Source organism: Cedecea sp. FDAARGOS_727 (assembly GCF_012273235.1).
Classification (GTDB): Bacteria; Pseudomonadota; Gammaproteobacteria; order Enterobacterales; family Enterobacteriaceae; genus Cedecea; species Cedecea davisae.
Genome location: NZ_CP050966.1, coordinates 2,644,905 through 2,760,247, shown reverse-complemented (window position 1 = coordinate 2,760,247; position 115,343 = coordinate 2,644,905). Strand labels below are relative to the sequence as shown.

The 115,343-nt window shown below is 55.1% G+C and carries 101 protein-coding genes and 7 tRNA genes (2 of these 108 cut by a window edge); 40 read left to right on the top strand and 68 right to left on the bottom strand.

From position 1 onward, the window contains the following. On the top strand, positions 1 to 6 hold the end of the coding sequence (locus tag FOC35_RS13185; RefSeq protein ID WP_016537936.1) for a hypothetical protein. 354 nt of this gene lie to the left of the window's left edge; only the last 6 of its 360 coding nucleotides appear in the window; the start codon falls outside the window, past its left edge; its stop codon occupies positions 4 to 6. A gap of 54 nt (positions 7 to 60) precedes the next feature. Here FOC35_RS13185 and FOC35_RS13180 read toward each other — a convergent pair whose 3' ends face one another. Continuing rightward, a complete protein-coding gene (locus FOC35_RS13180) occupies positions 61 to 741 on the bottom strand; it encodes a nitroreductase (protein WP_172569122.1) in 681 nt (226 codons plus the stop codon). Positions 742 to 863: 122 nt separating this feature from the next. On the opposite strand from FOC35_RS13180, the gene FOC35_RS13175 reads away from it, so the two are divergent. Then, positions 864 to 1,796 (top strand): LysR family transcriptional regulator, encoded by a 933-nt coding sequence (locus FOC35_RS13175; RefSeq protein ID WP_172569121.1) that lies wholly within the window; start codon positions 864 to 866, stop codon positions 1,794 to 1,796. A gap of 52 nt (positions 1,797 to 1,848) precedes the next feature. Here the strand turns inward: FOC35_RS13175 and FOC35_RS22890 are convergent, their stop codons facing one another. Both FOC35_RS22890 and FOC35_RS13165 read right to left on the bottom strand, forming a co-directional pair. Continuing rightward, a complete protein-coding gene (locus FOC35_RS22890) occupies positions 1,849 to 5,955 on the bottom strand; it encodes an autotransporter outer membrane beta-barrel domain-containing protein (protein WP_172569120.1) in 4,107 nt (1,368 codons plus the stop codon). 573 nt (positions 5,956 to 6,528) lie between these two features. Beyond that, on the bottom strand, positions 6,529 to 7,143 hold the full coding sequence (locus tag FOC35_RS13165) for a histidine phosphatase family protein (protein WP_172569119.1): 615 nt from the start codon (positions 7,141 to 7,143) through the stop codon (positions 6,529 to 6,531). Positions 7,144 to 7,210: 67 nt separating this feature from the next. Between FOC35_RS13165 and FOC35_RS13160 the strand changes: the two genes are divergently transcribed. From FOC35_RS13160 to FOC35_RS13150, 3 genes are all read left to right on the top strand, one after another. Continuing rightward, the gene (locus FOC35_RS13160; protein WP_172569118.1) at positions 7,211 to 7,513 is read left to right on the top strand and encodes a helix-turn-helix transcriptional regulator; all 303 of its coding nucleotides are present in this window, start codon (positions 7,211 to 7,213) and stop codon (positions 7,511 to 7,513) included. An 8-nt stretch (positions 7,514 to 7,521) separates the two neighbouring features. Continuing rightward, positions 7,522 to 8,046, top strand: a complete 525-nt coding sequence (locus FOC35_RS13155) for a rhodanese family protein (protein ID WP_039898712.1) — start codon at positions 7,522 to 7,524, stop codon at positions 8,044 to 8,046. A gap of 92 nt (positions 8,047 to 8,138) precedes the next feature. After that, positions 8,139 to 8,318, top strand: a complete 180-nt coding sequence (locus FOC35_RS13150; protein ID WP_172569117.1) for a hypothetical protein — start codon at positions 8,139 to 8,141, stop codon at positions 8,316 to 8,318. A gap of 114 nt (positions 8,319 to 8,432) precedes the next feature. On the opposite strand, the gene FOC35_RS13145 is transcribed toward FOC35_RS13150, so the two are convergent. Next, the gene (locus FOC35_RS13145) at positions 8,433 to 8,720 is read right to left on the bottom strand and encodes a DUF2623 family protein (RefSeq protein ID WP_039898714.1); all 288 of its coding nucleotides are present in this window, start codon (positions 8,718 to 8,720) and stop codon (positions 8,433 to 8,435) included. Between the two features lie 351 nt (positions 8,721 to 9,071). Between FOC35_RS13145 and FOC35_RS13140 the strand changes: the two genes are divergently transcribed. Continuing rightward, positions 9,072 to 9,527 carry an L-alanine exporter AlaE gene (locus FOC35_RS13140; RefSeq protein WP_172569116.1) on the top strand — a complete coding sequence of 152 codons (456 nt, stop codon included), beginning with the start codon at positions 9,072 to 9,074 and terminating at the stop codon, positions 9,525 to 9,527. Positions 9,528 to 9,572: 45 nt separating this feature from the next. Here the strand turns inward: FOC35_RS13140 and FOC35_RS13135 are convergent, their stop codons facing one another. Next, entirely contained in the window at positions 9,573 to 9,917 is a 345-nt protein-coding gene (locus FOC35_RS13135; protein WP_172569115.1) for a DUF2002 family protein, read from the bottom strand. Positions 9,918 to 10,077: 160 nt separating this feature from the next. Here FOC35_RS13135 and FOC35_RS13130 point away from each other — a divergent pair, with 160 nt between their 5' ends. Further along, positions 10,078 to 10,407 carry a DUF883 family protein gene (locus FOC35_RS13130; RefSeq protein WP_016537948.1) on the top strand — a complete coding sequence of 110 codons (330 nt, stop codon included), beginning with the start codon at positions 10,078 to 10,080 and terminating at the stop codon, positions 10,405 to 10,407. Between the two features lie 70 nt (positions 10,408 to 10,477). On the opposite strand, the gene FOC35_RS13125 is transcribed toward FOC35_RS13130, so the two are convergent. Continuing rightward, positions 10,478 to 11,809 carry a PLP-dependent aminotransferase family protein gene (locus FOC35_RS13125; RefSeq protein WP_172570365.1) on the bottom strand — a complete coding sequence of 444 codons (1,332 nt, stop codon included), beginning with the start codon at positions 11,807 to 11,809 and terminating at the stop codon, positions 10,478 to 10,480. A gap of 131 nt (positions 11,810 to 11,940) precedes the next feature. Between FOC35_RS13125 and FOC35_RS13120 the strand changes: the two genes are divergently transcribed. From FOC35_RS13120 to leuA, 15 genes are all read left to right on the top strand, one after another. After that, positions 11,941 to 12,372: a carboxymuconolactone decarboxylase family protein gene (locus FOC35_RS13120; protein WP_016537950.1), complete on the top strand. Its 432-nt coding sequence runs from the start codon at positions 11,941 to 11,943 to the stop codon at positions 12,370 to 12,372. A 315-nt stretch (positions 12,373 to 12,687) separates the two neighbouring features. Continuing rightward, the gene (gene nrdH, locus FOC35_RS13115; RefSeq protein WP_016537951.1) at positions 12,688 to 12,924 is read left to right on the top strand and encodes a glutaredoxin-like protein NrdH; all 237 of its coding nucleotides are present in this window, start codon (positions 12,688 to 12,690) and stop codon (positions 12,922 to 12,924) included. Further along, the gene (gene nrdI / locus FOC35_RS13110; RefSeq protein WP_172569114.1) at positions 12,921 to 13,331 is read left to right on the top strand and encodes a class Ib ribonucleoside-diphosphate reductase assembly flavoprotein NrdI; all 411 of its coding nucleotides are present in this window, start codon (positions 12,921 to 12,923) and stop codon (positions 13,329 to 13,331) included. Before nrdH ends, nrdI begins: the two co-directional genes overlap by 4 nt. Then, a complete protein-coding gene (gene nrdE, locus FOC35_RS13105; RefSeq protein ID WP_172569113.1) occupies positions 13,304 to 15,448 on the top strand; it encodes a class 1b ribonucleoside-diphosphate reductase subunit alpha in 2,145 nt (714 codons plus the stop codon). Before nrdI ends, nrdE begins: the two co-directional genes overlap by 28 nt. Before the next feature lie 22 nt (positions 15,449 to 15,470). Continuing rightward, a complete protein-coding gene (gene nrdF, locus FOC35_RS13100; RefSeq protein ID WP_172569112.1) occupies positions 15,471 to 16,433 on the top strand; it encodes a class 1b ribonucleoside-diphosphate reductase subunit beta in 963 nt (320 codons plus the stop codon). Between the two features lie 35 nt (positions 16,434 to 16,468). Then, a complete protein-coding gene (locus FOC35_RS13095; protein WP_172569111.1) occupies positions 16,469 to 17,662 on the top strand; it encodes an alginate lyase family protein in 1,194 nt (397 codons plus the stop codon). A gap of 255 nt (positions 17,663 to 17,917) precedes the next feature. Continuing rightward, positions 17,918 to 19,117: a glycine betaine/L-proline ABC transporter ATP-binding protein ProV gene (gene proV / locus FOC35_RS13090; protein WP_172569110.1), complete on the top strand. Its 1,200-nt coding sequence runs from the start codon at positions 17,918 to 17,920 to the stop codon at positions 19,115 to 19,117. After that, positions 19,114 to 20,193, top strand: coding sequence for a glycine betaine/L-proline ABC transporter permease ProW (gene proW / locus FOC35_RS13085; RefSeq protein ID WP_016537957.1), 1,080 nt, complete (start codon positions 19,114 to 19,116; stop codon positions 20,191 to 20,193). Before proV ends, proW begins: the two co-directional genes overlap by 4 nt. A 56-nt stretch (positions 20,194 to 20,249) precedes the next feature. Then, entirely contained in the window at positions 20,250 to 21,242 is a 993-nt protein-coding gene (proX, locus tag FOC35_RS13080; RefSeq protein WP_172569109.1) for a glycine betaine/L-proline ABC transporter substrate-binding protein ProX, read from the top strand. 128 nt (positions 21,243 to 21,370) lie between these two features. Next, a complete protein-coding gene (locus FOC35_RS13075) occupies positions 21,371 to 22,549 on the top strand; it encodes an MFS transporter (protein WP_172569108.1) in 1,179 nt (392 codons plus the stop codon). Positions 22,550 to 22,711: 162 nt separating this feature from the next. Beyond that, positions 22,712 to 22,909 (top strand): hypothetical protein, encoded by a 198-nt coding sequence (locus FOC35_RS13070; RefSeq protein WP_016537960.1) that lies wholly within the window; start codon positions 22,712 to 22,714, stop codon positions 22,907 to 22,909. An 85-nt stretch (positions 22,910 to 22,994) separates the two neighbouring features. Beyond that, positions 22,995 to 23,525, top strand: coding sequence for a transcriptional repressor MprA (mprA, locus tag FOC35_RS13065; protein WP_016537961.1), 531 nt, complete (start codon positions 22,995 to 22,997; stop codon positions 23,523 to 23,525). Between the two features lie 134 nt (positions 23,526 to 23,659). Beyond that, on the top strand, positions 23,660 to 24,832 hold the full coding sequence (gene emrA, locus FOC35_RS13060) for a multidrug efflux MFS transporter periplasmic adaptor subunit EmrA (protein WP_172569107.1): 1,173 nt from the start codon (positions 23,660 to 23,662) through the stop codon (positions 24,830 to 24,832). A gap of 15 nt (positions 24,833 to 24,847) precedes the next feature. Continuing rightward, on the top strand, positions 24,848 to 26,386 hold the full coding sequence (emrB, locus tag FOC35_RS13055; RefSeq protein ID WP_016537963.1) for a multidrug efflux MFS transporter permease subunit EmrB: 1,539 nt from the start codon (positions 24,848 to 24,850) through the stop codon (positions 26,384 to 26,386). A gap of 141 nt (positions 26,387 to 26,527) precedes the next feature. Next, on the top strand, positions 26,528 to 28,189 hold the full coding sequence (gene leuA / locus FOC35_RS13050) for a 2-isopropylmalate synthase (RefSeq protein ID WP_172569106.1): 1,662 nt from the start codon (positions 26,528 to 26,530) through the stop codon (positions 28,187 to 28,189). Here leuA and FOC35_RS13045 read toward each other — a convergent pair. The 20 genes from FOC35_RS13045 to trpS all read right to left on the bottom strand — a co-directional run bounded on the left by FOC35_RS13045 (position 28,167) and on the right by trpS (position 44,274). Continuing rightward, positions 28,167 to 28,949: a helix-turn-helix transcriptional regulator gene (locus tag FOC35_RS13045; protein ID WP_172569105.1), complete on the bottom strand. Its 783-nt coding sequence runs from the start codon at positions 28,947 to 28,949 to the stop codon at positions 28,167 to 28,169. The two genes, leuA and FOC35_RS13045, sit on opposite strands and share 23 nt — an antisense overlap. Before the next feature lie 87 nt (positions 28,950 to 29,036). Further along, on the bottom strand, positions 29,037 to 29,552 hold the full coding sequence (gene luxS / locus FOC35_RS13040; protein WP_016537967.1) for an S-ribosylhomocysteine lyase: 516 nt from the start codon (positions 29,550 to 29,552) through the stop codon (positions 29,037 to 29,039). A 154-nt stretch (positions 29,553 to 29,706) separates the two neighbouring features. Beyond that, on the bottom strand, positions 29,707 to 31,263 hold the full coding sequence (gene gshA, locus FOC35_RS13035) for a glutamate--cysteine ligase (protein ID WP_016537968.1): 1,557 nt from the start codon (positions 31,261 to 31,263) through the stop codon (positions 29,707 to 29,709). Between the two features lie 76 nt (positions 31,264 to 31,339). Continuing rightward, a complete protein-coding gene (locus FOC35_RS13030) occupies positions 31,340 to 31,768 on the bottom strand; it encodes a YqaA family protein (RefSeq protein WP_172569104.1) in 429 nt (142 codons plus the stop codon). Then, entirely contained in the window at positions 31,765 to 32,331 is a 567-nt protein-coding gene (gene yqaB, locus FOC35_RS13025) for a fructose-1-phosphate/6-phosphogluconate phosphatase (protein ID WP_016537970.1), read from the bottom strand. The genes FOC35_RS13030 and yqaB overlap by 4 nt, the downstream gene beginning before the upstream one ends. Before the next feature lie 291 nt (positions 32,332 to 32,622). Beyond that, positions 32,623 to 32,699 (bottom strand) — tRNA-Arg (locus FOC35_RS13020). Between the two features lie 62 nt (positions 32,700 to 32,761). Beyond that, positions 32,762 to 32,838: transfer RNA gene (locus FOC35_RS13015), tRNA-Arg, on the bottom strand. A 194-nt stretch (positions 32,839 to 33,032) separates the two neighbouring features. Then, positions 33,033 to 33,109, bottom strand: a tRNA-Arg gene (locus FOC35_RS13010). Between the two features lie 196 nt (positions 33,110 to 33,305). Continuing rightward, positions 33,306 to 33,382: transfer RNA gene (locus FOC35_RS13005), tRNA-Arg, on the bottom strand. Positions 33,383 to 33,386: 4 nt separating this feature from the next. After that, positions 33,387 to 33,479: transfer RNA gene (locus FOC35_RS13000), tRNA-Ser, on the bottom strand. A gap of 299 nt (positions 33,480 to 33,778) precedes the next feature. Further along, entirely contained in the window at positions 33,779 to 33,964 is a 186-nt protein-coding gene (gene csrA, locus FOC35_RS12995; protein WP_008458257.1) for a carbon storage regulator CsrA, read from the bottom strand. Positions 33,965 to 34,210: 246 nt separating this feature from the next. Next, positions 34,211 to 36,838, bottom strand: coding sequence for an alanine--tRNA ligase (alaS, locus tag FOC35_RS12990; protein ID WP_172569103.1), 2,628 nt, complete (start codon positions 36,836 to 36,838; stop codon positions 34,211 to 34,213). Positions 36,839 to 36,977: 139 nt separating this feature from the next. Then, positions 36,978 to 37,493: a regulatory protein RecX gene (locus tag FOC35_RS12985; protein WP_172569102.1), complete on the bottom strand. Its 516-nt coding sequence runs from the start codon at positions 37,491 to 37,493 to the stop codon at positions 36,978 to 36,980. Between the two features lie 66 nt (positions 37,494 to 37,559). After that, entirely contained in the window at positions 37,560 to 38,624 is a 1,065-nt protein-coding gene (gene recA, locus FOC35_RS12980; protein ID WP_039898731.1) for a recombinase RecA, read from the bottom strand. Between the two features lie 85 nt (positions 38,625 to 38,709). Beyond that, a complete protein-coding gene (pncC, locus tag FOC35_RS12975; protein ID WP_172569101.1) occupies positions 38,710 to 39,219 on the bottom strand; it encodes a nicotinamide-nucleotide amidase in 510 nt (169 codons plus the stop codon). A 132-nt stretch (positions 39,220 to 39,351) separates the two neighbouring features. After that, the gene (locus FOC35_RS12970; RefSeq protein ID WP_172569100.1) at positions 39,352 to 40,230 is read right to left on the bottom strand and encodes a metal ABC transporter substrate-binding protein; all 879 of its coding nucleotides are present in this window, start codon (positions 40,228 to 40,230) and stop codon (positions 39,352 to 39,354) included. Beyond that, positions 40,227 to 41,111: a metal ABC transporter permease gene (locus FOC35_RS12965; protein ID WP_016537977.1), complete on the bottom strand. Its 885-nt coding sequence runs from the start codon at positions 41,109 to 41,111 to the stop codon at positions 40,227 to 40,229. Before FOC35_RS12965 ends, FOC35_RS12970 begins: the two co-directional genes overlap by 4 nt. Beyond that, positions 41,108 to 41,803 (bottom strand): metal ABC transporter ATP-binding protein, encoded by a 696-nt coding sequence (locus FOC35_RS12960; protein WP_172569099.1) that lies wholly within the window; start codon positions 41,801 to 41,803, stop codon positions 41,108 to 41,110. Before FOC35_RS12960 ends, FOC35_RS12965 begins: the two co-directional genes overlap by 4 nt. Before the next feature lie 279 nt (positions 41,804 to 42,082). Then, entirely contained in the window at positions 42,083 to 43,159 is a 1,077-nt protein-coding gene (mltB, locus tag FOC35_RS12955; RefSeq protein ID WP_172569098.1) for a lytic murein transglycosylase B, read from the bottom strand. A 95-nt stretch (positions 43,160 to 43,254) separates the two neighbouring features. Then, positions 43,255 to 44,274 carry a tryptophan--tRNA ligase gene (gene trpS / locus FOC35_RS12950; protein ID WP_172569097.1) on the bottom strand — a complete coding sequence of 340 codons (1,020 nt, stop codon included), beginning with the start codon at positions 44,272 to 44,274 and terminating at the stop codon, positions 43,255 to 43,257. A 283-nt stretch (positions 44,275 to 44,557) separates the two neighbouring features. Here trpS and FOC35_RS12945 point away from each other — a divergent pair, with 283 nt between their 5' ends. Continuing rightward, the gene (locus FOC35_RS12945) at positions 44,558 to 45,229 is read left to right on the top strand and encodes an HAD family hydrolase (protein ID WP_016537982.1); all 672 of its coding nucleotides are present in this window, start codon (positions 44,558 to 44,560) and stop codon (positions 45,227 to 45,229) included. A 44-nt stretch (positions 45,230 to 45,273) separates the two neighbouring features. On the opposite strand, the gene FOC35_RS12940 is transcribed toward FOC35_RS12945, so the two are convergent. Together FOC35_RS12940 and FOC35_RS12935 are read right to left on the bottom strand one after the other, a co-directional pair. Continuing rightward, entirely contained in the window at positions 45,274 to 46,314 is a 1,041-nt protein-coding gene (locus FOC35_RS12940) for a TerC/Alx family metal homeostasis membrane protein (RefSeq protein ID WP_016537983.1), read from the bottom strand. A gap of 137 nt (positions 46,315 to 46,451) precedes the next feature. Continuing rightward, positions 46,452 to 47,168, bottom strand: coding sequence for a Type III secretion system effector HopBA1 (locus FOC35_RS12935; RefSeq protein ID WP_254065286.1), 717 nt, complete (start codon positions 47,166 to 47,168; stop codon positions 46,452 to 46,454). A gap of 271 nt (positions 47,169 to 47,439) precedes the next feature. On the opposite strand from FOC35_RS12935, the gene mutS reads away from it, so the two are divergent. Next, positions 47,440 to 50,001: a DNA mismatch repair protein MutS gene (gene mutS / locus FOC35_RS12930; protein ID WP_016537986.1), complete on the top strand. Its 2,562-nt coding sequence runs from the start codon at positions 47,440 to 47,442 to the stop codon at positions 49,999 to 50,001. Between the two features lie 92 nt (positions 50,002 to 50,093). Here mutS and rpoS read toward each other — a convergent pair whose 3' ends face one another. The 12 genes from rpoS to cysD all read right to left on the bottom strand — a co-directional run bounded on the left by rpoS (position 50,094) and on the right by cysD (position 59,875). After that, the gene (rpoS, locus tag FOC35_RS12925; RefSeq protein ID WP_172569095.1) at positions 50,094 to 51,086 is read right to left on the bottom strand and encodes an RNA polymerase sigma factor RpoS; all 993 of its coding nucleotides are present in this window, start codon (positions 51,084 to 51,086) and stop codon (positions 50,094 to 50,096) included. Between the two features lie 57 nt (positions 51,087 to 51,143). Beyond that, entirely contained in the window at positions 51,144 to 52,289 is a 1,146-nt protein-coding gene (nlpD, locus tag FOC35_RS12920) for a murein hydrolase activator NlpD (RefSeq protein ID WP_172569094.1), read from the bottom strand. A gap of 130 nt (positions 52,290 to 52,419) precedes the next feature. Then, positions 52,420 to 53,046, bottom strand: a complete 627-nt coding sequence (locus FOC35_RS12915; RefSeq protein ID WP_172569093.1) for a protein-L-isoaspartate(D-aspartate) O-methyltransferase — start codon at positions 53,044 to 53,046, stop codon at positions 52,420 to 52,422. Continuing rightward, positions 53,040 to 53,801 carry a 5'/3'-nucleotidase SurE gene (surE, locus tag FOC35_RS12910; protein ID WP_172569092.1) on the bottom strand — a complete coding sequence of 254 codons (762 nt, stop codon included), beginning with the start codon at positions 53,799 to 53,801 and terminating at the stop codon, positions 53,040 to 53,042. Before surE ends, FOC35_RS12915 begins: the two co-directional genes overlap by 7 nt. After that, positions 53,782 to 54,828: a tRNA pseudouridine(13) synthase TruD gene (gene truD / locus FOC35_RS12905; RefSeq protein WP_172569091.1), complete on the bottom strand. Its 1,047-nt coding sequence runs from the start codon at positions 54,826 to 54,828 to the stop codon at positions 53,782 to 53,784. The genes surE and truD overlap by 20 nt, the downstream gene beginning before the upstream one ends. Next, complete coding sequence (gene ispF, locus FOC35_RS12900; protein WP_016537992.1) at positions 54,828 to 55,307, bottom strand: 2-C-methyl-D-erythritol 2,4-cyclodiphosphate synthase; 480 nt, start codon at positions 55,305 to 55,307, stop codon at positions 54,828 to 54,830. The genes truD and ispF overlap by 1 nt, the downstream gene beginning before the upstream one ends. Beyond that, positions 55,307 to 56,017, bottom strand: coding sequence for a 2-C-methyl-D-erythritol 4-phosphate cytidylyltransferase (ispD, locus tag FOC35_RS12895; protein WP_016537993.1), 711 nt, complete (start codon positions 56,015 to 56,017; stop codon positions 55,307 to 55,309). Before ispD ends, ispF begins: the two co-directional genes overlap by 1 nt. Positions 56,018 to 56,036: 19 nt before the next feature. Continuing rightward, positions 56,037 to 56,363 (bottom strand): cell division protein FtsB, encoded by a 327-nt coding sequence (gene ftsB / locus FOC35_RS12890; RefSeq protein WP_016537994.1) that lies wholly within the window; start codon positions 56,361 to 56,363, stop codon positions 56,037 to 56,039. A 185-nt stretch (positions 56,364 to 56,548) separates the two neighbouring features. Continuing rightward, the gene (locus FOC35_RS12885) at positions 56,549 to 56,872 is read right to left on the bottom strand and encodes a DUF3561 family protein (RefSeq protein ID WP_039899424.1); all 324 of its coding nucleotides are present in this window, start codon (positions 56,870 to 56,872) and stop codon (positions 56,549 to 56,551) included. Between the two features lie 50 nt (positions 56,873 to 56,922). Further along, positions 56,923 to 57,528, bottom strand: a complete 606-nt coding sequence (cysC, locus tag FOC35_RS12880; protein WP_172569090.1) for an adenylyl-sulfate kinase — start codon at positions 57,526 to 57,528, stop codon at positions 56,923 to 56,925. Further along, the gene (cysN, locus tag FOC35_RS12875) at positions 57,528 to 58,955 is read right to left on the bottom strand and encodes a sulfate adenylyltransferase subunit CysN (RefSeq protein ID WP_172569089.1); all 1,428 of its coding nucleotides are present in this window, start codon (positions 58,953 to 58,955) and stop codon (positions 57,528 to 57,530) included. Before cysN ends, cysC begins: the two co-directional genes overlap by 1 nt. Positions 58,956 to 58,966: 11 nt before the next feature. Then, positions 58,967 to 59,875, bottom strand: a complete 909-nt coding sequence (gene cysD / locus FOC35_RS12870) for a sulfate adenylyltransferase subunit CysD (protein WP_016537999.1) — start codon at positions 59,873 to 59,875, stop codon at positions 58,967 to 58,969. Positions 59,876 to 60,155: 280 nt separating this feature from the next. Between cysD and FOC35_RS12865 the strand changes: the two genes are divergently transcribed. Beyond that, a complete protein-coding gene (locus FOC35_RS12865; RefSeq protein WP_172569088.1) occupies positions 60,156 to 61,196 on the top strand; it encodes an aminopeptidase in 1,041 nt (346 codons plus the stop codon). Between the two features lie 35 nt (positions 61,197 to 61,231). Here the strand turns inward: FOC35_RS12865 and cysH are convergent, their stop codons facing one another. From cysH to cysJ, 3 genes are all read right to left on the bottom strand, one after another. Beyond that, the gene (cysH, locus tag FOC35_RS12860; RefSeq protein WP_016538001.1) at positions 61,232 to 61,963 is read right to left on the bottom strand and encodes a phosphoadenosine phosphosulfate reductase; all 732 of its coding nucleotides are present in this window, start codon (positions 61,961 to 61,963) and stop codon (positions 61,232 to 61,234) included. A 153-nt stretch (positions 61,964 to 62,116) separates the two neighbouring features. Further along, on the bottom strand, positions 62,117 to 63,829 hold the full coding sequence (gene cysI / locus FOC35_RS12855; RefSeq protein WP_016538002.1) for an assimilatory sulfite reductase (NADPH) hemoprotein subunit: 1,713 nt from the start codon (positions 63,827 to 63,829) through the stop codon (positions 62,117 to 62,119). Continuing rightward, positions 63,829 to 65,646 carry an NADPH-dependent assimilatory sulfite reductase flavoprotein subunit gene (gene cysJ / locus FOC35_RS12850; RefSeq protein WP_172569087.1) on the bottom strand — a complete coding sequence of 606 codons (1,818 nt, stop codon included), beginning with the start codon at positions 65,644 to 65,646 and terminating at the stop codon, positions 63,829 to 63,831. Before cysJ ends, cysI begins: the two co-directional genes overlap by 1 nt. Positions 65,647 to 65,948: 302 nt before the next feature. Here cysJ and queD point away from each other — a divergent pair, with 302 nt between their 5' ends. Further along, positions 65,949 to 66,311 (top strand): 6-carboxytetrahydropterin synthase QueD, encoded by a 363-nt coding sequence (queD, locus tag FOC35_RS12845; RefSeq protein ID WP_016538004.1) that lies wholly within the window; start codon positions 65,949 to 65,951, stop codon positions 66,309 to 66,311. Between the two features lie 29 nt (positions 66,312 to 66,340). Here queD and queE read toward each other — a convergent pair whose 3' ends face one another. The 7 genes from queE to rlmD all read right to left on the bottom strand — a co-directional run bounded on the left by queE (position 66,341) and on the right by rlmD (position 76,103). Next, complete coding sequence (gene queE / locus FOC35_RS12840; protein WP_039898739.1) at positions 66,341 to 67,012, bottom strand: 7-carboxy-7-deazaguanine synthase QueE; 672 nt, start codon at positions 67,010 to 67,012, stop codon at positions 66,341 to 66,343. A gap of 123 nt (positions 67,013 to 67,135) precedes the next feature. Next, on the bottom strand, positions 67,136 to 68,170 hold the full coding sequence (gene adhP, locus FOC35_RS12835; RefSeq protein ID WP_172569086.1) for an alcohol dehydrogenase AdhP: 1,035 nt from the start codon (positions 68,168 to 68,170) through the stop codon (positions 67,136 to 67,138). Between the two features lie 170 nt (positions 68,171 to 68,340). Then, the gene (gene eno / locus FOC35_RS12830; RefSeq protein WP_016538007.1) at positions 68,341 to 69,645 is read right to left on the bottom strand and encodes a phosphopyruvate hydratase; all 1,305 of its coding nucleotides are present in this window, start codon (positions 69,643 to 69,645) and stop codon (positions 68,341 to 68,343) included. Positions 69,646 to 69,731: 86 nt separating this feature from the next. Next, positions 69,732 to 71,369 carry a glutamine hydrolyzing CTP synthase gene (pyrG, locus tag FOC35_RS12825; RefSeq protein ID WP_016538008.1) on the bottom strand — a complete coding sequence of 546 codons (1,638 nt, stop codon included), beginning with the start codon at positions 71,367 to 71,369 and terminating at the stop codon, positions 69,732 to 69,734. 225 nt (positions 71,370 to 71,594) lie between these two features. Further along, positions 71,595 to 72,386: a nucleoside triphosphate pyrophosphohydrolase gene (gene mazG, locus FOC35_RS12820; protein WP_172569085.1), complete on the bottom strand. Its 792-nt coding sequence runs from the start codon at positions 72,384 to 72,386 to the stop codon at positions 71,595 to 71,597. A 120-nt stretch (positions 72,387 to 72,506) separates the two neighbouring features. Then, on the bottom strand, positions 72,507 to 74,738 hold the full coding sequence (gene relA, locus FOC35_RS12815; RefSeq protein ID WP_016538010.1) for a GTP diphosphokinase: 2,232 nt from the start codon (positions 74,736 to 74,738) through the stop codon (positions 72,507 to 72,509). A gap of 51 nt (positions 74,739 to 74,789) precedes the next feature. Then, positions 74,790 to 76,103: a 23S rRNA (uracil(1939)-C(5))-methyltransferase RlmD gene (gene rlmD / locus FOC35_RS12810; RefSeq protein WP_172570364.1), complete on the bottom strand. Its 1,314-nt coding sequence runs from the start codon at positions 76,101 to 76,103 to the stop codon at positions 74,790 to 74,792. A 61-nt stretch (positions 76,104 to 76,164) separates the two neighbouring features. On the opposite strand from rlmD, the gene barA reads away from it, so the two are divergent. Further along, the gene (barA, locus tag FOC35_RS12805) at positions 76,165 to 78,933 is read left to right on the top strand and encodes a two-component sensor histidine kinase BarA (RefSeq protein ID WP_016538012.1); all 2,769 of its coding nucleotides are present in this window, start codon (positions 76,165 to 76,167) and stop codon (positions 78,931 to 78,933) included. On the opposite strand, the gene FOC35_RS12800 is transcribed toward barA, so the two are convergent. After that, positions 78,930 to 79,502, bottom strand: coding sequence for a TetR/AcrR family transcriptional regulator (locus FOC35_RS12800; protein ID WP_016538013.1), 573 nt, complete (start codon positions 79,500 to 79,502; stop codon positions 78,930 to 78,932). The genes barA and FOC35_RS12800 overlap by 4 nt on opposite strands. Positions 79,503 to 79,672: 170 nt before the next feature. On the opposite strand from FOC35_RS12800, the gene FOC35_RS12795 reads away from it, so the two are divergent. Next, positions 79,673 to 80,800, top strand: a complete 1,128-nt coding sequence (locus FOC35_RS12795; protein WP_172569084.1) for an MBL fold metallo-hydrolase — start codon at positions 79,673 to 79,675, stop codon at positions 80,798 to 80,800. 39 nt (positions 80,801 to 80,839) lie between these two features. Further along, the gene (locus FOC35_RS12790) at positions 80,840 to 81,181 is read left to right on the top strand and encodes a helix-turn-helix domain-containing protein (protein WP_016538015.1); all 342 of its coding nucleotides are present in this window, start codon (positions 80,840 to 80,842) and stop codon (positions 81,179 to 81,181) included. Between the two features lie 47 nt (positions 81,182 to 81,228). On the opposite strand, the gene FOC35_RS12785 is transcribed toward FOC35_RS12790, so the two are convergent. From FOC35_RS12785 to syd, 4 genes are all read right to left on the bottom strand, one after another. Next, positions 81,229 to 81,678: a flavodoxin gene (locus FOC35_RS12785; RefSeq protein WP_172569083.1), complete on the bottom strand. Its 450-nt coding sequence runs from the start codon at positions 81,676 to 81,678 to the stop codon at positions 81,229 to 81,231. A gap of 17 nt (positions 81,679 to 81,695) precedes the next feature. Then, a complete protein-coding gene (gene truC, locus FOC35_RS12780) occupies positions 81,696 to 82,475 on the bottom strand; it encodes a tRNA pseudouridine(65) synthase TruC (RefSeq protein WP_016538017.1) in 780 nt (259 codons plus the stop codon). Further along, on the bottom strand, positions 82,475 to 82,804 hold the full coding sequence (locus FOC35_RS12775; RefSeq protein ID WP_016538018.1) for a YqcC family protein: 330 nt from the start codon (positions 82,802 to 82,804) through the stop codon (positions 82,475 to 82,477). The genes truC and FOC35_RS12775 overlap by 1 nt, the downstream gene beginning before the upstream one ends. A gap of 652 nt (positions 82,805 to 83,456) precedes the next feature. Further along, complete coding sequence (gene syd, locus FOC35_RS12770; protein ID WP_172569082.1) at positions 83,457 to 84,002, bottom strand: SecY-interacting protein; 546 nt, start codon at positions 84,000 to 84,002, stop codon at positions 83,457 to 83,459. A 64-nt stretch (positions 84,003 to 84,066) separates the two neighbouring features. Between syd and queF the strand changes: the two genes are divergently transcribed. The 4 genes from queF (at position 84,067) to FOC35_RS12750 (ending at position 89,575) form a co-directional block, all read left to right on the top strand. Continuing rightward, positions 84,067 to 84,909, top strand: a complete 843-nt coding sequence (gene queF, locus FOC35_RS12765; protein ID WP_172569081.1) for an NADPH-dependent 7-cyano-7-deazaguanine reductase QueF — start codon at positions 84,067 to 84,069, stop codon at positions 84,907 to 84,909. A 115-nt stretch (positions 84,910 to 85,024) separates the two neighbouring features. Next, the gene (gene ppnN, locus FOC35_RS12760) at positions 85,025 to 86,389 is read left to right on the top strand and encodes a nucleotide 5'-monophosphate nucleosidase PpnN (RefSeq protein ID WP_172569080.1); all 1,365 of its coding nucleotides are present in this window, start codon (positions 85,025 to 85,027) and stop codon (positions 86,387 to 86,389) included. A 464-nt stretch (positions 86,390 to 86,853) separates the two neighbouring features. Further along, positions 86,854 to 88,143, top strand: a complete 1,290-nt coding sequence (locus FOC35_RS12755) for an HAAAP family serine/threonine permease (protein WP_016538022.1) — start codon at positions 86,854 to 86,856, stop codon at positions 88,141 to 88,143. Positions 88,144 to 88,207: 64 nt separating this feature from the next. Then, positions 88,208 to 89,575 (top strand): L-serine ammonia-lyase, encoded by a 1,368-nt coding sequence (locus FOC35_RS12750; protein ID WP_016538023.1) that lies wholly within the window; start codon positions 88,208 to 88,210, stop codon positions 89,573 to 89,575. A 30-nt stretch (positions 89,576 to 89,605) separates the two neighbouring features. On the opposite strand, the gene FOC35_RS12745 is transcribed toward FOC35_RS12750, so the two are convergent. Continuing rightward, positions 89,606 to 90,790, bottom strand: coding sequence for a PLP-dependent aminotransferase family protein (locus FOC35_RS12745; protein WP_172569079.1), 1,185 nt, complete (start codon positions 90,788 to 90,790; stop codon positions 89,606 to 89,608). A gap of 182 nt (positions 90,791 to 90,972) precedes the next feature. Between FOC35_RS12745 and xni the strand changes: the two genes are divergently transcribed. Continuing rightward, positions 90,973 to 91,731: a flap endonuclease Xni gene (gene xni, locus FOC35_RS12740; protein ID WP_172569078.1), complete on the top strand. Its 759-nt coding sequence runs from the start codon at positions 90,973 to 90,975 to the stop codon at positions 91,729 to 91,731. Between the two features lie 33 nt (positions 91,732 to 91,764). On the opposite strand, the gene rlmM is transcribed toward xni, so the two are convergent. The 4 genes from rlmM to FOC35_RS12720 all read right to left on the bottom strand — a co-directional run bounded on the left by rlmM (position 91,765) and on the right by FOC35_RS12720 (position 94,788). Further along, complete coding sequence (gene rlmM / locus FOC35_RS12735; RefSeq protein ID WP_172569077.1) at positions 91,765 to 92,865, bottom strand: 23S rRNA (cytidine(2498)-2'-O)-methyltransferase RlmM; 1,101 nt, start codon at positions 92,863 to 92,865, stop codon at positions 91,765 to 91,767. After that, the gene (locus FOC35_RS12730) at positions 92,858 to 93,253 is read right to left on the bottom strand and encodes a DUF423 domain-containing protein (protein WP_016538027.1); all 396 of its coding nucleotides are present in this window, start codon (positions 93,251 to 93,253) and stop codon (positions 92,858 to 92,860) included. Before FOC35_RS12730 ends, rlmM begins: the two co-directional genes overlap by 8 nt. Positions 93,254 to 93,299: 46 nt before the next feature. After that, positions 93,300 to 94,217 carry a glycine cleavage system transcriptional regulator GcvA gene (gene gcvA, locus FOC35_RS12725; RefSeq protein WP_016538028.1) on the bottom strand — a complete coding sequence of 306 codons (918 nt, stop codon included), beginning with the start codon at positions 94,215 to 94,217 and terminating at the stop codon, positions 93,300 to 93,302. A 343-nt stretch (positions 94,218 to 94,560) separates the two neighbouring features. After that, on the bottom strand, positions 94,561 to 94,788 hold the full coding sequence (locus FOC35_RS12720; protein ID WP_016538029.1) for a YgdI/YgdR family lipoprotein: 228 nt from the start codon (positions 94,786 to 94,788) through the stop codon (positions 94,561 to 94,563). A 196-nt stretch (positions 94,789 to 94,984) separates the two neighbouring features. On the opposite strand from FOC35_RS12720, the gene csdA reads away from it, so the two are divergent. Together csdA and csdE are read left to right on the top strand one after the other, a co-directional pair. Further along, the gene (gene csdA / locus FOC35_RS12715) at positions 94,985 to 96,190 is read left to right on the top strand and encodes a cysteine desulfurase CsdA (RefSeq protein WP_172569076.1); all 1,206 of its coding nucleotides are present in this window, start codon (positions 94,985 to 94,987) and stop codon (positions 96,188 to 96,190) included. Beyond that, complete coding sequence (gene csdE / locus FOC35_RS12710) at positions 96,191 to 96,634, top strand: cysteine desulfurase sulfur acceptor subunit CsdE (RefSeq protein ID WP_172569075.1); 444 nt, start codon at positions 96,191 to 96,193, stop codon at positions 96,632 to 96,634. Here the strand turns inward: csdE and tcdA are convergent, their stop codons facing one another. Together tcdA and mltA are read right to left on the bottom strand one after the other, a co-directional pair. Further along, positions 96,635 to 97,444 (bottom strand): tRNA cyclic N6-threonylcarbamoyladenosine(37) synthase TcdA, encoded by an 810-nt coding sequence (gene tcdA / locus FOC35_RS12705; RefSeq protein WP_172569074.1) that lies wholly within the window; start codon positions 97,442 to 97,444, stop codon positions 96,635 to 96,637. Positions 97,445 to 97,515: 71 nt separating this feature from the next. After that, complete coding sequence (mltA, locus tag FOC35_RS12700) at positions 97,516 to 98,622, bottom strand: murein transglycosylase A (protein WP_016538033.1); 1,107 nt, start codon at positions 98,620 to 98,622, stop codon at positions 97,516 to 97,518. Positions 98,623 to 98,833: 211 nt separating this feature from the next. Here mltA and FOC35_RS12695 point away from each other — a divergent pair. Continuing rightward, positions 98,834 to 98,910: transfer RNA gene (locus FOC35_RS12695), tRNA-Met, on the top strand. 65 nt (positions 98,911 to 98,975) lie between these two features. Beyond that, positions 98,976 to 99,052: transfer RNA gene (locus FOC35_RS12690), tRNA-Met, on the top strand. Positions 99,053 to 99,127: 75 nt separating this feature from the next. Here the strand turns inward: FOC35_RS12690 and FOC35_RS12685 are convergent. Further along, on the bottom strand, positions 99,128 to 99,583 hold the full coding sequence (locus FOC35_RS12685; RefSeq protein WP_172569073.1) for a helix-turn-helix domain-containing protein: 456 nt from the start codon (positions 99,581 to 99,583) through the stop codon (positions 99,128 to 99,130). A 175-nt stretch (positions 99,584 to 99,758) separates the two neighbouring features. On the opposite strand from FOC35_RS12685, the gene FOC35_RS12680 reads away from it, so the two are divergent. Beyond that, entirely contained in the window at positions 99,759 to 100,922 is a 1,164-nt protein-coding gene (locus FOC35_RS12680; RefSeq protein ID WP_172570363.1) for an MFS transporter, read from the top strand. A 43-nt stretch (positions 100,923 to 100,965) separates the two neighbouring features. On the opposite strand, the gene amiC is transcribed toward FOC35_RS12680, so the two are convergent. Further along, positions 100,966 to 102,216, bottom strand: a complete 1,251-nt coding sequence (gene amiC, locus FOC35_RS12675) for an N-acetylmuramoyl-L-alanine amidase AmiC (RefSeq protein WP_172569072.1) — start codon at positions 102,214 to 102,216, stop codon at positions 100,966 to 100,968. 221 nt (positions 102,217 to 102,437) lie between these two features. Between amiC and argA the strand changes: the two genes are divergently transcribed. After that, entirely contained in the window at positions 102,438 to 103,769 is a 1,332-nt protein-coding gene (argA, locus tag FOC35_RS12670) for an amino-acid N-acetyltransferase (RefSeq protein WP_039898759.1), read from the top strand. A 34-nt stretch (positions 103,770 to 103,803) separates the two neighbouring features. Here argA and recD read toward each other — a convergent pair whose 3' ends face one another. From recD to recC, 4 genes are all read right to left on the bottom strand, one after another. After that, positions 103,804 to 105,645, bottom strand: a complete 1,842-nt coding sequence (gene recD, locus FOC35_RS12665; protein WP_371810692.1) for an exodeoxyribonuclease V subunit alpha — start codon at positions 105,643 to 105,645, stop codon at positions 103,804 to 103,806. Beyond that, entirely contained in the window at positions 105,642 to 109,187 is a 3,546-nt protein-coding gene (recB, locus tag FOC35_RS12660; RefSeq protein ID WP_172569070.1) for an exodeoxyribonuclease V subunit beta, read from the bottom strand. Before recB ends, recD begins: the two co-directional genes overlap by 4 nt. Next, positions 109,187 to 112,072, bottom strand: coding sequence for a pitrilysin (gene ptrA, locus FOC35_RS12655; RefSeq protein ID WP_172569069.1), 2,886 nt, complete (start codon positions 112,070 to 112,072; stop codon positions 109,187 to 109,189). The genes recB and ptrA overlap by 1 nt, the downstream gene beginning before the upstream one ends. Positions 112,073 to 112,220: 148 nt before the next feature. After that, on the bottom strand, positions 112,221 to 115,343 hold the 3' portion of the coding sequence (gene recC / locus FOC35_RS12650) for an exodeoxyribonuclease V subunit gamma (protein ID WP_172569068.1). The gene runs 249 nt beyond the window's last position; 3,123 of the gene's 3,372 nt are visible here — the last part of the coding sequence; its start codon lies beyond the right edge, outside the window — the gene reads right to left on this strand; the stop codon is at positions 112,221 to 112,223.

The window sequence follows — 115,343 nt, the reverse complement described above, 5'->3', positions numbered from 1 at the left end:
GAGTAATACTCTTGCTGCCAGCAAAAAGCCGCCTTAGCGGCTTTTTTTATACCTGAACCGCTAGTTGTGCAGGGTCACGCTCTCATCCACGCTCTGGCGCCACATGCGCACCTTTCCCGAAGGTGCATCAGGGTCAGCGTAGCCAAACGAGATACCAAACAGCAGTCGATAATCGTCTGACACCCCAAGTAGCCTGCGCGTCTCGTCGGCATGGAAACCAAGAAGCGTTTGTGGAATACCGGCAAAACCACGGGCAGCCAGGGATAACAAGAAGCTTTGGCCGTACATGCCGATATCAGAAGCGACTCGAACGTTGTCACCAAATGAAGGCATAAACAGGAAGGCAACGTGCGGCGCGCCGAAAAATTTGTAATTACGCAGGAAGGCCTCCCGGCGCTTCTCTTTATCCTGGCGAGCAATCCCCAGCGCATCATAATAAATCTTTGCCTGCCGCTGGCTACGCTCATAATAGTCGCCGTGAAAATCATCGTAGCTGAATGAAAAGTCCGGTGTCGCTTTACCCGCGCTATCGTTCTCTATCATCATTTTTTGCAACGCATCTTTAGTCTCGCCGGAGGCAATGTGAACATGCCATGGCTGTGTGTTGCAGTTAGAGGGCGAATATTGCGCATCCTGCAAAACGGCGCGAATTTGCTCATCGGTCAGCGGCGTCGGCAGAAACGCACGCGATGAAAAACGCTGGCGAACCGCCTCATCAAAAGCCAGAACCTTATTGCTCATACCATCCTCTCTGTTTATTGCCCGCCAGAATGCGGGAAAAATTTACTGAGCCGGATGTTAGCGCTGCCTGTCATAGCGAAAAACCGTATAATCCGGCAAAGACCTTTGCGGATATCGCACAAATGAAAGATCTGAGCCAAATAAACGCCCGCTCGATGCGAATCTTCCTCGCCGTAATCGGTGAAGGCAGCTTTTCGGAAGTTGCCCGCCAGGAGAACATCGCCCCGTCTTCGGTTTCGCGGACTGTTTTCCAGCTAGAACAGTCACTCGAAACCCAGTTGCTTTACCGCAATACCCGCGCCGTAGTCGCAACGGATGCCGGAAATATTTACGCCGAAGCTTTCAGAGGAATGTTGAACCAGCTGGATAATGCGCTGAACCTGATTAGCGAGCGCCGTCAGGAGCCGGGCGGGCTGCTACGTTTTAATGCTCCGGTATCATTTGGCCTGCGACACATCGCCCCGTGGGTTGCCGAGCTAAGTGAACGCTACCCGGCGCTCAAGCTGGAGCTGAATCTTACCGACAACTATATTGAACCGCTGGCGGACGGTACGGATCTGCTGCTGCGCATTTCGCCGATGCAGGACAGTTCGCTGCATGGCCGCTTTATTACCCGCCAAAGCTCTTATCTGGTTGCCAGCCCGGCCTATATTGAACGCCACGGTTACCCGCAAACCACGGATGATTTACATAATCACCGGCTTCTTGCCTATCGAGGGTTAATGGGCCTTCAGCGCTGGTACTTTACGAAAGGAGAAGAAAAGCTCCAGTTGATGCCGGAGCCGAGAATTGTCTCCGACAATGCAGAGATGTTGGTTAAAGCGGCGCAGGACGGGGCAGGTATCGTGCTCTTTCCCGACTGGCAGATAAGCGACTCGCTGAAGGCAAAGCGCCTGATTCCGCTGATGACCGACTACACTGCTTCTTACAGCGTGACCGCCCATTCAATCTACATGCTTTACCCCGGCGGCCACTTTCCGTCGCTTAATACCCGCAGCGTGATTGATTTCTTTATGGAAAAGTTCGGCACGCCGCCTTACTGGCAGGATATCTAGTCTCCCGGTGAAATAAAGCGGCCGCCGGTGCAGCGGCCGCACGGTTTAGGGACTAAAACCCGTATTTCACGCCAATCATTGCGGATGTGTCACGGTAGCCTTTGTCACCTATCTGCTGAGCAACGCCGCCCCACATGTTCAGGCTCGGCGAAATCTGCCCCTGAACGCCCAGTTTCAGTTGGCCAATGTTACGCGCCCCCTCTTCGTTCAGCAGCTTATTCCCCATTCTGACGCCGAAGTTTTTGGTGTTATGCAGCCAGTTCATTTCGACGTAAGGCTTGAATTCACGCCCTTTACCGTCGTCTTCCGTGCGATGCCCTCGCAGGTAGAGGCGCATGCCGAGGCGGGATTGCAGATTGCCCTGCCCGCTGTCCTGAATCCGAGTGCCGTTGGCTTCCGAATGCTCAGAACTGTGAACGCCCATCCAGGTTAACTGAGCCTGAGGCTCAAGATAAACAGCCCGGCGCTCGCTTTCGCTAAGCAGCATGTTGTAGCCACTTTCCAGCGAGGCAGTAAAACCGCGGCTTTTATAATGCTCGTCCGCCAGATCTTCGCCGCTGACGCGGTTGTTGAACCAGTTGTACATCACCCAGCTATCAACATACATTCCCTCGCGGGAGACGGCATTCTGATACCAGGTGCCGTAAGCCCCCACGCTGTAACCATCCATATCGGAGTCAGAACGGTAGCCGGTCAGGCTTGAGCTTGAATGGCCAGAAACGTTGCCGTAACCCGCCATCAGGCCCGCGCCCCAGCGGCCATTCTCGTTGGTTGAGCCGTGTAAAAACTCATTCCCCATCTGAGCGACATAGCGGTTGGCGCTGGATTTAATCTGGCCTTCACCGGTTTTGAAACGGTTTTGGCCGCCTTCCTGGCGAAGCCAGAAAGTGCCCCTGGTCATGCCGCGTCCATCTATCGGAGCACGATATTCGCTAGCCCCTTCGCGATCGTCGAGCGTCAGGTTGAATAACGTATTTGCCGCCGTCAGGTTAACCAGATAGCTGCCGACCTCCGGGCGATAAACAGGAACCGGGACAGGAGAAGGCCTGTTGATTGTTACCGGAGGAATGATCGGCCCCACAGGGGGATCAACCGGGTCAACCGGTGGCTCCGGCGGAAGATTACTCATCGAGGTCAAATACCAATTCTGCCCCTTCTGCACCAGGCTGTAGTCCCACGCCCCGGCAACAATGCGCCCGGCCTGGGTGAAGGAATTCGCGGCTGAATTACCGCCAACGTTTACCACTTCAATACCCTGGCTGGTCTCATCCCCCTGACCGCCAAAATTATTTACCGCCAACACGGTTGAGCCAGAAGTACTGCCTTGCACCACCAGTTTGTCGGTCAACGAGTTGTCATCGCCCAGTACAGTATTTACATTCAGAGCGCTGTTTGCCCCGCCTATATAATCTCCGCTGGCGTTCAGGCGGTTGCCGCTGATAGTTGGGCTGCGGGAAAGATTTACCGTACCGTCGTTATTAAGTTCGCCGTTTACGCTAAAGCTGGCCGCACTATCGTCGTTCTGCAACGAACTGCCCACGGTTAACGTGCTGCCTGTTTCCAGCGTAGCCGCGCCAATACTGCCCGTGCCTGAGAGCTGAGTCATGCTCTTCGCCGTCACATTGCTGATCAGAGAGCCGGTGACATCCAGGCTGCCCTCGGCAAGCGTAGTTGTTCCGGTATAGGTGCTGTCCCCGGTCATTGTCAGCGCGCCGCTGCCGAGTTTGGTCAGGCCACCGCTGCCGGTTACGCTCTGGCTAATGGTGGTGTTGTACTGCTGGGTATCCAGCGTACCGCCTGCGCTTTCCAGCACCACAGCCCGTTCCAGATCAAAGCTATTACTAAGCTGCAGCGTACCGCCATCAAAGGTCAACGCGCTGGAATCAGAACCTAACGCGCCGTCCTGAGCGATTTGCAGAACGCCGTCATACAGCGTCCATGGCGTATCGGCATCCGTCACATTGTTCAGCACCCAACTGCTGGCTCCCGTTTTATGGAAGTGTTCAAAACCCTGGTACTGAGCACTGTCGCCTATAGCTGTAGCATCAAACTGGCTGTCTGCGTTGCCTCCGAGGATCAGCGTGTCATCCCCAGGACCGGCCTGCACATTCCCCTGAACGTTATAGCCATCGCGCAGCTCCAGCGAGTTTGTTCCCCCGGTAAACAGCACTGCCTGAGAGCGGTTTTGACCATTAAAGTCCATGCCCCCCGTCAGAGTGCCGCTGTTGACGATAGTCATGTCGCTCCCGGAAATGCCAATACCGCCGACGCCGACGTTACCCACGCCGTTATTAGCGCCTGCTGTACCCGGCTCGCCGCCGTTGCCGCCGGAAATAGTTCCGGAGTTAAACACGCTGCCGCCGCCCGCAGAAATACGCACGCCAGAACCACCGGCACCGCCTGCATCTCCGCCACCGCCGCCGCCGCGGTTACCGTTACCGCCCTGAATACTTCCGTTATTCACGACCTGGCCGCCGGAACCAATTAATACTCCGCTGCCGCCCTCACCGCCGCTGCCGCCGATGCTGGCATCGCCGCCGCTGCCGCCACCCGTTCCGCCGAGGCCGCCGGTTATCGTCGCTCCAACATCGTTGGTAACTTTACCTTTGCCCTCAATCGACAGGCCGTTACCGCCCTGTGCGCCGGTCCCCCCGTTAGTCGTACTGCTATTGCCGTTAGCGCCAGCACCGCCGTTACCGCCGAGGAAAGAACCGTGATTGGTGACATTACCGGCTCCAATAATAGCAATTGCATCACCGCCTGAGCCGCCAACGCCGCCGCCGCCCGCAGAGTCATCTCCACCTTTACCGCCGGTCACCATACCGCTGGTTTCGTTTGTTACATCTCCGCCGCCGTTGATTTCAATCCCGGTACCGCCTGCGCCAGAGTCTCCGCCAAGTGAAGAACTAAGATTGCCGCTGCCGCCGCCGCGATTACCAAGACCGCCGGTGACTTCGCCGAAGTTGCTGACGCTGCCGCCGCCGTCCAGAGCGATCCCGCTGCCGCCTTTACCTCCGTCCCCGCCATCGCCGCCGCTAAGATTATCGCCGGTGCTGTTTGAATTACCGCCGCCGCCGGTTCCGGCGTTACCGCCGATGATATGCCCGCCGCTGTTATTGATAACTTTGCCGCTGCCCATCACGGTTATACCGCTGCCGCCGTGGCCGCCTGCGGATCCATAGCCGACAACGCCAGAGCCTTTGCCGGACTCCACCGCGCCGCCGTTACCGCCGTCTCCGCCGTTGCCGCCAAGAATGTTGCCGCTGTTGGTAACGGTGCTGGTCCCGCTGAGCCAGACCCCGCTGCCGCCGCTTGCGGCCTCACCGCCGGTTCCGCCGATGCCGGTAACGTCGTCGTTATTTTTAGTGTCCGCGTTGGCAGCGAGGCCGCCGGTAGCGCCGCGACCACCTGTAATGGTGCCGGTGTTAGTAATATTTCCCCCCTGGGTAGACATTACGCCATTGCCACCTGCGCCACCTGCGCCTCCGCTCCCGCCGTGCAGAACTTCACCTGCCGTCGTTTGGCTGTTTGCCGTTGCACTCCCGGTATTGCCGCCTGTGCCACCGTCACCGCCGGTGACAGAGCCGTCGTTGATGTAATTGCCCGCCCCTGTTATCAGGACGCCTGCGCCGCCGTCGCCACCATTGCCGCCATTACCGCCGTTACCAGAGTCTGCTACGTCGGTGGTATTACTCCCGCCGTTGCCGCCGCGGCCGCCGTTACCACCGATAATGTTACCCGCGTTGTTATGCTGTATATCGTCAGCCAATACCAGCCCGGCGGAACCACCGCCGCCGCCGCCTGCAGAGCCGCTGCCGTTGGTCGCATTGCCATCAGGCTGTTGGCCGACTCCCCCGGTTGCCGTCCCCGCGGGAAGCGAATTCGTTACGCCATCAACACTTCCTGCGCCGCCATTTTCCCCCTGGCTGCTGCCCTGGCCTCGTTCTCCTGAGCCGCCCTCTCCACCATTACCACCGATGCCGGTGGTGGTATCCATCGTGCCGCCGCCGCCGCCCTGGGCGCTGTCGGAAACGGAAGATGGCGCGCCGTTCTGGCCATCAGCAGCCATTGCGTGCTGAGGTACAGCGCTTAAAAGTGCAGCACTGATTGCGGTGGCAATCAGATGTCGTTTACCAGGGGTATGTAATAAATAAGGCATATCCATCCTCTTTAACTCAGCGGAGTCATATAGATGTGAAATATCAGAAACGGGCGAGCAGCAATTTATTTAAAATTGCACCAGGGTCTTAAAGGCAAAATGAAAATCAATTTCAAATGAGAGAAGTAATCATTAAAAACAATCAATAGTGTTAAAATAATGTATCAATTGAGATCTAATAACGGATCAAAATTAATTCGATACCGCCGCGCTCTCTCAAAAAGAATTTATTTCGGTTTGTAATTTTAACACCATGGAAATAGTTATGAACAAAAGTAAATTGTATTACAATTTGATTTGACTCATGGAATGAATAACAAGTCTGATTTTTCGATAGAATTGAAATGGCTAAAAAAGACCTTCAAACCAATTTAACCCATTGTTTTAAAATGATTAAAAAACAAATAAAATAAATGCATGCGAGAGATGAAATACAGATTATTCCTAATAAAAAATAACATAAATTCATTTTAGAAAGTAAAAAATGCGTTTCGTCATCAAAGAAAATACCAATAAAGCCCTACATTACGCATAACAATTAGCCATAAGGTCAGGATGTTTTGTATTCCAGCATTAGCCTGTATCCTTTAAATGCGTCGCCCTTCCCCAACTCGTTAATTCAATAGCTTCGCCCCCAACATTCAACACACTATAAGCGGCATTTTGGTGTCCATATCTTCTTAAATCATCATTAATAGCTCCGCCTTTTAATTGCCAAATTAATATCTCCAGCACATGACCATGACTAACAATAATGACTGTTTTATCTTCATGCTTCCCGGACAACTCTTTCAGAAAGGATAAAAGGCGGTTACTGACATCAAAAACCGTTTCACCACCCGGTATTGCCGTCTGCGGACTCCCGGAAAGAAGGCGCTCAGCCATCCCAGGATACTCTCTAAGCGTCTGTGCAAATTGCATTCCCTGAAGCACGCCAAAGTGGCGCTCATGCAACCGTTCATCGCAGGTCAGCAGGCAGCTAAACTGGTTAGCCAGCACCCGTGCCGTGCTTTTAGCGCGCGAAGCCGGGGACGTATAAATATGCGAAACTGAGTAATCTGCCAGAGCAGCCCCCAGGGCAATAACTTGTCTATGCCCGCGATCCGTTATCCGACTGTCTAACCGCCCCTGAATAACCCCCTGCCGGTTCGCTTCACTTTCCCCATGTCTAACCACAATAACCTGCATTCTCTTCCCTTATGCTGACGTTTGATTTAGCATCACCTTAATTTAGAACTATATAAAATAATGATTTATGAAATCTGAGCTCATACAACTTCAATCCAGCGCTGAAAGCGCCGCGAAGCTGCTCAAAGCGATGAGCAACCCCAGGCGATTACTGATCCTTTGCCTGCTACTCGACTCACCGGGCACCGGCGCGGGCCAGCTGGCCTCTGCCACGGGTTTAAGCCCGTCGGCCACCTCCCAACATCTGGCGCGTATGAAAGATGAGGGGCTTATTGAGAGCCAGCGTAGCGCCCAGCGAGTCCTCTATTTCATTAAAGATAGCGCGGTACGCGAAGTCATAGCGGCGCTGAAATCCATTTATTGTCCTTAAGGAGCATGATGAACGTTTCTGCCATCTCGCCGGAAGAAGCTAAAAAGCTGATTACCGAAGGCGCCGCGCTGATAGACATCCGTGAACCGGATGAATATGCGCGAGAAAATATCCCTGAGGCCCATTTGCTGCCACTTTCAGCCATTAAAAACGGTGCACGCCTGGGGCCGCTAGATCCTCATGATGTCGTGATTTTTCACTGCCAGTCGGGTATGCGCTCAACCCAGAATGCACAAAAGCTGGCGGAAATAGCCGAGCCAGCTCGCGTATTGCTGCTGGCAGGCGGGCTGGATAGCTGGAAAAAATTAGGCCAGGAAGTGCAAGAAGACAAGAGCCAGCCCATGCCGATGATGCGGCAGGTGCAAATTGTGGCTGGTGCGCTGATCCTGCTTGGCGTTTTGCTGGGTTACGGCGTCAATCAGGGGTTCTTCCTGCTTCCCGGTTTTGTTGGCGCGGGCCTGGTGTTTGCCGGAGTTACCGGGTTTTGTGGCATGGCTCGCCTGCTGGCCCATATGCCCTGGAACCGACGCTAGCCGCGATGTTGCTTTATCCGCTCCGGTTTCTGATCTATGGTTATCAACGCGGCGCTGCTGCATTAAATTCCCTTAGCATTCAGAGGTTTTTTATGTTTAAACCAGGTGATGTTGTTCAGCCCAATCAGGGTGGTCCTAAGCTGCAGGTGGTTGAGGTTCAGGGAGAAGAGATAATTTGTGTTCCCGCCTCGGCGCCGGGCGCGGAAAAGCTAACGCTGAAAGCGGACTCCGTATCGCTGTACAAAGAAGAAGGTGATTTCGGCGTTTGCTAAGCCATAAAATTTCGGCGTGAATCGCTTCACGCCGAAATTATCAATATAAAGTGCCCCTATCCTTGTTATCGCCATTCATAAACAACCGGGCACGGCGGAAATCCAGGTCAGCAATCAATAACCCTTCTCATACCCCGCAAAAAAACATCGAACCGCTACGTCGGCGTTAACCTCTTTGAGAAAATCAACTACCGACTCTTTATCCAGGTGATAACGGCGAGTCAGCACGCCCGCTTCCCAGGCCGCCCGCTGGCGATCGCCGGTCTGCTCGGCCATTCGATGGGTAAAGCCCAGCACAAAGCCGCGTTTATAATCAGAACAGAAGCGCTCAACGTTCACCGCACTGTCGGCCTGCCTGGCCTTCAGCCCGGCCATTAAGCCTTTACCAAAATGATTATCCATCAGTGACTCCTCACCACTCGCTATATACAAAATTATATAACGATTTATCCAGCAATGGGTATCCCTAAAACCCATGCTTTTGCGTGGATTTCATCGGTTGTGAAACGAGAAAGTCATCTCATTGATATCCCATAGAAAGATAAAACAAGAACCACAAAATCAGGAAATGCCAGCACGGAACTGTGTTTCATCGCACTTTATCGACAAAATTTCGATAAATAAAAATTTTGAGCTAATTGATAGATTCAATGTAGAGATATAATCTACTCACAATAAATTAGTTACTCCATAACACCATACTTAGGCATAAAAAGTAGTGTATATGGCTACTTTTAACCCGGAGTCAACATTATGTTTTCCCCTGAGTCACGCTTACGCCATGCGGCAGCAGATATTTTTGCAATGGTAGTGTATTGCTCGGTAGTGAATATGATGATTGAGATCTTTCTCTCCGGAATGAGCTTCGAGCAGTCGCTCTCTTCTCGCCTCGTGGCGGTGCCGGTCAATATTATTATCGCCTGGCCCTACGGTTTCTACCGTGACGCCTTTATGCGCACCGCGCGCCGCGTTTCTCCGGCAAGCTGGGCTAAAAATCTCGCTGACGTACTGGCCTACGTGACTTTCCAGTCACCCATTTACGTTGCGATTCTTTGGAGTGTGGGTGCGGACTGGCATCAGATTGTGGCGGCTGTGACTTCCAACCTTCTGATCTCAATGATAATGGGTGCCGCTTACGGCTACTTCCTGGATTTCTGCCGCCGCCTGTTTCGCGTCAGCGGCGCTATCGGAATGAAAGCGGGAGCCTGAGCCACGTTGTTAGAATAACGACTGGCGCAACTGCCAGTCGTTGACTCAATCAGTCTCGCCAAATAATCCTGCCAAATACCTTTCCAGCGCAATACGAGAACTAAACCCGTGCGGTATACCATAATGCTCGTGCGTGTCACCGGCCAGGTAGAGCGGGAACTGCTGATAGTGATCGCAGGTTTTCATCTCAGAAGCCGGGTCTGCCAGCATCTGGCTGCGCTCTCTGAGGGTTGGGTGAATAATCAGCGCGGTGCGCCCCATGCGCGCTTCGCGATTAACATAGACGTAATTCTCGCCACGGCGATAACCGTAAGTTTTTGCTGTTACCACATCCATGGTAAAACCCGATCTCTCCAGAACTCGGGCCACCTCATCCGGTCGTAAATACATAGATTTTCCTCGTCATCATTTACTGCCAGGCAACGATACAATAAGCAGCATCGGCAACGCTTTCGGAATTGTCCAGAAAGCCCGTCAATAGCCATGGCTCGCCACATAACCAAAATTCATGGTCTACACTTAGCTCTACATCTTGAAAAGGGAGAGATACATGGCTAGTCGAGCAAACAAAAATGACGTTGATGTTCAGGTAGACGAGATTAATAACGATGTCACCCAGCTTGCGGATACGCTGGAAGATGTACTCAAGTCCTTCGGCAGCGACGCAAAAGATGAAGTTGATGCGGCGCGTAAAAAAGCCGAAGCGCTGCTAAAAGAGACGCGTGCACGCCTTAACGGCAGCCAGGGGCGTGTCACTCAGGCGGCACGAGACGCTGCCGGTTGCGCGGATTCATACGTTCGCGACAAACCGTGGCAAAGCGTGGGTATTGGTGCCGCTGTGGGGATTGTCATTGGCGCACTGCTGGTTTCCCGCCGCTAACACCCTGCTATTGCAGTAGATAAATGATACTAAATGCGCGTTCAGCCCCGGAGCCTTTGCTTCGGGGTTTTTATTTTAGCGCCAACCTCAGTTGAAGCGCGTAACGCTGCGCCATTTCATAAGAGTTGATATTGGTAAAGCTCATCAGCAGTCCCCCCTGCGTTGACGGCTTAATGCGCCAGTAGCTTAAGGCCTGCACCGCCAGTCCCGCAGCTCTTGCCCGGTCTGCCAATACTTTGTCATCCCCTGCGACCTCCATTACCATTTGGATCCCTCCTTCCTGCGGAACAACCGAAAAGCCCTGCTCACGTAGCGCGTTTTCCAGCCACAGCCGCCGCTCGGCGTAGCAGTGTCGCATCTTTTTAAGGTGCCGCCAGAAGTGCCCTTCACGGAGAAAGTCGGCAATTGTCTGCTGGATTAACACCGGTGCGGTACAGGGCTGCCTGCGCGCCCGGGCCTGAAAATCATCGACCGCATGGCGCGGAACCACCAGCCACGCCACGCGCAGTGCCGGAAACATAGACTTGCTGAACGTTCCGGCGTAAATCACTCGCTGCGGGCTATCCAGGCTTTTCAGCGGCGGCAGCGGCTTACCGTGATAGCGAAATTCGCTGTCGTAGTCGTCTTCGATTATCCAGCTTTGCTGGCGGCTGGCCCAGTCCAGCAGGGCGTGCCGGCGGGGCAGAGAAAGCGCCATACCCAGCGGGCTTTGGTGCGCCGGAGTCAATAAGGCAAAGCGGGCATCAGGATAATGGGTAATGCCAAAATCAATCTGCATACCCTCGTCATCAACCGGCACGGCCTGGAGCTGCATACCGGCACGCGCAAAGTCCGGGCGCACAAAACGATAGCCAGGATCTTCCAGCCATATACCGTCGCCCGGGCGGGCCAGGGTGGAGAGCACCAGCGCAATTGCCGCCTGAAAACCTGAAGTGATAAAAATCTGCTCGGGCTGGCAATCGATGCTGCGGGAAAAGCGCAGGTAATCGGCTATGGCCTGCTTAAGACCGGCCTCGCCGCCCGGCTCCGGCAGCATCAGATCGAAGCGCGTTTGCTGGCGCAGACGCCGCCCCATAAGCCTTGCCCAAATTGCACGCGGAAAAGCGTCCAGCGCCGGAAGCCCCATCTGAAATGGAAGCGGAGCGCCCTGCGGCCTTGGGGCGGAGAAACTGTCGCTCCCTGAGCCGCTTTTCACCGAGGGGCTGACGAAGGTTCCCGCCTGCCCTCGTCGTTCCAGCCAGCCCTGGGCTACCAGTTCTCCATAGGCGCTTTCAACCGTTGCTCTCGCCACGCCGAGCTCCAGCGCCATGGTGCGGCTGGAAGGAAGCCGGCTGCCCGCCGTTAACTCACCGCCGTTTATCGCCCGCTTTAACTGACGGGCAATTTGCTGGTAACGAGGCAGTGTGTGGTGAGGAGAAACGGTAAACGCCGTGGGCTTTGCTTTCATGGTCTGGTTTTTAAGTTAATTTTTGGCTCTCTTTAATAGTCCATCATAGTGCTAAATTTCCCTCACACCAACATGAGGAAAAAAACATGACCGAATTACGCCAGCCTTACTATGAGCTCTCTCCGAACGTGTTCAACCCGATGAAACAGGCATTGCAGGGGCTGGAAAACGGCCCGCTGAGCAACGAGCTGATTGAACTGGTTTTTCTGCGTGTCTCGCAAATTAACGGCTGCGCCTACTGCCTGGAAATGCACTCAAAGGCGCTGCGTAAGTCAGGCGTCGAGCAGGTGAAGCTGGACTCTCTGGCGGGCTGGAAAGTGAGCCATCGATTCTCGGACAAAGAGCGTGCGGCGCTCGCCTGGGCGGAAGCCATCACCCTGATTGCCGACAGCAATGCCGAAGATGAAGTCTACCAGCCGCTACTACAGTTTTTCAGCGCCGAAGAGATTGTCGACCTGACGCTGGCGGCCAGCATGATGAATGCTTTTAACCGGGTTGCGGTTGGTATGCGCCAGTAAAATCTTTGCCCCTCACCCTGACCCTCTCCCCAAAGGGGCGAGGGAATGAAAAACGCACGGTGCCATGCCCCTCTCTCCTGAAAAGTGAAGAGATGAAAAAACGCTTTTGTAGAACTTTCTCCCTCTCCCTCCCCGGGTGAGGGTTTCCTCCATCATTTCACTGCACTTTTCAATTTCGTAAAATCAATCTAAAAACCCTATATGTTGCGTTGTTGCAAAAAATAAAATCAACATCTAGTATTCATTGCAACGAAACACCACTACCCCAACGCGACGAAACGCGCCGCTTTGTTATTCTAAAGGTAAATACGAATCATGCGCATTACTATTTACACCAAAACAGACTGTGTTCAGTGTCATGCCACCAAACGGGCGATGGAGAGCCGCGGTTTTACTTTCGATTTGATTAGCCTGGACCAAAACCCGGAGGCGGCGGACGACCTTCGGGCCCAGGGATACCGTCAGTTGCCGGTAGTGGTCACCGAGCAGGAAAGCTGGAGCGGCTTCCGCCCGGACATGATCAACCGCCTTAGCGTCGCCGCCAGCGCATGAGCAGCCTCGTCTACTTCTCCAGCGAGTCGGAAAATACCCTGCGCTTTATTGAGCGTCTCGGGCTACCCGCGCTGCGCATCCCGCTGGAGGTAAAAGCGCGGCTGGAAGTGACGGAGCCTTATATTTTAATTGTGCCCAGCTACGGCGGAGGTGGAATTGCCGGAGCCGTTCCGCCGCAGGTGATCCGCTTTTTAAACAATCCGCAAAATCGGGCGCTCATCCGCGGCGTGATTGCGAGCGGTAACCGCAGCTTTGGCGAAGGGTTTTGCCGCGCCGGGGACGTCATTTCACAAAAGTGCCGGGTGCCTTATCTCTATCGTTTTGAGCTACTGGGCACCCCGCAAGACATCGAAAACGTGCGTAAGGGAGTAAGCGAATTTTGGCAACGACAGAAGCAGTCCGCGTAGCGGCGCCGAGCGTGGACTATCACGCGCTCAACGCCATGCTCAACCTCTATGATAAAGAGGGCAATATCCAGTTTGATAAGGACAGGCAGGCCGTGGATTGCTTCTTTGAGCAGTACGTTGTGCCGAATACCGTAGCCTTCCCGAGCCAGCAGGCGAAGCTTGATTACCTGGTGGCCGAACACTATTACGATGAAAGCGTGCTCACACGCTACTCCAGCCGTTTTGTGCTGGCGCTTTTTGACCGCGCCCACGGCAGCGGCTTTCAGTTCCAGACCTTCCTCGGCGCGTGGAAGTATTACACCAGCTACACCCTGAAAACGTGGGACGGAAAACAGTATCTGGAACACTTCCCCGACCGCGTTTGCATGGTGGCCCTGACTCTGGCGCAGGGCGACGAGCAACTTGCAGCGCGCCTGATGGATGAGATGTTGAGCGGACGCTTCCAGCCCGCCACGCCGACTTTCCTGAACTGCGGTAAAAAACAGCGCGGCGAATTAGTCTCCTGCTTCCTGCTGCGTATTGAAGACAATATGGAATCGATTGGCCGGGCGGTTAACTCGGCGCTCCAGCTTTCCAAGCGCGGCGGCGGCGTGGCATTTTTGCTCTCCAACCTGCGTGAGGCAGGTGCGCCAATCAAACGTATTGAAAACCAGTCTTCCGGCGTTATCCCGGTAATGAAAATGCTCGAAGACGCGTTTTCCTACGCGAACCAGCTTGGCGCTCGCCAGGGAGCTGGCGCGGTGTACCTCAACGCACACCACCCAGATATCCTGCGCTTCCTTGACACCAAACGCGAAAACGCCGATGAGAAGATCCGCATTAAAACGTTGTCGCTCGGCGTAACCATCCCGGATATCACTTTCCATCTGGCCAAAACCAACCAGCAGATGGCGCTGTTCTCGCCCTACGACGTGGAGCGTATTTACGGTAAGCCGTTCGGAGATATCAGCGTCAACGACCTTTACCAGCAGATGGTGGACGACGAACGCATCCGTAAAAGCTGGATTAATGCCCGCGACTTCTTCCAGACTCTGGCTGAGATCCAGTTTGAGTCCGGTTATCCGTACATCATGTTTGAAGATACGGTTAACCGCGCCAATCCGATTGCCGGGCGCATAAATATGAGCAACCTGTGCTCGGAGATTTTACAGGTTAACAGCGCCTCCACCTTTGACGAAAACCTCGACTACGCGCAGATTGGCAAAGATATCTCCTGCAATCTCGGTTCGCTAAATATCGCCCACACCATGGACTCTCCTGACTTCGCTGGCACGGTGGAAACGGCAATTCGCGGGCTGACGGCAGTTTCTGATATGAGCCATATTCGTTCGGTGCCATCGGTCGAGGCGGGGAACGCTGCCTCCCACGCCATCGGCCTTGGGCAGATGAATCTCCATGGCTACCTGGCACGAGAGGGCATTGCCTACGGCTCCCCCGAAGGGCTGGATTTCACCAACATCTATTTTTACACCATTACCTGGCACGCATTGCATGCGTCCAATACCCTGGCGCGCGAACGCCATCAAAGCTTTGCCGGATTTGAACACTCGCGCTATGCCAGCGGCGAATACTTCCGCCAGTATCTGGAGCAAAGCTGGGAGCCAAAAACAGAGAAAGTGCGCACCCTCTTTGAAAAAGCAGGCATAACTATCCCGGCCCGCGAGCAGTGGCAGCGGCTGTGCGATGACGTGCGCAAATATGGTTTATATAACCAGAACCTACAGGCAATCCCGCCAACGGGATCTATTTCGTACATCAACCACGCTACTTCGAGCATTCACCCGATTGTTTCAAGAATTGAGATCCGTAAAGAGGGCAAAACGGGGCGCGTTTACTATCCCGCCCCGTTTATGACCAACGACAATCTTGAGTTTTACCAGGACGCCTACGACATCGGCCCGGAAAAAATTATCGACACCTACGCCGAAGCCACACGGCACGTTGACCAGGGGCTTTCGCTGACGCTGTTCTTCCGCGATACCGCCACCACCCGCGATATTAATAAAGCGCAGATTTACGCCTGGAAGAAAGGCATTAAGACGCTTTACTACATCCGTCTGCGGCAGATGGCGCTGGAAGGTACAGAGGTTCAGGGCTGCGTGTCCTGTGCGTTATAGAGCGAAAGAACAAGGAGAAGTCATGACGCAACTTACGCGCGTAAGCGCCATCAACTGGAACAAGATCGAGGATGAGAAAGACCTCGAAGTCTGGAATCGCCTGACCAGCAACTTCTGGCTGCCGGAAAAAGTACCGCTGTCTAATGATATTCCGGCCTGGCAATCGCTCAGCGAGCCGGAGCAGCAGTTGGTTATTCGCGTATTTACCGGGCTGACGCTGCTGGACACCATTCAAAATACCGTTGGCGCACCGGCGCTGATGGCCGACTCGCTAACGCCGCACGAAGAGGCGGTGATGTCGAACATCAGCTTTATGGAGGCGGTACACGCCCGCTCCTATAGCTCGATATTTTCCACACTCTGCCAGACTAAAGACGTGGACGCCGCTTACGAATGGAGCGAGCAAAACCCGGCATTGCAGCGCAAGGCGCAAATTATTCTCGACCATTATCAGAACGATGATCCGCTGAAGAAAAAAATCGCCAGCGTGTTTCTCGAATCATTCCTGTTCTATTCCGGCTTCTGGCTGCCGATGTACTACTCCAGCCGCGGCAAGCTCACCAATACCGCCGACCTTATTCGGCTGATTATTCGTGACGAAGCGGTGCACGGCTATTACATCGGCTACAAGTACCAAAAGGCGCTGGCACAGCAGAGCGTGGAGAGGAAAAACGAGCTGCAAAACTTCGCTCTGGACCTGCTGATGGATCTTTACGACAACGAGCTGAGCTACAGCGAAACGCTCTACCGCGAGTTGGGCTGGGAAGATGAAGTCAAAGGCTTCCTCAGCTACAACGCTAACAAGGCGTTAATGAACCTCGGCTACCAGGCGCTGTTCCCGGCGGAAATGGCGGAGGTAAATCCAGCTATTCTTGCCGCGCTGTCGCCGAACGCCGATGAAAATCACGACTTTTTCTCCGGTTCCGGCTCCTCTTATGTGATGGGCAAAGCGGTGGAAACCGAAGACGACGATTGGGATTTCTAGTAGGCTGGCCGCTGAGTAATTCTGCGAGGTGGCCTATGAAGTTATTTCGTTTTTCTCTGTTAGCGCTGCTTTGCGGCAGCGCCCCTTTAGCCTTTAGCGCGCCGTTGCAGCTGGATATGGCCCAGCTGGCGCGCAGTAAGTATGAAATTAGCCAGCAAAATCACGACGTTATGCCCGCCTGGCGCTCGCTCCAGCATAAAGCTGACCAGGCGCTTACCCATCCGCTTTACAGCATTACCCAAAAAAGCGCCTCCGCTCCGGCGGGTAATCCTCATGACTATTACAGCTTCTCCGACTACTGGTGGCCCAACCCCAAAACCGCCGACGGCCTGCCGTGGGTACGCAAAGACGGCCAGATGAATCCTGCCGCCGTAGGCAAGCAAAGTGATAAAAGCCACCTTAATGGCATGATTGATGACGTCTGGAATCTGGCGCTGGCCTGGCAGCTCTCGGGCAAAACGACCTATGCAGAAAAAGCCCGCCAGCAGCTGGTGAACTGGTTTATTACGCCGGAAACCCGCATGACGCCTAACCTGATTTATGCCCAAAGTATTCCAGGACATAAAGGCGTACGCGGCACCGGCATTCTCGATGGCCGGGTTTTGGTGCGGCTAATCGACGCCATCGAGCTGCTGCATGACGGCGGCCAGTTAGACGATAAAACCTGGCAAGGCCTGCGGAACTGGTACCGCGATTACTACCGCTGGTTGACCACCAGCGAGAACGGTAAGAAAGAAGACGCCGCCGACAATAACCACGGCACCTGGTACGACGTGCAGGTGGCCGCCATTGCGTTATGGCTCGGCGATAAAGAAGCGGCAAAGCAGCGGCTAATGTTTAGCGCCGGGCAGCGTGTTCCGCAGCAGTTTGACGCCAAAGGCGTGCCGCAAACCGAAATTGGCCGTACCCGCTCCTGGCATTACAGCAACTTTATTCTCGATGCTTACAACCAGTTGGGGAGGCTGGGAGAGAGGGCTGGCGTCAATGTCTGGCAGGCAATAAGTGGCGAACATAGCCTGCAAAATGGCTACCTGTATGTTGCTCAATTTGTTGATAGCCAGACACCATGGCCTTACCCAAATATCGAGCCTTTTAAGCCTGATGATGCTCTTGAAAATATGGTTTCGGCAGCCCATGCCTGGCCAGAAAATAATACGCTACAAAGCAAGGCCAAATGGCTTTTAAATCGCAATAAAACGGCAATAATCAACTTAATTTTTGAACGGTAATATTTATGTCATTTCTGCCTGAATCATCGCAAATTCAGGCAGAATATTATCGCATTGACAAAAATTATCTCACCAGACTCATTCCCCCTCAGCCCTTCTATCATGGGGAATTTCGCCCCCACTCGCCACGCGGATATTTTCATATCACAAAATCGAGGGTTGCCTCAGATTCTTAGTATGTTAGGGTATATACAGGTCAATATTTCCACCAGGAATCATCTATAAATAAATCAAATACGGGAATCTGTTTATTGCATGGCAATTAAATTAGAAGTGAAGAATTTATATAAGGTATTTGGCGAGCATCCACAACGCGCATTCAAATACATCGAGAAAGGAATCTCCAAGAGCGAATTACTGGAAAAAACGGGTCTGTCGCTTGGCGTTAAAGACGCCAGTCTGGCCATTGAAGAAGGCGAGATTTTTGTCATCATGGGGTTATCCGGTTCCGGTAAATCCACCATGGTTCGCCTTCTCAATCGCCTGATTGAACCCACCCGCGGGCAGGTACTGATAGACGGCATAGATATCGCCAAAATATCAGAATCCGAGCTGCGTGAGGTGCGCAAAAATAAGATCTCAATGGTCTTCCAGTCATTTGCCCTGATGCCCCATATGACGGTATTAAATAATACCGCCTTTGGCATGGAATTAGCCGGAATGCCGCTAAAAGAACGCCAGGAAAAAGCGCTGGATGCTCTGCGTCAGGTAGGGCTTGAGAATTATGCCAATGCTTATCCCGATGAACTTTCCGGCGGCATGCGTCAGCGCGTAGGCCTGGCCCGAGCGCTGGCAATTAATCCTGATATTTTACTGATGGATGAAGCCTTCTCGGCACTCGATCCGTTAATTCGTACGGAAATGCAGGATGAATTAATTAAGCTGCAGGCTAGACATCAGCGCACCATCGTATTTATTTCTCATGACCTCGATGAAGCAATGCGAATTGGCGACAGGATTGCCATTATGCAGGGCGGCGAAGTGGTGCAGGTCGGCACGCCGGACGAAATTCTGAATAATCCGGCCAATGATTATGTGCGCACCTTCTTCCGCGGCGTAGATATCAGCCAGGTGTTTAGCGCCAAAGATATTGCCCGCCGTAGCCCGGCTGGCCTGCTGCGTAAAACCACCGGTTTTGGGCCACGTTCAGCGCTTAAACTATTGCAGGATGATGACCGTGAATATGGCTATGTCATTGAACGAGGTCAGAAATTCCTCGGCATCGTCTCCACAGACTCTCTGAAATCCGCACTTGCTGCGGGCGAAGGTCTGGAGAGCGCGTTTTTAGCCTCCCCGGAGGCGGTTTCCGCTGAAACCTCACTGAGCGATTTGCTCTCCCACGTTGGCCAGGCTCCGTGCGCGGTGCCGGTGGTGGGCGAAGAGCAGCAATACGTGGGCATCATCTCGAAAGGGGTGCTGCTTCAGGCATTAGATCGTGAGGGGGCAAACCAATGAGTGACGCAACAAATCCGTGGGATTCAGGCAGCGCGGCGACGGACGCCGCGGCTAATCAGGCAGCAAGTTCAACTGACGCATGGGGCGCACCGGCAACGGACGCAGCAACCAGCGGCGGCGCTGACTGGCTAAATTCGGCTCCGGCCGCAGCGCCAGAGCACTTTAATATTCTCGATCCGTTCCACAAAACTCTGATCCCGCTCGACAGTTGGGTAACGCAGGGGATCGACTGGGTGGTTATCCACTTCCGCCCGGTCTTCCAGGGCATCCGCGTGCCGGTGGATTATATTCTTAGCGGTTTCCAGCAGCTACTGCTGGGGATGCCCGCTCCGGTGGCGATTATCGTCTTTGCGCTAATTGCCTGGCAGATGTCGAGCCTCGGCATGGGCGTAGCTACGCTAATTTCCCTGATTGCCATCGGCGCGATTGGCGCCTGGTCTCAGGCGATGGTGACGCTGGCGCTGGTATTAACCGCTCTGCTGTTCTGTATGATAATCGGCCTGCCGCTTGGCATCTGGCTTGCACGAAGCGAACGGGCGGCAAAAATTATTCGCCCGCTGCTGGATGCAATGCAGACCACACCGGCGTTCGTTTACCTCGTGCCTATCGTGATGCTGTTTGGCATCGGCAACGTGCCGGGCGTGGTCGTGACGATTATCTTCGCCCTGCCGCCGATTGTGCGCCTGACTATTCTCGGCATTAAGCAGGTGCCGGAAGACTTGATTGAGGCTGCCCGCTCCTTCGGAGCCAGCCCGCACCAGATGCTGTTTAAAGTGCAGCTCCCGCTGGCAATGCCGACCATTATGGCCGGGGTCAACCAGACCCTGATGCTGGCGCTGTCGATGGTGGTTATCGCTTCGATGATTGCCGTGGGCGGCCTTGGCCAGATGGTGCTGCGCGGTATCGGCCGTCTTGATATGGGTCTGGCAACGGTCGGTGGCGTGGGCATTGTTATCCTCGCGATTATTCTCGACCGCCTGACCCAGTCCATCGGGCGTGATTCACGCTCCCGCGGCAACCGCCGCTGGTACACCACCGGCCCTCTGGGCCTGCTGACCCGTCCCTTCATTAAATAAGCCTGGCGGCGGCCCCGTGCCGCCCCTCGCCCCATCACCACTAAAAAGGAATAACGATGCGACACAACGCTATTTTAGCCACGGCTCTTGCGACACTCGTTACCACCAGCGCCTTCGCGGCAGACCTGCCGGGTAAAGGCATCGCCGTTCAGCCGGTGCAAAGCACCATTTCCGAAGAAACCTTCCAGACGCTGCTGGTCAGCCGCGCGCTGGAGAAAATGGGTTATACCGTCAATAAACCAAGCGAGGTCGACTATAACGTCGGCTACACCTCTATTGCTTCGGGCGATGCCACTTTCACCGCCGTAAACTGGCAGCCGCTGCATGACGATATGTATGCCGCCGCGGGTGGCGATAAGAAATTTTATCGCGAAGGCACTTTTGTCACCGGCGCAGCGCAGGGCTATCTCATCGACAAAAAAACCGCCGATGCCTACCACATCACCAATATCGAGCAGCTAAAAGATCCAAAAATCGCCAAACTGTTCGACAGCAACGGCGACGGCAAAGCCGACATGATGGGCTGCACGCCGGGCTGGGGCTGCGAGGCGGTTATCAACCACCAGAACGAAGCCTATAAGCTTGCCAATACCGTTACCGTTAACCACGGGAACTACTCGGCAATGATGGCCGATACCATCGCGCGCTTTAAAGAGGGCAAACCGGTGCTGTATTACACCTGGACGCCGTACTGGGTGAGCGACGTGCTGAAACCGGGTAAAGACGTAGTCTGGTTACAGGTGCCGTTCTCTTCCCTGCCGGGCGAGCAGAAAGACATCGACACCAAGCTGCCTAACGGCGCTAACTACGGCTTCCCGGTAAACACCATGCATATTGTGGCGAACAAAGCCTGGGCCGAAAAGAACCCACAGGCGGCCAAACTGTTTGCCGTGATGAAGCTGCCGCTGGCGGACATTAACGCCCAGAATGCAATGATGCATAGCGGTAAGTCTTCAGAAGCGGATATCAACGGCCACGTTGACGGCTGGATTAAGGCGCACCAGGCGCAGTTTGACGGCTGGGTGAAAGAAGCATTAGCCGCGAAATAAACCACCGTTCTCCTCCCTCTCCCCAGGAGGGGGAGGGTTTTACCGCACAAACCGACACCCGCCTTCCCTTCTGCTGACATAATTTTTCGCTATTATTTCAACCTCTCTTTGGCAAGTTGAAGATAATAATGAAAAACACCACTCACACTCTCAGCCCAACGCTGATTGTCCTGATGTCCGTTGCTACCGGGCTGGCCGTTGCCAGTAACTACTACGCGCAGCCGCTGCTCGACACTATTGCAAACGCATTTTCGCTTTCCGTTAACCAGGCTGGCTTCATCGTCACCACCGCTCAACTTGGTTACGCGGCGGGCCTGCTGCTGCTGGTGCCGCTTGGGGATATGTTCGAGCGCCGCGGGCTAATCGTATTTATGACGCTACTCGCCGCAGGCGGCATGTTGATTACCGCCACCAGCCAGTCTCTGTCGATGATGATTCTGGGTACCGCGCTGACCGGCCTGTTCTCGGTCGTTGCTCAAATCCTTGTCCCGTTCGCCGCCACGCTCGCCGCTCCGGAAAAACGCGGCAAGGTTGTAGGCACTATTATGAGCGGGTTGCTGCTGGGTATTCTGCTGGCACGAACCGTGGCTGGTCTGCTGGCAAGCCTCGGCGGCTGGCGTACCGTGTACTGGGTAGCCAGCGTGCTGATGGCGCTAATGGCAATTGCGCTGTGGCGCGGGCTGCCGCAGGTAAAACAGGAGAGCCATCTTAATTATCCTCAGTTGCTGACCTCTATATTCAGCCTGTTTATCAAAAACAGCCTGTTACGCACCCGCGCCCTGCTCGGCTGCCTGACGTTTGCTAACTTCAGTATTCTCTGGACTTCAATGGCGTTTCTGCTCGCCTCACCGCCGTTTAACTATTCAGAGGGCGTTATCGGTCTGTTCGGCCTGGCCGGTGCGGCAGGTGCTTTGGGCGCTCGCCCTGCTGGCGGACTGGTCGATAAGGGCAAGGGGCATCACACCACCACCATCGGTCTGCTGCTCCTGCTGCTTTCCTGGGCAGCCATTGCCCTCGGCCAGTTCTCGGCCATCGCGTTGATTGTCGGGATCCTGGTGCTGGATTTAACCGTTCAGGGCGTACACATCACCAACCAAAGCCTGATCTACCGCATGATGCCCGAAGCGCGTAACCGGCTGACCGCCGGCTATATGACCAGCTACTTCATCGGCGGTGCGGCGGGTTCGTTAATTTCCGCAAGCGCTTACCAACATGCTGGCTGGAACGGCGTCTGCATCGCCGGTGCGGTCGTGGCACTACTAAATCTGGTAGTGTGGTGGCGCGGATACCAGCGTCAGGCGGATTAAGCCAGTACCTCTGCGGCCCGTAAGGGAAATTAGGGGTGTAATGGCAGGGGCAGTCTGTTAAGGTTGTCCCTGTTTATTAATTCGAGTGACATTAACGCTGGTTATTTATTAATATTTGATATGGATAGACCCGCAACTGTTTCGGCCCACAACTGCCACAGCATGGCAAACCCAACAGGGCTGACGAACAGCTTCCCCATCGCAATCCCTCCTATCCTCATCGCGATAGCCTCCGGTTTCCGTACCGTTGAACGCCGTTATACCACTCGAAACCCATTTTCTCTCCCCACGCTGCTTAGCGCTCTGGGCTACGGCTTAGCGTGGATTACGCCGATGGTGGCATCAACCAAACGTATATAAACGTATACAAACGTATAAATAATGCATTTACTTTATTTGTCACCATCGTTACTATATCGGCTGCAACTAATGAGGTTATGCCAAAATGGATAGTTCGTTCACGCCCATAGAACAAATGCTGAAGTTCCGCGCCAAACGTTACCAGGAGTTCCCGTATCAGGAAGTTCTGTTAACCCGTCTTTGTATGCACATGCAGGGTAAACTGCTGGAAAACCGCAATAAGATGCTGAAGGCGCAGGGGATCAACGAAACCTTATTCATGGCGCTCATCACCCTGGAGTCCCAGGAAAACCACAGCATCCAGCCTTCCGAGCTGAGCTGCGCGCTGGGTTCCTCCCGCACGAATGCTACCCGTATTGCCGATGAGCTGGAAAAACGCGGCTGGATAGAACGCCGTGAAAGCGACAATGACCGCCGCTGCCTGCACCTGCATTTGACCGAGAAAGGTCACGAATTCCTGCGTCAGGTACTGCCGCCGCAGCATAACTGCCTGCACCAACTCTGGTCTGCACTCAGCGGTGATGAAAAAACGCAGCTCGAAGCCATCACCCGCAAGCTGCTGACTCGCCTCGACCAGATGGAAGAAGACAAAGTGATACTTGAAGCGCTGAGCTAAACGCTGCCGTCTACACTTCTGACAACAATCCGATTTCAAAACTACTTTCAGGCCAGCAATCATTTGCTGGCCTGTCAGGTCTAACAGGTCGGCTAAGCTGACCGGAAATAATAAAAAAACAGGTGGAGATTAGCATGAGCGCAAATGCGGAGACTCAAGCCCCGCAGCAACCGGCTAACAAGAAAGGCAAGCGTAAAGGCGCCCTGCTCTTGTTGACCTTGCTCTTTGTCATTATTGCCGTGGCATATGGGATCTATTGGTTTTTAGTCCTGCGCCATTTTGAAGAGACGGACGATGCGTACGTGGCGGGGAACCAGGTGCAAATAATGGCCCAGGTCTCCGGTAGCGTCACCAAAGTCTGGGCAGACAATACCGATTTCGTAAAACAGGGTGATGTGCTGGTTAACCTCGATCGCGCCGATGCCGATCAGGCGTTCCAGAAAGCGCAAACTCAGCTGGCTTCCAGCGTGCGCCAGACTCGCCAACTGATGATTAACAGCAAACAGTACCAGGCGAACATCGAACTGCAAAAAACCGCGCTTGCTCAGGCTCAAAGTGATTTGAACCGCCGCATTCCGCTGGGTAGCGCCAACCTGATTGGTCGTGAAGAACTGCAACACGCTCGTGATGCGGTTGCCAGCGCACAGGCTCAACTCGACGTTGCCGTACAGCAATACAACGCCAACCAGGCGATGATTCTGGGCACTAAGCTTGAAGATCAGCCAGCTGTTCAACAGGCTGCCACCGAAGTTCGCAACAGCTGGATGGCGCTGCAACGTACGCAAATCGTCAGTCCGATGAGCGGCTACGTTTCCCGCCGTGCGGTGCAGGTTGGCGCGCAAATCAGCCCGTCCACCCCGCTGATGGCCATCGTTCCGGCCAACGGTATGTGGGTTGATGCTAACTTTAAAGAAACCCAACTGGCGCATATGCGCATCGGCCAACCGGCGACCATTATCAGCGACATCTACGGCGACAAGGTGAAATACACCGGCAAAGTCGTCGGCCTGGATATGGGCACCGGCAGCGCCTTCTCCCTGCTGCCCGCGCAAAACGCCACCGGTAACTGGATCAAGGTCGTTCAGCGCCTGCCGGTTCGTATCGAGCTGGACGCCAAACAGGTTGAAGAGCATCCGCTGCGTATAGGCCTGTCCACGCTGGTTAACGTTGATACCAGCAACCGCGACGGCAGTATTCTGTCTACCCAGACACGCAATTCCCCGGTCTATGAGAGTAACGCTCGCGAGCTGAATCTGACGCCGGCTAACCAGCTTATTGACCAGATTATTCAGGCCAATGCGGGTTAATAAAGCGGAGGTTGTATGGCACAACAAAAACCGCTAGAAGGGGCCCAGCTGGTCATTATGACCATCGCGCTGTCGATGGCGACCTTTATGCAGGTGCTGGACTCCACTATCGCCAACGTGGCCATCCCGACCATTGCCGGTAACCTTGGCTCATCGCTGAGCCAGGGCACCTGGGTAATCACCTCGTTCGGGGTGGCTAACGCTATTTCGATCCCGATTACCGGCTGGCTGGCAAAACGTCTCGGCGAAGTGAGGCTGTTCCTCTGGTCAACGGTGCTGTTTGTTATCGCCTCCTGGGCGTGCGGCATGTCAAACAGCCTTGAGATGTTGATCTTCTTCCGCGTGCTTCAGGGGATTGTTGCCGGGCCGCTTATCCCGCTGTCGCAAAGCCTGTTGCTGAGTAACTACCCGCCCGCTAAGCGCAGTATTGCGCTTGCGCTGTGGTCGATGACGGTGATCGTGGCGCCCATTTGCGGCCCGATCCTCGGCGGCTATATCAGCGATAACTACCACTGGGGCTGGATCTTCTTTATCAACGTGCCTATCGGTGGCGCGGTGGTGCTGATGACCCTGCAAACCCTGCGTGGGCGCGAAACCCGAACCGAGAAACGCCGCATCGATGCCGTCGGGCTGGCGCTGCTGGTGATAGGGATAGGCAGCCTTCAGGTCATGCTCGACCGTGGTAAAGAGCTGGACTGGTTTAACTCGACGGAAATCATCGTGCTGACGGTTATAGCGGTGGTCACCATCAGCTTCCTTATTGTCTGGGAGCTAACGGACGACAACCCGATAGTCGACCTCTCGCTATTTAAGTCGCGAAACTTCACCATCGGCTGCCTGTGTATCAGCCTCGCCTATATGCTCTACTTCGGCGCAATTGTATTGCTGCCGCAGCTGTTGCAGGAGGTCTACGGCTATACGGCAACCTGGGCGGGCCTGGCTTCCGCTCCGGTGGGTCTGATCCCGGTGCTGCTGTCACCGATTATCGGGCGCTTTGCCCATAAGCTGGACATGCGCCGGCTGGTGACATTCAGCTTCATTATGTATGCGGTCTGCTTCTACTGGCGTGCGTATACCTTTGAACCCGGTATGGATTTTGGTGCGTCGGCCTGGCCGCAGTTTGTGCAGGGCTTTGCGGTGGCGTGCTTCTTTATGCCGCTAACCACCATTATCCTCTCCGGCCTGCCGCCGGAAAGGCTGGCGGCGGCATCGAGCCTGTCGAACTTTACCCGAACCTTAGCGGGTTCCATCGGCACCTCGATTACCACCACGCTGTGGACCAACCGCGAGTCGCTGCACCACGCCCAGTTAACGGAGTCCGTTACGCCGTTTAACCCCAATGCGGTGGAGACTTACAACCAGCTACAGGGATTGGGGATGACGCAGCAGCAGGCCTCCGGCTATATTGCCCAGCAGATAACCAACCAGGGGCTGATAATCTCGGCCAATGAGATTTTCTGGTTCTCCGCAGGGGTATTTATCCTGATGCTGGTGCTGGTGTGGTTTGCTAAACCTCCGTTCGGCGCCGGTAGCGGCGGCGGTGGAGCGCACTAATATCACGCTAAAAAGGAGCCATTTGGCTCCTTTTTCTTTTCATCAACCTGGCGGATCCGCGCCACAGGTTGTCAGTTTTGCGCCAGTATCAAACGCCGTTGTTCGCCAGGATAAAAGCTCGACACAAACTGGAGAACCAACATGCTGCCCAACCCCTCGCAAAAATATCACACCCATCCGCCGATGAACTTACCCGACCGCCAGTGGCCGAATAAAACCCTGACCCGGGCACCACGCTGGCTCTCTACCGACCTGCGCGACGGCAATCAGGCGCTGGCGGAGCCGATGGACGCCCCGCGTAAATTACGATTCTGGGAACAGCTTCTCAAATGTGGGTTTAAAGAGATTGAGGTTGCGTTCCCGTCCGCATCGGAGACTGATTTCCAGTTTGTTCGCCAGCTGATTGAAGAGCAGCGCATCCCGCAAGACGTGACTATCCAGGTTCTGACCCAGGCTCGCAGCGATTTAATCGAACGTACCTTTGCCTCGCTTGAAGGCGCACATCGCGCAACGGTGCATCTTTATAACGCCACCGCACCGCTGTTCCGCAGGCTGGTATTCCGCCAGAGCAAAGAAGAGATCGTCCAGTTGGCGGTAAGCGCAACGCGCCAGATCCGCGCCTTGTGTGAGGCCAGCCCGCAAACGAGCTGGAATTATGAGTATTCCCCGGAAACATTCTGCTTTACCGAGCCGGAGTTTGCCCTGCAAATTTGTGAGGCGGTGGCTGATGTATGGGAACCTTCGGCTAAGCGTCCAATGATAATCAACCTGCCCGCCACGGTTGAGGTGAATACGCCCAATGTTTACGCCGATCAGATTGAATATTTCTGCCACAATTTCTCCCGCCGCGGCGAAGTGTGTATCAGCGTACATCCGCATAACGATCGCGGCAGCGGCGTTGCCAGCGCGGAACTGGCAATTCTTGCCGGAGCCGATCGGGTAGAAGGCTGCCTGTTTGGCAACGGGGAGCGCACCGGTAACGTCTGCCTGGTAACGCTGGCGATGAACCTTTACAGCCAGGGCGTATCACCCGGGCTGGATTTTAGCGATATGAAACAGGTCGTGGAACTGGTCGAGCAATGCAACCAGCTGCCGGTCCACCCTCGTCATCCCTACGCCGGTAAACTCGCTTTTACCGCATTTTCTGGCTCGCACCAGGATGCTATTAAGAAAGGGTTTACCGCTCGCCAGCAGGCGGACTCGCCGCTGTGGGAAATGCCTTATCTTCCGGTCGACCCCAACGATATTGGCTGTAGCTATGAGGCGGTGATCCGCGTTAACAGCCAGTCAGGGAAAAGCGGCGCGGCGTGGATGCTGGAGCAAAATCATGGTCTGGTTTTACCGCGCGAGCTTCAGCAGGATTTCAGCCGCCATGTTCAGGCCCGGACAGACAGGGATGGCAATGAAATGACGCTGAGCGCGCTCTGGCAGCTGTTCCGGGAGCTTTATGGCCCGCATCAAACCGCTCCCCGGCAGTTGCTGGACTACCGCAGTGAAAGCCAGGCCGACGGTACGCTTCACCTGTCGGCACATATCCAGACCGCCGAAGGCATTATCTCGCTTGAGGGCAAAGGCAATGGCCTGCTCTCCGCCGCCGCCGATGCGCTGAAATCTCGCTTTAATATTACCTTCGCCATTGAGGATTACCACGAGCACACGCTCGGCAGGCACAGCGAAAGCCGCTCGGCAGCTTATATTCGCTGTACCTTCAGGCAGGGCAAAAGCAGTTGGGGAACCGGTATTGATAATGATGTTTCTCGAGCGTCGCTGCAGGCGCTGCTTAACGCTCTTCCGGTGGATTAACCGAAAAGAAATAATCGCTCGGTGAAACGCCGAGCGTACGGCGAAACATGGCGCTGAATGCGCTGTGACTCTCGTAGCCCAACTCCAGCGCCACCCGAAGCACGGACTGCCCCTGCGCAAGGCGGCTCAGCGCTTCCATCAACCTTGCCCTGCGCAGCCATTCGCTAAACGCCAGCCCGGTCTGCTGGCGGAAATGACGCAGTAACGTGCGTTCACTAACGTTAAGACGCCGGGCGGCCATTGCGGTTGTCCATAATATGCCAGGCTCCGCCTGAACCTCGCGACACAGCGCCAGCAGCGCGGGTGACTGCGGCTCCGGCAGGTTAAAGGGCAGCGCGGCTATCACTCTTATTTCATCAAGAATAAGCTCATAGATCCGCTCTTCCCTGCTGCCCGCAGCATAGCTTTCCGGCAGCTGAAGCGAGGCAATAATCAGCTCACGTAGCAAAGTAGAAACTTGAACAACCTGGCAGACAGAAGGGAAATCTGCCCGGGCAAAGGGGTCGATGAATAACGTGCGAGCCGCCACGTTGCCGGTTATTTGCAACCGGTGTTGAGTCCCTGCGGGAAGCCAGACGCCTCGCCCAGGAGGGACTACCCAAAAACCATGCCGGGTTTCTACACGCACTACGCCGCTCAAGGTATGCAGCAGTTGCGCGCAGCCGTGACTGTGCCATGGCTCCGTCTCACCATGAAGGTAATCATGGGCAAAAGGAACCAGAGGCCGCGTGGCGAAATTAAATTCCAGGCTGGTGGACATAGTTTACTTCGTGTGCAAAAAGATGAAGATAGCATACGCCAGGCGTAAAAAAAGGAGCCATATGGCTCCTTTTTACGGTGCACAAAACTAGATGTGAAGCTCTTGCAGCTTCTCTTTAGGCAGCGCCAGCTCATCATTGCTGTTGACGCTAACGCCGTGCTCGATGATATGACGAGCGATATCCTGAGCTTCCTGCAGGGAGTGCATCTGGTAAGTCCCGCACTGGTAAACGTTCAGTTCCGGGATCTGGTTCTGCTCTTTCACCTTGAGCACATCCTGCATTGCCGCTTTCCACGCATCCGCAACGCGCTGCTCTTCAGGCACGCCAATCAGACTCATGTAGAAGCCGGTACGGCAGCCCATCGGGGAGATATCGATAATCTCTACGCCGTTGCCGTTCAGGTGGTCACGCATGAAACCGGCAAACAGGTGCTCCAGAGTATGGATCCCTTTTTCCGGCATCACTTCCTTGTTTGGGACACAAAAGCGCAGGTCAAACACCGTAATAGTGTCACCATGTGGAGTGTGCATAGTTTTGGCTACACGTACTGCAGGCGCACCCATACGAGTATGGTCGACTGTGAAGCTATCCAACAACGGCATCTGGTCACCTCCGATAAGTGATTTTTTTTAAAATAATTGAAACTTTTTCCACGCACGCAAGTCTGAGTATATGAAAGACGCGCATTTGTTATCATCATCCCTGTTATTCAGAGATGAATATTTGGCCACAAGTATGTGGCCATTTTCTTTTCTGTCAGGCGTTTTTCTCAAGCCAGCTATCGAAAGGCTCTGTATCACCCGCTTCGATATCCCGCTGGCGCTGCCATGAAGCATCATGCTCCTTCTGCAACGCATCCGCCGTTAAAATTTCCAGTGGTTCCTGAACCAGCTGCTGACGATACTGCTCCGCCAGCGCCAGACCCGTACCGCCAATCCCGTTATCAATCATAGATCGCAGAATACGAGCTGAATACGTTAACTCCGGATCGTCGAAGCTGGCAACCAGTTGGTCGCATACCTGCTGATATTCATGGTTCCCGGCAATACCGTCCAGCGTTTCCGCCACACGACGAAGGTCGGCGAACAGGTCTTTACCCACTTTAGAAAGCGGATGCTGCGCAGTTTCACAGCCGATGCCGAGCGTCAGGCCCGGTTTGCGGCCTTCCAGGATAACGCGATTCCAGTTGGTGCGGGTACACAGCAGCTCGTCGCTGCTCATTTCCGGCGCATCCGCCAGCACACACCAAATCATAAACAGGTCGAGGAAACGCACCTGCTGCTCGTCAACGCCGATTGGCGAGAACGGGTTAATGTCCAGAGAACGCACTTCAATATATTCGATACCGCCGCGCAGCAGCGCATCAGACGGTGATTCACCATCGCGAGTGACGCGTTTCGGGCGAATCGGAGCATAAAGTTCGTTTTCAATTTGCAGCACGTTGGTATTCAGCTGCAAATGCTTACCATCTTTCATCAAACCAATCTTAGCGTACTCTTCGGACGGGGTTTTGATAGCCCGCTTCAGCGCTTCCACATAAGTATCGAGATTGTTGAAAGTGATGCCCAGGTTACTTTGCGACTTATTGGTATAACCGAGGTCGCTCAGGCGCAGTGAAGTAGCATAAGGCAGGTAGTACATACCGCATTCGGTTTTTTCAAACGGCAGCGAGCTTTCTTTCCCCTGCAGGAAAGAAGAGCAAATAGCTGGAGAGGCGCCGAAAAGATACGGGATAACCCAGCCAAAGCGGTAGTAGTTGCGGATCAGTCGGAAATAACCGGCGGAGATCGCTTCTTTACCGCTTTCGATATCTTTTACGCCGCACTTCGCCTGCCAGAATGCCAGCGGCAGTGAGAAGTTGTAATGCACGCCGGAGATAGTCTGCATCAGCGCGCCATAGCGGTTTTTTAAACCTTCGCGGTACAGCGTTTTAAAACGCCCTACGTTAGAAGAGCCGTACTGCGCCAGCTCGATGTTTTGGCCGTCGTCGATATAGCACGGCATGCTGAGCGGCCACATGCGCTCCTCGCCCAGCTCACGCGCCGTATGGCGATGAATATCACGCAGGAAAGTAAGCATATGGTCGATATCGCCATCAACCGGGGTAATAAATTCCAGGAGGGCTTCTGCGAAATCCGTGGTAATCCATTTATGAGCAAGCGCTGAACCAAGGCTTTCCGGATGCCCGGTGGTTGCCAGGTCTCCCTGAGGTGTCACGCGCAGCGTTTCACGCTCAAGACCACGGCAAATGCCTTTTACTGCTTCAGGATGCTTTTCCAGCCAGGCCAAAGCCTGTGATACGTCCGGGATCAAATTGACCTCCCGCCTGTCGAATTTATTTTAATAAGCATAATTGTTTTCGCCGGTGATGAAGACTCATCCCACGCAATTAGTGCCACCACGCCATGCCTTGTACCGTTGCAGCCGCGACAACGATATAGCGTAGCGCTTTGCCAAGGCATAAAAAAAAGATAACCGGCCCCCATCTCAGGCGTAACCACCCTGCCAGCAGGCACAAGAGATCGCCGATTAGCGGCATCCAGCTAAGCAACAGCGTCGCCGGGCCAAATCGGGTCAACCAGTCGGTCGCTTTGCCCTGCCAGCGCGATTGTATACGCTGCGGGAAAAAGCGCCCCAGAATAACGTTAGTCATACCGCCAAGGCTATTACCGATTGTTGCTATTATCACAAGAACCGATGCCGGGCCGCTACCGGCAACCAGCAGAGCCACCAAAACTGCCTCGGAACTGCCGGGCAGCAAAGTAGCGCTTAGGAAGCTGCTGGTGAACAGCGAGAGGAGCGATAAAGCGTCGCTCACAGTAAGCGTACATCCACCGCATCCATGCCGGCGCTGCGAGCGGCCTGAAGGCCAAAATCAGCGTCTTCGAACACCACGCATTTCTCTGGCGCTACACCCATCAGTTCAGCACAGCGTAAGAAGGTATCCGGAGCGGGTTTGTGATGCTGCACATGGTCGGCTGCAACCACCGCGGCAAAATACTTGCGCAGGCCAAGATGATTGAGCAGGGCTTCAGCGATATCGCTTTCGCTGCCGGTGCCTACGGACATAGGACGGCGGCCATGCCACTCTTTTACCACTTCAATCAGCGGCAGTGGCTGAACGGTGTCGAGCAGTATTGCTCGTACCGCTACGGTTTTTTCGGCAGCGAGGCGATGGGGATCGAGGCTGGCATTGTGGCTTTCGATAATTGCCGCGGCTATTTTCCAGCTAGGTGCGCCGTTGAGTGCCACCATAGCCTGCTCGTCAAAGCTCATACCGTAGCGCCCGAGCGTTTCTTTCCAGGCTTTGCGGTGCGTTGGCTCCGTGTCGAGAATCGTGCCATCCATATCGAAGATTAAACCGTCGTAGCGATCGTACATCTCACCCTCACCTCACATAATGTCGAGGCGTTACTTTAGCGTAAACGGCTGAAATTGTCGCTTCTTGTGGTCTGAGGAGCTATGCGAAGAGTTAGGGTGTGTATTTGTGTTATGGGTAAAAGGAGTGTTAAAGCTTGAAGGAGTTTGGGGAGAAGATGGTGCATCCGGGAGGATTACTCGCCGAAGGCTCGCCCTGAAGGGCCGCTGCTGAAACAACGTTATCCGCCCTGGTGCTGGCTGAGAAATTAACTTTCTCTGTCACACCGTCATCGCTGATGACGCGGAGGAATATGGTGCATCCGGGAGGATTCGAACCTCCGACCGCTCGGTTCGTAGCCGAGTACTCTATCCAGCTGAGCTACGGATGCATCGGGATTACTGCTGTACTGCTGACTCAGCGTCACTCATCATGCCGCAACACTGATTAAGATGGTGCATCCGGGAGGATTCGAACCTCCGACCGCTCGGTTCGTAGCCGAGTACTCTATCCAGCTGAGCTACGGATGCATCGGGGATATTGCTTTACTACGACTCTCAATTATCTATTCAGATAACCAAGAGGAATATGGTGCATCCGGGAGGATTACTCGCCGAAGGCTCGCCCTAAAGGGCCGTTGCTGAAGCAACGTTATCCGCCCTGGTGCTGGCTGAGAAATTAACTTTCTCTGTCACACCGTCATCGCTGATGACGCGGAGGAGTATGGTGCATCCGGGAGGATTCGAACCTCCGACCGCTCGGTTCGTAGCCGAGTACTCTATCCAGCTGAGCTACGGATGCATCGGGATTACTGCTGTACTGCTGATTCAGTGTCACTCATCATGCCGCAACACTTATGAAGATGGTGCATTCGGGAGGATTACTCGCCGAAGGCTTGCCCTTAAGGGCCGCTGCTGAAGCAACGTTATCCGCCCTGGTGCTGGCTGAGAAATTAACTTTCTCTGTCACACCGTCATTGCTAGTGACGCGGGGGAAATGGTGCATCCGGGAGGATTCGAACCTCCGACCGCTCGGTTCGTAGCCGAGTACTCTATCCAGCTGAGCTACGGATGCAAAATGGCGGTGAGGCGGGGATTCGAACCCCGGATGCAGCTTTTGACCGCATACTCCCTTAGCAGGGGAGCGCCTTCAGCCTCTCGGCCACCTCACCACACACGCCTCTTGCGAGTGCTTCAAGTTACTCGTTAGAGCTTCTCGTCGCTGCGTGGCGCACATATTACTTTCTGGGACTTATAAGTCAAACAATTTTTCCCGACTCGCTATCGATTGCACAAATCACATTCGATTCGCGTAATTTGGAGACAAAAAGAGTGTTTTATCAACAGGCAAACGGCAGCAAACACACAGAATCATCGTGCGGTTCGCGGCAATAAAGGGGGTCATTGGCGTTCGGAAGGAAAAGCGGGAGAAAAGCTGCGCCTCGCTGTGGTTAAGCGAGACGCGATGTCTTTAGAAATTCGTTTGTTGGGATTTTTCAGCCTGGATACGCTGGTAGATCTCTTCGCGGTGCACAGAGACTTCTTTAGGGGCGTTAACACCAATACGGACCTGGTTGCCTTTGACCCCAAGTACAGTCACGGTCACCTCATCCCCAATCATAAGGGTCTCACCAACTCGACGAGTCAGAATTAACATTCTTTGCTCCTTGAAAGATTAAAAGAGTCGGGTCTCTCTGTATCCCGGCATTATCCATCATATAACGCGAAAACGTAAGCGATGACAAATACATAAAATGTACGCCGTCACAGCATTACACTCTGTTATATCTAAGTTTAGCCGATCAACTCAACTTCAACCTGACTTTATCATTATTGATAGTGTGTAAATGTGAGTACGCCATAACCGATATCGGTTATGGCGCCATGACACTTTTAGTTATTTTCAGAGTTTTGCCGTCACCCAGGCTTCAACGCCGGCCAGCGCGCCCGGCAGAGCCGCCGCGTCTGTGCCACCGGCCTGAGCCATGTCGGGACGACCTCCCCCTTTGCCGCCAACCTGCTGTGCAACCATCCCCACAAGCTCCCCGGCCTTAACGCGGTCGGTAACATCTTTGGAGACACCAGCAATCAGAGACACTTTCCCTTCTGCCACAGTAGCCAGAACAATCACGGCTGAGCCGAGCTGGTTTTTCAGGTCATCGACCATGGTACGCAACATCTTAGGTTCAACGTTGCTCAGCTCGCTTACCAGTAATTTAACGCCTTTTACTTCAACCGCTTTGCTGGAGAGGTTTGCACTCTCCTGCGAAGCCTGCTGTTCTTTCAGCTGTTGCAGCTCTTTCTCCAGCTGGCGGGTGCGCTCCAGGACCGAACGCACTTTCTCGTTCAGGTTTTGGCTGTCGCCCTTCAACAGTTGAGCAATATCATGCAGCTGGTCGCTCTGCGCATGGAGATTAGCCAGTGCGCCTTCGCCGGTTACAGCTTCAATACGGCGAACGCCTGCCGCAGTGCCAGACTCAGCAACGATGCGGAACAGGCCGATATCACCGGTACGAGAAGCATGGGTGCCGCCGCACAGTTCGGTAGAGAAATCGCCCATGCTCAACACACGAACATGGTCGTCATATTTCTCGCCAAACAGCGCCATAGCGCCTTTTGCTTTCGCCGCTTCGAGATCCATTACGTTGGTTTCGATAGGCAGGTTACGGCGAATCTGCGCGTTGACGATATCTTCGACGGCGCGAATTTCAGCGGGCTTCATTCCCTCAAAGTGAGAGAAGTCGAAGCGCAGGCCTTTGTCGTTAACCAGTGAGCCTTTCTGAGCAACGTGAGTGCCCAGAACTTCACGCAGCGCGGCGTGCAGCAGGTGCGTTGCGGAGTGATTCAGGCGGATACGAGCACGGCGGGCTTCGTCAACTTTAGCCTCTACGCTGTCGCCCACTTTAAGCACGCCGGAAACCAGCTTGCCGAGGTGACCAATCGCCTGGCCGTATTTTTGGGTATCGTCAACCGCGAAGTCGACGCCGGAACCTTTTACAGTGCCTTTATCGCCAACCTGCCCGCCGGACTCGCCGTAGAACGGCGTTTCGTTCAGTACAACAACGGCTTCCTGACCGGCGGTGATTTGCTCAACGGATTTACCGTCAACGAACAGCGCGGTGACTTTGGCGTTAAGATCGAGGCTATCGTAGCCTTTAAATTCAGAAGCAGAGTCTACGCGGATCATGCTGTTGTAGTCCGCGCCAAAGCCGCTGGACTCGCGCGCACGGCGGCGCTGCTCTTCCATAGCGACTTCAAAACCAGCTTCGTCAACTTTGATATTGCGCTCGCGGCAAACGTCAGCGGTTAAGTCCACCGGGAAACCATAGGTGTCGTACAGGCGGAAGGCTGTTTCGCCGTCCAGCGTGTCGCCCTTCAGTTTTGCCAGTTCATCATCCAGCAGCGCCAGGCCACGCTCCAGGGTACGGGCGAACTGCTCTTCTTCGGTTTTCAGAACCTGCTCAACCAGCGCCTGCTGTTTTGCCAGCTCTTCACCCGCAGAACCCATGACCTGAATCAGAGGGCCAACCAGCTTATAGAAGAAGGTATCTTTCGCGCCCAGCATGTTGCCATGGCGAATTGCGCGACGAATGATACGGCGCAATACGTAGCCACGGTTTTCGTTAGACGGCGTAACGCCGTCGGCAATCAGAAACGCGCAGGAACGGATGTGGTCGGCGATAACGCGCAGAGACTTGTTCGACAAATCTGTCGCACCGGTCACTTTCGCTACGGACTCGATAAGCGTTTTGAACAGGTCAATATCGTAGTTGGAGTTAACGTGCTGCAACACGGCGGCAATACGCTCCAGCCCCATCCCGGTATCTACGGATGGTTTTGGCAGCGGCAGCATAGTGCCGTCAACCTGACGGTTGAACTGCATGAATACGATGTTCCAGATCTCAATATAGCGGTCGCCGTCTTCTTCAGGGCTTCCCGGAGGGCCGCCCCAGATGTGATCGCCATGGTCGAAGAAAATCTCGGTACACGGACCACAAGGGCCGGTGTCACCCATCTGCCAGAAGTTGTCTGATGCGTACGCTGCACCTTTATTATCGCCAATGCGAATAATGCGCTCGCGCGGTACGCCGACTTCTTTTTCCCAGATTTCATAGGCTTCGTCATCGGTTTCGTAGACGGTCACCCACAGGCGGTCTTTCGGCAGATTAAACCAGTTTTCCCCGGTCAGTAATTCCCAGGCAAAATTAATCGCATCGTGTTTGAAGTAGTCGCCGAAGCTGAAGTTGCCCAGCATTTCGAAGAAAGTATGGTGACGCGCGGTGTAACCGACGTTTTCCAGATCGTTATGCTTACCACCGGCGCGAACACAACGCTGAGACGTAGTGGCGCGGGAATAATTACGCTTGTCGAGACCCAGGAAAACATCCTTGAACTGGTTCATCCCGGCGTTGGTAAACAGCAAAGTCGGATCGTTATTCGGAACCAGGGAGCTGCTCGCTACAACCTGGTGGCCTTTACTTTGGAAAAAATCGAGAAACGCCTGACGGATCTCAGCGGTGCTCTTGCTCATAATTATCCTGAAATCAAGCTAACGAAGAGTTGTAAAGCTGCCATGACAGCCGTAATGCAGGCCGTTCAGTGCAGCTTACCTGGAAAAAAGTGGGAATAAGATAAGTTTTCTGGCGAGGGAAGTAAAATCCAGTGTTGCCCTAATCAGCAAAATTTCGCCAGATCTCCTGAATGTCTTCCATAAAGAAGCCACGATAGAGCAGAAAACGCTGTACTTTAGCTCTGGCCTGCCACTCCGTTGGCAGCGGAGTGCCAAACTTACGTTCGGCTATATCGCGCGCCAGCGGCAGCCAGTTAATTTCACACGCCATCATCGCCGCTTCGCCCGTTGCTCTGTCGATCCCCTTTTGCTTCAGCTCCTGGCGGATACGCTGTGGTCCGTAACCTTTACGGCCACGGCTGGCAATAAACCGTGACGCAAACTGCGCATCGTCCAGCCAGCGGTGCTCATAGCACCAGGCAATGACCTTCTCGATATCTTCCTGCGAAACTTCAGGCTCGTCCTCACGGGCGAATTTTGCCGCAAAAGCCGAAGGCGTGGTGAGCTTGCGGCGCAGTTCATGCTCGCTATGATCGCGCATGGCAAGTATGCGGGTGGCCTTATCGAGAAGGCGGGCGAAAGGGCTGCGGCGAGGAGAGGAAGTATTATCAGGCATAGGGCAACATGGCAGAGATTAACGTCAGAAAGCATAAAGGGCTGCGGTAGCAGCCCTTTGTGTTATTTAGAAGTCTTCGTTGGTTTCGACCGCGTTTGCGTCATGGTCATCCACCGTGAAGTCCGGCGTTCCGTCCTGATTATTCAGCAACGTTTCGCGCAGTTTCTTCTCAATTTCTTCCGCCATCGGCTTGTTCTCTTTCAGGAAGTTGCTGGCATTTGCCTTACCCTGACCGATTTTTTCGCCGTTATAGCTGTACCATGCACCTGCTTTTTCAATCAGCTTGTGCTTCACGCCAAGGTCAACCAGCTCGCCGTAGAAGTTAATGCCTTCGCCGTAGAGGATCTGGAATTCAGCCTGTTTAAACGGTGCGGCGATTTTGTTTTTCACCACTTTAACGCGGGTTTCGCTGCCGATGACGTTATCGCCATCTTTCACCGCGCCGATGCGACGGATATCAAGACGCACAGAGGCGTAGAATTTCAGCGCGTTACCGCCGGTCGTGGTTTCCGGGTTACCGAACATCACGCCAATTTTCATACGAATCTGGTTGATGAAGATAAGCAGCGTATTGGACTGCTTCAGGTTACCCGCCAGCTTACGCATTGCCTGGCTCATCATACGTGCCGCGAGGCCCATGTGAGAGTCACCGATTTCACCTTCGATTTCCGCTTTTGGCGTCAGCGCCGCAACGGAGTCAACGATAATAACGTCAACCGCACCGGAGCGGGCCAGCGCGTCACAGATTTCCAGAGCCTGTTCGCCGGTATCCGGCTGGGAGCACAGCAGGTTGTCGATATCAACGCCCAGCTTTTTGGCATACACCGGGTCCAGAGCGTGCTCTGCGTCGATAAACGCACAGGTTTTCCCGCTGCGCTGTGCGGCGGCAATAACCTGCAGAGTCAGGGTCGTTTTACCTGAGGATTCCGGCCCGTAGATTTCTACGATACGGCCCATTGGCAGGCCGCCCGCGCCCAGAGCAATGTCCAGAGAAAGGGAGCCGGTAGAGATCGTTTCTACGTCCATAGAACGGTCTTCACCCAGACGCATGATGGAGCCTTTACCAAATTGTTTTTCAATTTGGCCAAGTGCTGCCGCTAACGCCTTCTGTTTGTTTTCGTCGATAGCCATTTCTACTCCTGTCATGCAGAGTGATGCGATAAGTCGCAACGCCGCGTTCTCAATTCTGTTTTGTTGAGGCAATTATACTGTATGGTCATACAGTATCAAGTTTATTTTTTAGAAAATCGTCCCACAGGATCTGCAAGGCGAATTCCGTTGCCTGCCGACGCACCGCTTCGCGGTCGCCGTCAAAGCGCTGCACCTTCGCTATGGTTGCTCCCTGCCTGCTGGCAAAGCCAAACCACACGGTGCCCACCGGTTTTTCTTCACTGCCGCCGTCCGGCCCGGCAATACCGCTGACGGAAACGGCATAATCAGCCTGCGCTGCCGCGAGCACGCCCTGCGCCATCTCGCGAACCACTCCTTCACTGACGGCTCCATAAGCTTCCAGCATCTGGGGGCTTACGCCTATCAGCTGCTGTTTAGCTTCATTGCTATAGGTGACAAAACCGCGTTCAAACCAGGCCGAACTGCCCGGTACGTCAGTAATCACTTTAGCTATCCAACCGCCGGTACAGGATTCTGCGGTGGTGAGCGTAGCGCCAAGCTGCCCGAGAGCTTTCCCTACCTGTTTACTTAGCTCAAACAATGCGCTGTCTGTCATGCTGGCTCCGATTGTAGACACATCATCAGACAACACGATAGCACTTTACGGGCGTTGCGGGGGATTACATCAGGATACGCGAGAGGGATTCCATAAATGAAACGGCCAGCGGGTGCTGGCCGAAAAACGCGGTTACTTCATGCTGTTGGCAAGCGTGTCAACGTTGTGCTTAAACGCCTTTTCGTAGCTGCTTGCCGGGCCATTCGGGCCGGAAAGCGCTTCCGGGTAAAGCTCGCCGCCGGGTTTAGCCCCCGTGGCGCTGGCAATTTGTTTGACCAGGCGCGGGTCGGTCTGATTTTCAATGAAGTAGGTAGAAATATGTTCTTCTTTCAGTTGCTTAATCAAAGAAGAGACGTCGCTGGCGCTCGCCTGAGCCTCGGTTGAGAAGCCAATAGGCGCAAGGAAGCTGACGCCATAAGCCTGCCCGAAGTAACCAAATGCATCATGGCTGGTCAGCACTTTACGGTGAGACTGTGGAATACCGGCAAAGCGTTTTTTCGCCCAGCTATCCAGCTCTTTGAGACGCCCGGCATAACTGTCGCCGCTTTTGCGCAAAGCAGCAGCATCTTCCGGGTCAGCGGCAATCAATGCAGCCGCGATGTTTTCAGCGTAAACCGCGCCGTTTGCCGCGCTGTTCCACGCGTGCGGATCGGTAATTGATTTACCGTCCTCTTCCATGCTGCGGGTATTGATTCCCTCAGAAGCAACGATAACTTTGCCTTTATAGCCGGATGCCGTCACCAGGCGGTCCATCCACCCTTCCATTCCCAGCCCGCTAACGATAACGACATCGGCGTTCCGCAGCGCCACGCTGTCTTTTGGCGAAGGCTCGAAGCTGTGCGGGTCGCCGTCCGGCCCTACCAGACTGGTGACTTTTACATGCTCACCGCCAACCTGTTTTGCCATATCCGCCAGCACGGTGAAACTTGCCACCACATTCAGCGTTTTTGCCGCAGCCATCTGGCTGGAAAGCGCCATAGCCAGCGCGATACCAATCCCTAAACGTTTCATTTAACCCCCTTTATGATTGCCAATTTCCTACGCAGCAGGCTCCCTGCAAGCACGCTGCGCGGTCCGAAAAGTATTGAGATAAAGAATGCGACGCTGGCGGTAAGCACGATCGCCGGGCCTGCCGGCAGCGAGGCATAAAATGACCACACCAGCCCCAGCCAGGCGCAGAGCAAACCGCACACCACGGCCAGACCAATCGATCCCGGCAGCGTCTTCGCCCAGCAGCGCGCCGCGATGGCGGGCAGCATCATCAGGCCGACGGACATTAAAGTGCCGAGGATTTGGAATCCCGCCACCAGATTGAGCACCAGTAACGCAAGAAAAGTGCCGTGGATAAGCGAAGGCAGCCGCCGGTTATTGACCTGCAAAAAGCTGCGGTCGAACGACTCAAGCACCAGCCCACGATAAAGAAACGCGAGCGCGACCAGCGTAACGCTGGCTATCAGGCCGACAAACTTCGTCGCTTCGCCGTCCACCGCCAGTATCGAGCCAAACAGCAGATGCAGCAGGTCGACGCTGGAGCCGCGTAGCGAGATAAGCGTGACGCCAAGCGCCAGCGAGCCAAGATAAAAGCCCGCGAAGCTGGCATCTTCTTTAAGCGGCGTGCGCGAGCTGACCCAGCCGGAAAGCAAGGCAACCAGCACCCCGGCGACAAAGCCGCCAACCCCCATCGCCACTAAAGACATGCCCGCAACCAGGTAGCCAACCGCGACGCCGGGCAAAATGGCGTGTGAGAGCGCATCGCCCACCAGGCTCATACGGCGCAACAGCAAGAATATGCCCAGCGGAACGGTGCTAAGAGAGAGCGACAGGCAGGCAACCAGCGCGCGTCGCATAAAGCCATAGGCGACGAACGGTTCAATAAAAATGTGATAAATCATGCGGTCTGCACCAGGCGCGGGCGAATGGAAGCGTACTGAGCCAGCGCCTCAGCGGCGTTGCCCCATTGATAACCGTCTGCGGTAAGCAGCAGTACGTCAGGGAAATGGCGGCGCACCAGCTCATTGTCGTGCAGCACGCAGATAAGCGTTTGCCCGTCGTGATGCATCTGGCACATCAGCTCCATCAGGAATTCGCTGGTCTGCGCATCCACGCCGGTAAAGGGTTCATCCAGCAGGATCAGAGGGGCATCCTGCATCAACAGGCGAGCGAACAGCATGCGCTGAAACTGACCGCCGGAAAGCACTTCAATAGGGCGCTGATAAAGTTCGCTTAACCCAACGCGCTCAATAGCCTCCATCACGCGTTCTCGATGCCTGCGGTTCAGCCCGGAAAAGAGGCCACGGCCGGGCCAGCTGCCCATACACACCACATCGTAAACCGTGGCGGGAAACTGCCTGTCCATTTCCCCCAGTTGAGGTAACCAGGCGATACGCGGCCGAAAGCCGTCCTGAAACTTAACGCTACCGGAGACGGGCGGCAGCAGTCCGGCCAGCGTTTTCAGCAGCGTAGACTTGCCGCAGCCGTTGGCGCCAATCACCGCGGTCATGCTGCCGCGCTGAAAAGTGCCGTTAACAGAGGAGACCACCACGTTGCCATGGTAGCCCAGCTCAAGGTCCTTCAATTCGATCATGGCAGGATAATCGCCCAGTGAATGGCGCCCCACAGGCCGAGGATCAGCAGCGCTACCAGCGCTAAGCGCAATACTCCGGAGAGACTCAATAATGAAGAGGGAGCAACAGCAGACATACCAACACCCAAAAATGATTTGTTATAACATAACATAAATCAGTGCAAGCAGGATGTAAATTGCCAATGCGGAACTCGGGGTAAACAAAGCTTCAACCGGGAGAAAGAAAACGCGGAGGGAAGAGATAAAAAGGCCCGCCTGGGAAGAGGCGAGCCGGAGTGATTATTTGACTCGAGCCAGCGCCACGGACTGCCCCAGTTGCCAAACCGCCATGGCGTAATGGGTGCTGTGGTTATAGCGGGTAATCGCGTAGAAGTTTGGCAGGCCGTACCAATACTGGTAGCGATCGCCCATATCCAGACGCAGCAGGCTAACTTCCTGATGATTCCCCAGCGAGCCTTGCGGACTTAAGCCGGACTGCGCAAGTGCAGAGACGGAATATTTAGTGTTAAAGCCGTTTGCCAGCCCCGGCACCTGCCCGTTAGCCGGAACGGCGACCATATCGCCCTTTTCCCAGCCGTGCGCTTTGAAGTAGTTGGCCACGCTGCCGATGGCGTCTTCAGGATCCCACAGGTTAACGTGTCCGTCGCCGTTGAAGTCCACCGCATACTCTTTAAACGAGGAAGGCATAAACTGGCCGTAGCCCATTGCTCCGGCGAAGGAGCCTTTAAGCGCCAGCGGATCGTCGCCTTCGTTACGCGCCATCAGCAGGAAGGTTTCCAGCTCACCGGCAAAATACTGAGCGCGACGCGGGTAGGCAAAGGCCAACGTGGCAAGAGCATCAACAATGCGGGTTTTACCCATTACGCGGCCCCAGCGGGTCTCAACGCCGATAATGCCAACAATGATTTCAGGAGGCACGCCGTAAACTTGATAAGCGCGGTTCAGCGCGGACTCGTACTGGTTCCAGAACTTCACGCCGTTTTGCACGTTATCCGGGGTGATAAATTTAGCCCGATAGCGCAGCCAGGCACCATTTGGGCCAGCCGGAGGCGCGGTGGTCGGCGCCTGCTGATCCATCAGACGCAGCACATAGTCCAGCCGCTTAGCCTGGGACAGCACCTCGTGCAGCTGACGCCTGTCGAACCCGTGCTTATTCACCATTTTCTCGATGAATTTCTCCGCTTCCGGGTTGTTGGCAAAGTCGCCGGTTTGCATAAACACGTCATGCTGCGGCTGCAACAGGAAACCGCCTGACGGAGTGCCGCTAGTTTGCTGCTGCGCGCTCTCTTTTGGTTTGCTGCTACAGGCCGAAAGTAGAACCAGGATCGGAAGAAGTGCTGCGGCTGAATAACGCATCTGATGGGCTGTCCCTGTGAATGTTCGCGAAAGTTTCGCAATAATGGTAATCCATAATTGCCCATCTGAGTAAGTCTCTATTCACCCTTCCGCCGTTAAAACAGCACCGGGAGGCCAAGCGCGCGCTTCACTTCATCTGCCGTTTGCTGGGTAACCGCCCGCGCCTTTTCGCTCCCGGCTTTAAGGATTTCGCTCAGGTAGGCTTTATCTTCGATAAAACGGAGCCGTTTTTCACGGATGGGAGCCAGCAGAGCTTGCAGACAAATTTCTAGCTCATTTTTACACTGCCGGTCGCCCAGGCCGCCGCGCTGGTAGTGCTCCTTCATGGCCGCCACTTTCTCTTTGTCTTCGTGGAAAGCATCCAGATAAGTGAATACCACGTTGCCGTCAATTTTGCCGGGATCGCTGATCCGGAGGTGTTCCGGGTCGGTGAACATCGCGCTTACGGCCTGGTGGATCTGCTCCTCGCTGGCGGAAAGCATTAGCGTATTACCCAACGACTTCGACATTTTGGCATTGCCGTCAACGCCCGGCAGGCGGCTTACCTGGCCGAGCAGTGCTTTACAGCTGTGCAGAATAGGTTCGCCAGCGAGGCTATTCATCTTGTGCACAATTTCATTGGTCTGTTCAATCATCGGTAGCTGATCGTCCCCAACCGGCACCAGGCCCGCTTTGAATGCGGTGATATCCGCCGCCTGGCTTATCGGGTATACCAGAAAACCGGCGGGCAGAGAGCGGGCAAATCCCTTTTGAGCGATCTCGCTTTTTACCGTCGGGTTGCGCTCCACGCGTGCCACGGTCACGATGTTCATATACAGCATGGTGAGCTCGGCAAGCGCGGGCAAAGAAGATTGCAGGCAGATAGTCGTTTTTGCAGGATCGATGCCTACAGCCAGATAATCCGCCATCACTTCAAAAATATTCCCGGCAACTTTTTCCGGCCTGCTGCCGTTATCGGTTAGCCCCTGAAGGTCAGCTACCAGGATGTATTGCTGGTGTTCATGCTGAAGCTGAACGCGCTGGCGCAGCGAGCCGACGTAATGCCCTAAGTGCAGCTGGCCTGTTGGGCGGTCGCCGGTAAGAATGGTTTGCTGTGCTGAGTTTGAAAAGGTCATGGGTGCCTCCTGAGGCTGATAAATCTTGCCGGAGGGCGAACCTGTAAAACGAAATAGCCGCCTTCCGGCGGCTATTAGAAAGATGTAAACGAAATCTTGCCGCCTCTAAAGAGACAGCCACCAACGCTTAATGCTAATCATCAGGGGGGTGTATTTTTCGTTCATTGCTCTACCCTATCACATCTCACCGCGATTTCCGTAGCGGGATTTAAAAGTTTATAATTTACCCATCGTTCGCAAGATCCCCTCGCGACGTACAGATAAAAGGGAAATTTGGGAATTTATGGTTGTTATGAATGATCCTTCGCCGGGCGTACTGTCGGTCTTTGATTTTGACGGCACTTTGACCCATAGCGACAGCTTCGTCCCGTTCCTGCGGTTTGCCTTTGGCCGTAAAACCTTTGCGCGCAAGATGATGCGTATGGTGCTGCCGACGCTGAAGTGCCTGCGCCGGAAGCTCACCCGGGATGAATTAAAAGAGGTGCTAATCAGTACCTTTTTGACCGGCGTAAATGAGCAGTGGGTCAAAGATAAAGCCGAAGCTTTCTGCGCGAAAAACTTTGAAAGAATGATGCGTCCGCGCGGGCTAATGGCGGTAGCCTCCGAGCTGCGTTCCGGCGCGGAAGTGACGCTGTGCTCTGCTTCCCCGGCTATTGTTCTGCGCCCTTTCTCAGACCGGCTTGGCGTTAAGCTTATCGGTACCCAGCTTGAAGTGGTTGACGGCGTCTTAACTGGCCGAATTAACGGCCATAACTGCCGCTGCGACCAAAAAATTCAGCGTCTTGAGCAGGTCTACGGCCCGCTGAATCAGCTTCATCTGCGGGCTTGGGGTGATTCACGCGGCGACTATGAATTACTTACCGCGGCAAGAGATTACCACTGGAGGCATTTCCACCGCTCCTGGTCCCGCCGCAGCTCGCCTATCGAGAGATTACGCCTAGACCGCCATAGTTAGGTGATAATCCGGGATGCCTTCGCCCGAAGGCATCCTTAGCGGGATTAATGTTTACTGCCGCTGGACTCCACTTTTGCGGGGAACATCACGCTCAGCACAATTCCAACCGCCAGCACGCCCAGCACTACATACAGGCTTGCGGCGGCAGAAATGCTGTAACCGTGGTGCCAGATATGGTCGCTGGCGTTAAGGCCGAGTTTGGCCGCAATAAAGAACAGCAGCACTATTACCGCCTTTTCCAGATGCACCAGATACTGTTTTAGCGCTTCGAGTACGAAGTAGAGAGTACGAAGGCCGAGGATGGCAAACATCATCGCACTATAGACAATCAGCGGCTCGCGGCTGACGGCAATAATCGCCGGCACGGAGTCAAAGGCAAACATAACGTCCGACAGCTCAACTACCGCCACGCACAGCATCAGAGGCGTTGCGTACAGAGCCGCTTTCTTCACCCGTCCAACGGTTATCGCGTGGTTTTCCGGCTTCTCAAGCTCCCGATCCACTTCCTTCTGGTTCAACAGAAATGCGCGCCCGGCAAGCTTTGGCCAGATAGGGAAAAAGCGTTTTACCATGCGGTAGGCCAGATGCTGAGAATAGTCTTCAACTTCTTCATCGTCGCCATCCCCTTTCAGCATCATGACCGCCGTCCAGGCCACCACCAGGGCAAACACAATTTCGACATAAGGGCCGAGCGCCAGCAGGCCGGTGCCAATCGCGACAAAAATGCCCCTGAAGACAATCGCGCCAATCACGCCCCAGTAAAGCACGCGGTGCCGGTAGCGGTCCGGGATGCCGAACCAGGCAAAAATCGCCATCATCACGAATAGGTTATCGACCGACAGCACCTTCTCAAGCGCGTAGCCGGTAATAAACAGGCTGGCCACTTCTGCCCCGTGATGAACATAAAGAAATGCGGCAAATAGCATGGCTATCGCCACCCAGAATACCGACCACGATGCGGCGCTTTTCAGCGAAATCGGTTTATCTTTGCGATGCATGAAGAGGTCAATGAAAATGGCACCGACCGACAGCGCAAGAAATACCGCCACCGTTTCGGTCGGGAACCCAATATGTGTAGAAGCCATGTTTTATCCTTCAGGAATGACTGGAGCGGCCCCAGCACATCTGAGAACCGCTCCGCTCCATTCAGGATAAGTCCTTCGGGAAAAAATGGTATATTTTTTCTGGCATTGGCGAATAAAGCAGCGCCTGGCTCACCTGTTTATTTCTGATAATTAATCACCAGATGGCTGTTGTCGTCTTTATCGTTCAGCGCACAGCCGGTAGCCTTGTCGGCCGCGTTAAACGAAATCACCGGGCCGGGACGCATATCTTTTGGGCCCTGCTCGCGGCTGTGGTGGAAGTGCCCGCCGCCGCCCCAGACCAGCGTTTTGCGGGCGCCAATCGCGAGTTCTTCTTTTTCCGCAGCGGCATTCCACGCAATATTCAGCGCCAGCCGCTTGTTCATATATTTGATGGCTTCCATCGGCGTTTTAGGTGCCGCACCGGGGATATGGCGATCGATACCGGCTACGGCAATCCCAGCCTTATGCGCCTCATAAAGCGCACCAGCGACTTTTTCCACCCAGGCTTCTCCATGTTTCGACCAGGCATTCATGATGAAGTTTTTAATCGCCTCTTTGCCACCGGCGAGCGCCTCGCGGAACAGCGCATTTTCGCTGTATTTCACAAACTCAACGGCAAGCAAATCCACCCCGGCCTTTTTCAACTCGGGGATAGCCTGCCCGACAAAATCGGGAATGAAGTGCTGGCCGTGTACGTCACCAAGATAGGCAAGTTTATTATCACGAAACAGGTTTGCCAGCGCCTGAACGGGGTCGCTCTTCGGCGGCTTGATGACGATATCGGGATGGATTCTTGCGCTCCCGCTTACCGCTACGGGCTGAACGCGGTTTGCCTGACCCACTGCAGAAAACATACTCATCTCCACTATTACGATGTTTTCTGATTAGTGGAGAGCCAAAAATTCAGTTCCTGCGGGAGCGGCAAAAAATATGTTTCTAAACGCAACGCCGTTGGCTGCATGAACCGATGCTGTCGCCTGCTGTTTTCCTGCCCCGGATAGTCCGTTATCATGGGCTATCTGCGGAGCCATTACCCGCTGCGGTTACCCGGTATTAGTGAGAGATAATGAGAACCAGAACCGTCACTAACAACTTAAAATTCAACGAAATGGATATCATCACCCGATGAGCACAAGCGAAACCTTCGACGCCCACACGCCCATGATGCAGCAGTACCTGCGTCTCAAATCCGAGCATCGTGACATTCTGCTGTTCTACCGCATGGGTGACTTTTACGAGCTGTTTTATGACGATGCCAAACGTGCGTCGCAGCTGCTGGATATCTCCCTGACCAAGCGCGGCGCATCGGCCGGAGAACCTATCCCGATGGCGGGCGTTCCGCATCATGCCGTCGAAAACTATCTGGCAAAATTGGTGAACCTCGGCGAATCGGTAGCTATTTGCGAGCAAGTCGGCGACCCAGCGACCAGCAAAGGTCCGGTCGAACGTAAAGTAGTGCGTATTGTCACCCCCGGCACCATCAGCGATGAAGCCCTGCTTCAGGAGCGCCAGGATAACCTGCTGGCGGCCATCTGGCAGGACAGCAAAGGCTTCGGCTATGCCACGCTGGACATCAGCTCCGGCCGCTTCCGCCTGACCGAGCCGGAAGATCGCGAAACCATGGCCGCTGAATTACAGCGCACCAATCCTGCGGAACTGCTTTATGCGGAAGATTTTGCCGAGATGAGCCTGATTGAGGGCCGCCGCGGTCTGCGTCGTCGCCCGCTCTGGGAGTTCGAAATTGAAACCGCGCGCCAGCAGATGAACCTGCAATTCGGCACCCGCGACCTGACCGGTTTCGGCGTCGAAAACGCCCATCATGCGCTTTGCGCCGCCGGCTGCCTGCTGCAATACGTTAAAGATACTCAGCGCACTTCCCTGCCGCACATTCGCTCCGTCACCATGGACAGGCAGCAGGACAGCATCATTATGGATGCCGCCACGCGCCGCAATCTGGAGATAACCCAGAACCTGTCCGGAGGCATCGAAAACACGCTGGCGTCGGTGCTGGACTGTACCGTAACGCCGATGGGCAGCCGCATGCTAAAACGCTGGCTGCATATGCCGGTGCGCAACGTTGACGTACTGACCAAGCGCCAGCAAACCATTGCCGCCCTCCAGGAGCGTACCGCCGAGGTTCAGCCGACGCTGCGCCAGGTGGGCGATCTGGAACGTATTCTGGCTCGTCTCGCCCTGCGCACCGCGCGCCCGCGTGACCTGGCTCGTATGCGCTACGCTTTCCAGCAGCTTCCGTCTCTGAGAGAAATGCTTGCCGACGTCGACACCGATTATGTGCAGACGCTACGCGAGCAAATGGGTGAGTTCACCGAACTACGCGAGCTGCTTGAGCGAGCCGTTATCGAGGCTCCGCCTGTCCTGGTGCGTGACGGCGGCGTTATCGCGCCAGGCTACAATGAAGAGCTGGACGAGTGGCGAGCTTTAGCCGACGGCGCGACGGACTACCTCGACCGCCTGGAGATCCGCGAACGCGAGCGTCTGGGTCTCGATACTTTGAAAGTCGGGTTTAACGCCGTCCACGGCTACTACATTCAGGTCAGCCGCGGCCAAAGCCACCTGGTGCCGATCAACTACGTTCGCCGCCAAACGTTGAAAAACGCCGAGCGCTATATCATCCCCGAGCTGAAAGAGTATGAAGACAAAGTTCTGACCTCTAAAGGCAAGGCGCTGGCGCTGGAGAAGCAGCTTTACGACCAGCTGTTCGATTTGCTGCTGCCGCACCTGGAAGCCCTGCAAAAAAGCGCAACCGCGCTGGCGGAGCTGGACGTGCTGGTGAACCTTTCCGAGCGCGCTTACACCCTGAACTACACCTGCCCGACGCTGACCGACAAGCCGGGTATCAAGCTGGTTGGCGGCCGCCATCCGGTGGTGGAACAGGTGCTTAGCGAACCCTTTATCGCCAACCCGCTGAGCCTTTCTCCGCAGCGCAGAATGCTGATTATCACTGGCCCGAATATGGGCGGTAAAAGCACCTATATGCGCCAGACAGCCCTGATAGCCCTGCTGGCATACATCGGCAGCTTTGTTCCGGCGCAGCAGGCCGAAATCGGCCCGATTGACCGCATCTTCACCCGTGTGGGCGCGGCGGATGACCTGGCTTCCGGCCGCTCCACCTTTATGGTCGAGATGACCGAAACTGCCAATATTCTGCATAACGCCACCGAGCACAGCCTGGTGCTGATGGACGAGATTGGCCGCGGGACATCGACCTATGACGGCCTGTCGCTGGCCTGGGCCTGCGCCGAAAGCCTGGCGAACCGCATCAAAGCGCTGACGTTGTTTGCCACGCACTACTTCGAACTGACCACTCTGCCGGAGAAAATGGAAGGCGTGGCGAACGTGCATCTTGATGCCGTTGAGCATGGCGATACTATTGCCTTTATGCACAGCGTGCAGGACGGTGCGGCAAGCAAAAGCTACGGCCTTGCCGTTGCCGCGCTGGCCGGTGTACCGAAGGATGTTATTAAGCGTGCGCGCCAGAAGCTGCGTGAACTGGAAAGTATTTCAGGTAATGCCGCAGCAAGCCAGGTAGACGGCACCCAGATGTCGCTGCTGACGGTACCGGAGGAGACATCTCCTGCGGTGGAGGCTCTGGAAAATCTGGACCCGGACTCGCTTTCTCCGCGCCAGGCGCTGGAGTGGATTTATCGGCTGAAAAATCTGGTGTAGATATTTTTCCCCTCAGTCCAAAAACGAGAGGGGAAAGTGCAGGCATAAAAAAAGCGGTGATTTTCATCACCGCTTTTTATTTGAACTGTCGATTATTCGCGGAACAGCGCTTCGAGGTTCAGCCCCTGAGTCTGCAGGATCTCACGCAGACGGCGCAGGCCTTCAACCTGAATCTGACGAACACGTTCACGAGTCAGGCCAATTTCACGACCCACATCTTCCAGTGTTGCAGCTTCATAACCCAGCAGACCGAAACGACGAGCCAGCACTTCACGCTGCTTAGCGTTCAGTTCAAACAGCCACTTCACGATGCTCTGTTTCATATCATCGTCTTGCGTGGTGTCTTCCGGACCGTTGTCTTTCTCATCCGCCAGAATATCCAGCAGCGCTTTCTCAGAGTCACCGCCCAGAGGGGTGTCTACCGAGGTAATACGCTCGTTGAGGCGCAGCATACGGCTAACGTCATCAACCGGTTTATCCAGCTGCTCGGCAATCTCTTCTGCACTTGGCTCATGATCGAGCTTGTGTGAGAGTTCGCGAGCGGTACGCAGATAAACGTTCAGCTCTTTCACAATGTGAATCGGCAGGCGGATCGTACGGGTTTGGTTCATGATTGCCCGTTCGATGGTCTGACGAATCCACCATGTCGCATAAGTTGAGAAACGGAATCCACGTTCCGGATCGAACTTCTCAACCGCACGGATAAGCCCCAGATTGCCCTCTTCAATCAGGTCCAGCAAGGCCAAACCACGATTGCTGTAACGACGAGCAATTTTCACCACCAGACGCAGGTTGCTTTCAATCATGCGGCGGCGGGAGGCAACATCACCGCGCAGTGCGCGGCGTGCAAAATAAACTTCTTCTTCGGCTGTTAATAATGGAGAGTAACCGATCTCTCCAAGATAAAGCTGAGTCGCATCAAGTACACGCTGGGTAGCGCCCTGTGACAACAGCTCCTCTTCGGCAATGTCGTTATCACTGGGTTCCTCTTCTACAAGGGCTTTTTCATCAAAAGCCTCAACTCCGTTCTCATCATATTCCGCGTCTTCGTTTAACTCGTTAACTTTCAGCGTATTCTGACTCATAAGGTGGCTCCTACCCGTGATCCCTGGGCAATACACTCCGTAGAGTATGTTGCCGGTTTATCGCTGCGGTAAATAACGCAGCGGGTTTACGGATTTCCCCTTGTAACGAATTTCAAAATGCAAACGTGTAGAACTGGTTCCGGTGCTACCCATGGTAGCTATTTTTTGCCCCGCCTTAACTTCTTCTTGTTCCCGGACCAGCATTGTATCGTTATGGGCGTAGGCACTCAGGTAATCATCGTTATGTTTTATGATGATTAGATTACCGTAACCGCGCAGCGCGTTACCGGCATACACCACGCGCCCTGAAGCGGTCGCAATGATAGCCTGTCCTTTACTGCCCGCTATATCGATGCCCTTGTTGCCTCCTTCGGTGGCAGCAAAGTTTTCGATAATTTTGCCCTCTGTCGGCCAGCGCCAGGTAGAGATAGGCGAGCTGTTAGAGGTACTGCTAGCGGTGGGTTCGGTAGAGCTAACCACGGGTGCCGTTACCGGTGCTGTGACAACTGTCGCAGCTGGCTTATTGCCTGGTAACATTTTGGTATCACTCTGTTCACCTGAATCTTCAGAATACGTAATTGTTGGTTTAGAAGCAACCACCGTGGTTGAGTTTTGTGCAGCTGGCGTCGTCACGCCCTGGGCGCGCGCATCGGCCGCGGTGACCGCATTACCGCCGGTAATTGGCGTGCCGGATGCATTGCCAACTTGCAGGGTTTGCCCAACTTCCAGTCCGTACGGTGCCGCTACGTTGTTGCGCTGCGCCAGATCGCGGAAGTCGTTGCCCGTAATCCACGCAATATAGAACAGCGTATCGCCGCGCTTAACGGTATAGGTGCTGCCGCCGGCATAGCTGCCTTTCGGAATGTTCCCATACTGACGATTGTACACAATGCGGCCATTTTCCGTGTGCACAGGCTCAGAAACGACGGCCTGGCGCTGGGGCTGATGAACGGGCTGGATTTGCGGCGTCTGCTGTATTTGCGGAGCCTGCTGGATCTGAGGGGCCTGAACCGGAGCCGACATTGTTGGTGGCTTAGTCACCAGCAGGCTGCCGCTCGAAGAGCCGGATGCATTGCCGTTGCCGCCGACGGAACTGATCGGTGCCTGGGTGTTATTATTGCCTGAACAGCCAGCCAGCCAAAGACCGGCGAACGTTAGCATCGCCGCCCGGCGTAAAGTGAAAGTTGGGCTTCCCGCGCTCATTTATCCCCCAAATGATAACAACCAGATATTCATGAAAACACTATAGAAAGCAGCGCCTAACCGCGCCTGCTTTTGCCGAGTCCGGCTACGTTACGCCGAATTCCTGCCCAAAAAACCGGATATTTCCGGGTTATGCCAGCTCGCCGCGCACTAAGGGCACAAAACGAACGGCTTCTACAGTGTCGATAGAAAATTCATTCCCGTGGCGGCGAATCCGCTTCAACAGCTGATTCTCGTCGCCCACGGGTAAAACCAAAATCCCGCCGTCTTTTAGCTGAGACAGCAGGGCCGAAGGAACTTCCGGCGGTGCCGCCGTCACAATGATAGCGTCAAACGGAGCTTTCGCCTGCCAGCCCTGCCAGCCATCGCCGTGACGGGTAGAAATATTGTGCAAGTCGAGCTGCTTCAGGCGACGCCGGGCGTGCCATTGCAGCCCCTTTATACGCTCAACCGAGCAGACATGCGCAACCAGATGCGCCAGAATCGCGGTCTGGTAGCCGGAGCCGGTGCCAATCTCCAGCACTTTCGAGTCCGGCTCTAGCGCCAGCAGCTCGGTCATCCTCGCCACCATATAAGGCTGCGAGATAGTCTGGCCAGAGCCAATCGGTAACGCGGTATTTTCCCAGGCTTTGTGTTCAAACGCTTCATCGACAAATTTCTCGCGCGGTACCTGTGCGATAGCCTCAAGAACATTTTCGTCCTTGATGCCCTGGGCACGTAATTGATCGAGAAGGGTTTGTACGCGTCTGCTTACCATTGCGCCTCAACTCCGGCTTTCGCCAGCCAGTGGCCTACGACTTCCTGGGCGCTATGGGCGGTTAAATCAACGTGCAGCGGCGTGACCGAAACATAGCCTTCATCTACCGCGGCAAAATCGGTATCCGGCGCGGCATCGAGTTTTTCACCCGGCGGCCCAATCCAGTAGAGCGTATTACCGCGTGGATCTTCCTGAGGAATAACCTGGTCTGACGGATGGCGGCTGCCGCAGCGGGTAACGCGGATACCTTTGATTTGATCGAGCGGTAAATCAGGCACGTTGATGTTGAGAATACGGCCAGTGCGCAAGGGTTCACGCGCCAGCGCCCGCAGAATAGTGCAGGTAACCGCCGCAGCCGTTTCATAATGTTCGTGGCCGTTAAGCGACACGGCAAGGGCGGGGAAGCCTAAATGCCGCCCTTCCATCGCCGCCGCAACGGTGCCGGAATAAATGACGTCATCCCCAAGATTGGGGCCCGCGTTAATGCCCGACACCACGATATCCGGGCGCGGGTGCATAAGCGCGTTAACGCCCAGATAGACACAGTCCGTCGGCGTGCCCATCTGAACCGAAATATCCCCGTTAGCGAGGGTAAAAGTCCTGAGCGATGACTCAAGCGTGAGCGAGTTTGATGCGCCGCTACGGTTTCTGTCCGGCGCCACAACCTGCACCTCGGCAAATTCTCGCAGCGCTTTAGCCAGCGTCTGGATCCCAGGCGCATAGACTCCGTCATCGTTACTCAGCAATATTCGCATAATCACCCGATGTGTTCATGAGTTCCCTGACAACGCTGGTGGCGAAGCTGCCGGCCGGGAGCCAGAAGTTCAGCTCAACGGTCACATCATCCCACCAGTTCCAGCTTAATTCTTTTGCCTGCACCAGCATGGCGCGGCGTGCAGCTTCAACGCGTTCGCGGTTCAACAAGCCGAGCAAAACGCCCTCTTCCGCCACACATTGCTGCTCAAATTCCAGCGCGGCATTCTTCGTGCCCCACTCGCCGTCGCCCGGCAGCGGCGCGGTTACCAGCAGTTCGCCGTCGTCCACGCGCTGTTGCAAGGTCGGGAGTTCTTCCGGGGTCGCAACAAACCAGCTGCCGCGTCCTGCCAATTGTAGCGCATCGCCATCAACAACTTGATTAAAGTCTGGTTTTTTCAGGCGCTGGCTAACAATCTGATTAAACAACGCGCTGCGGGCCGCCGACAACCAAAAACTGCGTTTATTTCTGTCGCGCAGCGGCGCATTGCTTTCCGCCCAGCGCCTCGCCTGATGCAGGTTATTACCGCCGATGCCAAAACGCTGGCTGCCGAAATAGTTCGGGACGCCCAGCTTAGCAATCGCCTGCAGGCGCTGTTCCATTTCATTACGATCGCTAACCTCGCGCAGCACCAGGGTAAAGCGATTTCCCTGAAGCGCGCCTAAACGCAGCTTGCGGCGATGGCGGGCAAACTCCAGCACTTTGCAGCCTTCCAGCTCAAAGGCGCTCATGTCCGGCATCTCTTTGCCCGGCAGGCGCACGCAGAACCACTGTTCGGTCACGGCATGCTTATCTTTTTGCCCGGCAAAACTGACTTCACGGGCGTGAACCTTGAGGAACTTTGCCAGCGCATCGGCAACGGACCGGGTATTGCAGCCGGTTTTCAGGATGCGCAGCAGCAGGTGCTCGCCTTCGCCGTCCGGGCCGAAGCCGAGGTCTTCAATAACGACGAAATCTTCCGGACTGGCTTTAATCACGCCGGTGCCCTGCGGCTTACCGTGCAGCCACGTCAGGTTTTGCATATCCATTACTTGCCAGCCTTATGCAGCAGCGCCACCGCTTCACAGGCAATACCTTCCCCGCGCCCGGTAAAACCAAGTTTTTCGGTGGTGGTCGCTTTGACGTTAACATCGTCCATATGACAGCCGAGATCTTCGGCGATAAACACGCGCATCTGAGGGATGTGCGGTGCCATTTTCGGCGCCTGAGCAATAATAGTGACGTCAACGTTGCCCAGGGTGAAGCCCTTAGCCTGAATACGGCGCCACGCCTCACGCAGCAGCTCGCGGCTATCGGCACCTTTAAACGCCGGGTCGGTGTCCGGGAATAACTTGCCGATATCCCCCAGTGCGGCCGCGCCAAGGAGCGCATCGGTCAATGCGTGCAAAGCGACATCGCCGTCGGAATGGGCCAGCAGCCCTTTTTCAAACGGGACACGAACGCCGCCAATAATAATCGGGCCAACGCCGCCAAAAGCATGAACATCAAAACCGTGTCCGATACGCATTATAAATTCTCCGTTTGGGTTAACCGCGTAAGATAGAAAGCCGCCAGCGCAAGATCCTCAGGGCGAGTCACCTTGATATTATCAGCACGAGCGCTAATCAGTGCCGGATGGAAGCCACAATATTCCAGCGCCGAGGCTTCATCGGTTATGGTTGCGCCTTCATCCAGGGCGCGCAGCAGGCAGCTGCGCAGAAGTTCGAGCGGGAAAAGCTGCGGCGTCAGGGCGTGCCAGAGGTCTTCTCTGTCCACCGTGTGGGCAATTAACGCTTTGCCCGGCTCGCCACGTTTCATGGTATCCCGCACGGGGGCGGCAAGAATACCGCCGACTTTACTGGTGGCGGTGATAGACAGCAGATTTTCCAAATCGTCCTGATGCAGGCACGGGCGGGCGGCGTCATGCACCAGCACCCATTCAGCATTTCCAGCGGCCTGCAAACCGGCCAGCACGGAGTCCGCTCGCTGGCCGCCGCCGGTAACAACCCTGACGCGCGGATGTGCCGCAAGCGGCAGGGAAGAAAAGTGGGTGTCGTTGGGGCTAATGGCGACGATAACCTGGCCAACGCGCGGGTGGGCCATCAGGCTGGCTACCGCGTGTTCAAGAATCGTTTTATCGCCGATATGTAGATACTGCTTAGGACATTCCGTTTGCATACGGCTGCCGATACCGGCCGCCGGTACCACGGCAATTACGTCCGGGGAGGAGTCTGCCATGTCTTTCACTTATTCTGAGTTATCGATTATTTTGCCCGGCGCCGCTGTTGTTGCCGCTGGCCGCGCGTTTGGAGGCATCAGGCACCAGGCGGTAGAAAGTCTCTCCCGGCTTGGTCATGCTGAGTTCATTACGAGCGCGCTCTTCAATCGCTTCCTGGCCGCCGTTGAGGTCGTCAATTTCGGCAAAAAGCTGATCGTTACGAGATTTTAATTTGGCATTGGTTGCCTGCTGCGCAGCGACATCTTCGCTGACGCGCGTGTAATCGTGTACGCCGTTTTTTCCGAACCACAGCGAATACTGGAGCCAGACCAGCAAGGCCAGCAACAGCAGCGTTAGTTTACCCATCCAGCCCCCTGAAAAACGGCACAATCATCCCACAACTTTTTCTTTGACTCCACTGCGGCAAGCAACCCTGCCCGCCAAACCGCGGCAGAATTTACCACATAACGAGAACGCATGCGCGATTGCAGCAAGTTTAGCTTAACGTTGACCATAAATAGTCTGTTACGGTTTGACGCAGTTCTGCACGGCTATCCCATCAGCCACATGAACAGAACGCCGAACATCAGCGCCACGCAGAGCAGCGTGGCAAAGCAGCTGAACAACAGCTTGCCGCGCAGCAGGGAATGTACTGCTATCCCAACGACGACCGCTACCGGCATCAGCGCCAGGAAAAATGGCCAGGTGTAGAGGAAGAAGAAAAGCGTGTTGGGGCCATACACCAGAAAGGGAATACCTAGCGCCAGCAGCCACGACAAAAAGCCGATGAACGCCCCGGGGAGTGACCAGGTTGTTTCCTCGACCGTCGGGCTGGTTTCAGCCTGAGAAATAACGATATTCGTGCCGTTGCGCATAACTGATTTCATAACCCTGATGGCCGGAAGCGTTATGCCTCCGGGCGTCTTCAGCAATTGATGATATCGTCGCGACGCAGCAGGTCTAATATTTGGGCCACTAAATTTGTTACTAATTGTTCGCCATCTAAGTGAATTTCAGCCGCCAACGGCGCCTCATACGCCGAGTCAATGCCGGTAAAATTCTTTAGCTCACCGGCTCGAGCCTTCTTGTAGAGGCCCTTCGGATCGCGGGTTTCACAAATCTCCAGCGGCGTATCCACGAAGACTTCGTAAAAGCGCCCTTCCCCTACTCGCTCCCTCACCATTTGGCGCTCAGCGCGGTGCGGAGAGATAAACGCACTCAGCACCAGCAGCCCAGCGTCAACCATCAGGCCGGCGACTTCGCCAACCCGGCGAATATTCTCTTTGCGGTCTTCATCGCTAAAACCCAGGTCGCTGCATAACCCGTGACGCACATTATCGCCATCGAGCAGATAAGTGCTGATGCCAAGCTGATGCAGCGCCTGTTCCAGCGCGCCGGCCACGGTTGATTTCCCCGAGCCGGACAGGCCGGTAAACCACAGCACCGCCCCGCGGTGCTGATTCAGAGCTTCACGCTGCTCGCGGGTTACCGGGTGCGCATGCCAGACCACGTTTTCATCATGGTCGGCCATTACTTGCCTCCCAGCAGGTCACGCGCGCCCCAGTGCGGGAAGTGGCGGCGAACCAGAGCGTTAAGTTCTATTTCAAACGCGCTGTAAGCCGAAGGCTCCTGATAAACGTCTTCCTGTGGCTCACGCACCATACCGGCTCCCACGGTCACGTTGCTCAGGCGGTCAATGAAGATAAGCCCGCCGGTCACCGGATTAGCCTGGTATTTGTCGAGCACCAGAGGCTCGTCAAAGGTCAGATCAACAAGTCCGATGCCGTTCAGCGGCAGGCTTTCCACCACGCGCTGGGTAAGGGAGTTGATTTCAACCTGATAGTGAATATTGTCGACGCGGGCGCGGGTTTTCTTCCCGGCGATTTTAATGTCGAAGCTTTGGCCCGGCACCAGCGGCTGTTCCGCCATCCATACCACGTCAACTTTAGCGCTTTGCACCGCAACCAGCGGTTTGGCCACGTCGACTACCAGGTCGCCACGGCTGATATCGATTTCATCTTTCAGCACCAGGGTAATGGCTTCTCCGGCGCTGGCTTGTTGCAAATCTCCATCAAAAGTAACGATTCTCGCCACCGCAGATTCCACGCCTGACGGCAGGACTTTAACCCGATGCCCCACGCTGACCGTGCCGGAGGCTAAAGTGCCCGCATAGCCACGGAAGTCCAGATTAGGGCGGTTAACATATTGCACCGGGAAGCGCATCGGCTGCTGCTCCACGCCGCGAATAATTTCTACCGTCTCCAGCACTTGCAGCAGCGTCGGGCCGGTATACCACGGCATCTGGCTGCTCGAGCTTGCAACGTTATCCCCTTCCAGGGCCGAAAGCGGCACAAAGCGGATATCAAGATCGGCAGGCAACTGCTGGGCGAAGGTGAGGTAATCCTGTTTGATCTGCTCGAAGGTCTGCTCGCTGAAAGCAACCAGATCCATTTTATTGATAGCCACCACCAGATGTTTGATCCCCAGCAGCGTCGAGATAAAACTGTGGCGACGGGTTTGATCCAATACGCCTTTACGGGCATCAATAAGTAGGATCGCCAACTCACAGGTGGACGCTCCGGTCGCCATATTACGGGTGTACTGCTCGTGCCCCGGCGTATCGGCGATGATGAATTTGCGCTTTTCAGTGGAGAAATAGCGGTAGGCGACATCGATGGTTATGCCCTGCTCGCGCTCGGCCTGAAGGCCGTCCACCAGCAAAGCCAGATCGAGCTTTTCGCCCTGCGTCCCGTGGCGCTTGCTGTCGGTATGCAAGGAAGAGAGCTGATCTTCATAAATCTGGCGCGTGTCGTGCAGCAGGCGGCCAATCAGGGTGCTTTTGCCGTCATCAACGCTGCCGCAGGTCAGAAAACGCAGCAGGCTTTTGTGCTGCTGGGCGTGCAGGTATGCTTCCACGCCGCCTTCGTCAGCGATTTGTTGTGCAATAGTGGTATTCATCTGGCGGCTCCTTAGAAATAACCCTGGCGTTTTTTCAGCTCCATGGAGCCTGCCTGGTCGCGGTCAATCATGCGTCCCTGGCGTTCACTGGTCGTCGAAACCAGCATCTCTTCGATTATCTCCGGCAACGTCTGCGCGGTAGACTCAACCGCGCCGGTCAGCGGCCAGCAGCCCAGAGTACGGAAGCGCACCATACGTTGTTCAATCACTTCTCCCGGCTGCAGATCGATGCGATCGTCGTCAATCATCATCAACATGCCGTCACGCTCCAGTACCGGGCGCGGCGCGGCGAGATAAAGCGGAACGATATCGATATTTTCCAGGTAGATGTACTGCCAGATATCCAGCTCGGTCCAGTTAGAGAGCGGGAATACACGAATACTTTCACCCTTATTAACCTGGCCGTTGTAGTTGTGCCATAGCTCCGGACGCTGGTTTTTCGGGTCCCAGCGATGGAAGCGGTCGCGGAAGGAGTAAATACGCTCTTTCGCCCGGGACTTCTCTTCGTCACGACGAGCGCCGCCAAATGCGGCATCAAAACCATATTTATTGAGCGCCTGCTTCAGCCCTTCGGTTTTCATGATGTCGGTATGTTTGGCGCTGCCGTGCACAAACGGGTTAATCCCCATCGCCACGCCTTCCGGGTTGCGGTGAACGATAAGCTCACAGCCGTAGGCTTTAGCGGTGCGGTCGCGGAATTCGTACATTTCGCGGAACTTCCAGCCGGTGTCTACGTGTAGCAGCGGGAACGGCAGCGTACCTGGATAGAACGCTTTACGGGCCAAATGCAGCATCACCGAAGAGTCTTTACCGATGGAGTACATCATTACCGGATTGGAAAATTCGGCGGCGACCTCGCGGATAATATGGATGCTTTCAGCCTCCAGTTGCCGCAAGTGAGTAAGTCTTTTTTGGTCCATAACCTTCCCTTAAGCCAGATACGCCGCGGCCGGTCGTGGCAGCCGCCTGAGTTTTAATCTAAGGGGACTATAAGTCTTGCGCTTATTTGTTATGAAATTACGAATTGGAATGACTAGTTCCGCAAAGGAATAACGCCATGGCAAAGCTCACAACAAATTGTGCTTAACAGGCCGTTTTTTCGGGGGTTTAAGAGCAAATGAAATTGTTTAACCTCGCTCACAGTTTCATACTAATAGCGCGAAAAAACTCGCCTCCAAGAATGATTAATAAGGACGTAATATGCTTTCCGCATTGCGCTGCTCGGTGATTTCCATGGCGCTGAGCGCGTGCTTTACCTTTTCTGCCGTGGCAAAGACCGCGCAGCCCGGCGACATCGCCGACCAGCAAATCAGACACATCGCCACCTATTTTCCCGGCCGAATGACCGGCAGCCCCGCAGAAATGCTGGCGGCAGACTACATTCAGCAACAGTTTAAATCCTGGGGCTACCAGAGCGACATTCGCCAGTTCAATACCCGCTATCTCTACACCACCAAAGCAGGGCATCAAAACTGGCACAACGTCAGTACCAGCAGCGTAATTGCGGCGCGCGAAGGCAAGCTTCCGCAGCAGATAATTATTATGGCGCACCTGGACACCTATACGCCGCTCAACGACAAAGATGTCGATAACAATCTTGGCGGTCTGACTTTGCAGGGCGTTGACGATAACGCATCCGGACTGGGCGTAATGCTCGAGCTCGCCGAACGCATGAAGGATATGCCACTCCACTACGGCATTCGCTTTATTGCAACCAGCGGCGAAGAAATTGGCTCGCTGGGGGCGAAGAATATCCTTGAGCGCATGAGTAAAGAAGAGAAGGCTAACACTCTGCTGGTGATCAATCTCGATAGCCTGATTGTCGGCGATAAACTCTACTTCAATAGCGGGCAGTCAACGCCCGCCGCCGTGCGTAAGCTGAGCCGCGACAGAGCCTTAACGATTGCTCACCGGGCCGGTATTCAGGCCGCCACCAATCCGGGGATGAATGTTAAATACCCGAAAGGCACCGGCTGCTGCGGCGACGCAGAGGTTTTTGATAAAGCAGGGATCCCGGTGCTGACCGTTGAGGCGACTAACTGGCTGCTGGGGGCCAAAGATGGTTATCAGCAGCGCAGCAAAAACAAAGCTTTCCCGCACGGCACCAGCTGGCATAACGCGACCATTGATAACCTGGAATATCTGGATAAAGCCCTGCCGGGGAGAATTAAGCGGCGCAGCCACGATGTCGTTCGTATCCTGCTGCCGCTGGTGAGTGAGTTATCCGGGGCCGGGAAGTAATTTCTTAGTCGCCCCTTCTGGTGTAAAGGGCTGCTTTACTCGTGCAGCCCGCACTCGCGCTTCAGGCCAAAGAAGCGAGTCTCTTCTTCCGCCATGCCCGGCTCCCATTTGCGGGTAGTATGCGTATCGCCAACCGACAGATAGCCCTGGTCCCAGAGCGGGTGGTACTTCAGCCCGTGCTCGGTTAGATACTGGTACACCGTACGGTTATCCCAGTCGATAATCGGCAGGATTTTAAACACTTCACGCTGCACCGCCAGCACCGGCAGGTGTGCGCGGCTCCCTGACTGTTCACGACGCAGGCCGGCAAACCAGGTTTGTGCCCCGAGGGTTGCCATTGCGCGGTTCATCGGCTCGACTTTGTTGATGTCGTTATAGCGTTCAATACCTTCCACGCCCTGCTCCCACAGTTTGCCGTAACGCGCTTCCTGCCACGCAGGGCTTTCTGCCGCCCGGAACACCTGTAGATTCAGCTTCAGCTTCTCGGTCAGCTCATCGATAAACTGATAAGTTTCCGGGAACAGGTAGCCGGTATCGGTAAGAATGACGGGAATATCCGGGCGCTGCCGGGTAACAAGATGAAGACAAACCGCAGCCTGGATACCAAAGCTCGAGGAGAGAACGAACTCGCCGGGCAGATTGTCCAGCGCCCAGCTAACGCGCTCCTGAGCGCTGAGTTTTTCCAGTTGAGCGTTCACCTCGGCGAGCGCCATTACGCGCTCAACCTTTGGCAGTTCGTTCAGCGCTTTTAAATCGAGTCCGGACATACGTGCCTCGCTTAGTGATAGATGACCCTCACCCCGGCCCTCTCCCTGGAAGGGAAAGGGGGAAATCGAATTATTCCCTCGCCCCTTTAGACTGAGGGGAAGCCGAATTATCCCCTCGCCCCTTTGGGGAGAGGGTTAGGGTGAGGGGAAAAACTAGTCCCACAAATCTCTGGCAGGATCGAGCACGGGGCGAACAATCCCGGCGCGCACGGTGAAATCACCAAAGCCTTCATCGGCCTCACGCTCTTTCGCCCAGCGGCCTACCAGCTCATCAATTGAACTGAGGATCTCCGGCTCGGTAATGTTTTCACGGTACATACGCGGAATGCGCGTCCCGATACGGTTGCCGCCAACGTGCAGGTTATAGCGCCCTGGCGCTTTACCCACCAGGCCAATTTCCGCCAGCAATGCGCGGCCACAGCCGTTCGGGCAGCCGGTAACTCGCGTCACAATGTGCTCATCCGGTACGTTGTGTTTGTCCAGCACCTGCTCGACTTTGGTAACGAACTCCGGCAGGAAGCGTTCGGCCTCAGCCATCGCCAGCGGGCAGGTTGGAAACGCCACGCAGGCCATTGAGTTTTCACGCTGAGGCGTGACCGCATTCATCAGGCCGTGCCCGGTTGCCAGCTTCTCAATTTTAGCTTTTTCGCTTTCCGGCACGCCCGCGACGATCAGGTTCTGATTCGCGGTCAGGCGGAAGTCGCCTTTGTGGATCTGAGCTATTTTCAGCAGGCCGGTTTTCAGCGGGCGATCCGGGTAATCGAGAATACGGCCATTTTCGATAAACAGCGTCAGGTGCCATTTATCATCAATGCCTTTTACCCAGCCGATACGGTCGCCGCGGCCGGTAAATTCGTAGGCTCGGGTCGGTTCAAACTTGATGCCGGCCCGGCGCTCCACCTCGGCCTTAAACACATCCACGCCAACGCGCTCAAGGGTGTATTTGGTCTTGGCATTTTTACGGTCGGTACGGTTTCCCCAGTCTCGCTGGGTTGTTACCACGGCTTCTGCTACCGCCAGCGTGTGCTCCAGCGGAATATAGCCAAACTCGCTCGCGGTGCGGGCGTAGGTATTTTTGTTGCCGTGCTCAATCGACAGACCGCCGCCGACCAGCAGGTTAAACCCTACCAGCTTGCCGTTTTCAGCAATGGCGATAAAGTTCATGTCGTTGGCGTGCAGATCCACGTCATTCTGCGGCGGGATAACCACCGTCGTTTTGAACTTACGCGGCAGATAAGTTGCCCCCAGGATCGGCTCTTCGTCGGTGGTGGCGACTTTTTCTTTATCCCACCAGATTTCCGCATAGGCGCGAGTGCGCGGCAGAAGGTGCTCGGAGAGTTTCTTCGCCCATTCGTAAGCTTCCTGATGCAGTTCGGACTCCACCGGATTAGAAGTACAAAGCACGTTACGGTTTACGTCGTTGGCGGTTGCCAGGGCGTCCAGCCCGACTTCATGCAGCATTTCATGCGCCGGTTTCACGTTCTTTTTCAGAATGCCGTGGAACTGGAAAGTCTGGCGGTTGGTCAGGCGAATGCTGCCGTAGATAGTTTTATCTTCGGCAAACTTATCAATAGCCTGCCACTGCTGAGTGGTGATAATCCCCCCCGGCAGACGGCAGCGCAGCATCATCGCGTGGCGCGGCTCCAGCTTTTGTTCCGCACGCTCGGCGCGAATGTCGCGGTCATCCTGCTGGTACATGCCGTGAAAGCGGATCAGCAGGAAGTTATCGCCGTTAAAACCGCCGGTCAGGCCGTCCTGCAGGTCTTCTTTAATTGTGCCGCGCAGGAAATCGCTATCGCGTTTCAGCCGTTCGGCGTCAACCAGTTTTCCTTCGACCACCAGAGGGCCAGGGTGTTTTTCGCTCATTAGTAGACATCTCGCTGATAACGGCGCTCAACGCGCAGCTCACTTAAAAACTCATCCGCCGCTTCGGTGTCCATGCCACCGTGGACGGAAACCACTTCCAGTAAAGCCTGCTCAACGTCCTTCGCCATGCGATTGGCGTCGCCGCAGACATAAATGTGGGCGCCTTCCTGAATCCAGCTCCACAGTTCCGCGCCTTTCTCGCGCAGTTTGTCTTGTACGTATATTTTATGCTGATGGTCACGGGACCAGGCCAGGTCTATGTTGGTCAGCAGGCCGTCTTTAACGTAGCGCTGCCACTCCACCTGGTAGAGAAAATCTTCGGTAAAGTGCGGGTTGCCGAAGAACAGCCAGTTCTTGCCGCTGGCGCCTTCGCTGTCGCGCTGCTGAATAAAAGCGCGGAACGGCGCGATGCCGGTACCGGGCCCAATCATGATGACCGGCGTTTCCGGGCTTGCGGGCAGGCGGAAATTGTCGTTGTGCTCGATGAACACACGCACTTCGCCGTCTTCTTCCAGACGATCGGCCAGGAAGCCAGAAGCCCCGCCGCTGCGGGCGCGCCCTTCAATTTCATAACGTACCGCGCCGACGGTAATGTGTACTTCGTTCTCCGCTTCCGCCTGAGAAGAAGCGATAGAATAGAGGCGTGGAGTCAGCGGGCGCAGCAGGCCGATAAGCTGCTCAGCCGTCAGTTCGGCTGGCGCATAACGCGCCATATCCACAATCGGCGTAGTTTGAGCATAGTGCTGTAATTTCGCTTTATCACCCACCAGCTCCAGCAGCGCGGGGTTGCGGGTCAACTGAGCGTAGTTCTCCACAATATTGGCGGTGTTTACCGTCAGCTCGAAGTGCCATTGCAGGGCTTCGCTCAGCGGCAGCGTTTTACCGCCAACGGTGACGCTTTCATCGCCCTTCAGCCACAGCAATTCGGTCAACTCTTTGACTAACGCCGGATCGTTTTGATACCAGACGCCAAGCGCATCGCCGGGCTGGTAGCGCAAGCCGGAATCGCCAAGATCGATTTCGACATGGCGCACGTCTTTATCGGAATCGCGGCCGGTAATTTTCTGGTTAACTGCAAGCGTGGCGGTTAGCGGCGATTCTTTGCTGTAGGGGCTGGTGAAAATTTCATTGCTTGCTCCGCTCGCCGTGGCCGCAGCCTGCGCAGGCGTTTCGGCCGGAACGCGGGACTTCAATAGCTCAACGATTTTGCCACGCCATTCCTGCGCGGCAGGCTGATATTCCACGTCGGTATCAACTCTCTCAAGCAGGCGTTCCCCGCCCAGCTCGGCAAGCTTGCTGTCGAAGTCTTTACCTGACTGGCAGAAGAATTCGTAAGAGCTGTCGCCGAGGCCAAAGACCGCAAACGCGGTGCCGTCGAGTTTTGGCGCTTTTTTCGAGAACAGGAATTTGTGCAGGGCAACGGCTTCTTCCGGCGGCTCCCCTTCGCCCTGAGTTGAGCTCACGACAATCAGCAGTTTTTCCTGGGCAATTTGTTTGAATTTATAGTCGCCAGCATTAACCAGATTGACGTTCAGTTTGGCCGCCAGTAAATCATCACGCAGCTGCTCGCTCACGCGGCGCGCGTTGCCCGTCTGCGAGGCGGAAATCAGCGTGATGGTAGGAGCCTCAGCCGCCGGGGCCGGGGCCGGGGCCGCTACGCCCGCAACCGCACCCGGCTGCTGGTTAATCATTCCCCAGAAATAGCCGGACAACCAGGCCAGTTGGGTGGTTGAAAAATCAGTGGTCGCCGCCTGAAGGCGCGCCAGCTGGTCCGGAGTGAGCGGCAGTAAAGCGCTCGGTGGGGCCTGAGTTGTCATGCGTATTTAGCTTCCAGTAGCAAAGGCAAAAAAAGGGCTTACAGACTGTAATGAGTCAAGGTTAACCAGCAGGTTATCAACAATTAAAGAAGGGATGGAAATAATAAATAACTAAAACGACTAATCGTTTTTTCAGGTAAATCATAGTGTTAAAAGCGATTAATTAACTAACTGATGACAAAGGGGTTTTCATCAGTTAACCGTTGGTTACACAGCGTAGCCGCCCGGAGTCGGGTTTAGTTAATGCGAAAAATAACCTATTCCGCTATCATGCTGCGGTTTTTCGAATTCCAGAGAGTTGAATGATGTCCACCACCCTGTTTAAAGATTTTACCTTCGAAGCCGCTCACCACCTGCCCAATGTACCGGAAGGCCACAAATGCGGTCGCCTGCACGGCCACTCCTTTATGGTGCGCCTGGAAATTACCGGCGAGGTGGATCCGCATACCGGCTGGATAATCGACTTCTCCGAGTTGAAAGCGGCATTTAAGCCAACTTACGATCGCCTCGATCACTATTATCTGAACGATATTCCGGGGCTGGAAAATCCAACCAGCGAAGTGCTGGCAAAATGGATTTGGGATCAGATGAAGCCCGTTATGCCGCTGCTCAGCGCGGTGATGATTAAAGAAACCTGCACCGCTGGCTGCGTCTACCGCGGGTAAAAAGAAAGGCACCAGACGGTGCCTTTTTACTATGCGATATTCAGGTATTTGTGCGTCTGCATCGACAGCCGCCAGTTGCGGGCAATACAGGTTTCGATGCACAGGCGCGTAGCATCTTCTTTCTGGCTTATCGGCTGAAGCGCGATAATCCGGCTCTTTTCATCCGTCAGCGTCGCCAGCAGGTCATCCAGCGCTTCAATATCACGCATGCGGCCCACCGGATGTTTGATTTCATCCGCGCGTTCCAGCGCCTGAGACAGGATGTCGTAGCCGCCGCGCATGTTCACCTTCGGGGAAACCGTCACCCAGGTATTGGCGCTACAGCGCACTTCATGCGTACCGCTGGTTTCTATCTGGCAGCTAAAACCGTTTTTCTCCAGCAGCTCCGTTAGCGGGGTCAGGTCGTGAATGCAAGGCTCCCCGCCGGTTATCACGACGTGGCGTGCGGTGTAGCCCTGGCGGCCAATAACGGCCAGCAGATCTTCGGCGCTACCCGCGCCCCATTTATCGCTTTCTTTGGTTTTTGCCAGGATGCTGAACAGCGAAACTTCACGATCCGCGAGCTTATCCCAGGTGTGTTTGGTGTCGCACCAGGCGCAGCCTACCGGGCAACCTTGCAGGCGAATAAAAATGGCCGGCACGCCGGTAAAATAGCCTTCCCCTTGCAGGGTCTGGAACATCTCGTTAATCGGGTACTGCATAATTATCTCAGTCATAGTCACAAAAAGTAATTATCGCAGAACTGGCGATTGAGATCATGCCTAATGCGGCTGCGGGGCGCAGCAGGTACAGAAGGGAATCAAATATCTAACAGAAGGCCGGGTTCACCCCGGCCATCTGCCTGATTTTTTACGTTTAAAATCAATCACCATACGGCCTTTGATTTTTCCGCTCTCCATCTCATGGAAGATTGTATTGATGTCTTCTAACGGGCGCAGCGTTACCTTCGGCGTCACTTTCCCCTCAGCCGCAAACTGGAAGGCTTCGGTGAGGTCCTGACGAGTGCCGACCAGAGAACCCACTACTTCAATGCCGTCCAGCACCAGGCGAGGGATGTTCAGGCTCATGGACTCAGGCGGCAGGCCAACGGCAACAATACGTGCACCCGCGCGAACCGCATCCACAGCAGAGTTGAACGCCGCTTTAGCAACCGCAGTAACCACGGCAGCGTGCGCACCGCCGGTTTTCTCCTGAATAATTTTTGCCGCGTCTTCATTACGCGAGTTAATCACCAGATCCGCCCCGCTCTCTTTGGCGAATTCAAGCTGAGCGTCGTTGACGTCAATAGCAATGACTTTGGCGTTGAACACGTTTTTAGCGTATTGCAGCGCAAGGTTACCCAAACCGCCAAGGCCGTAAATCGCAATCCACTGGCCCGGTTTGATATGGGAAACTTTCACCGCTTTATAAGTGGTCACTCCGGCGCAGGTGATGCTGCTGGCTTCCGCTGAAGCTAAGCCGTCCGGTACTTTTACCGCATAGTCGGCAACCACAATGCACTCTTCCGCCATGCCGCCATCGACGGTGTAACCGGCGTTGGTTACGCTGCGGCACAGGGTTTCATTACCAGAGTTACAATATTCGCAGTGCCCGCAACCCCGGAAGAACCAGGCCACGCTTGCGCGGTCGCCGACCTTCAGCGAAGCAACGCCAGGCCCGATGGCCTTAACGATACCAATCCCTTCATGTCCCAGGGTTGTCCCGGTTACATCGCCAAAATCACCATTCTTAACATGTAAATCGGTGTGGCAAACGCCACAGCATTCCATCGTTAGCAACGCTTCACCGTGCGCCAGGGCTCGCATTGGCTTGTCGATAATCTCTACGGAATGATCCTTGCTTACAACGGCAGCTTTCATGGGCGGTCTCCTGACCTGTAGTTAATGACCCACTTAGCCTGGCCTGGTCTGCAAGCGGGCGTAACCGATAAGAATTAATTAAGCATTTGATGTGAAAGGTTTTAACATTCAAGCGAAAAAAAAACCCGCCGAAGCGGGTTTTTATCAGAACCTAAAGAGGCAGTAAGAAATTACTGACCTTTAACTTCTTTCAGACCGTTGAACGGTGCTGGAGTACCTTGTGCTGCCAGAGCTTCTTCGATACGAATCAGCTGGTTGTATTTAGCAACACGGTCAGAACGGCTCATAGAACCGGTTTTGATCTGGCCTGCAGCGGTACCAACAGCCAGGTCGGCAATGGTAGCGTCTTCGGTTTCGCCTGAACGGTGAGAGATAACTGCGGTGTAGCCAGCATCTTTCGCCATTTTAATTGCAGCCAGAGTTTCGGTCAGGGAACCGATCTGGTTGAATTTGATCAGGATGGAGTTAACGATACCTTTTTCGATACCTTCTTTCAGGATCTTGGTGTTGGTTACGAACAGATCGTCACCAACCAGCTGGATTTTGTCGCCCAGTACTTTGGTCTGGTATGCGAAACCAGCCCAGTCAGATTCGTCCAGACCGTCTTCGATAGAAACGATTGGGTAATCTTTGGTCAGGTTTTCCAGGAAGTGAGTGAACTCTTCAGAGGTAAACGCTTTGTTGCCTTCGCCGGCCAGAACGTATTTACCGTCTTTGTAGAATTCAGAAGCCGCACAGTCCATAGCCAGAGTAACGTCTTTACCCAGCTCGTAGCCTGCTGCTTTAACTGCTTCAGCGATTACAGCCAGCGCTTCTGCGTTAGAACCCAGGTTAGGCGCGTAGCCGCCTTCGTCACCAACAGCAGTGTTCATGCCTTTGGATTTCAGAACTTTAGCCAGGTTATGGAAAACTTCAGAACCGATGCGTACCGCTTCTTTCAGGGTTTTCGCGCCAACAGGCTGGATCATGAACTCCTGGATATCAACGTTGTTGTCAGCGTGTTCGCCGCCGTTGATGATGTTCATCATAGGCAGAGGCATAGAGTATTTGCCCGGAGTGCCGTTCAGTTCAGCGATGTGTGCATACAGCGGCAGGCCTTTAGAGGCAGCAGCAGCTTTAGCAGCAGCCAGAGAAACAGCCAGGATGGCGTTAGCGCCAAACTTGGATTTGTTCTCGGTACCATCGAGGTCGATCATGATCTTATCGATGTTAGCCTGGTCTTTAGCATCTTTGCCAAGCACGGCTTCAGCGATCGGGCCGTTAACAGCAGCAACAGCTTTCAGTACGCCTTTACCCATGAAACGAGATTTGTCGCCATCGCGCAGTTCCAGAGCTTCGCGGGAACCGGTAGAAGCACCTGATGGAGCAGCAGCCAGACCTACGAAACCGCCTTCCAGGTGAACTTCGGCTTCAACAGTCGGGTTACCGCGGGAGTCGATGATTTCACGACCGATCACTTTCACAATTTTGGACATATAGGTTTTCCTCAAGTCACAACGTTAAACTAAAACTCCAGACAAACAACGCGCGATGATATCGCGCGTTGCCGTTCTAACTCTGCTTACTTCGCCTGGCGTTTCTGGTACTCACCGGCGGCTTTCACGAAGCCTGCAAACAGTGGGTGCCCGTCACGCGGAGTCGAAGTGAATTCCGGGTGGAACTGGCAGGCAACAAACCACGGATGATTTGGCACCTCAATGATTTCCACCAGTTGGTCATCACCGGAACGACCTGCAACACGTAAACCAGCTGCTTCAATCGGTTTCAACAACATGTTGTTGACTTCATAGCGATGGCGATGGCGTTCAACGATAGTCGACTCACCGTACATCTGACGAACCAGGCTGTCGTCGCTCAGTTGGCAAGGCTGGCCACCCAGGCGCATGGTGCCGCCTAAATCGCTCTTCTCGCTGCGAACTTCTACGTTGCCTTCTTCATCGCGCCACTCGGTTATCAGCGCAACCACAGGGTACTTACAGTCTGGCACAAATTCGGTAGAGTTGGCGTTAGCCATACCCGCCACGTTACGAGCGAACTCGATAAGCGCGACCTGCATACCCAGGCAAATGCCCAGATAAGGGATGTTGTTTTCACGGGCATAACGCGCGGTGGCGATTTTGCCCTCAACGCCGCGATAGCCGAAACCGCCAGGGATAAGGATAGCATCCAGGCCTTTCAGCAGCTCTACGCCGCGGGTTTCAACATCCTGCGAATCAATCAGCTTGATGTTCACGGTCAGACGATTTTTCAGCCCGCCGTGCTTCAGCGCTTCAATCACCGACTTATAGGCATCCGGCAGTTCAATATACTTGCCGACCATACCGATGGTGATTTCGCCCGTTGGGTTAGCTTCTTCGTAGATAACCTGTTCCCATTCAGCCAGATTGGCTTCAGGCGCGTTCAAGCTGAATCGTTTACAAATATAATCGTCCAGCCCCTGTGATTTCAACAGGCCTGGAATTTTATAGATAGAATCGACGTCTTTCAGAGAGATTACCGCTTTCTCCGGGACGTTACAGAACAATGCAATCTTGGCGCGTTCGTTAGCCGGTACGACACGGTCTGAACGGCAGATAAGCACGTCTGGCTGGATACCAATGGAGAGCAGTTCTTTAACGGAGTGCTGGGTCGGCTTAGTTTTCACTTCACCGGCTGCGGCCATGTAAGGCACCAGCGTCAGATGCATGTAGAGGGTGTGCTCGCGGCCCACTTCTACCGCCATCTGGCGAATCGCTTCAAGGAACGGCAGGGATTCGATGTCGCCGACGGTGCCGCCGATTTCTACCAGCACCACGTCGTGACCTTCGCCACCTTCCAGAATACGTTCTTTAATGGCGTTGGTGATGTGCGGGATAACCTGCACGGTCGCGCCAAGATAGTCACCACGGCGCTCTTTACGCAGTACGTCAGAGTAGATACGGCCGGTGGTGAAGTTGTTACGGCGGCTCATCTTGTTACGGATAAAACGCTCGTAGTGACCCAAATCGAGGTCGGTTTCAGCGCCGTCTTCTGTAACGAACACTTCCCCATGCTGGATAGGGCTCATTGTACCCGGATCGACGTTGATGTACGGATCGAGTTTCATGATGGATACGTTGAGGCCACGGGCTTCAAGAATAGCTGCGAGGGAGGCTGCGGCAATGCCTTTACCCAGAGAGGATACGACCCCGCCGGTCACAAAAATATAGTTCGTTGTCATGCTGAACCTGAGAAGTTAGGTTTAAAGACGATGGAATAACCAGGACGGGAAAGTAGTATACCCGAACAGCATGGGCGCCACAAACATTCATTCTGTTCCGCGGATTTCAATCCGGCACCACAGTCAGGCTAAGAAAATAGCCTGACTGCAATAAATGTTTTTGACGTAAATCAAGCGCTTGTTAAATAGAAAGCGCCAGAAAGTGCGTTTGTTAGCAAAAACGCTTTAGATATCAGTTTCCTGGCGTTTCACTTCTTGCCACGCATTTTCCATAACTTCCAGTCCCGCCTGCTCCATTGTCAGGCCCCGGGCGGCAACAATCGCCTCCACTTTCCGAAAACGTGCTTCAAATTTCCGGTTAGCTTTTTGCAAGGCGACTTCCGCTTTGGTGCCTAAATGGCGGGCCAGATTGACGGTAGCGAACAGTAAATCGCCAACTTCTTCTTCCAGTTTGGCTTCATCCACGACGGCCTGTTTTGCTTCAAACATGACTTCGTCGATCTCTTCGTGAACTTTATCCAGCACCGGGCCCAGCGTGGTCCAGTCAAAACCGACATTGGAGCAGCGTTTCTGGATTTTTTGCGCACGCATCAGCGCCGGGAGCGCTTCGGGAATATCGTCCAGCGCCGAGTGCTGAGCCTTCTGCGCACGCTCTTCAATTTTGATCTGTTCCCACTTCGCCAGGACTTCGCTGCTGGTCGCGGCGTCGCCGTCGGCGAAGATATGCGGATGACGGCGCTCAAGCTTATCGCTGATTGCCCGGCAGATATCCTCGAAGTTAAAACGATCTTCTTCCTCGGCCATCCGGGCGTAAAACACCACCTGGAACAGCAGATCGCCAAGCTCGCCGCGCAGATCGTCAAAATCTTCGCGGTTGATAGCGTCGAGCACTTCATAGGTTTCTTCGAGGGTGTGGGGGGCAATGGTGGCGAATGTCTGCTCGCGATCCCACGGGCAGCCGTTTTCAGGATCGCGCAGGCGCTGCATGATGCCGAGCAGGCGGTCGATTTGAGTCATTATCATTCCTTGTTTTTTTACCCTCACCCAGACCCCTCCCTAAAGGGAGAGGAGGCTGGCTCGAGTAGAATTGCTCGCCTCCGCTCCTCCGGGAAGAGGAGCGGAGTGAGGGGCAATAAATTAGCCGTGCAGCCTGCGGGCATCGATAATATCCGGCACCTGGTTCAGCTTGCCAAGTACGCGGCCCAGCACCTGTAGATTGTAGATTTCGATAGTCATATCGATAGTTGCCAGCTGCTGTTTGGTATCGCTGCGGCTGGCGACGCCCAGCACGTTAACCTTCTCGTTCGCCAGAATAGTCGTAATGTCTCGCAGCAGGCCGCTGCGGTCATTGGCCGTAACGCGCACCACCAGCGAGTAACCGCTGGAATAGCTTTCGCCCCAGACGGCATCAACAATACGCTCCGGCGCGTGAGACTGTAGTTCTGCGAGCTGATCACAGTCGGCGCGGTGAATCGAAATGCCCCGGCCCTGGGTAATAAAGCCGACAATCTCATCACCCGGGATCGGCTGGCAGCAGCGCGCAATGTGGTGCATCAGATTCCCAACGCCCTCAACCACGACGCGGCCATTATCTTTACTGCTGTGCGACTGTGGAGCGTAGGTTTTTTGCTTCAACTGGCGCAGCGCGGCGGCATCCTGCTCTTCGGCGCTTGGCTTATTAAACTGCGCCTGAAGGTAGTTGCTCATCTGGTTGAGGCGAATGTCGCCCCCGCCGATGGCCGCCAGTAACTCTTCAATTTCGTTGAAGTTGTAGCGCGGCAGCAGGGTTTTCTCCGCCTCTTTCAGGCTGATTCCCAGGTGTTCAATTTCGTCATCGAGGATCTGACGCCCGGCGAGAATATTTTTATCCCTGTCCTGCTTGCGGAACCAGTTGTGGATTTTCGCCCGCCCGCGGCTGGTGGTGATATAGCCGAGGTTAGGGTTCAGCCAGTCGCGGCTCGGGTTTGGCTGTTTCTGGGTAATGACCTCAATCTGGTCGCCCATTTGCAGCTGGTAGGTGAACGGCACGATACGCCCGCCAATCTTCGCCCCAATACAGCGGTGACCAACATCACTGTGGATGTGATAGGCAAAGTCGAGCGGCGTGGAGCCAGCGGGCAGGTCCACAACGTCACCTTTCGGGGTAAACACGTAAACCCGATCGTCGAACACCTGGCTGCGAACTTCGTCGAGCATCTCGCCGGAGTCGGACATCTCTTCCTGCCAGGCAATCAGCTTACGCAGCCAGGCGATGCGATCTTCATAACCGGAGCTGCCGCTGCGCGCGTTTCCTTCTTTGTACTTCCAGTGCGCGGCAACGCCCAGCTCCGACTCTTCGTGCATCTGCCGGGTACGGATCTGGATTTCAATCGTCTTGCCGTTCGGGCCAAGCACCACGGTATGAATCGACTGGTAGCCGTTAGGTTTGGGGTTCGCAACGTAGTCGTCGAACTCGTCCGGCAGGTGGCGGAAATGCGTATGCACAATACCCAACGCCGCGTAGCAGTCTTGCAGGCGCTCGGCGACGATACGCACCGCGCGCACGTCAAACAGTTCATCAAACGCCAGATGCTTTTTCTGCATTTTGCGCCAGATGCTGTAGATATGTTTTGGGCGGCCATAAACTTCGGCTTTCACGCCCTCTTCTTTCATCGAACTGCGCAGCCCAGCCACAAAATCATCGATGTAGTGTTCGCGATCGATACGGCGTTCGTGCAGCAACTGGGCAATGCGCTTGTATTCATCCGGGTGCAGGTAGCGGAAGCAATAATCTTCCAGCTCCCATTTGAGCTGGCCGATGCCCAGCCGGTTAGCGAGCGGCGCATAGATATTGGTACACTCTTTGGCCGCCAGCACGCGTTCGTCTTCCGGCGCGTCCTTCACTTCTCGCAGATGCGCAATACGTTCGGCAAGTTTGATGACCACGCAGCGAAAATCATCCACCATCGCCAGCAGCATGCGGCGGACGTTATCCACCTGGTCTGAGGAAACGGAGTCCGTGTGGGTCGCTTTAAGATGGCGAATCGCGTCCATATCGCGCACGCCGTGGATAAGCGTCACCACCTGCTTGCCGATATTTTCCAGCATCACCTCTTCGCTAACGACGCCCGCGTCCGCCAGCGGGAACAGCAGCGCCGCGCGCAGGGTGTCGTTATCCATACTCAGCATCGAGAGGATTTCGACCATTTCAACACCGCGCCACAGCAGCAGCTCGGCATCAGGATGGCCTTTGGTCTGGCGCTCACAATACGCCCAGGTTTCGGCTAAGCGTTCACACGACTGCTGGTTGGAAATCCCGAGGCTTGCAATCCATTTTTCGGGCGCAAATTCGCCAGCTTTGTTGAGATGTGCACTTCTTACCGCAACCATTATCCTCTCCTGTCGGGCCAAAATTCAGGCAAACCAGCCTGATTAACCGCTTTAATTACGCTCAAAGAGCGCCATAGACTCCAGATGCCCGGTGTGGGGGAACATGTCGAGCATCGCCAGCTGCCTGATTTGGTAACCGGCTGCCAGTAACGCAGCGCTATCACGCGCGAGCGTGGTGGGGTTGCAGGAAACGTACACCACCCGGCTCGGCGCCAGCTTAATAATATGCTGCATTACGCCCGGCGCACCGGCACGGGCCGGGTCGAGCAATATTTTAGTAAAACCCTGCGCGGCCCACGGCTGACGCGTAACGTCATCCTCCAGGTTTTCATGGAAGAATGTGACATTTTTCAGCGAATTACGCTGAGCATTATATTCACCTTTCTCCACCAGCGCAGCAACGCCTTCAACGCCCACGACCGCGGCGGCTCGTTTTGCCAACGGCAGGGTAAAATTCCCCATTCCGCAGAACAAATCCAGCACCCTGTCGCCGGGCTGAACATCCAGCCATTCAATCGCCCGGGCCACCATCAGCTGGTTAACTTCATCGTTAACCTGAATAAAATCGCGCGGGCTAAAGCATAAGCGTAGCCCGTCTGAGTCATACCAGGGCTGCTCATCCGTCAGCGGCTCCAGCGTGTCGCTGTCCGGGGCGAGGTAGAGCGCAACGCCAAGGGAATGCGAGAACTGTTCCAGTTTTTGTCGGTCACCGGCGCTGAGCGGCGCTAAATGACGTAGCACCATCAGCGGCCCGTTATCCGCCAGTACCAGCTCGACATGGCCTAACCGCTTCACAATACTTAATTCAGACAAGCAAAGACGTAAAGGTTCAAGTAATGCTTCAAGTGGGGGCGCCAGAACGGGGCAATGGTGAACGTCAACCAGCTCTTTGTCGCTCGCCTTACGAAAACCCATCTGTAAGGTCTGTGTGCGAAGATGATAATTCAACCCCAGCCGGGCACGACGGCGATATCCCCACGGGCTGGCGGAAATCACTTCGTCCACCGGGCGAGGCAGGTCACGTTCGCCCATCATGCGGCCAAGCGCTTTGGATTTTGCTTCCTGCTGTAGGGCGATACTCGCGTGCTGCTGATGGCAGCCTCCGCATACGCCAAAATGCGGGCAGCGCGGCTTAACGCGATCGGGGCTATCGCTCAGGCGGCGCTTTACCTCGGCCTGAGCGTAGCTACGCTTGTCTTCAGTTATCCGGACTTCAACCTGCTCGCCGGGTAAGGCCGCGCGGATAAACAGCGTCTTGCCTTTATGGCGAGCGACGCCCTGCCCAAACGGGTCTAGGTCGTTAACGGTCACGGTTAATAATTCACGATTCGTATCGCGTCGCTTTGCAGAGTAGAATTGCGCCATGATGTAAGTAGATGTGTTCTCAAATGTCACTGTTGCTTTTATTGTCCCATATCGGAACCCCATGACCAACTACAGCCTGCGCGCACGCATGATGATCCTGATTCTGGCCCCGACGCTTCTGGTCGGCCTACTGCTCAGCATCTTTTTCGTTGTCCACCGTTACAATGACTTGCAGCGTCAGCTGGAGGATGCGGGCGCCAGTATTATCGAGCCGCTGGCGGTTTCCAGCGAGTACGGCATGAACTTTCATAGCCGGGAATCCATTCGCCAGCTGGTCAGCGTGCTGCATCGCCGCCATTCGGATATCGTGCGCGGTATATCGATTTACGATGACAGCAACAAGCTATTCGTCACCTCAAACTTTCAGCTTAATGCTTCCCGGCTGAAACTGCCCGATGGCGAGAAGCCGCCAACCGATCTCACCGTCAGCAGGATAGGCGACTTGATGATCCTGCGTATGCCGATTGTTTCCGAGCGCTATTCGCCCGACGAGTCCGCAGAAGCGAACAGCAAGCTGACCGGCAGCACGCTCGGCTACGTCGCAATGGAGCTCGATCTCAAATCGGTCAGGTTGCAGCAGTACAGGGAAATATTTATTTCGACGCTGATGATGCTGTTCTGCATCGGCATCGCCATGCTGTTTGCCTATCGCCTGATGCGCGACGTAACGGGCCCTATCCGCAACATGGTCAACACCGTCGACCGCATTCGCCGCGGGCAGTTGGATAGCCGCGTTGAAGGCTTTATGCTGGGCGAGCTGGATATGCTGAAAAACGGCATCAACTCGATGGCGATGTCGCTAACCGCTTATCACGAAGAGATGCAGCACAACGTTGACCAGGCAACATCCGACTTGCGCGAAACGCTGGAGCAAATGGAGATTCAGAACGTGGAGCTGGATCTGGCCAAAAAGCGGGCCCAGGAAGCGGCGCGTATTAAATCAGAGTTCCTGGCAAATATGTCCCACGAGCTGCGCACCCCGCTTAACGGGGTCATTGGCTTTACCCGCCTGACGCTGAAAACCGACCTTAACCCAACCCAGCGCGACCATCTGTACACCATTGAACGCTCCGCCAACAATCTACTGACTATCATCAACGACGTGCTGGACTTCTCCAAACTCGAAGCGGGCAAGCTGATTCTGGAGTCGATTCCATTCCCGCTGCGCAATACGCTGGACGAAGTGGTCACGCTGCTGGCCCATTCCGCCCACGACAAAGGGCTGGAGCTAACGCTAAATATCAAGAACGACGTGCCGGATAACGTTATTGGCGACCCGCTGCGTCTCCAGCAGGTGGTCACCAACCTGGTGGGCAACGCGATTAAATTTACCGAAACCGGCAATATCGATCTGCTGGTGGAAAAACGCGCCGAAGGGAACAATAAAGTTCAGATTGAGATGCAAATCCACGATACCGGCATCGGCATTCCTGAGCAGGAGCAGTCGCGGCTGTTCCAGGCCTTCCGCCAAGCGGATGCCAGCATTTCTCGGCGCCACGGCGGCACCGGCCTGGGGCTGGTCATCACCCAGAAGCTGGTTAATGAGATGGGCGGGGACATTTCCTTCCACAGCAAACCCAACCGCGGCTCAACCTTCTGGTTCCATATCAGCCTCGACCTGAATCCTAACGCGGTTAACGACAGGCAGGCGCTGGGCAAACTGGCCGGCAAGCGGCTTGGCTACGTTGAGCCGAACGTCACCGCCGCCCAGAGCACCATGAGCCTGCTGCAAAACACGCCGCTGAGCGTTATCCACAGCCCTTCCCTGTCCGGGCTGCCGGACGAGCACTTCGATATTCTGCTGTGCGGTATACCGGTTACCTTTACCGAAACCCTGACCCTTGAAAACCCAAAACTGGCAAAAGCGGTGACCATGGCCGACTGCCTGATACTGGCGCTGCCTTGCCATACTCAGGTCGGTGCGGAAGAGCTAAAACGCCAGGGCGTAGCGGGCTGCCTGCTGAAGCCAATCACCTCTACCCGCCTGTTCCCGATGCTGCTTGAGAATTGCCACAACGCAAACCTTGAGCTGCCGTTCGCAGAACAAAGCGACAAACTGCCGATGGCCGTGATGGCGGTGGACGATAACCCGGCCAACCTGAAACTTATCGGCGCTTTGCTCGAAGACCACGTTCAGCAGGTGGTGCTATGCGAAAGCGGCTCGCAGGCGCTGGAGCGTGCCAGGCAGATGAACATCGATATTATTTTGATGGATATTCAAATGCCTGAAATCGACGGCATCCGCGCCTGCGAGCTGATTCGCCAGTTGCCTCACCACCAGCAAACGCCGGTGATTGCGGTTACCGCCCACGCGATGGCCGGGCAGAAAGAGAAACTGCTGAGCGCCGGAATGAACGATTACCTTGCCAAGCCGATTGAAGAGGAAAAACTGCATAACCTGCTGATGCGCTACCATCCCGGTAATATCGGCCATCCGCCATTACCGTCAGAAGAAAACGCGCCACCGGCTATCAACATCAACCAAACGCTTGACTGGAACCTGGCGCTGCATCAGGCCGCCGGTAAGGCCGACCTGGCTCGCGAGATGCTGGAAATGCTGCTGGAGTTCCTGCCCGAAGTGCGAAACATCGTTGAAGAGCAGTTGGTTGGCGATAAGCCGGAAGGCCTGGTCGAGATAGTCCATAAGCTGCACGGAAGCTGTAGCTATAGCGGCGTTCCACGCATGAAAAAACTGTGCCAGACGTTAGAGCACGGCCTGCGTAGCGGTATGGCTCCGGGAGACCTGGAGCCTGAGATGCTTGAATTGCTCGACGAAATGGATAACGTGGTGCGCGAAGCGAAAAAATACCTCAGCGCGGCGGCGCTTTAGCTTTTGGTCATGCCGCGCCACATCACGTCAAACCCGGCAGACTTATACTCTTCTCTGCGCGCGGGTTCGCGACCGGCAAATTCCATCGTGGTTTCGGCCAGCGCAAAGAAAATGGCATCGGCAAAGGCGGTTTCGATACCGGTGAGCGCCTCGTTGGTTACGCACTCTTTGGAGAGCTGTCGCAAATCGGGATAAGCCTGGTAAACCTGCTCCAGCGTTTCGGGAGTAATTTTTCCTGAAACCGCCAGCTGCCGCATCGCCTTACGGGCCGCTACGTTGACCAGCCCCCAGTCGATATAGTTGCTCCACACGGTTCTGGAGCGTTCCTTATTCGGCGCATTCCGGTCGTAAGTCTTCATCAGCTCGCCGCCCAAATCCTGCTTATGGTGGAGATAAACCGCATTCAGCAACTCGTCTTTAGTAGGGAAATAGCGAAACAGGGTCCCCTCGGCAACGCCCGCCTTTCTGGCAATCAATGACGTTGCGGCTCCCAGCCCCAGCTCTGCTATCGCATCGGTAGCAGCATCGAGTAATGCTAAACGTTTATCTTCACTTTTTGGACGAGCCACAATTCCTCACAGGTAAGTTAACTAAATGAATGGATCCGGCCGCTACAAAAACCGGGGTCGATACTGTTTATCATACCGTAAATTTTATTGACGGTTGATCTTACCTGCCTATAATGAGTGTTTACTCACTCAATAGCAATATTATCCCTACGCTTCCTGAGAGAATCCCTATGGCTGCCGCGCATTCTGGCAAGCGTTCGTTAACCCTGAAATTCATGGTCGTGATTATGTTATTAGGCCTTACCGCCACCAGTGCCGCGCTGTTCCCGATGACTGAATTTGGCAAATTGCCTCAGGGCAGCCGTCTCGAACGCATCCAGCAATCGCCGCAGTACCGCGACGGCAAATTCCACAACCAGAGCGAAACGCCAATGATGACCGACAAACGCGGTCGCGTGGCGGCGCTGTGGGATTTCTTCTTCGCCCGCCCGGATACGGTAAAGCCTGACAGCCCGCTTCCGCTGGTAAAAACCGACCTTGCGGCGCTGGATAAGCAGCAGGATGTTGTGGTCTGGCTCGGCCATTCTTCCTGGTTTATTCAGCTTGGCGGGAAACGCATTCTTATCGACCCGGTGTTCAGCCATTACGCTGCCCCTTTCGCCTTTTTGAACAAAGCCTTCGTCGGTGATTACCCGTGGCGGGCGGAAGACATGCCGGAGATCGATTTCGTCATCATCTCCCACGATCACTGGGATCATCTTGATTACCCGACCCTGCGGGCGTTGAAGTCGAAAATAAAACAGATAGTGACCCCGCTCGGCGTCGGTGCTCATCTCGAAGCCTGGGGTTTTTCTCCTGCGCTTATCCACGAGCTGGACTGGCAGGAAAAGATGGCCATCGACGGTGAGCTGACGGTTCACGCCCTGCCCGCTCGCCACTTCTCGGGGCGGGGTTTAACCGGCAATAAAACCCTGTGGGCAAGCTTTATGCTGGTCTCGCCGCAGCGAAAAGTTTACTACAGCGGCGATACCGGGTACGGCCCGCACTTCAGGCAGATAGGCGAGCAGTTCAGCGATATCGATCTCGCCATCATGGAAAACGGCCAGTACGACGAAGGCTGGAAATATATTCACATGATGCCCGAAGAGGCCGCTCAGGCAACCGAAGAGCTGGGAGCGAAAACCATGGTGCCGGGGCATGCCGGGCGTTTTGCCCTGGCCAACCACAGCTGGGATGAGCCTTTCCGCCGTATCGCTGCCGCCAGCGTCGGGCGCGGTTACGCCCTGCTGACCCCGGAAATGGGTCAGATAGTTGAAGTCAGCAAACAGAGCCAGGTCTTCGACTCCTGGTGGGAATAGAGCAACTCAATAATCGAAAAAGATGTAGAAGGAGGTGATATGTCCATGCCTAAAGATTTTATGGAATCTCTGCTTGAATGGGTCGACGGCAATATGCAGCGCCCGCTGCGTATTGAAGAAGTCGCAAGGCAGTCCGGATACTCAAAGTGGTACTTACAGCGGATGTTCTCTGACTGGGCGGGAAAAAGCCTCGGGGCCTACATTCGCGAACGCAAATTGCAGTTAGCGGCCGACGATCTGAAAAATACCTCGGATAAGATCCTCGATATTTCTGTGCGTTACGGGTTCGATTCGCAGCAGTCTTTTACCCGCACCTTCGGAAAACGTTTCAACACCTCGCCGGGTGCCTACCGCCGCGATAACGAGCAACCGCTAAACTAAGCCCCTTCCGGGGCGGGTAAGCCTGATGTTACCCGCCCGGCCAGGCCTCAGCTCAGTAGCGTCGCCCAGTGCTCGACCCACGGGCCGGAAACCACTTCAGGCTCCGGGTGATCGTTAGCATCAATCGTCAGTACGCTGTCGATTCGGGTTGCCCCCTGCTCCTGCAGCAAAGCATCAAACTGCTTACCGCCGCCGCAGAAATGGTCATAATTGCTGTCACCGAGCGCTATCAGCCCGTAACGTAGCTCGGGCTGGTAACCGACCTGATCTTTAATCGCCTGAAACAGCGGCACGATACTGTCCGGCAAATCTCCCTGCCCGGTCGTTGACGTCACAACCAGCGCATAATGGTTGCGATAGTATTGCCAGTCCGCCAGTTCCGGGTCTTCAAACACTTTTGCCTGATGGCCGTGCTTTTTAAGAATGGTTTCGGCCTCTTCCGCCACTAACAGCGCGTTGCCATACATAGTACCTACAAAAATACCTACTTCGGCCATCGGTAACTCCTTAAGAATTAGAGACAAGGCTTATCCTGGCAACTCGCCGGATCAAACTCAATATTTTCAACATCCGGTAGCTGCCCGCGCCAGCCGAACTCCGTCAGCATATGCATCCATGTATCATCCAGACCCGCTTTTAACGTCAGCGGCTCCCCGGTCACCGGATGATTGAGCGAAAGCTGGCTGGCGTGCAGCATTAATCGCTGGCAGCCAAAATGTTCCGCTGCGCCCCGGTTCTGACGCAAATCACCGTGTTTGGAATCGCCAATTATCGGATGACGAAGATGGGAAAGATGGCGACGTAGCTGGTGCTTGCGGCCCGTTTCCGGCTCAAGCTCCACCAGACTGTAGCGCGCCGTCGGGTAGCGCCCCACAGCAACCGGCATTTCTACCGTCGCCATCCCGCGATAATGGGTTACCGCAGGCTGCGGCCCTTTATCCTGGTCGCTAAATTTATCGGCAATTTTATCCAGCTCTTCGACCAGCGGATAATCAAGTACCGCTTCATCCTGAAGCCAGCCGCGAACCACGGCATGGTAGCGTTTCTGGATCTGATGCTGCTCAAATTGCTGTGAAAGCAGGCGGCCTACTTCACTGGAAAGCCCCATCAGCAGCACGCCGGAAGTTGGCCTGTCGAGACGGTGAACGGTAAAGACATGCTGACCAATCTGGTCACGCACGGTTTGCATCACCACAACTTTTTCATGCCTGTCCAGCCAGCTGCGATGTACCAGCCAGCCGGAGGGTTTATTCACCGCAACCAGCCATTCATCCTGGTAAATAATCTCCAGCATCAGGCCTCGCCCGTCTCAAATAACGCGTCCAGCTCAAGCAGCGCTGCAAGCAGCGGTTCGCGCACGGCATGCGTCGCATCCAGCGCCATTTCATAGTAGGGCGCGACGGCAAAGGCATCCGGCAGCGGATGGTTGCTCTCCAGCAGGGCATGCATACGCGGGATAAGCACCCATTGCAGCCACTCATGAGGTTGCAGCGTGTCCATGCAGAAAGGCTGCGTGCTTTCAAATGCCGCCGCGTCGGGCGGCAGGCCCTGCCAGAGGGAGTGATCGCGCAGGATCTGCTCAATGGTGAGTAAATGATGGCGAACCAAAGTCTGGCGCTCCATGAAAACCTCATGCTTGTGTGAAAAAGGGCGGAACAGAATAACACTTCTTGCCGGTGCGGGAAAAAGGCATAAAAAAAGGGAGCACTGTTTACACAGTGCTCCCGGTTCGTTTCGCAGCCAATCCAGCTACTTTTAGTGCTCCCTGCTCGTCCGTGACAACTTTGTCCTACGGTCTCCTGACCCACAATCCGTCGCCAACGCATCCTGCTACCGTCATCCTGATGGTGTCCTGCATCACCCTGACGCTAAATCCTTAAGTCTTCCTGACCCACCGAACTCCTGTTGCGGCTCTCATTCTCCATCCTGGAGGTGTCCTTTAACTCTTCCTGAGTTATCCTCGCTTCATCTGTGAAGCCTTTCCTGAACGCCTTCCCGGCGGGTTCCTCTTCATCATGAAGTGACATCATCCTGATATCTCCTTCAATCCGTCAACGTCCTGTCGATGACAATAGAATCCTCTATTTGGCCGCCTGTGACAAGGTATGTAGCGAACCGGCGGGCAAAAACTTTCATTCGGAACCTTCCGAATAAAATAATAACTAATTGTTTAATAAAGATATAAAACCATAACCGTTGATTTAGTCTGCCGCTAAATGTAGCGATCTCTCACAGGTCTTGTAAGAGATCTCTCACAAAGGTGCGAGTAAAATGGCTAAATAACCTGAGGTGTTAAGGCGTCAAGAAATGCGGGAAGGGAAGCAGAAAGCACGCTGCGTTGAGAGGTGCCGATTCTTTCAAGCACCACCTCACCTGTCAAGTTACACAGCGAAACCACTTCCATTTCGTCTTCGGTGGTCGCCAGGAACAACGTAGGCGAGAGTTTCAGGCGTTTTTGGGTCACCAGATGGCCTATCAGATTCTCCTGCACGCGAAGAAAATCATCCTCGCTCCAGGCCTGCAATAGCGTCAATGCCGTAGTCCCGCAAACCGCGGGCATATCTCCGGCAAACTGCGTGGTGTAAAACTCATGAATACCGGGCTGCAGGGCAATATCCAGCGCTCGCTCAACGGCGCTCAAATCCGCCGTAGGGCTAAAAGGCTGCGGCTGCCAGCGCACATCGCCGCCTGTAGTAGTGACAATACAGGGCGACGGAATACCGTATAGCGCTTCGCTGGCGGGCCAGCTACCCGTTTCTTGCTGCCACAGCTCGCAAAAACGGCGGGTAAATTCTTCCAGGGCAAGGCTGACTTCGTTCATTAATTTCTCACTCGCGTAGGCTGGGGTACAATAAAAGCTGATTGTACCTTTATCTCGGTGAAACATGTCCTACGAAAATCACCAGGCCCTGAGTGGCCTGACGCTGGGTAAGCCGACCGCTTACCAGGATCAATACCAGCCTTCCCTGCTGCAGGCCGTACCGCGCAGCCTCAACCGCGACCCTCTCGGCCTGCATGCCAACAGCCTGCCGTTCACCGGCGGAGACATCTGGACGCTGTATGAGCTTTCCTGGCTGAACAACAACGGTCTGCCGCAGGTTGCCGTCGGCCACGTACAGCTGGACGCCAACAGCATTAACCTGGTGGAGTCCAAAAGCTTTAAGCTTTACCTCAACAGCTTTAACCAAACCCGTTTTGCCGACTGGGAAACCGTGCAGGAAACCCTGAAGCGCGATTTAAGCGCCTGCGCAGGCGGCGATGTCAGCGTAGTGCTGTTCCGCCTTCATGAACTTGAGGGTCAGGAAATTTCGGCCTTTAACGGAGAGTGCATCGACCAGCAGAACATCACGATCGACAGCTATGAATTCGATGCGAATTATCTCGAAGGCGCAGCCGGAGAAGAGATCGTGGAAGAGACGCTGGTCAGCCACCTGCTGAAATCCAACTGCCTGATAACCCACCAGCCGGACTGGGGTTCGGTACAAATTCGCTATCGTGGCCCTAAAATAGACCGTGAAAAACTGCTGCGCTATCTGGTCTCTTTTCGCCACCATAACGAATTCCACGAGCAATGCGTGGAGCGCATCTTTAACGACCTGCAGCGCTACTGCCAGCCGCAGGCGCTAAGCGTTTACGCTCGCTACACCCGGCGCGGTGGCCTGGACATTAACCCGTGGCGCACCAATACCGATTTCCATCCCGCTTTTGGCCGCCTGGTTCGCCAATAAGTGCGAAATAGCTCCCAGCGACAAAACCGATTACGGTTTACGGGTTGTTAAAGTGAACAAGCCAGGGCTATTGTAATCTGTGAGAACGGCACTTTTCGTTCCGTAAGGAGTTCACTTGATTACACATATTAGCCCGCTTGGCTCAATGGATATGTTGTCGCAGCTGGAAGTCGATATGCTTAAACGCACGGCCAGCAGCGACCTTTATCAACTGTTTCGTAACTGCTCGCTGGCGGTGCTTAATTCCGGCAGCCAGACCGACAGTAGCAAAGAGCTGCTGTCCCGCTTTCAGAACTTCGATATCAACGTGTTACGCCGTGAACGCGGCGTAAAACTCGAACTTATTAACCCACCGGAAGACGCCTTTGTAGACGGCAGGATCATTCGTGCGCTGCAGGCCAACCTGTTTGCGGTACTGCGAGACATTCTGTTCGTTAACGGTCAAATCACCAATGCTGGCCGTTTCCAGCATCTGAATAAAGAAAACTCCATTCATATCACCAACATGGTGTTTTCCATTTTACGAAATGCCCGTGCGCTACACGTCGGCGAGGCTCCGAACCTGGTTGTTTGCTGGGGCGGCCACTCGATTAACGAAAACGAATACCTCTACGCCCGCCGCGTCGGCACCCAGCTCGGCCTGCGCGAGTTGAATATCTGTACCGGCTGCGGGCCTGGCGTGATGGAAGCGCCGATGAAAGGTGCCGCCGTGGGCCACGCCCAGCAGCGCTATAAAGAAGGCCGCTTTATCGGCCTTACGGAGCCATCAATCATCGCCGCCGAGCCGCCTAACCCGTTGGTTAACGAACTGATTATCATGCCGGACATTGAAAAACGGCTTGAGGCATTCGTGCGTATCGCCCACGGCATCATCATCTTCCCGGGCGGCGTGGGTACGGCAGAAGAGCTGCTTTACCTGCTGGGCATCCTGATGAACCCGCATAACCATGACCAGGTACTGCCGTTAATTCTGACCGGGCCAAAAGAGAGCGCCGATTACTTCCGCGTGCTGGACGAATTTATCGTCAACACGCTGGGCGAAACCGCACGCCGCCATTACAAAATCATCATCGATGACGCTGTAGAAGTGGCGCGGCTGATAAAAAAAGCCATGCCGCAGGTTAAAGAGAACCGCCGCGAAACCGGAGATGCCTACGGGTTTAACTGGTCAATTCGCATTGCGCCGGATCTTCAAATGCCGTTCGAGCCGACCCACGGGAATATGGCTAACCTGCAACTCTACCCCGATCAGCCGGCAGAAAAACTGGCGGCTTCGCTGCGCCGCGCCTTCTCCGGGATTGTGGCGGGTAACGTCAAAGAGGCCGGGATCCACGCGATAGAAAAATTCGGCCCGTATAAAATTCACGGTGACCCGGAAATGATGCAGCGCATGGACGCTCTGCTACAGGGCTTTGTCGCTCAGCACCGCATGAAGCTTCCGGGCAGCGCCTACATTCCCTGCTACGAAATCGTGCGTTAATCACAAATGGGCGGCCGCTGGTCGCCCTTCTTTTTTACCCTCGCCCGCTCCAGTTAATCGATTGCGTTCACATCTAAACCGCCAAACATCACGCCTACAGATAAATCCTCGTAGAAAAAACCTGTTTTACCCACTTTCTCCAGTGAAAACCGAGTTATTTGGTCGGGTATAATTTATTGCATCATCCGCAAGTGATAGGCTTCACGCCCATAAATTTCACGATGATATACATGAACAGATTGTTATGCGGAATTGTTACGCTAATGACGTAGATTATCGCATTTGGGATCGCGATCACTGATACATAGGCGACATAAATGTATCTTTCCGCCCGCTGATTATTACGGGCCACAACTACTATAAAAACGCCCGTCGCCAGAATTTAGTTTCAGCAGTTATGACCATAACGTCGTTTTAACTGCGAATTTTTCAACATTGCACGAAACATTCCTTTGGAGAAGTTGATGGAAACCACTCAAACCAGCAGTATTGTCTCTGCTGAGAAAAAAGGCGCATGGCGCAAGACCGACACCATGTGGATGCTGGGCCTGTACGGCACAGCGATTGGGGCAGGTGTTCTGTTCCTGCCAATTAACGCCGGTGTAGGTGGTCTGATCCCACTGTTCATCATGGCGATCCTTGCATTCCCGATGACCTTCTTCGCACACCGCGGTATGACCCGCTTCGTGCTGTCCGGTAAAAATCCGGGCGAAGACATCACCGAAGTTGTAGAAGAACACTTCGGCGTCGGCGCGGGTAAACTGATTACCCTGCTGTACTTCTTCGCTATCTACCCAATCCTGCTGGTTTACAGCGTGGCAATTACCAATACCGTAGACAGCTTCATTACCCACCAGTTGGGTATGACGTCTCCACCGCGTGCCATTCTCTCCCTGATTCTGATTGTCGGCATGATGACCATCGTACGTTTCGGCGAGCAGATGATCGTGAAGGCGATGAGCATCCTGGTATTCCCGTTTGTTGCGGCCCTGATGGTTCTGGCGCTGTACCTGATTCCTAACTGGAGCGGCGCGGCATTTGAAACGCTTTCCTTCAGCGCAACCCCGGCAACCGGCAGCGGCCTGTGGATGACCCTGTGGCTGGCAATTCCAGTAATGGTGTTCTCCTTCAACCACTCCCCGATCATCTCCTCCTTCGCGGTAGCGAAGCGTGAAGAGTACGGCGAAGGCGCAGAGAAAAAATGCTCCAGCATTCTGGCTCGTGCACACATCATGATGGTGCTGACCGTAATGTTCTTCGTATTCAGCTGCGTGCTGAGCCTGTCCCCGGCTGACCTGGCGGCGGCAAAAGCGCAGAACATTTCTATCCTGTCCTACCTGGCTAACCACTTTAACGCACCGGTTATCGCCTGGATGGCGCCAATCATTGCGATGATTGCGATTACTAAATCCTTCCTCGGCCACTATCTGGGCGCTCGTGAAGGCTTCAACGGTATGGTTATCAAGTCTCTGCGCGGCAAAGGCAAGAGCATTGAAATCAACAAACTGAACAAAATCACCGCGCTGTTCATGCTGGTGACCACCTGGGCAGTCGCTACGCTGAACCCAAGCATCCTGGGTATGATTGAAACTCTGGGTGGCCCGGTTATCGCGATGATCCTGTTCCTGATGCCGATGTATGCGATTCAGAAAGTACCGGCTATGCGTAAATACAGCGGCCATATCAGCAACGTATTCGTTGTGATTATGGGCCTGATTGCCATCTCCGCTATCTTCTACTCGCTGTTCAGCTAAGCCTTCTAAAAGCCGCCCTTCGCGGGCGGCTCTCTTCTTTAAGTCTCTTACGCAGGGAAGTCTCATGATTAGCGTATTCGACATTTTCAAAATCGGTATCGGCCCATCCAGCTCTCATACCGTCGGCCCAATGAAGGCCGGTAAACAGTTCTCTGATGACCTGATTGAGCGCGGCATTCTGCACGATATCACCCGCGTGGTGGTTGACGTCTACGGCTCGCTTTCCCTGACAGGTAAAGGGCACCACACCGATATCGCCATTATTATGGGGCTGGCCGGTAATCTGCCGGACACCGTTGATATCGACTCAATCCCACATGTGATTCAGGACGTTAATACCCACGGGCGCCTGATGCTGGCCAACGGTCAGCACGAAGTAGAGTTCCCGGTGGACAGCTGCATGAATTTCCATGCCGATAACCTGGCATTGCATGAAAACGGCATGCGCATTAGCGCCCTGGCCGGTGACAAAGTGCTGTACACCCAAACCTACTACTCCATCGGCGGCGGTTTTATCGTTGATGAAGCGCACTTTGGGCAGCAAAGCGAAAACAGCGTAAGCGTGCCTTATCCGTATAAAAACGCTGCGGATTTACAGCGCCATTGCCGCGAAACCGGCCTGTCGCTGTCCGGCCTGATGATGCTGAACGAACGGGCGCTGCATACTCAGGAAGAGATTGACGCCCACTTTGCCGCCGTTTGGGAAGTCATGCGTAGCGGAATTGAGCGGGGTATTACTACCGAAGGCGTGCTGCCGGGCAAAATGCGCGTACCGCGTCGCGCCGCCGCCCTGCGCCGTATGCTGGTAACCAGCGACAAAAACAGCTCTGACCCGATGGCCGTAGTGGACTGGATCAACATGTTCGCTCTGGCGGTCAACGAAGAGAACGCAGCCGGTGGCCGCGTCGTCACCGCGCCCACCAACGGAGCCTGCGGTATTGTTCCTGCGGTTCTGGCCTACTACGACAAATTTATTCGTCAGGTGAATGCCAACTCCTGCGCCCGCTACTTCCTGGCGGCCGGGGCAATTGGCACGCTGTACAAAATGAACGCCTCAATCTCCGGCGCGGAAGTGGGCTGCCAGGGTGAAGTCGGCGTAGCTTGTTCCATGGCTGCGGCCGGTCTGGCGGAACTGCTGGGCGGAAGCCCTACTCAGGTTTGCATCGCCGCAGAAATCGGCATGGAGCACAACCTGGGGCTAACCTGTGACCCGGTTGCCGGGCAGGTTCAGGTGCCGTGCATCGAACGTAACGCCATTGCTGCGGTAAAAGCGGTGAACGCCGCTCGCATGGCAATGCGCCGTACCAGCGAACCTCGCGTCTGCCTGGATAAAGTTATCGAAACGATGTATGAAACCGGCAAGGACATGAACGCCAAGTATCGCGAAACCTCTCGCGGTGGCCTGGCGCTGAAAATTGTCGCCTGTGACTAAGCAGAAAGGCTCCCATCGGGAGCCTTTCTTTTAGAGTGATGCTTTCAGCCGCTTCACCGCTTCAACCAGCTGTTCATCGGTCGCCGTCGCATAGGAGAAGCGCAGCGTGCGCTTATCGGCACGATCGCTAAAGAAGAATTCCCCGGGAACATAAACCACGCCGTTCTCCAGCGTTTTTTGCAGCCAGGTGGTGGTATCAAACTCGTAGCGGAACGAGGCCCAGAGGAACATCCCGCCCTGAGGCTGGTTAAACGTAATATGCTCGCTCAGCTCTTCTTCCAGCAGGCGTGAAAGCGTCAGACATTTCTGCCTGTAGGCTTCACGAATCAGCTCAATCTGCGGGTTTAACCTGCCCAGCGTCAGGTAGGCAGCCGTCAGAGACTGGGTAAAAGAGTTGGCGTGAAGGTCGGTAGCCTGCTTGATAATAGCGACCTTTTGCTTCATCCACTCCGGCAGAATAATCCAGCCAACGCGCAGCCCCGGCGCCAGAATTTTAGAGAACGTTGAAGTATAAACTACGTGGTCGGCATAGCCCTGCTCCGTCGCTATCTGAAGCAGCGTTTTTTCGCGGCGGTCGGTAAAGCTGATGGCGCCGTATGGATCGTCCTCGATTATCACGAAATCATATTCGGCGGCGAGTTTTACCAGCTTCTCGCGGCGCTCTGCGCTCATCGTTGTTCCGCTCGGGTTACCAAAAGTCGGCACCAGATAGACGCCTTTAATGCGCGTAGTTTTCAGCAGCGCTTCCAGCTCATCAACGATCATTCCGTGCTCATCACCGCCGACCGACGCAACTTTAGCGCCCGTCAGGCTAAGGATTTGCAGCGTTGCCAGGTACGTTGGGCGCTCAACCACAAATACGTCGCCCTCATCCACCAGGCCGCGCATCAGCAAGTCCAGCGCCTGCTGCGATCCGGAGGTAATCAGTAATTGGTCGCTACGGGTCGTTATCCCGCGCTCCCGGCAAAGCTCAACCAGCTGCTCACGCAGCTCGCTATTGCCCTCGGTCAGCCCATACTGGAAGGCCTCATTGAAGTTCTCTTCCAGCGCTTTGCGGGTCGCCAGTTCCAGCCCTTCTCTGTCGAAAAGGTCGCTGGAAGGAATGCCGCCGGCCAGCGAAATCACGCCCGGCATTTTGCTGTGTTTAAGGAGTTCACGAATGGCCGAAGGTTGCAGGTTTTGAATACGTTGCGCGAGGTGTTTAGTGTTACTCATATGATGTTCTCTATTTTTTTATTCGCCAGAAATATACATAGCCCCCTAACGACTACGCAATGCCTTTCCATCTTTAGTTAATAAGGTTTCTGCGAGAAAGATTCCTGATTTCTGCGATGAGAATAGCTCATGATGGCGGGAAGTGTTAGGCTAAGACAATCCTTGTTAAAGGTAAATTTCTTATGTCTATTCATTTACTTATCGTCGATGCGTTAAACCTGATCCGCCGCATACATGCGGTACAAGGCTCTCCCTGCGTTGAAACCTGCCTGCACGCCCTCGAACAATTAATTAACCACAGCCAGCCAACGCACGCGGTAGCGGTGTTCGACGACGAAGAACGTCGGGACGGCTGGCGTCATCAGGTATTGCCGGACTACAAAGCCGGGCGCTCTCCTATGCCGGAAAACCTGCATGCAGAAATGCCGAACCTGCGCGAAGCCTTTACCAGGCGCGGCGTACAGTGCTGGCACTCAAAAGGAAACGAAGCTGACGACCTGGCCGCAACGCTGGCGGTCAAAGTCGCTTCCGGCGGCCACCGGGCAACCATCGTCTCCACGGATAAAGGCTACTGCCAACTGCTGGCTCCGACTTTGCAAATCCGCGACTACTTCCAGAAACGCTGGCTTGACGCCCCTTTTATTGAGCATGAATACGGCGTGCAGCCCGGCCAGCTCGGTGATTTCTGGGGCCTGGCGGGCATCAGCAGCAGTAAAATTCCAGGCGTGCCCGGCATCGGTCCTAAAAGCGCGACGCAGCTCATCAATACGTTCTCCACTCTGGAAGAGATTTATCAGCGGCTTGATGAAGTCCCGGAAAAATGGCGTAAAAAACTTGAGCAGCACAAAGATAGCGCGTTCGTCAGCCGCCAGGTTGCAAGGCTACAAACGGATTTACAGCTGGATGGTAATTTACAGCAGCTAAGGCTGGCGGGGAGTTGACCCTCACCCGGCAAGGGTGAGGGAAAGTGTCTATCAGCGCTCGTCGCGACGGCCGCCAGTGGCAGCCCACCAGCGGCGGATATGCACGGTAACTTCTTCGCGGTCGTGATAAAGCTGGCGAGCCTTAATCTCGGCGTTAATTCCGTTTTCTTCCAGCTTCTCGCGGATCTGCGCCAGGTTCTGGGAGACTTCCTCATAGCGCTTTTTCATCGGCAGCTTGAGGTTAAAAATAGTCTCACGGCACCAGCCGTTCACCAGCCAGGTCGCCATCAGGCTGGCGACTTTTGCTGGTTTTTCAACCATATCGCAAACCATCCACGAAATATTGACGCGCGTCGGGCGGTATTTAAAACCATCCTCACGCAGCCAGGTTACCTGCCCGGTATCCATCAGGCTTTGTGCCATCGGGCCGTTATCTACGGAAGAAACCCACATGTTGCGCTTCACCAGCTGATAGGTCCAGCCGCCCGGGCAGGCGCCCAGATCAACCGCATACATGCCGTTTGCCAGACGTTCATCCCACTCGTCCGCGGGGATAAAGACGTGAAACGCCTCTTCCAGCTTCAGCGTTGAGCGGCTCGGCGCGTCGGACGGGAACTTAAGGCGCGGAATGCCCATATAGAACGGTGAATTGTTGGTGGTGTACGAATACCCGGTATAGCAGCAGCCTGGGGCGATAAAGAATACGTGTACCACCGGGCGTTTTGGCGTCTCGTAGTTAGTCAGCACCCCGGCTTCACGCAGGCTGGAACGCAGCGGCACGGTGAACTTGCGGCAGAACTTCATCAGCTCTTTGCTTTCGTTAGTGTCCGCCACCTCAACGCGCAGGTCACCGCCTTTCTCAACCACGCCCTGTAACATGCCGACAACCGGCGTAATACGGTCTTCCGGCGGCAGATCTTTTAGCAGCTCACCGGCAACGATCATCTGGCGGGCAAAAATCAGGTCGCTAAACGGCAGCTCGCGCGCCAGCTTATCCGCCTCTTCCGGCTGGTAGCATTCAAATACCACGTAGCCGCTCTGTTCTTTAACACGGGCAAACCCGTAAACGCCGCGCTGCCCGGCTTTGTCGGTGATTTCCGCCGCACACTCTTTCTCAAAACCCTGGCGGCAGTACAAAATAACTTTATTCATGGCTTACGCCCTTACGTTTCAGGCGCACAGCACCAATTAACATCAATATCCAACCGGCAAGGAAGCTTACGCCGCCCACCGGGGTAACAAACGCCCACAGCCGCAGATGCGACAGGGCAAGACAATAGAGACTGCCGCTAAATAATACGGTCCCGAGCGCCATAAAGACGCTGCTCCAGTAGAACCAGATGCTGATGCGTCTCTGCATCGCCACCGCAAGGCCAAAAATAGCCAGGGTGTGAAATGCCTGATATTCAAGCCCGGTCTGGATCCAGCCCATCTCCACAACGCCCAGAGATTTGCTTAATACATGCGCCCCGAAGGCGCCCAGGGCAACAAAAACAAAGCCGCTGATGGCGGCAAAAATCAGCATGAATCGGCTGGTCATGGTGTAACCCTAAAAGTGAGGCGTGGCCTGGCCACGCGAAGATTGCTTATTGTTCGTAGCGAAAACGGAATTTTTCTTGCTCGCTGGCCGCCTTTGCCAGGATCCACTGTCGAAACGCGGCTATTTTACCCAGTTCTGCCTGACTGTCATGACAAACCAGATAAAAGGCGTTTTTACTCACCAGCACATCGTTAAACGGGCAGACCAGGCGGCCGGCCTCTATTTCGGTTTGCGCCATCACGTTGTTAGCCAGCGCAATACCCTGACCGTGAATGGCGGCCTGGAGCACCATCGCGCTGTGGCTGAAAATAGGCCCCTGCTGGACATTAATATGGCTCACCCCAAGCTGGCGGGTATAAGTCTGCCAGTCGCGGCGCGAAGCGTCATGCAATAAAGTGTGCTTAGCTAAATCTTCCGGCGTTTTAATCGGCTTATCGCCAGTGAGCAGCATAGGCGAGCATACCGGCAGCAAATATTCAGCATAAAGCTTTTCAACTCTGAGCCCCGGCCAGTTACCCCGACCATAGAATATCGCCACGTCCACATCGTCCGACAGCTTATCTTCCTGGCGGTCAACCGCCTGGATTCGCACGTCGATTCCCGGATAAGCTGAGTTAAAGCTTGTCAGGCGCGGCACCAGCCAGTGAATCGCAAAGCTTGGCAATAAACTGACCGTCAGTGCGCCTTTTGCGCTTCGCGCCTGCAGCTTGCGCGTGGCTTCGGTAAGCTGGGAAAAAATCTCTTTAATATCCTGATAATAGCTTTGCCCCTCTTCCGTCAGCAGCAGCGAACGGTTGCGGCGGCGGAACAGTTTCAGGCCGAGAAAATCCTCCAGAGACTTGATCTGGTGGCTTACAGCGGCCTGAGTGACAAACAGCTCCTCGGCCGCTTTAGTAAAACTCAAGTGACGGGCCGCCGCGTCAAAAACGCGCAGCGCATTCAGAGGTGGTAAACGCTTGGACATGGGTTATTTGGCTTAAGTGTTAATAATGATTAACAAACAGATGCTGTTTGTTTACCTATTAGTTTTTTTTATCTGAGCCATTATAAATTGTCCGTTGAGGATGCACCAGCAAATACCTATAGTGGCGGCACTTCCTGAGTCGGAACGAAAAGTTGTCTGGAATGCGTGTTCTGGAGGGCTTTTGGCTTACGGTTGTGATGTTGTGTTGTTGTGTTTGCAATTGGTCTGACATTTCGGACCACGGTAGCTAAGCTACCCCTTTTCACTTCCTGTACATTTACCCTGTCTGTCCATAGTGATTAATGTAGCACCGCCGAATGCGGTGCTTTTTTTTGCCTGCCGTTTACTTCTTCAGCTCAACCATCTCTTTCACATCCGAGCGGTTAATCTGCTGCATGTTTCCGTTGGCGTCTTTGTACTTAATCATACCGGTTTCGTCATCGGTCTTCGGCTTACCTTCAGAGACGATGGCACGCCCGTCGTTGGTATGCATGATGTAGTTAGGGCTGGAACAAGCTGCAAGTGCAAAAGTCATCATACAGGCAGAAACAATAGCGGCTGCTTTATTCATAATTCTTCTCCTTGTGCATAGAGTTTAATGCTACTTAAATCTCTTCTACTGACAGTCGTAAACATCAGTCCAACAATAAATAGCATAACCTGCTTTTCCGATCTTGCCAGCAGAAGCGGACTATTCCGATGGTGACTGAAACCTTGTGCCGCGCCCTGATTTGCGCGACGATCTGTTCATTGACTTGAGGATCATCATGACAGCATTTAACCCCGCCCATTTTCGCGCCCAGTTTCCGGCGCTGGCAGACTCAGGCGTCTATCTCGATAGCGCGGCAACTTCGCTTAAACCCCAGGCCGTAATCAACGCCACCCGGCAGTTTTATAGCCTGAGCGCGGGTAACGTTCACCGCAGCCAGTTCCCGGAGGCACAGCGCCTTACCGCTCACTACGAAGCCGCACGCGACCAGGTTGCGCAGCTGATTAATGCACAAAGCGGTAAGTCCGTGGTCTGGACACGAGGAACCACTGAAGCCATCAATCTGGTGGCGCAGTGCTACGCTCGCCCTCGTCTTACCGCCGGGGACGAAATCATTATCAGCGAAGCCGAGCATCACGCCAATTTCGTGCCGTGGCTGATGGTTGCCGAACAAACGGGCGCTCGGGTGGTAAAACTCCCGCTGGGAAATGACCTGCTGCCCGATCTCAACCAGCTTCCAACGCTTATCAATGAGCGCACCCGTATTCTGGCTCTGGGGCACATGTCCAACGTCACCGGCGGCTGCCCGGACCTGGAAAAAGCCATTAAGCTTGCCCACGCTGCCGGAGCCGTTGTGATGGTCGACGGCGCGCAGGGCATCGTTCACTGCCCGCCGGATGTTCAGGCGCTGGACATCGACTTTTACGCATTTTCCGCCCATAAACTCTATGGCCCAACCGGCATCGGCGCGCTGTACGGCAAACCCGAGCTGCTCGAGCAGATGTCACCCTGGCTCGGGGGCGGCAAAATGATTACTGAAGTTTCGTTCGAGGGCTTCAAAACCCAGCCGGTGCCTTATCGCTTTGAAGCAGGGACGCCGAACGTAGCGGGCGTTATCGGGCTCAGCGCGGCGCTGGAATGGCTTGAAGAGATTAATCTGCACGAGGCTGAGAGCTGGAGCCGCAGCCTGGCAACGCTTGCCGAAGCTGAACTGGCTAAACGCCCCGGCTTTCGCAGCTTCCGCAGCCAGGATTCAAGCCTGCTGGCATTCGATTTTGCGGGCGTACACCATAGCGATTTAGTTACGCTGCTGGCGGAGTCCGGCATTGCCCTGCGCGCCGGCCAGCACTGCGCCCAGCCGCTTATGACTGCCCTAGGCGTTAGCGGCACGCTTCGCGCCTCTTTCGCCCCCTACAACACTCAGCAGGACGTGGAACACCTGGTACAAGCCATCGACCGCGCCCTCGATATTCTGGTGGACTAAATGAGCAATATTTTATTAGCCGGGCATCCTTTTGGCTCCGCCGTGAACGAAGAAACTTTGCTCTCCACGTTTGCCGCTTTGCAGCAGTGGGAAGACAAATATCGCCGGTTGATCCTGCTCGGCAAGCAGCTTCCGGCGCTGCCTGACGAGTTAAAAAACGAGAGCATTGAAATCAGCGGCTGCGAAAACCGCGTATGGTTGGGCTACACCCGCCAGCCGGACGGCACGCTGCACTTCTACGGCGACAGTGAAGGAAGAATTGTACGAGGATTGCTGGCGGTGTTGCTGACCGCAGTAGAAGGGAAAACCGCCCGGCAGCTGTTGGAGAAAGATCCGCTGGAATTATTCGACCAGTTGGGGCTACGCAACCAGCTCAGCGCCTCACGCAGCAGCGGTCTTGCCGCGCTGGCAGCGGCCGTTCAGCAGGCCGCGCGCCAGGCGTAATCAGGCGGCGGTTCGCGCCGCTTTCGCCATCATCTTCTTCAGCACATGGGACACCGCCACGAAGCCAAAGCTGGCGGTAACCATAGTTGCCGCGCCAAAGCCGGAGGCGCAGTCCATACGCTTTGGCCCTTCAGCGGTGCTTTTCATCGCACAGACCGAGCCATCGGCCTGAGGGTAAACCAGCGCTTCGGTTGAAAATACGCAGTCCACGCCCAGCTTTCCTTTGCTGTTCTTCACCACGCCAAAATCACTTTTCAGCCGCTCGCGCAGCTTGGCGGCAAGCGGATCCTGAATCGTTTTTGCCAGATCGGACACCTGGATCTGCGTAGGATCGATCTGCCCACCGGCCCCACCGGTAGTCACCAGCGGGATCTTATAGCGCCGACAATAAGCTATCAGTGCGGCTTTAGGCCGAACGCTATCAATTGCGTCAATAACGTAGCTGAATCCCTGACTAAGCAGCTCCGCCGTGTTTTCTGCCGTAATAAAGTCATCCACCACCGTAACCCGGCACTCGGGATTAATCTCTTTAATGCGCGCGGCCATGACTTCGGTTTTTGCCTGACCAACGTTATCCCGCAGAGCATGGATTTGGCGGTTAGTGTTAGTCACACATACGTCGTCCATATCAATCAGGGTAATTGCGCCGATGCCGGTACGCGCCAGCGCTTCGGCCGCCCACGATCCCACGCCGCCGATGCCAATCACACAAACGTGAGCCTCAGCAAACAGCTGTAACGCCGCCTGGCCATACAGGCGAGCGGTTCCGCCAAAGCGTTGCAGCCAGGCATCGGAAAGAACGACAGACATCGGGGTATCCTCAGAAATAAAAAACGGGCTGATTATACAGCCCGTCTATAGAAGGTGGGAACTTTGCAGCATCAACCGCTAAAAACATTCCCGCCGTTGCCCGCTCCAGGTGCCGGTTTCAGCACCCAAACGCGACCATAATGGTTATACCATCCCGCGCGGTGTCCGGCATCCGGGCCGATTCCCTGGTAGATATCGAAGTGCTGGCCTTTGATTGCGCCACCCACATCCAGCGCCACCATCACACGCAGCTCGTACTGGCCGGTAAACTTGCCGTTATTATCCAGCAGCGGCACTTCGGTAAGCAGCGTTGTGCCCGCAGGAATAATAGAGCGGTCAGACGCAACGGATGCGCGGCCAATCAGCGGCACGGCGCTGGCACCTTTCACCGGCGCATAGCTTGCGGGCTTGAAGAACACAAAGGAAGGGTTCTGCTCCAGCAGCTCGCGGACTTCAGCCTCGCTGTGGGTTTCGCCCCAGTGGCGGATGGCCTGCATCGACATATCTTCTTTCTTTACTTCGCCACGGTCGATTAACACTTTACCGATACTGCGATAGGCGTGGCCGTTTTTCCCGGCATAGCCAAAGAAAGTCAGAGGCTGGCCGTCGCCAAAATCAATATAGCCGCTGCCCTGCACATCCATGATGAAGTTATCCATCAAAGAATTGCTGTAGGCCAGCACATAGCTCTCGCTCAACGCGCCGCTGTAGATTTCCGCACGGGAAGGCAGGCGGCCACGTTTTGGCGGCATACGGTAGATGGGGTACTGGAATTCGCCCTGACGGGTATGGCGAGCCTGAATAACCGGGGTGTAATAGCCGGTGAACTGGACGTTACCGTAGTTATCCGCGCCTTCCATCTGCCACGCATCCAGACCAAACTGCTTCAGCTGGCGAGTATCGCCCCCGGCGCGCAGCCACTGCTGCACCGCGTTATAAATGTCGCTGCCATTATTATAGAGGCGAGGAGAAGCGGAGCGGATCTGATTAACCTGCTCGGCATAGTCACCGCCGTTGATTGGCGCCCCTACCGCATCAGGCTGATTCACCAGTGAGAAAGGCTGGGAGAACTTCCCGTCTTTATATTGTTGACCGCGATCGGTCGGTTTTGATGAGCAGGCGGCCAGCATTGCTACCATCGCCCCCGCAACTATGTACTTAATCCAACGTCCTTTCATTACTCTCTAGCCCTGCTGGTTGCCTCTATATGCCTCGCCGAAGATAGCAAACGCGCCGCGAGAATTAAACGAGTTGAGGGGGTGACATAGTAAAAACGCCTGTTTTATGGGCATTATGCGGGTAAATTCAACAACCAATGGGAAATTCAGGAATTTCTTCCAAAAAAGGGTTGCAACAAAAAGCGAGCAGAGTATAGTGCGCATCCACGGACGCGGGGTGGAGCAGCCTGGTAGCTCGTCGGGCTCATAACCCGAAGGTCGTCGGTTCAAATCCGGCCCCCGCAACCAATTAAAAGTCGCTGTTTTAACAGCGCAATGATGAATAATCATTAAAAAAATAGCAGTATGACGGACGCGGGGTGGAGCAGCCTGGTAGCTCGTCGGGCTCATAACCCGAAGGTCGTCGGTTCAAATCCGGCCCCCGCAACCAACATTGAGAACACCCTTACGGGTGTTTTTTTGTATCTGCAATCCGGGAAATTTCCTCCCGGCCCCTTCTGGCGAATTACTCTCCTGCAATCAAAACCTTACGCACAATTGCATCTTCAGGCTGTAAAGCACTACCGTCCTGTAAAACCGGCATCATGAAAGCAACAGGCTGGCCGCTGCGCTTATCGATAAGCTCAGAGTGCGGCTCATTCTCCGCGAATAAATAACGCTCTCCCCACTGGCGCAGCGCCACCACAACCGGGAACAGGCTTACCCCCATCTGCGTTAACACATACTCCTGATAAGCCGTCCCGTCGGACGCGGCCTGCAATTCCAGCACTCCGGCATCAACAAGCTTGCGCAATCTGTCAGAAAGAATATTTCTGGCTACGCCCAGACTCCGCTGGAAATCCCCAAAGCGACGTACGCCGTCAAACGCATCGCGCACAATAAGCAACGACCAGCGGTCTCCTATCGCCTCAATGCAGCGAGCGACCGGGCAAAACTGGTTGGCATTATTTCCCTGCGGCATTTTTCTCCCCTTATCGCCAGGCAAACAAGTTGCATTTTAAAACCAGACTCTCTACCCTTCAATCAGTTTTGTTTTGCAACTAGATTGGCTGGGAGAAAAGAAGATGAGAAAAACGCTGCTTGTTGATGTTACAGCCTGCTCCGAACGGCATCGGCCTTTACCAGAAGCCGCCGGTATGCCCGCGAGCCTGGTCGCCCTTTTTTCCATTGCCAGCGGGCTGAGCGTGGCGAACGTTTACTATGCCCAGCCTCTGCTGGATAAGCTGGCGCAGGACTTTGGCATTAGCCACGCCGCCATCGGCGGGCTTATAACCGCAACCCAGGCAGGCTGCGCGCTGGCCTTGCTTTTTTTAGTCCCCCTGGGTGACCTGCTGAACCGCCGTAAACTGATGGCAGCCCAGATTGCGGGCCTGGTCATCGCAATTATTTCTGTGGCAGTCGCCCACTCCACGCCGGTGCTGCTGGTAAGCCTGCTGGCCGTGGGGCTTCTTGGCACGGCAATGACGCAGGGGTTAATTGCTTATGCGGCCAGCGCGGCCGCGCCCGATCAACGCGGACATGTTGTCGGTTCCGCACAAAGCGGCGTGTTCATTGGGCTGCTGTTAGCGCGAGTCTTTGCCGGAGGAATAAGCGACATTGCGGGCTGGCGAGCGGTCTATTGCTGCTCCGCCGTATTAATGCTGGCGATTGCTTTGCCGCTGTGGCGCAAACTACCGGAACTCGCGCTATCGTCAGCCGCCCGTAGCTATCCGCAGCTTATCGGCTCGATGTTTACCCTGCTCCGCCAGGAGAAAGTGTTGCAGGTGCGCGGAGTGCTGGCGCTGCTGATGTTCGCCGCCTTTAACGTTTTCTGGAGCGCGCTGGTGCTGCCGCTAAGCGCCGCCCCTTACGGCTTCTCTCATACGCTGATTGGGGCTTTTGGCCTGGTCGGCGCGGTGGGAGCACTGGCCGCAACGCGTGCCGGAAAATGGGCGGATCGGGGGCTTGCACAGCATACCAGCCTCGCCGCACTTCTCTTGGTGCTGCTGGCCTGGTGGCCGCTCTCGCTGATGAGCTGGTCCTTAGGGGCGCTGGTGGCAGGAATTATTTTGCTTGATTCAGGCGGCCAGGCGCTGCACGTCACCAACCAGAGCATGATTTTCCGCACCCGCCCGGAGGCTCATAGCCGCCTGGTGGGGCTGTATATGCTTTTTTATGCCGCCGGAAGTGGCGCAGGCGCGATGAGTACAACGCTGGTTTATGCTCACGCGGGCTGGCAAGGCGTGTGCCTGCTGGGTTCGGGAATTAGTTTCCTGGCGCTGCTGTTCTGGTGGTTCACCAGGAAAGTCACGGGCGAATAACAGAGGGTAAGCGCCAGCTATATTAAAGGCGCGCCTTTTACTTCTACCCTCTTCGCGCCAGGCGCGAGCTGTCCGAGAAGTAGGCTTTAATCCCCGCCAGGATGGACTCGGCCACCTCCTGCTGGAACTTCGCCGTGCGCAGCTTACGCTCTTCTTCCGGGTTACTGAGGAACGCAGTTTCCACCAGAATCGACGGAATATCCGGCGCTTTAAGTACCGCAAACCCGGCCTGATCGACGCTGTTTTTATGCAGCTTATTTACCCGTCCGAGACGGTTCAGTACCTCTTTGCCAAACTTCAGGCTGTCGTTAATGGTCAGCGACTGCACCATATCGAACATCGTGTGGTCGAGATAACGGTCCCCGCTCTTGCCTACCCCGCCGATTAAGTCCGCGGCGTTCTGGGTTTGAGCAAGATATTTAGCCGCGGTGCTGGTGGCACCTTTGGTCGACAGCGCAAACACCGATGAACCGCGAGCGGCTGCGGTAGTGAAAGCATCCGCATGAATAGAAACAAAGAGATCGGCCCGCTGCTTCTGGGCTTTAGCCACGCGCACTTTCAGCGGGATGAAAACATCCTCGTTTCGCGTCATATAGGCCTTCATGTTGCCTTCTTTGTCCAGCAGCGCCTTCAGCCTGCGGGCAATGCTCAGCACAATATCCTTTTCACGGGTCTTATTCGGGCCAATAGCGCCGGGATCTTCCCCGCCGTGCCCGGGATCGAGCATGATGACAATCGGGCGGTCACGCCCCGCTTTACCCGGCTGCGGCCCTTTATCAGCCGGCATTTTCTTATCCAGCTGGCCGTTGTTGTAATCTTCCAGCAGCGCCAGCAGCGGATCCTGCTCGCTATTCATATTGGCCGGGTAAAGATCCATTACCAGGCGTTCTTTAAATTCGGCCACCGGTGCCAGCGCAAACAGATGTGGGGTAACGTTTTGTTTCAATTCAAAAACCATACGCACGGTCTTTGGGTCGAACTGCCCTACGCGCGCCGACTTAATAAAAGGATCGTCGCCGCGAACCTGGCTGCCTATGCCTTTTAACACCGAATTTAAATGCGCGCCTTCAATGTCCACCACTATGCGTTCCGGGTTGCTAAGCGCAAACTGGCGGTATTTAAGCTGATGGTTCGACTCCAGCGTTACGCGGGTATAAGACGAGGCCGGCCAGACGCGCACGGCTATCACCTGGCTTGAGGCAGCAAAACCAACCTTGCTGACGCTCAACAGCCACATAGCTCCTGCACCCTGAAGTAAACGGCGGCGACTCATTAACGAACTGGAATCTGGCATGGCTCCCCTGAGCGATAGTTTTTGGCATAAATTTTTTTTGAGCCGAAAACTTTAGCGAAACACGCGGTTACTGTCATCTATAAAAGGGTAAACGTTCAGAAAAGGCCCACTCAAACCGCCGCTGAAAAATTTTATCCTGGATGAAAATTGGCGCTTGCACCCGAAGCCATAAAAGAATAAAAATACAGAAATTACGAATAAAAATTCAATGAGGGTGTGCCGTGGTGAAGGAACGTAGAACCGAACTGGTGCAGGGATTCCGCCATTCTGTTCCCTATATAAATGCCCACCGGGGAAAAACGTTTGTCATTATGCTCGGCGGCGAGGCCATCGAGCATGAAAACTTCTCCAGCATTATCAATGATATTGGCCTGCTGCACAGCCTTGGCATTCGCCTTGTGGTGGTGTATGGCGCTCGCCCGCAGATTGATGAAAACCTGGCTGAACATCACCACGAGCCGGTCTACCACAAACACACCCGGGTCACCGATGCAAAAACGCTTGAACTGGTTAAGCAGGCGGCCGGACTGTTGCAGTTGGATATTACCGCCCGGCTTTCCATGAGCCTCGGCAATACGCCGCTACAGGGCGCGCACATCAACGTGGTCAGCGGCAACTTTATTATTGCCCAGCCGCTTGGCGTAGACGACGGCGTGGACTACTGCCACAGCGGCCGCGTTCGCCGCATCGACGAAGAGGCGATTCACCGCCAGCTGGATAACGGCGCAATCGTGCTGATGGGACCGGTAGCGGTATCGGTTACCGGTGAAAGCTTTAACCTCACGTCCGAAGAAGTCGCAACCCAACTGGCGGTGAAACTGAAGGCAGAAAAAATGATCGGGTTCTGCTCTTCTCAGGGCGTAACCGACGATCTCGGCAACGTTATTTCCGAACTGTTCCCCAACGAGGCGCAGCAGCGTATTGAAGCACTTGAAAGCGCGGGCGACTATCATTCCGGCACCGTGCGTTTCCTGCGCGGCGCGGTAAAAGCCTGCCGCAGCGGCGTGCGTCGCAGCCACCTGCTCAGCTATCAGGAAGACGGAGCTTTGCTGCAGGAACTGTTCTCCCGGGACGGCATCGGCACGCAGATTGTCATGGAGAGCGCCGAGCAGATTCGCCGCGCCACCATCAACGATATCGGCGGCATTCTGGAGCTGATTCGCCCGCTGGAGCAGCAGGGCATCCTGGTTCGCCGCTCACGCGAGCAGCTCGAAATGGAAATTGATAAATTTACGATTATCCAGCGCGACAATCTGACTATTGCCTGCGCCGCCCTCTATCCGTTCCCGGAAGAGAGCATCGGTGAAATGGCCTGCGTGGCGGTTCACCCGGACTACCGCAGCTCGTCTCGGGGCGAAGAGTTGCTCAACCGCGTAGCCAACCAGGCGCGGCAGATGGGGCTGAGTAAACTGTTTGTGTTAACCACCCGCAGCATTCACTGGTTCCAGGAACGCGGGTTCCTGCCTGTGGACGTAGAGCTGCTGCCGGCCAGTAAGAAAGAGATGTACAACTATCAGCGTAAATCAAAAGTGCTGATGGCGGATCTGACCTGAAAAAAGAGGAAGGCTTCTGGCCTTCCTCTTTCGTTCATTCCCCGGAAAATATCTCCATCAGGCCGCTGCGCCGCTCGGTACGGGTCGCGACGGCCTTGCCCAATACGCGTTCGTCGGCATACAGAGATAGCCGCTTACGCGCTCGCGTTATCGCGGTATAAACCAGCTCGCGCGTGACCACCGGAACAAACTGGTTCGGCAAGACCAGCGCCGCGTGGTCGAACTCAGACCCCTGAGATTTATGCACCGTCATAGCAAAAGCCGTGTCATGCGCCGGAAGGCGGCTCGGCTGCACCGACTTAAGCGTGCCATCAGGCATCGGGAACCAGACCCGCAGCCCTTCTTCGCGATGCAGAGCAATACCGATATCGCCGTTAAACAGCTCCAGCGAGCTGTCGTTGCGGGCAATCATCACCGGCCGCCCCTCATACCAGCGCGATTGCGCCTGAGACGGGCGTTGGATCAGCCGGGCCTGAACTAGCGCCTGCTCAATACGTTCGTTCAGACCGCTTACGCCGAACGGCCCTTCGCGCAGGGCACACAACAGCTGATAGCGGCCAAAAGCACTGAGGATAGCCGCCGGTTCCGCACGCTGCCTTATCAGTTGTAAATAGTCGCCATAGCCCGCGACAACGTCAGCGATCATCGCCGAGTAATCTTCCGGCTCAAGAAGTGGCCGCTGGGAAATATCGCCAAAGCCCTGCCCGAACGCCGCTCTTACCTGCTTACTGTCGCTGGCATTAACCGCAAATGCCAGTTGGCCAATGCCGGACTGGCTGTCAAAACGGTAACTCTTGCGCAGCAGGCATAGCCCGTCGCGCAGCGAGCTGGCCTGAGTATTTTGCCCCACGGGAACTTCACAGCCGGTTAGCCGCCGTAATTGCTCCGCTCGTGCTGAGGAATAGCCATCGTTGACGTAGTGGCAGATGTCGCCGAGAACGGCCCCCGCTTCAACCGAGGCCAACTGGTCGCGGTCACCGAGGAAAATAACCCGCGCCCGCTCCGGTAGGGCATCAATTAGCCGCGACATCATCGGCAAATCCACCATCGAGGCTTCATCCACCACCAGCACGTCGAGGTGCAGCGGATTGCCCGCGTGGTGACGCAGGCGCTGGCTGTTTGGCTGAGCGCCAAGCAGGCGATGCAGGGTTGAGGCTTCTTCAGGCAGTAATTTTTTCTGCTCGTCGCTCAGCGGCAGCTGGCGTAATGCGCTGCCTAAAGATTCAGTTAAGCGCGCGGCAGCCTTCCCGGTGGGGGCTGCAAGCTGAATGCGCAGCGCCTCGCCATCCGAAAGCTGAACCAGCGCGGCCAGCAGCTTTGCTACGGTCGTCGTTTTACCGGTGCCAGGCCCGCCGGAGATAACAGAAATACGGCGCGTCAGCGCTACCGCCGCGGCAACCTTTTGCCAGTCCGTCTGCTCGCTCACCCCGAACAGCTCATCGAGGCTCTGCCGCAGCTTTGCTTCGTCCAGTTCAATCGGCTTGTTATGCTCGCCAAAGAACGCTGCCACCCGCCGCTCATTGCTCCACATGCGGTTGAGATACAGGCGGTTGCCGATAAGCTTCAGCGGCGTAGCCTCATCGCCCGCGCTTACCGCCTTAGAGGCCAGCAGCGCCTCCTTCCAGCCAGTTGAAGAACCCAGCCCGGCAAAAATCTGCGCCACAAGTTCCGGATGCCGCCCGGAAAACACGAATTCGGGCTTCAGGCGCTCCAGCGGGAGGCACACATGCCCTTCGCCCGCATCGTGGCTAAGCAGCGCGGCTGCCAGCATCACGACCGGTTGCTCATCGCTCGCGAGCATCATGGCGAATTGTGAGTCCAGCGGCCTGAGGGCTTTTAAAGCCACCGCCCGGTTTAGTAATTCCGACATGCTCACAGGCTCACCTCCTCAGTCTTCCCGGCAAATAACGCGTCCATCGCCTCAATTAGCTCGACGCCCGGCCTGGTAGCAAAAATGCCCTGCTCCGGTTTCCCCTGCTCCACCCCACGCAGGAACAGGTAAATCACCCCGCCAAAATGCTGCTGGTAGTCATAACCAGCCATGCGGTGGCGCAGGTAGCGGTGTAGCGCCAGGGTATAAAGCTGATATTGCAGGTCATAGCGATGAGACTGCATCGCTCCGGCCATTGCCTCGCGCGTATAAGCGCTGCTGTCTTCGCCCAGCCAGTTGGATTTGTAGTCCAGCAGGTAGTAGCGCCCCTGCCAGCGGAACACCAGGTCGATAAAACCTTTCAACATGCCCTTTACCTGCCGGAAGTCCAGCGGCGGGCAGCCGGCCGAAAGCGGGTCGTAATGCCGGATCAGTGCGTCCAGGCGCTCCGCCTGCAATTCATGCTCGATGGGTAAATAGAACTCCAGCTCGACCTGCTTCTCTTTCGGCGAAAGCAGATTCAGGGCCACGCCGGTTTCATTCAGCGGCGCGGCAAGAACTTGTTCGAGCCAGCCGCTCACAATTGGCCGCCACTCTTCGCCAAACCCTTGGGCGGTTAACTGCTCCGCCACCCATTCGTCATTCACCGGCTGGGTAAAGTCGATGCCTTCAAACAGGCTATGCAGGAAAGTACCCGGAGCAGCCCCACGCGGGAAGGTATGCGGCGTAAGTAACGGCTCACTTTGCTCAGGCACTTCGCCAACGGCATCGACATCGAGGCGCGGCACAAGATCCAAGACCCTGCTACTGCCGTGCTGTTGCAGGCCAGAATAGCTGGTCACGCGCCAGTTATCGGCGATTCTCCGGTGAAGCCGACGAGCAGTAAGCTCAGGCAGGACGCTCGCTGCCGGCTGCCACGGCGTATCCTCGCCCGGCGGCAAAGTTTCAACCTCAATAGCTTCGCTGTTAAGCGCATCAAGAGCCTGTTTCAGCCCTTCGGCATCAAGCGCTTCACCTTTTTGCAGCAGGTAGCCCAGCGCGCTGAGATGCAGATCGCTTGCGCCTTTTTTAGCTCGCGTACCGCGAAAAAGGGGCGCAACGCCCAGGCTGCAATGCCAGACCGAACGGGTCAGCGCAACATAAAGCAGGCGCAGGTCTTCCGCCAGCCGCTCTTCTTCCGCCAGCCCTAGACTTTCCGCATCGTTACTTAAGTCCAGCAGCGAGGTGAACGTGGTTCGGTCGTGGTACAGGCCGCTGCTCTGCGGGCGGTAGTTGGCCACAAACGGCAGCCAGACCAGGGGATATTCAAGCCCTTTGGATTTATGGATGGTGACGACTTTCACCAGGTGCTTATCGCTTTCCAGCCGCAGCTGCTGGCTGGAGCTATTGCTGTCCGGCTCGGCAATCCGCTGTGCCAGCCAACGCACCAGAGCATGCTCGCTTTCCATCTCACCCGCGGCTTCCTGCAGCAGCTCGCTGATATGTAAAATATCCGTCAGCCTGCGCTCCCCGCCCGGCGTTGCCAGCAGGTTCTCGGCAATATGCCTTGCCGTAATCAGCGCTCTTAGCATCGGCATTACGCCGCGTTTAAGCCACAGTTCGCGATAGTTGAAAAACTCTTCAACCAGTCTGTCCCAGGCTAATTCATCTTTGTTCAGCGATTCTATGTCCAGCGCATCCAGCCCCAGCATGCTGGTAGCAATGGCGCTGCGCATCGACGTTTCTATTTCCGGGGCTAATACCGCCTGCAAGATCCACAGCAGTTCTCGCGCCTCCGGGGTAGCAAACACGGAATCACGGTTAGAAAGGTAAACCGAAGGGATATTAAGGAGGCCGAGGGCGTCACGTACGATGGCCGCTTCGCCCCGGCTGCGAACCAGAATGGTCATGTCCGACGCCTGGAGATTGCGCGACTTTTCCCCCGTCCAGAGCAATGCTTCACCTCGCTGCCCGGCAGTCAGCCAATCGCGAATTTGACGCGCACACTGGGTTGCCATTGCCTGTTGGTAATCACTTACTCCCGTTCCCTCCCCGGGCTGAAGCCAGAGCTTCATTGCCGCCTGGCTCTCGCCGCGAACGGTAAAGCGCAGGCCGCTATTACGCGGGGCCGATTTAACCGGCAGGAAGGGAATTTGACGGAACAGGAAAGGGTTATCCACCTGCTGAAAAAGCGTATTAACACCGTCAATCATCGCCGGAGCCGAGCGCCAGTTAGTGTCCAGCGTATAGTGGGCGCTCACCTCGTGACGCGCTTTCATATAGGTAAAAATATCCGCACCGCGGAAGGCATAAATGGCCTGCTTCGGGTCACCGATAAGCAGCAGCGCGGTCTGCGGCTGCTCAATATAAAGGCGACGGAAAATACGGTATTGCTGGGGGTCGGTATCCTGAAACTCATCTATCATCGCGACCGGGAAGCGCCCGCGAATAGCCTCCGCCAGAGCGTCGCCGCCCGGCTGATGCAGCGCTTCATCAAGGCGGCTTAGCATATCGTCAAAGCCCAGCTCGCCGCGGCGCTTTTTCTCCTGCTGTACGATATAGCGGATTTCCGCCATCGCTCTCGCTATCACCAGGTCACGCAGCGTCAGCGGTTCGGCCAGCAGAGCATCAATGGTGCTGAACAGGCTATGGCGAGGAACCTCACCCTTTTTGGTTTTCTCTTCCAGCGTGCTCTGGGCGAACTTAGCCAGCGCATCCGGCAGCTGGTAGCTGGTAGTTTCGAGCTGCGCCCACTGGTCCACAATCTCCAGCCAGTTCGGCAGATGTTTGCTGCTGTAGCTGCGTTTATCCACGCCGGAATCGCCGATAAGGCTTGCCAGCTCCCCTGCGGCGGCCCGCCATTGCGTTTTTACCCTATCGATAGCGGCAATAATTTTTTCATGCCGCGCCAGCAACGTCTCGTTATCTGCCGGAGGCTGCTTCAGCTGCGGCTGCTCGCCCTGCAGCCAGCTATTAATATCCCGCAGCAGGGCTTCCGGCCCCGACCATTCTTCGCTCATCGCCTGGGCGACCGGCTTCGGAAGCGGATAACAGTGGCGACGCCAGAAGTCCGCGCAGGCGTGGCGGCGCAGCAAGGACTCATCCTCCAGCAGCTGTTGTTCAAACAGCATGCCGGACTCAAAGGCGTTAAGGCTCAGCATACGCTGGCAGAAACCGTGAATGGTGAAAATAGCCGCCTCGTCCATTTGCTGCTCGGCAAGCAGCAAAGTACGGGCAGCCAGCTGTTTATCTTCTATTTCAGAAAGCAGGCTTTGTAGCAGAGGATTTTTGCTGAGGTTACGAATACACGCGATGCGCAATTCGTGAATATTTGCCCGAATACGGCCACGTAACTCTTCCGTGGCCGCTTCGGTAAAGGTCACAACCAGTAGCTCTTCTACGCCCAGCTGGCGGGGAAAAGCATTCTCTCCGCCCAGGCCCAGCAGCAGCCGCAGGTAAAGAGCGGCGATGGTAAATGTCTTACCTGTCCCCGCGGAGGCTTCTATCAACCGTTCGCCGCACAGCGGCAAACTTAAAGGATCAAGGGGCTGCGCGGTTACATCGGTCATTATTTCTCGCTTACTAGTGGTAACGTCTGTTGCAGACTGCTCGCGCCCTCCCAGGTCTTCCACCCGTCAGGTGCTGCGTACTCTGCTTTGCCGTTATGGCTACCGGAAATCTGTGACAGCACCGCCATCCCCTGGGGAGCTATCACCGCCTGGTGGAAGAAATCCGCCAGCTTTTGCGGCGTCAGTTTCTTAATTTCGGCCACCACTTTATCACGGGAATCAAAAGCTATGTTTCGGCGATCGAAATCTTTGCTCAGTTGCGAAGCCTCTTCCGCAAGTGTTTGCGGTGCCTGCTGCATTTGGGCAATCATCCCCTGCTGGATCTGGGCGAATTCTTCGGCGCTCATGCCGCGCAGCTTCTTCTCGATGGTCGGGTAAAACGCTTTAAAACGCTCATAGAGATAAGCGGGCTGTTTATCGCTGCTTTGCAGCAAGAAGCCTACGCCCCACTGACGGCCAATCGACATCGGGAAGGCAAATACCGCATAGCCGAGCTGCTCCTGGGTTCTCAGCTGGTTGTAGAACCACGGCTGAATAATTTGCCCCAGCATAGAGCCGTAGGCGGTGCTGGTTGCTTCGTCATAGCCTTTAGGGACATATACCGCCGCCAGCGCCGAATCCGTGCTGCTTCCGGCTTTTTCAAACATAGCCAAATTCTGTTTATCGACCAGCACATCGTCGTTACGGCACCATTCATTGCCTTTGGTATCCAGTTGCGTTTTGACGTTTTCCGCAAGCGCCTTAGCCTGCTCCGGCGACATATTGCCGATGACCATAAATTCTGGCCGGGCGTTGGTTTTCAGCTGTTCACGGTAGTCGAGCACGTCTTTTAAGCTCAGGTCCGGCAGCAGCGCCCGGCGAGTGCTGCGCTCAAAGTACGGCACCTGGGAGACCATCTGCACCGGCGAAATCGCCTGCTCGAAGGCTTTACCCTTTTCTGCCGAATCCATCATCTGAGCATACCAGGACTTGGCCTGATCCAGCTGTTCCTGAGTCGGCGTGTAGCTGAAATATCCTTTGAGCAGCGCTTCAAACAGCTGCGGTAAACGCTGGGTGTAACCGTTGGCGTTGATCATTAACCCGCTGTTGGCATTGGATGAAAAGCCAATGCCGCCGACGGAGGCCTGATTGCTCAGTTCGTCCAGCGCAATACCCGCCAGATAATCATTGATGGCGAACAGCACCTGGTTTTTGGCGCTGTTCATCACCTGCGGATTACGCAGCACCAGGGTGACATCCGCTTTTGGCTCATTGCCAAAATAGCGGCTTGGCATATACATCACGCGCAGGTCAGGCTCATGAACCAGCAGCTCAGGGTGCGAATATTCCTTCTCTGGCTTATAGAGCGTGAAATCATCCGGGATATAGGGGTTCAACTGAGGCAGCGCGAGCTTGATAGCGCCTGCTTTTTGCTGCCAGTCGGTAAAGGTTTCCTGAGGAATTTTATCTACTTCATAAGGCGCATCAACAAAGTAGGCCGTTTTGTTATGCGGCTCCTGCGGGCTGATGTACCAAATGCGCGCGTTTTGCGGCGTCATCATATCCAGACGCGCTTTAATCGCTTCGGGATCGTATTGATCGGCGATATTCGCGGCGTCCAGGGTATGGGAAACCGGCACGCGCAACATGGTGTCCGCCAGCCACTCGATATAGTCCATATCACGGGTTATCGACGGGTAGCGGAAATCGAGATCCAGAACATGGGCCAGTTCGTCGAAATAACGCTTGTCGACGCCTTGAGTACGCATTTGCTTGAGGTAGCTGAAGATGGCTGCCACCACCTGGTCACGGTTGGCAAGGCCTTTATCCGTCAGGGAAACGGAGATGGCAAATACGCCGCTGTTGCCGGTAACCATTGGGTCAGAGTCGGCGCGCACGCTCTCCGCAAGCCCTTGTTTTTGCAGCCAGTCAGAAAGCGTGTCATGGCTACGGTTGCCAATAAGGTAGCCTATCAGCTCGTCGGTTTTGCTGCGGAATTTGTCGCTATTATTGTCGATGCGGAACTCAACGCGTACCACCTTGCGCGGCATCGCCGGGACATAGTGAATAAAAATGCCCTTTTGCGCGTCGGTCACTACGGGCACGTCAATCACCGGCTTTTCGATATTTTTATTGGGGACGCGGCCATAGGTTTCTGCGGCAATTTTTGCCAGTTCCGGCAAAGGCTTGTTGCTGTAAATAACCGCCTTCATCAGGTTGGCCGAATAGTATTTATTTCTGAACGCCACCAGCGAATCCAGCAGTTTACTGCCGGGCTTGTCGCGCAGAGTTTCAAGGTTGCCGCCGGAAAAACGCGAGCCGGGGTGCGCCGGATTGATTGTTTCCGCGCTGACCTGGGCCATACGCATACCGTCGCGCGCACGCGCCATCGTCAATTCTGCATTTACCGCATTACGCTCGCGTTCGGCGTATTGTGCCGCCAGATTAGGCTCCGCAATGGCGTCAGCAAGGCGGTCTACCGCCCCGTTCAGGGCATCGTTTTCCACTTCAAGATAAAAGGCGGTGCGGTAGGTGGCGGTACTGGCATTGTGGCTGCCACCGTGCTTTTTAAGAAACTCAGACAGGCTGTCCGGGTCCGGGTATTTTTTGGAACCCATCAGCGTCATATGTTCGAGGAAATGTGCGAGGCCGAGGTGCGCGTCCGGATCTTCCAGCGATCCTACTGGAACCACCAGCGCAGACAGCGACTTCACCGCCTGAGGGTCAGAAACCAGCAGTACGGTCATACCGTTATCGAGACGAATAGCCTGATACTGACGAGGATCTTTTTCACTTTTACGGATGGAGTCCTGGATGGGCTGCCATCCGCTCTCTGCCTGACTGAAGGGTGCCCAAAGAGCAACGAACAAGAAAAGCGCGGTAAACCAGGTGCTGCATTTAGGCATTAACAAACCTCGTCTTCACTAACTCACTCATCATTAACAACTTTTTGTAGCAATCCGTAGAACGCCGTTGTTGTATTTCGCCAGCCCTGAGCAAGAATCGCATCATAAATGAACTCACCGGACTGTGCAATTTTTATACAATCCTTATTCAGGATTGGTTGAAACGAAATAGCGGTAACAGGTAACGCTCGGCTTCTCTGACAATCGCGTCGTAATACCCGGCGTCCAGCGTACGGTACAAACGTTGCAGCCAGATATCAGAACCTTCCCCCTCAACCATATGGTTCCCTTCCCACGCAGCCAGCAGTTTATTGCGCGCTTTTTGCTGCGTTTCCTCATCCCATAAAATGGCACTATTTTGCGGGTCATAACAGGCTTTTATCCACGCACCGCCGCTGTTGTGCAGCAGGAGCAGCGGCTGGTTAAGGCCTTCTGTATATCCCTCAATCAGTTGCGCCAGATATTCACTGGCCTCACCCACTTCCAGATGTGGGAAGCGCCATGCTGAATCTTTACGGCCATACATTCGGCTTTCCCCACCGCCGCCGCTGGCGCACCAGACAAGGTGCTCAATCCACAGCTGCATTCCGTGGGCAACGCTTAATACCGAAGGGCGCCAGCGTAATAAACCATCGCCCTGCACGTCCGACAGCCACCCCGTCACTCTGGTTCCGTTGATGAGCAAATCCACTTCACGGCTTTCCCCTTTTTGCCGCTCATCCATCACTTTTTGCGCCAGTAAGCCCATCTCCTCCAGCTGTTTCTCCCAGAGAATTTCGCCGAATGCACCGTAGGGTAAAACCCCGGCCGCACGATAACGCACGAACAATTGCTTAGGATCTTCCTGCTGGACGAGGGTATTAAGCAGCTGCTGGTTAAGCTGGAAACGGTCCAGAACATCGAGCGTGAACGGCTCCTCATCCGGCAGTTCGGTCTCTTCCAGGCGGAAGTTGACGGCCAGACGCATCTGGAAGAAGGCCCGTACCGGATGACGCCAGAAGCGCTGAAGCTGCTCAAGGGTAATCTCTTCACGGGCCTCCGGGATTAAAGGCCGAATAAAGTCGGTATGAGCTTCCCCATGCCCGCTGGCCGCGGGAAGCCACTCTCCGGCAAAGCTTTGCTGCTCGTCTTCGGCAAGGTAGTTTGCGCTATCAAAAGGCGTGCGGGTATGGAGCTTAATCAGGTGCTGCTTCACCCGCTCGCTACTGTCGTCGGCGTTGCGGTCGGCATCTCCCGGCAGGTAATGACTGGCGGCCACGTAATCCAGCAGTTCTTCTACCAGCACAGAGGGGTAGCGCCTGCTGTTATCCTGAATTGAGCGCCCAATGTAGCTGATGTAAAGCCGCTGCTGGGCCGAAATCAACGCCTCAAGGAACAGGTAGCGGTCATCATCCCGGCGGCTGCGATCGCCGCGCTCAGGGTGCTGGCTCATCAGGTCAAACCCTAATGGCGCAAGCGTGCGGGGATAAACGCCATCGTTCATCCCCAGCAGGCACACAACCTTGAAGGGAATGGCTCGCATCGGCATCAGGGTACAGAAGTTTACCGGCCCGGCCAGGAAACGCTGGCTGATACGTTCACTGTCAAGACGCTGGGCCAGATCGTCACGCAGCAGGGTCAGCGGCACAGGCTGCTGATAGACAGCCTCTGTCCCATGTTTAATCATCTCCTGCCACTGCTGTTCTATCAAAGCCATAGCGGCTTCGGTTTCGCTATCCGGCAGGAAAAAGCTGTTCAGCATCTCTCTGCACAGCGGCAGCCATTCCTCCAGAGGGCGATCCTCACCCAGCAGCTGCCGCCAGCGATTAAGCTGCATCAGCAACTCCGCCAGCTGCCCTACCAGTTCGGCTATCAGCCCGCTGGACTCATCATAAGGCAGCACGGAATCCCAAACGCCGGCCTGGCTTTCCATTGCATAGCCAAGCAGCATGCGCGTTAGCCCGAAGCGCCAGGTATGTTGCCCGGTAGCGGGAAGATCAAGCTCACGGACGTTATCATCGTCAATGCCCCAGCGGACGCCGGACTCATTTACCCACTTGCGCAGGTAGCGCAGCCCCTCTTCATCAATGGCAAACCGCGCGGCCAGAGCCGGGACTTCAAGCAGCGCCAGCACATCCTCTGCCCCAAAGCGGCTTTCCGGCAGGCCCAGCAGCAAAATAAACGCCTGCAGGGCAGGGTGAGCCTGGCGGGCGCGGCGGTCAGAGATGGCAAAGGGCAGCCAGCGCTCGTCCCGGGCGTTGCCAAACACGGCCTGAATAAACGGGCTGTAGCTGTCGATGTCCGCCACCATCACGATGATATCGCGCGGCGTTAGCTCAGGATCGGCCTCCAGCATCGCAAGCAGCTGGTCGTGCAGCACCTCGACTTCCCGCTGCGGGCTGTGGCACTCATGCAGCGTCAGCGAGCGATCTTGCGGATCAAGCAGCCGTTTACCGTCGCTGCGCTCAAATTCTTCGGCAGTCAGCCCCAGCACCGCAGAATCTTTAAGCTCCAGCAAGTCATACTGCAGGCCGTGCAGCAGGTTATCCGGCTGCTGATCGACAAAGACGTCTATCTCTTCGAAGCGCTCAAGCTCGGAGAGCAGGAATGAATAATCTCGCCCCAGCTTGCCCCAGGATGCCAGCAGGGGATTACCCACCTCCTGCTCGCCAAGGTCGTTAAACAGTGAAGAGGCGCTGTCGTTGTCTTTAAACAGCGGCTGCTGCTCTTCGGCCTGATGTAGCCTACGCCGACGGCTCACCAGCCGGGCAAGGAACGCAGGATCTTTTATGTCGCCCCAGTAGTAACGGCAGGGATTGGTGAACAGCACATGCACATCAATATGCTTGCCCAGCGCTTGCAGCGCCTGAAGATAAACCGGCGGGAGCGCAGAGATGCCGCAGATAAATACGCGAGGCGGCAGCCCCGGCGGGCATACGTCGCTATTTTCAAGCGTGCGGATAAAGCGCTGATAAAGGTTGGCTCGGTGCCACTCAGGCTGCCCAAGCTGCTCGGTATAGCGCACCAGCTCAGCCCAGAGCGGAGCCTGCCACTGCTGTGACTCTCCGGCCCCGTCAACCAGCTCGCCCTTTTCCCAGCGGCTCAGCCAGCCAGGACGATAAACAAGATACTGGTCATAAAGGTCGGCAATACGTGACGACAGCTGAAACAGCTTACGGCTACTGTCGTCTTCCTGAAGATAATGGTTAAGCAGGGTAAATTCCGGTTTGCCCAGCATGGCGGGGATAAGCGTCATCAGCTTCCAGCTCATGCTCTGCTTGTTAAAGGCACT

Coding starts and splice junctions, on each gene's coding strand:
- FOC35_RS13180 (WP_172569122.1), bottom strand. CDS start 741: ATGAGCAATAAGGTTCTGGCTTTTGATGAGGCGGTTCGCCAGCGTTTT.
- FOC35_RS13175 (WP_172569121.1), top strand. CDS start 864: ATGAAAGATCTGAGCCAAATAAACGCCCGCTCGATGCGAATCTTCCTC.
- FOC35_RS22890 (WP_172569120.1), bottom strand. CDS start 5,955: ATGCCTTATTTATTACATACCCCTGGTAAACGACATCTGATTGCCACC.
- FOC35_RS13165 (WP_172569119.1), bottom strand. CDS start 7,143: ATGCAGGTTATTGTGGTTAGACATGGGGAAAGTGAAGCGAACCGGCAG.
- FOC35_RS13160 (WP_172569118.1), top strand. CDS start 7,211: ATGAAATCTGAGCTCATACAACTTCAATCCAGCGCTGAAAGCGCCGCG.
- FOC35_RS13155 (WP_039898712.1), top strand. CDS start 7,522: ATGAACGTTTCTGCCATCTCGCCGGAAGAAGCTAAAAAGCTGATTACC.
- FOC35_RS13150 (WP_172569117.1), top strand. CDS start 8,139: ATGTTTAAACCAGGTGATGTTGTTCAGCCCAATCAGGGTGGTCCTAAG.
- FOC35_RS13145 (WP_039898714.1), bottom strand. CDS start 8,720: ATGGATAATCATTTTGGTAAAGGCTTAATGGCCGGGCTGAAGGCCAGG.
- FOC35_RS13140 (WP_172569116.1), top strand. CDS start 9,072: ATGTTTTCCCCTGAGTCACGCTTACGCCATGCGGCAGCAGATATTTTT.
- FOC35_RS13135 (WP_172569115.1), bottom strand. CDS start 9,917: ATGTATTTACGACCGGATGAGGTGGCCCGAGTTCTGGAGAGATCGGGT.
- FOC35_RS13130 (WP_016537948.1), top strand. CDS start 10,078: ATGGCTAGTCGAGCAAACAAAAATGACGTTGATGTTCAGGTAGACGAG.
- FOC35_RS13120 (WP_016537950.1), top strand. CDS start 11,941: ATGACCGAATTACGCCAGCCTTACTATGAGCTCTCTCCGAACGTGTTC.
- nrdH (WP_016537951.1), top strand. CDS start 12,688: ATGCGCATTACTATTTACACCAAAACAGACTGTGTTCAGTGTCATGCC.
- nrdI (WP_172569114.1), top strand. CDS start 12,921: ATGAGCAGCCTCGTCTACTTCTCCAGCGAGTCGGAAAATACCCTGCGC.
- nrdF (WP_172569112.1), top strand. CDS start 15,471: ATGACGCAACTTACGCGCGTAAGCGCCATCAACTGGAACAAGATCGAG.
- FOC35_RS13095 (WP_172569111.1), top strand. CDS start 16,469: ATGAAGTTATTTCGTTTTTCTCTGTTAGCGCTGCTTTGCGGCAGCGCC.
- proV (WP_172569110.1), top strand. CDS start 17,918: ATGGCAATTAAATTAGAAGTGAAGAATTTATATAAGGTATTTGGCGAG.
- proW (WP_016537957.1), top strand. CDS start 19,114: ATGAGTGACGCAACAAATCCGTGGGATTCAGGCAGCGCGGCGACGGAC.
- proX (WP_172569109.1), top strand. CDS start 20,250: ATGCGACACAACGCTATTTTAGCCACGGCTCTTGCGACACTCGTTACC.
- FOC35_RS13075 (WP_172569108.1), top strand. CDS start 21,371: ATGAAAAACACCACTCACACTCTCAGCCCAACGCTGATTGTCCTGATG.
- FOC35_RS13070 (WP_016537960.1), top strand. CDS start 22,712: ATGGCAAACCCAACAGGGCTGACGAACAGCTTCCCCATCGCAATCCCT.
- mprA (WP_016537961.1), top strand. CDS start 22,995: ATGGATAGTTCGTTCACGCCCATAGAACAAATGCTGAAGTTCCGCGCC.
- emrA (WP_172569107.1), top strand. CDS start 23,660: ATGAGCGCAAATGCGGAGACTCAAGCCCCGCAGCAACCGGCTAACAAG.
- emrB (WP_016537963.1), top strand. CDS start 24,848: ATGGCACAACAAAAACCGCTAGAAGGGGCCCAGCTGGTCATTATGACC.
- leuA (WP_172569106.1), top strand. CDS start 26,528: ATGCTGCCCAACCCCTCGCAAAAATATCACACCCATCCGCCGATGAAC.
- FOC35_RS13045 (WP_172569105.1), bottom strand. CDS start 28,949: ATGTCCACCAGCCTGGAATTTAATTTCGCCACGCGGCCTCTGGTTCCT.
- luxS (WP_016537967.1), bottom strand. CDS start 29,552: ATGCCGTTGTTGGATAGCTTCACAGTCGACCATACTCGTATGGGTGCG.
- yqaB (WP_016537970.1), bottom strand. CDS start 32,331: ATGTACGATCGCTACGACGGTTTAATCTTCGATATGGATGGCACGATT.
- csrA (WP_008458257.1), bottom strand. CDS start 33,964: ATGTTAATTCTGACTCGTCGAGTTGGTGAGACCCTTATGATTGGGGAT.
- alaS (WP_172569103.1), bottom strand. CDS start 36,838: ATGAGCAAGAGCACCGCTGAGATCCGTCAGGCGTTTCTCGATTTTTTC.
- FOC35_RS12985 (WP_172569102.1), bottom strand. CDS start 37,493: ATGCCTGATAATACTTCCTCTCCTCGCCGCAGCCCTTTCGCCCGCCTT.
- recA (WP_039898731.1), bottom strand. CDS start 38,624: ATGGCTATCGACGAAAACAAACAGAAGGCGTTAGCGGCAGCACTTGGC.
- pncC (WP_172569101.1), bottom strand. CDS start 39,219: ATGACAGACAGCGCATTGTTTGAGCTAAGTAAACAGGTAGGGAAAGCT.
- FOC35_RS12970 (WP_172569100.1), bottom strand. CDS start 40,230: ATGAAACGTTTAGGGATTGGTATCGCGCTGGCTATGGCGCTTTCCAGC.
- FOC35_RS12965 (WP_016537977.1), bottom strand. CDS start 41,111: ATGATTTATCACATTTTTATTGAACCGTTCGTCGCCTATGGCTTTATG.
- FOC35_RS12960 (WP_172569099.1), bottom strand. CDS start 41,803: ATGATCGAATTGAAGGACCTTGAGCTGGGCTACCATGGCAACGTGGTG.
- mltB (WP_172569098.1), bottom strand. CDS start 43,159: ATGCGTTATTCAGCCGCAGCACTTCTTCCGATCCTGGTTCTACTTTCG.
- trpS (WP_172569097.1), bottom strand. CDS start 44,274: ATGACCTTTTCAAACTCAGCACAGCAAACCATTCTTACCGGCGACCGC.
- FOC35_RS12945 (WP_016537982.1), top strand. CDS start 44,558: ATGGTTGTTATGAATGATCCTTCGCCGGGCGTACTGTCGGTCTTTGAT.
- FOC35_RS12940 (WP_016537983.1), bottom strand. CDS start 46,314: ATGGCTTCTACACATATTGGGTTCCCGACCGAAACGGTGGCGGTATTT.
- FOC35_RS12935 (WP_254065286.1), bottom strand. CDS start 47,168: ATGTTTTCTGCAGTGGGTCAGGCAAACCGCGTTCAGCCCGTAGCGGTA.
- mutS (WP_016537986.1), top strand. CDS start 47,440: ATGAGCACAAGCGAAACCTTCGACGCCCACACGCCCATGATGCAGCAG.
- rpoS (WP_172569095.1), bottom strand. CDS start 51,086: ATGAGTCAGAATACGCTGAAAGTTAACGAGTTAAACGAAGACGCGGAA.
- nlpD (WP_172569094.1), bottom strand. CDS start 52,289: ATGAGCGCGGGAAGCCCAACTTTCACTTTACGCCGGGCGGCGATGCTA.
- FOC35_RS12915 (WP_172569093.1), bottom strand. CDS start 53,046: ATGGTAAGCAGACGCGTACAAACCCTTCTCGATCAATTACGTGCCCAG.
- surE (WP_172569092.1), bottom strand. CDS start 53,801: ATGCGAATATTGCTGAGTAACGATGACGGAGTCTATGCGCCTGGGATC.
- truD (WP_172569091.1), bottom strand. CDS start 54,828: ATGGATATGCAAAACCTGACGTGGCTGCACGGTAAGCCGCAGGGCACC.
- ispF (WP_016537992.1), bottom strand. CDS start 55,307: ATGCGTATCGGACACGGTTTTGATGTTCATGCTTTTGGCGGCGTTGGC.
- ispD (WP_016537993.1), bottom strand. CDS start 56,017: ATGGCAGACTCCTCCCCGGACGTAATTGCCGTGGTACCGGCGGCCGGT.
- ftsB (WP_016537994.1), bottom strand. CDS start 56,363: ATGGGTAAACTAACGCTGCTGTTGCTGGCCTTGCTGGTCTGGCTCCAG.
- FOC35_RS12885 (WP_039899424.1), bottom strand. CDS start 56,872: ATGCGCAACGGCACGAATATCGTTATTTCTCAGGCTGAAACCAGCCCG.
- cysC (WP_172569090.1), bottom strand. CDS start 57,528: ATGGCCGACCATGATGAAAACGTGGTCTGGCATGCGCACCCGGTAACC.
- cysN (WP_172569089.1), bottom strand. CDS start 58,955: ATGAATACCACTATTGCACAACAAATCGCTGACGAAGGCGGCGTGGAA.
- cysD (WP_016537999.1), bottom strand. CDS start 59,875: ATGGACCAAAAAAGACTTACTCACTTGCGGCAACTGGAGGCTGAAAGC.
- FOC35_RS12865 (WP_172569088.1), top strand. CDS start 60,156: ATGCTTTCCGCATTGCGCTGCTCGGTGATTTCCATGGCGCTGAGCGCG.
- cysH (WP_016538001.1), bottom strand. CDS start 61,963: ATGTCCGGACTCGATTTAAAAGCGCTGAACGAACTGCCAAAGGTTGAG.
- cysI (WP_016538002.1), bottom strand. CDS start 63,829: ATGAGCGAAAAACACCCTGGCCCTCTGGTGGTCGAAGGAAAACTGGTT.
- cysJ (WP_172569087.1), bottom strand. CDS start 65,646: ATGACAACTCAGGCCCCACCGAGCGCTTTACTGCCGCTCACTCCGGAC.
- queD (WP_016538004.1), top strand. CDS start 65,949: ATGATGTCCACCACCCTGTTTAAAGATTTTACCTTCGAAGCCGCTCAC.
- queE (WP_039898739.1), bottom strand. CDS start 67,012: ATGCAGTACCCGATTAACGAGATGTTCCAGACCCTGCAAGGGGAAGGC.
- adhP (WP_172569086.1), bottom strand. CDS start 68,170: ATGAAAGCTGCCGTTGTAAGCAAGGATCATTCCGTAGAGATTATCGAC.
- eno (WP_016538007.1), bottom strand. CDS start 69,645: ATGTCCAAAATTGTGAAAGTGATCGGTCGTGAAATCATCGACTCCCGC.
- pyrG (WP_016538008.1), bottom strand. CDS start 71,369: ATGACAACGAACTATATTTTTGTGACCGGCGGGGTCGTATCCTCTCTG.
- mazG (WP_172569085.1), bottom strand. CDS start 72,386: ATGACTCAAATCGACCGCCTGCTCGGCATCATGCAGCGCCTGCGCGAT.
- relA (WP_016538010.1), bottom strand. CDS start 74,738: ATGGTTGCGGTAAGAAGTGCACATCTCAACAAAGCTGGCGAATTTGCG.
- rlmD (WP_172570364.1), bottom strand. CDS start 76,103: ATGGCGCAATTCTACTCTGCAAAGCGACGCGATACGAATCGTGAATTA.
- barA (WP_016538012.1), top strand. CDS start 76,165: ATGACCAACTACAGCCTGCGCGCACGCATGATGATCCTGATTCTGGCC.
- FOC35_RS12795 (WP_172569084.1), top strand. CDS start 79,673: ATGGCTGCCGCGCATTCTGGCAAGCGTTCGTTAACCCTGAAATTCATG.
- FOC35_RS12790 (WP_016538015.1), top strand. CDS start 80,840: ATGTCCATGCCTAAAGATTTTATGGAATCTCTGCTTGAATGGGTCGAC.
- FOC35_RS12785 (WP_172569083.1), bottom strand. CDS start 81,678: ATGGCCGAAGTAGGTATTTTTGTAGGTACTATGTATGGCAACGCGCTG.
- truC (WP_016538017.1), bottom strand. CDS start 82,475: ATGCTGGAGATTATTTACCAGGATGAATGGCTGGTTGCGGTGAATAAA.
- FOC35_RS12775 (WP_016538018.1), bottom strand. CDS start 82,804: ATGGAGCGCCAGACTTTGGTTCGCCATCATTTACTCACCATTGAGCAG.
- syd (WP_172569082.1), bottom strand. CDS start 84,002: ATGAACGAAGTCAGCCTTGCCCTGGAAGAATTTACCCGCCGTTTTTGC.
- queF (WP_172569081.1), top strand. CDS start 84,067: ATGTCCTACGAAAATCACCAGGCCCTGAGTGGCCTGACGCTGGGTAAG.
- FOC35_RS12755 (WP_016538022.1), top strand. CDS start 86,854: ATGGAAACCACTCAAACCAGCAGTATTGTCTCTGCTGAGAAAAAAGGC.
- FOC35_RS12750 (WP_016538023.1), top strand. CDS start 88,208: ATGATTAGCGTATTCGACATTTTCAAAATCGGTATCGGCCCATCCAGC.
- FOC35_RS12745 (WP_172569079.1), bottom strand. CDS start 90,790: ATGAGTAACACTAAACACCTCGCGCAACGTATTCAAAACCTGCAACCT.
- xni (WP_172569078.1), top strand. CDS start 90,973: ATGTCTATTCATTTACTTATCGTCGATGCGTTAAACCTGATCCGCCGC.
- rlmM (WP_172569077.1), bottom strand. CDS start 92,865: ATGAATAAAGTTATTTTGTACTGCCGCCAGGGTTTTGAGAAAGAGTGT.
- FOC35_RS12730 (WP_016538027.1), bottom strand. CDS start 93,253: ATGACCAGCCGATTCATGCTGATTTTTGCCGCCATCAGCGGCTTTGTT.
- gcvA (WP_016538028.1), bottom strand. CDS start 94,217: ATGTCCAAGCGTTTACCACCTCTGAATGCGCTGCGCGTTTTTGACGCG.
- FOC35_RS12720 (WP_016538029.1), bottom strand. CDS start 94,788: ATGAATAAAGCAGCCGCTATTGTTTCTGCCTGTATGATGACTTTTGCA.
- csdA (WP_172569076.1), top strand. CDS start 94,985: ATGACAGCATTTAACCCCGCCCATTTTCGCGCCCAGTTTCCGGCGCTG.
- csdE (WP_172569075.1), top strand. CDS start 96,191: ATGAGCAATATTTTATTAGCCGGGCATCCTTTTGGCTCCGCCGTGAAC.
- tcdA (WP_172569074.1), bottom strand. CDS start 97,444: ATGTCTGTCGTTCTTTCCGATGCCTGGCTGCAACGCTTTGGCGGAACC.
- mltA (WP_016538033.1), bottom strand. CDS start 98,622: ATGAAAGGACGTTGGATTAAGTACATAGTTGCGGGGGCGATGGTAGCA.
- FOC35_RS12685 (WP_172569073.1), bottom strand. CDS start 99,583: ATGCCGCAGGGAAATAATGCCAACCAGTTTTGCCCGGTCGCTCGCTGC.
- FOC35_RS12680 (WP_172570363.1), top strand. CDS start 99,759: ATGCCCGCGAGCCTGGTCGCCCTTTTTTCCATTGCCAGCGGGCTGAGC.
- amiC (WP_172569072.1), bottom strand. CDS start 102,216: ATGCCAGATTCCAGTTCGTTAATGAGTCGCCGCCGTTTACTTCAGGGT.
- recB (WP_172569070.1), bottom strand. CDS start 109,187: ATGACCGATGTAACCGCGCAGCCCCTTGATCCTTTAAGTTTGCCGCTG.
- ptrA (WP_172569069.1), bottom strand. CDS start 112,072: ATGCCTAAATGCAGCACCTGGTTTACCGCGCTTTTCTTGTTCGTTGCT.